Source organism: Roseateles amylovorans (assembly GCF_025398155.2).
Taxonomy (GTDB): Bacteria; Pseudomonadota; Gammaproteobacteria; order Burkholderiales; family Burkholderiaceae_C; genus Roseateles; species Roseateles amylovorans.
In genome coordinates this window covers 3,215,509-3,330,851 of sequence record NZ_CP104562.2, presented here as the reverse complement: position 1 = coordinate 3,330,851, position 115,343 = coordinate 3,215,509, and the positions used below count along the sequence as shown (strand labels likewise).

The 115,343-nt window shown below is 68.3% G+C and carries 92 protein-coding genes and 2 pseudogenes (1 of these 94 running past the window's edge); 61 read left to right on the top strand and 33 right to left on the bottom strand.

Annotated features, from left to right (window positions below):
- Positions 1–328 precede the first annotated feature (328 nt).
- The 6 genes from N4261_RS13880 to N4261_RS13855 all read left to right on the top strand — a co-directional run bounded on the left by N4261_RS13880 (position 329) and on the right by N4261_RS13855 (position 8,636).
- Positions 329–3,226 carry an ATP-binding protein gene (locus tag N4261_RS13880; protein WP_261755899.1) on the top strand — a complete coding sequence of 966 codons (2,898 nt, stop codon included), beginning with the start codon at positions 329–331 and terminating at the stop codon, positions 3,224–3,226.
- 163 nt (positions 3,227–3,389) lie between these two features.
- Entirely contained in the window at positions 3,390–4,097 is a 708-nt protein-coding gene (locus N4261_RS13875) for a response regulator transcription factor (RefSeq protein ID WP_261755898.1), read from the top strand.
- 182 nt (positions 4,098–4,279) lie between these two features.
- On the top strand, positions 4,280–4,879 hold the full coding sequence (locus N4261_RS13870; protein ID WP_261755897.1) for a sigma-70 family RNA polymerase sigma factor: 600 nt from the start codon (positions 4,280–4,282) through the stop codon (positions 4,877–4,879).
- Positions 4,876–5,640 carry an anti-sigma factor gene (locus N4261_RS13865; RefSeq protein ID WP_261755896.1) on the top strand — a complete coding sequence of 255 codons (765 nt, stop codon included), beginning with the start codon at positions 4,876–4,878 and terminating at the stop codon, positions 5,638–5,640. Before N4261_RS13870 ends, N4261_RS13865 begins: the two co-directional genes overlap by 4 nt.
- A gap of 621 nt (positions 5,641–6,261) precedes the next feature.
- Positions 6,262–7,851 (top strand): GMC family oxidoreductase, encoded by a 1,590-nt coding sequence (locus N4261_RS13860; protein WP_261755895.1) that lies wholly within the window; start codon positions 6,262–6,264, stop codon positions 7,849–7,851.
- Positions 7,852–7,910: 59 nt separating this feature from the next.
- Positions 7,911–8,636 (top strand): sigma-70 family RNA polymerase sigma factor, encoded by a 726-nt coding sequence (locus tag N4261_RS13855; protein WP_261755894.1) that lies wholly within the window; start codon positions 7,911–7,913, stop codon positions 8,634–8,636.
- Positions 8,637–8,672: 36 nt separating this feature from the next.
- Here N4261_RS13855 and N4261_RS13850 read toward each other — a convergent pair whose 3' ends face one another.
- Complete coding sequence (locus tag N4261_RS13850; protein ID WP_261755893.1) at positions 8,673–9,002, bottom strand: nuclear transport factor 2 family protein; 330 nt, start codon at positions 9,000–9,002, stop codon at positions 8,673–8,675.
- 351 nt (positions 9,003–9,353) lie between these two features.
- On the opposite strand from N4261_RS13850, the gene N4261_RS13845 reads away from it, so the two are divergent.
- The 33 genes from N4261_RS13845 (at position 9,354) to N4261_RS13685 (ending at position 46,025) form a co-directional block, all read left to right on the top strand.
- Positions 9,354–9,851 (top strand): tetratricopeptide repeat protein, encoded by a 498-nt coding sequence (locus N4261_RS13845; protein ID WP_261755892.1) that lies wholly within the window; start codon positions 9,354–9,356, stop codon positions 9,849–9,851.
- A gap of 172 nt (positions 9,852–10,023) precedes the next feature.
- Positions 10,024–11,166, top strand: a complete 1,143-nt coding sequence (locus N4261_RS13840) for a type VI secretion system protein TssA (RefSeq protein WP_261755891.1) — start codon at positions 10,024–10,026, stop codon at positions 11,164–11,166.
- Between the two features lie 74 nt (positions 11,167–11,240).
- Entirely contained in the window at positions 11,241–11,825 is a 585-nt protein-coding gene (gene tssB / locus N4261_RS13835; protein WP_261755890.1) for a type VI secretion system contractile sheath small subunit, read from the top strand.
- A 25-nt stretch (positions 11,826–11,850) separates the two neighbouring features.
- Positions 11,851–13,353 (top strand): type VI secretion system contractile sheath large subunit, encoded by a 1,503-nt coding sequence (gene tssC, locus N4261_RS13830; RefSeq protein ID WP_261755889.1) that lies wholly within the window; start codon positions 11,851–11,853, stop codon positions 13,351–13,353.
- A gap of 136 nt (positions 13,354–13,489) precedes the next feature.
- Complete coding sequence (locus N4261_RS13825; protein WP_261755888.1) at positions 13,490–14,026, top strand: Hcp family type VI secretion system effector; 537 nt, start codon at positions 13,490–13,492, stop codon at positions 14,024–14,026.
- A 9-nt stretch (positions 14,027–14,035) separates the two neighbouring features.
- Positions 14,036–14,566 carry an Hcp family type VI secretion system effector gene (locus N4261_RS13820; protein ID WP_261755887.1) on the top strand — a complete coding sequence of 177 codons (531 nt, stop codon included), beginning with the start codon at positions 14,036–14,038 and terminating at the stop codon, positions 14,564–14,566.
- A gap of 13 nt (positions 14,567–14,579) precedes the next feature.
- Positions 14,580–15,092 (top strand): type VI secretion system tube protein Hcp, encoded by a 513-nt coding sequence (locus N4261_RS13815; RefSeq protein WP_261755886.1) that lies wholly within the window; start codon positions 14,580–14,582, stop codon positions 15,090–15,092.
- A gap of 10 nt (positions 15,093–15,102) precedes the next feature.
- The gene (locus N4261_RS13810) at positions 15,103–15,774 is read left to right on the top strand and encodes a type VI secretion system tube protein Hcp (RefSeq protein WP_261755885.1); all 672 of its coding nucleotides are present in this window, start codon (positions 15,103–15,105) and stop codon (positions 15,772–15,774) included.
- Positions 15,771–16,376, top strand: a complete 606-nt coding sequence (gene tssE, locus N4261_RS13805; RefSeq protein ID WP_261755884.1) for a type VI secretion system baseplate subunit TssE — start codon at positions 15,771–15,773, stop codon at positions 16,374–16,376. Before N4261_RS13810 ends, tssE begins: the two co-directional genes overlap by 4 nt.
- A gap of 29 nt (positions 16,377–16,405) precedes the next feature.
- Positions 16,406–18,517 (top strand): type VI secretion system baseplate subunit TssF, encoded by a 2,112-nt coding sequence (gene tssF, locus N4261_RS13800; RefSeq protein WP_261755883.1) that lies wholly within the window; start codon positions 16,406–16,408, stop codon positions 18,515–18,517.
- Positions 18,517–19,587, top strand: a complete 1,071-nt coding sequence (tssG, locus tag N4261_RS13795) for a type VI secretion system baseplate subunit TssG (protein WP_261755882.1) — start codon at positions 18,517–18,519, stop codon at positions 19,585–19,587. The genes tssF and tssG overlap by 1 nt, the downstream gene beginning before the upstream one ends.
- Positions 19,584–22,358, top strand: coding sequence for a type VI secretion system ATPase TssH (gene tssH / locus N4261_RS13790; protein ID WP_261755881.1), 2,775 nt, complete (start codon positions 19,584–19,586; stop codon positions 22,356–22,358). The genes tssG and tssH overlap by 4 nt, the downstream gene beginning before the upstream one ends.
- Positions 22,359–22,368: 10 nt before the next feature.
- Positions 22,369–24,564 (top strand): type VI secretion system Vgr family protein, encoded by a 2,196-nt coding sequence (locus N4261_RS13785; RefSeq protein ID WP_261755880.1) that lies wholly within the window; start codon positions 22,369–22,371, stop codon positions 24,562–24,564.
- Positions 24,561–26,609 (top strand): hypothetical protein, encoded by a 2,049-nt coding sequence (locus N4261_RS13780; RefSeq protein ID WP_261755879.1) that lies wholly within the window; start codon positions 24,561–24,563, stop codon positions 26,607–26,609. The genes N4261_RS13785 and N4261_RS13780 overlap by 4 nt, the downstream gene beginning before the upstream one ends.
- Positions 26,606–27,457 carry a hypothetical protein gene (locus N4261_RS13775; RefSeq protein ID WP_261755878.1) on the top strand — a complete coding sequence of 284 codons (852 nt, stop codon included), beginning with the start codon at positions 26,606–26,608 and terminating at the stop codon, positions 27,455–27,457. The genes N4261_RS13780 and N4261_RS13775 overlap by 4 nt, the downstream gene beginning before the upstream one ends.
- Positions 27,458–27,752: 295 nt before the next feature.
- Entirely contained in the window at positions 27,753–29,429 is a 1,677-nt protein-coding gene (gene tagH, locus N4261_RS13770; RefSeq protein ID WP_261755877.1) for a type VI secretion system-associated FHA domain protein TagH, read from the top strand.
- Positions 29,430–29,494: 65 nt separating this feature from the next.
- Positions 29,495–30,832: a type VI secretion system baseplate subunit TssK gene (gene tssK / locus N4261_RS13765; RefSeq protein WP_261755876.1), complete on the top strand. Its 1,338-nt coding sequence runs from the start codon at positions 29,495–29,497 to the stop codon at positions 30,830–30,832.
- Positions 30,829–32,175 carry a type VI secretion system protein TssL, long form gene (tssL, locus tag N4261_RS13760; protein WP_261755875.1) on the top strand — a complete coding sequence of 449 codons (1,347 nt, stop codon included), beginning with the start codon at positions 30,829–30,831 and terminating at the stop codon, positions 32,173–32,175. The genes tssK and tssL overlap by 4 nt, the downstream gene beginning before the upstream one ends.
- A gap of 189 nt (positions 32,176–32,364) precedes the next feature.
- Entirely contained in the window at positions 32,365–36,018 is a 3,654-nt protein-coding gene (tssM, locus tag N4261_RS13755; RefSeq protein WP_261755874.1) for a type VI secretion system membrane subunit TssM, read from the top strand.
- Positions 36,018–36,653 carry a type VI secretion system-associated protein TagF gene (tagF, locus tag N4261_RS13750; protein ID WP_261755873.1) on the top strand — a complete coding sequence of 212 codons (636 nt, stop codon included), beginning with the start codon at positions 36,018–36,020 and terminating at the stop codon, positions 36,651–36,653. Before tssM ends, tagF begins: the two co-directional genes overlap by 1 nt.
- A complete protein-coding gene (locus N4261_RS13745) occupies positions 36,634–38,154 on the top strand; it encodes a type VI secretion system contractile sheath large subunit (RefSeq protein WP_261755872.1) in 1,521 nt (506 codons plus the stop codon). Before tagF ends, N4261_RS13745 begins: the two co-directional genes overlap by 20 nt.
- A 280-nt stretch (positions 38,155–38,434) precedes the next feature.
- A complete protein-coding gene (locus N4261_RS13740; protein ID WP_261755871.1) occupies positions 38,435–39,547 on the top strand; it encodes a helix-turn-helix domain-containing protein in 1,113 nt (370 codons plus the stop codon).
- A gap of 224 nt (positions 39,548–39,771) precedes the next feature.
- Positions 39,772–40,161, top strand: a complete 390-nt coding sequence (locus N4261_RS13735; protein WP_261755870.1) for a hypothetical protein — start codon at positions 39,772–39,774, stop codon at positions 40,159–40,161.
- Positions 40,162–40,633: 472 nt separating this feature from the next.
- Entirely contained in the window at positions 40,634–41,320 is a 687-nt protein-coding gene (locus N4261_RS13730; RefSeq protein ID WP_261755869.1) for a glycoside hydrolase domain-containing protein, read from the top strand.
- 259 nt (positions 41,321–41,579) lie between these two features.
- The gene (locus N4261_RS13725; RefSeq protein WP_261755868.1) at positions 41,580–41,861 is read left to right on the top strand and encodes a RebB family R body protein; all 282 of its coding nucleotides are present in this window, start codon (positions 41,580–41,582) and stop codon (positions 41,859–41,861) included.
- A gap of 65 nt (positions 41,862–41,926) precedes the next feature.
- Positions 41,927–42,196: a RebB family R body protein gene (locus N4261_RS13720; RefSeq protein WP_261755867.1), complete on the top strand. Its 270-nt coding sequence runs from the start codon at positions 41,927–41,929 to the stop codon at positions 42,194–42,196.
- A gap of 91 nt (positions 42,197–42,287) precedes the next feature.
- Positions 42,288–42,554, top strand: coding sequence for a RebB family R body protein (locus N4261_RS13715; RefSeq protein ID WP_261755866.1), 267 nt, complete (start codon positions 42,288–42,290; stop codon positions 42,552–42,554).
- A 236-nt stretch (positions 42,555–42,790) separates the two neighbouring features.
- The gene (locus tag N4261_RS13710) at positions 42,791–43,057 is read left to right on the top strand and encodes a RebB family R body protein (RefSeq protein ID WP_261755865.1); all 267 of its coding nucleotides are present in this window, start codon (positions 42,791–42,793) and stop codon (positions 43,055–43,057) included.
- A gap of 82 nt (positions 43,058–43,139) precedes the next feature.
- Complete coding sequence (locus N4261_RS13705; protein ID WP_261755864.1) at positions 43,140–43,352, top strand: RebB family R body protein; 213 nt, start codon at positions 43,140–43,142, stop codon at positions 43,350–43,352.
- Complete coding sequence (locus N4261_RS13700) at positions 43,349–43,882, top strand: RebB family R body protein (RefSeq protein WP_261755863.1); 534 nt, start codon at positions 43,349–43,351, stop codon at positions 43,880–43,882. Before N4261_RS13705 ends, N4261_RS13700 begins: the two co-directional genes overlap by 4 nt.
- Before the next feature lie 172 nt (positions 43,883–44,054).
- Positions 44,055–44,402, top strand: a complete 348-nt coding sequence (locus N4261_RS13695; RefSeq protein ID WP_261755862.1) for a hypothetical protein — start codon at positions 44,055–44,057, stop codon at positions 44,400–44,402.
- Between the two features lie 40 nt (positions 44,403–44,442).
- Complete coding sequence (locus tag N4261_RS13690; protein WP_261755861.1) at positions 44,443–45,543, top strand: hypothetical protein; 1,101 nt, start codon at positions 44,443–44,445, stop codon at positions 45,541–45,543.
- Entirely contained in the window at positions 45,540–46,025 is a 486-nt protein-coding gene (locus N4261_RS13685; RefSeq protein ID WP_261755860.1) for a hypothetical protein, read from the top strand. The genes N4261_RS13690 and N4261_RS13685 overlap by 4 nt, the downstream gene beginning before the upstream one ends.
- Positions 46,026–46,196: 171 nt before the next feature.
- Here the strand turns inward: N4261_RS13685 and N4261_RS13680 are convergent, their stop codons facing one another.
- Positions 46,197–47,939, bottom strand: a complete 1,743-nt coding sequence (locus tag N4261_RS13680) for an AraC family transcriptional regulator (RefSeq protein WP_261755859.1) — start codon at positions 47,937–47,939, stop codon at positions 46,197–46,199.
- Between the two features lie 454 nt (positions 47,940–48,393).
- On the opposite strand from N4261_RS13680, the gene N4261_RS13675 reads away from it, so the two are divergent.
- Positions 48,394–49,434 (top strand): serine/threonine-protein kinase, encoded by a 1,041-nt coding sequence (locus N4261_RS13675; RefSeq protein WP_261755858.1) that lies wholly within the window; start codon positions 48,394–48,396, stop codon positions 49,432–49,434.
- A 44-nt stretch (positions 49,435–49,478) separates the two neighbouring features.
- On the opposite strand, the gene N4261_RS13670 is transcribed toward N4261_RS13675, so the two are convergent.
- Positions 49,479–50,408, bottom strand: coding sequence for an AraC family transcriptional regulator (locus N4261_RS13670; protein WP_261755857.1), 930 nt, complete (start codon positions 50,406–50,408; stop codon positions 49,479–49,481).
- A 91-nt stretch (positions 50,409–50,499) separates the two neighbouring features.
- Between N4261_RS13670 and N4261_RS13665 the strand changes: the two genes are divergently transcribed.
- Together N4261_RS13665 and N4261_RS13660 are read left to right on the top strand one after the other, a co-directional pair.
- A complete protein-coding gene (locus N4261_RS13665; RefSeq protein WP_261755856.1) occupies positions 50,500–51,270 on the top strand; it encodes an SDR family oxidoreductase in 771 nt (256 codons plus the stop codon).
- A 276-nt stretch (positions 51,271–51,546) separates the two neighbouring features.
- The gene (locus N4261_RS13660) at positions 51,547–53,517 is read left to right on the top strand and encodes a PAS domain-containing hybrid sensor histidine kinase/response regulator (protein WP_261755855.1); all 1,971 of its coding nucleotides are present in this window, start codon (positions 51,547–51,549) and stop codon (positions 53,515–53,517) included.
- Between the two features lie 21 nt (positions 53,518–53,538).
- On the opposite strand, the gene N4261_RS13655 is transcribed toward N4261_RS13660, so the two are convergent.
- Both N4261_RS13655 and N4261_RS13650 read right to left on the bottom strand, forming a co-directional pair.
- On the bottom strand, positions 53,539–55,152 hold the full coding sequence (locus N4261_RS13655; protein WP_261755854.1) for a sigma 54-interacting transcriptional regulator: 1,614 nt from the start codon (positions 55,150–55,152) through the stop codon (positions 53,539–53,541).
- Between the two features lie 739 nt (positions 55,153–55,891).
- Positions 55,892–56,605 carry a Rhs element Vgr protein gene (locus N4261_RS13650; protein WP_261755853.1) on the bottom strand — a complete coding sequence of 238 codons (714 nt, stop codon included), beginning with the start codon at positions 56,603–56,605 and terminating at the stop codon, positions 55,892–55,894.
- A gap of 360 nt (positions 56,606–56,965) precedes the next feature.
- Here N4261_RS13650 and N4261_RS13645 point away from each other — a divergent pair, with 360 nt between their 5' ends.
- From N4261_RS13645 to N4261_RS13635, 3 genes are all read left to right on the top strand, one after another.
- Positions 56,966–58,087 (top strand): zinc-binding metallopeptidase family protein, encoded by a 1,122-nt coding sequence (locus N4261_RS13645; protein WP_261755852.1) that lies wholly within the window; start codon positions 56,966–56,968, stop codon positions 58,085–58,087.
- Complete coding sequence (locus N4261_RS13640) at positions 58,062–59,018, top strand: transglutaminase-like domain-containing protein (RefSeq protein WP_261755851.1); 957 nt, start codon at positions 58,062–58,064, stop codon at positions 59,016–59,018. Before N4261_RS13645 ends, N4261_RS13640 begins: the two co-directional genes overlap by 26 nt.
- A 126-nt stretch (positions 59,019–59,144) precedes the next feature.
- On the top strand, positions 59,145–59,375 hold the full coding sequence (locus N4261_RS13635) for a DUF2789 domain-containing protein (RefSeq protein ID WP_261755850.1): 231 nt from the start codon (positions 59,145–59,147) through the stop codon (positions 59,373–59,375).
- Positions 59,376–59,477: 102 nt separating this feature from the next.
- On the opposite strand, the gene N4261_RS13630 is transcribed toward N4261_RS13635, so the two are convergent.
- The 3 genes and pseudogenes from N4261_RS13630 to cysC form a co-directional block, all read right to left on the bottom strand.
- Positions 59,478–64,700, bottom strand: a complete 5,223-nt coding sequence (locus N4261_RS13630) for a coiled-coil domain-containing protein (protein WP_261755849.1) — start codon at positions 64,698–64,700, stop codon at positions 59,478–59,480.
- Complete coding sequence (locus tag N4261_RS13625; protein ID WP_261755848.1) at positions 64,700–66,106, bottom strand: coiled-coil domain-containing protein; 1,407 nt, start codon at positions 66,104–66,106, stop codon at positions 64,700–64,702. The genes N4261_RS13630 and N4261_RS13625 overlap by 1 nt, the downstream gene beginning before the upstream one ends.
- A 200-nt stretch (positions 66,107–66,306) precedes the next feature.
- A pseudogene (gene cysC / locus N4261_RS13620) lies at positions 66,307–66,933 on the bottom strand (adenylyl-sulfate kinase); the annotation flags it as partial.
- Between the two features lie 871 nt (positions 66,934–67,804).
- Between cysC and N4261_RS13615 the strand changes: the two are divergent.
- The 8 genes from N4261_RS13615 (at position 67,805) to N4261_RS13580 (ending at position 77,928) form a co-directional block, all read left to right on the top strand.
- The gene (locus N4261_RS13615; RefSeq protein WP_261755847.1) at positions 67,805–68,998 is read left to right on the top strand and encodes a Gfo/Idh/MocA family protein; all 1,194 of its coding nucleotides are present in this window, start codon (positions 67,805–67,807) and stop codon (positions 68,996–68,998) included.
- Positions 68,995–70,287 (top strand): efflux RND transporter periplasmic adaptor subunit, encoded by a 1,293-nt coding sequence (locus N4261_RS13610; RefSeq protein ID WP_261755846.1) that lies wholly within the window; start codon positions 68,995–68,997, stop codon positions 70,285–70,287. The genes N4261_RS13615 and N4261_RS13610 overlap by 4 nt, the downstream gene beginning before the upstream one ends.
- Positions 70,288–70,303: 16 nt before the next feature.
- Positions 70,304–70,984 carry an ABC transporter ATP-binding protein gene (locus N4261_RS13605; protein WP_261755845.1) on the top strand — a complete coding sequence of 227 codons (681 nt, stop codon included), beginning with the start codon at positions 70,304–70,306 and terminating at the stop codon, positions 70,982–70,984.
- A gap of 10 nt (positions 70,985–70,994) precedes the next feature.
- Positions 70,995–73,409 (top strand): ABC transporter permease, encoded by a 2,415-nt coding sequence (locus tag N4261_RS13600; protein WP_261755844.1) that lies wholly within the window; start codon positions 70,995–70,997, stop codon positions 73,407–73,409.
- Between the two features lie 222 nt (positions 73,410–73,631).
- Entirely contained in the window at positions 73,632–74,534 is a 903-nt protein-coding gene (locus tag N4261_RS13595) for an alpha/beta fold hydrolase (protein ID WP_261755843.1), read from the top strand.
- A 197-nt stretch (positions 74,535–74,731) separates the two neighbouring features.
- Positions 74,732–76,099 carry an MFS transporter gene (locus N4261_RS13590; RefSeq protein WP_261755842.1) on the top strand — a complete coding sequence of 456 codons (1,368 nt, stop codon included), beginning with the start codon at positions 74,732–74,734 and terminating at the stop codon, positions 76,097–76,099.
- The gene (locus tag N4261_RS13585) at positions 76,096–76,950 is read left to right on the top strand and encodes a formyltransferase family protein (RefSeq protein ID WP_261755841.1); all 855 of its coding nucleotides are present in this window, start codon (positions 76,096–76,098) and stop codon (positions 76,948–76,950) included. The genes N4261_RS13590 and N4261_RS13585 overlap by 4 nt, the downstream gene beginning before the upstream one ends.
- Positions 76,951–76,962: 12 nt before the next feature.
- Entirely contained in the window at positions 76,963–77,928 is a 966-nt protein-coding gene (locus N4261_RS13580; RefSeq protein WP_261755840.1) for a PIG-L deacetylase family protein, read from the top strand.
- Positions 77,929–78,083: 155 nt separating this feature from the next.
- Here N4261_RS13580 and N4261_RS13575 read toward each other — a convergent pair.
- The 12 genes and pseudogenes from N4261_RS13575 to N4261_RS13520 all read right to left on the bottom strand — a co-directional run.
- A pseudogene (locus tag N4261_RS13575) lies at positions 78,084–78,866 on the bottom strand (glycosyltransferase family 2 protein); the annotation flags it as partial.
- The gene (locus tag N4261_RS13570; protein WP_261755839.1) at positions 78,749–79,933 is read right to left on the bottom strand and encodes a DegT/DnrJ/EryC1/StrS family aminotransferase; all 1,185 of its coding nucleotides are present in this window, start codon (positions 79,931–79,933) and stop codon (positions 78,749–78,751) included. The gene N4261_RS13570 and the pseudogene N4261_RS13575, both read right to left, overlap by 118 nt.
- Positions 79,930–81,270 carry an alkaline phosphatase family protein gene (locus tag N4261_RS13565; protein WP_261755838.1) on the bottom strand — a complete coding sequence of 447 codons (1,341 nt, stop codon included), beginning with the start codon at positions 81,268–81,270 and terminating at the stop codon, positions 79,930–79,932. Before N4261_RS13565 ends, N4261_RS13570 begins: the two co-directional genes overlap by 4 nt.
- Positions 81,267–82,751: an AMP-binding protein gene (locus N4261_RS13560; RefSeq protein ID WP_261755837.1), complete on the bottom strand. Its 1,485-nt coding sequence runs from the start codon at positions 82,749–82,751 to the stop codon at positions 81,267–81,269. Before N4261_RS13560 ends, N4261_RS13565 begins: the two co-directional genes overlap by 4 nt.
- Positions 82,723–83,208 (bottom strand): type II 3-dehydroquinate dehydratase, encoded by a 486-nt coding sequence (locus N4261_RS13555; RefSeq protein WP_261755836.1) that lies wholly within the window; start codon positions 83,206–83,208, stop codon positions 82,723–82,725. Before N4261_RS13555 ends, N4261_RS13560 begins: the two co-directional genes overlap by 29 nt.
- Complete coding sequence (locus N4261_RS13550) at positions 83,189–83,824, bottom strand: HAD-IA family hydrolase (RefSeq protein WP_261755835.1); 636 nt, start codon at positions 83,822–83,824, stop codon at positions 83,189–83,191. The genes N4261_RS13555 and N4261_RS13550 overlap by 20 nt, the downstream gene beginning before the upstream one ends.
- Positions 83,817–84,506: a sulfotransferase gene (locus N4261_RS13545; RefSeq protein ID WP_261755834.1), complete on the bottom strand. Its 690-nt coding sequence runs from the start codon at positions 84,504–84,506 to the stop codon at positions 83,817–83,819. The genes N4261_RS13550 and N4261_RS13545 overlap by 8 nt, the downstream gene beginning before the upstream one ends.
- Positions 84,503–84,814: an acyl carrier protein gene (locus N4261_RS13540; RefSeq protein ID WP_261755833.1), complete on the bottom strand. Its 312-nt coding sequence runs from the start codon at positions 84,812–84,814 to the stop codon at positions 84,503–84,505. Before N4261_RS13540 ends, N4261_RS13545 begins: the two co-directional genes overlap by 4 nt.
- A complete protein-coding gene (locus tag N4261_RS13535; protein WP_261755832.1) occupies positions 84,811–87,528 on the bottom strand; it encodes an AMP-binding protein in 2,718 nt (905 codons plus the stop codon). Before N4261_RS13535 ends, N4261_RS13540 begins: the two co-directional genes overlap by 4 nt.
- Positions 87,525–88,796 carry a radical SAM protein gene (locus N4261_RS13530; protein WP_261755831.1) on the bottom strand — a complete coding sequence of 424 codons (1,272 nt, stop codon included), beginning with the start codon at positions 88,794–88,796 and terminating at the stop codon, positions 87,525–87,527. Before N4261_RS13530 ends, N4261_RS13535 begins: the two co-directional genes overlap by 4 nt.
- A gap of 16 nt (positions 88,797–88,812) precedes the next feature.
- The gene (locus N4261_RS13525) at positions 88,813–90,642 is read right to left on the bottom strand and encodes a B12-binding domain-containing radical SAM protein (protein WP_261755830.1); all 1,830 of its coding nucleotides are present in this window, start codon (positions 90,640–90,642) and stop codon (positions 88,813–88,815) included.
- A gap of 1 nt (position 90,643) precedes the next feature.
- Positions 90,644–92,149 (bottom strand): alkaline phosphatase family protein, encoded by a 1,506-nt coding sequence (locus N4261_RS13520; RefSeq protein WP_261755829.1) that lies wholly within the window; start codon positions 92,147–92,149, stop codon positions 90,644–90,646.
- Between the two features lie 579 nt (positions 92,150–92,728).
- On the opposite strand from N4261_RS13520, the gene N4261_RS13515 reads away from it, so the two are divergent.
- Positions 92,729–93,211 carry a TfoX/Sxy family protein gene (locus tag N4261_RS13515; RefSeq protein ID WP_354005361.1) on the top strand — a complete coding sequence of 161 codons (483 nt, stop codon included), beginning with the start codon at positions 92,729–92,731 and terminating at the stop codon, positions 93,209–93,211.
- Positions 93,212–93,332: 121 nt separating this feature from the next.
- Here N4261_RS13515 and N4261_RS13510 read toward each other — a convergent pair whose 3' ends face one another.
- From N4261_RS13510 to N4261_RS13465, 10 genes are all read right to left on the bottom strand, one after another.
- Positions 93,333–94,112: an alpha/beta fold hydrolase gene (locus N4261_RS13510; protein WP_261755828.1), complete on the bottom strand. Its 780-nt coding sequence runs from the start codon at positions 94,110–94,112 to the stop codon at positions 93,333–93,335.
- Between the two features lie 213 nt (positions 94,113–94,325).
- Entirely contained in the window at positions 94,326–95,003 is a 678-nt protein-coding gene (locus N4261_RS13505) for a YczE/YyaS/YitT family protein (protein ID WP_261755827.1), read from the bottom strand.
- Positions 95,004–95,343: 340 nt separating this feature from the next.
- Entirely contained in the window at positions 95,344–96,210 is an 867-nt protein-coding gene (locus tag N4261_RS13500) for an ROK family protein (protein WP_261755826.1), read from the bottom strand.
- A 2-nt stretch (positions 96,211–96,212) separates the two neighbouring features.
- Positions 96,213–97,004 carry an SDR family NAD(P)-dependent oxidoreductase gene (locus N4261_RS13495; RefSeq protein ID WP_261755825.1) on the bottom strand — a complete coding sequence of 264 codons (792 nt, stop codon included), beginning with the start codon at positions 97,002–97,004 and terminating at the stop codon, positions 96,213–96,215.
- Between the two features lie 17 nt (positions 97,005–97,021).
- Positions 97,022–97,408, bottom strand: a complete 387-nt coding sequence (locus tag N4261_RS13490) for a VOC family protein (RefSeq protein WP_261755824.1) — start codon at positions 97,406–97,408, stop codon at positions 97,022–97,024.
- A 109-nt stretch (positions 97,409–97,517) separates the two neighbouring features.
- Positions 97,518–98,360, bottom strand: a complete 843-nt coding sequence (locus tag N4261_RS13485) for a hypothetical protein (protein WP_261755823.1) — start codon at positions 98,358–98,360, stop codon at positions 97,518–97,520.
- A gap of 9 nt (positions 98,361–98,369) precedes the next feature.
- Entirely contained in the window at positions 98,370–99,395 is a 1,026-nt protein-coding gene (locus N4261_RS13480; protein ID WP_261755822.1) for a class I SAM-dependent methyltransferase, read from the bottom strand.
- Positions 99,392–101,821: a beta-ketoacyl synthase N-terminal-like domain-containing protein gene (locus N4261_RS13475; RefSeq protein ID WP_261755821.1), complete on the bottom strand. Its 2,430-nt coding sequence runs from the start codon at positions 101,819–101,821 to the stop codon at positions 99,392–99,394. Before N4261_RS13475 ends, N4261_RS13480 begins: the two co-directional genes overlap by 4 nt.
- Complete coding sequence (locus N4261_RS13470) at positions 101,821–102,555, bottom strand: class I SAM-dependent methyltransferase (protein ID WP_261755820.1); 735 nt, start codon at positions 102,553–102,555, stop codon at positions 101,821–101,823. Before N4261_RS13470 ends, N4261_RS13475 begins: the two co-directional genes overlap by 1 nt.
- Positions 102,556–102,557: 2 nt before the next feature.
- Complete coding sequence (locus N4261_RS13465) at positions 102,558–102,830, bottom strand: acyl carrier protein (protein ID WP_261755819.1); 273 nt, start codon at positions 102,828–102,830, stop codon at positions 102,558–102,560.
- A 689-nt stretch (positions 102,831–103,519) separates the two neighbouring features.
- On the opposite strand from N4261_RS13465, the gene N4261_RS13460 reads away from it, so the two are divergent.
- Complete coding sequence (locus N4261_RS13460) at positions 103,520–104,134, top strand: transglutaminase-like domain-containing protein (protein WP_261755818.1); 615 nt, start codon at positions 103,520–103,522, stop codon at positions 104,132–104,134.
- Here N4261_RS13460 and N4261_RS13455 read toward each other — a convergent pair.
- Positions 104,088–104,468, bottom strand: coding sequence for a hypothetical protein (locus tag N4261_RS13455; RefSeq protein WP_261755817.1), 381 nt, complete (start codon positions 104,466–104,468; stop codon positions 104,088–104,090). The two genes, N4261_RS13460 and N4261_RS13455, sit on opposite strands and share 47 nt — an antisense overlap.
- A 325-nt stretch (positions 104,469–104,793) precedes the next feature.
- Here N4261_RS13455 and N4261_RS13450 point away from each other — a divergent pair, with 325 nt between their 5' ends.
- Entirely contained in the window at positions 104,794–105,447 is a 654-nt protein-coding gene (locus tag N4261_RS13450) for a BON domain-containing protein (protein WP_261755816.1), read from the top strand.
- A 181-nt stretch (positions 105,448–105,628) separates the two neighbouring features.
- On the opposite strand, the gene pgm is transcribed toward N4261_RS13450, so the two are convergent.
- Positions 105,629–107,278, bottom strand: a complete 1,650-nt coding sequence (gene pgm, locus N4261_RS13445; protein ID WP_261755815.1) for a phosphoglucomutase (alpha-D-glucose-1,6-bisphosphate-dependent) — start codon at positions 107,276–107,278, stop codon at positions 105,629–105,631.
- A gap of 167 nt (positions 107,279–107,445) precedes the next feature.
- Here pgm and N4261_RS13440 point away from each other — a divergent pair, with 167 nt between their 5' ends.
- From N4261_RS13440 to N4261_RS13420, 5 genes are all read left to right on the top strand, one after another.
- Positions 107,446–109,860 (top strand): phosphoketolase family protein, encoded by a 2,415-nt coding sequence (locus N4261_RS13440; RefSeq protein ID WP_261755814.1) that lies wholly within the window; start codon positions 107,446–107,448, stop codon positions 109,858–109,860.
- A complete protein-coding gene (locus tag N4261_RS13435) occupies positions 109,857–110,945 on the top strand; it encodes a class I fructose-bisphosphate aldolase (protein ID WP_261755813.1) in 1,089 nt (362 codons plus the stop codon). The genes N4261_RS13440 and N4261_RS13435 overlap by 4 nt, the downstream gene beginning before the upstream one ends.
- A gap of 170 nt (positions 110,946–111,115) precedes the next feature.
- Positions 111,116–111,730 (top strand): histidine phosphatase family protein, encoded by a 615-nt coding sequence (locus N4261_RS13430; RefSeq protein WP_261755812.1) that lies wholly within the window; start codon positions 111,116–111,118, stop codon positions 111,728–111,730.
- A gap of 95 nt (positions 111,731–111,825) precedes the next feature.
- Positions 111,826–112,425 (top strand): TetR/AcrR family transcriptional regulator, encoded by a 600-nt coding sequence (locus N4261_RS13425; protein WP_261755810.1) that lies wholly within the window; start codon positions 111,826–111,828, stop codon positions 112,423–112,425.
- A gap of 176 nt (positions 112,426–112,601) precedes the next feature.
- The gene (locus N4261_RS13420; RefSeq protein WP_261755809.1) at positions 112,602–114,461 is read left to right on the top strand and encodes an AI-2E family transporter; all 1,860 of its coding nucleotides are present in this window, start codon (positions 112,602–112,604) and stop codon (positions 114,459–114,461) included.
- Positions 114,462–114,793: 332 nt separating this feature from the next.
- On the opposite strand, the gene N4261_RS13415 is transcribed toward N4261_RS13420, so the two are convergent.
- Positions 114,794–115,343: the 3' portion of a phosphorylase family protein gene (locus N4261_RS13415; protein WP_261755808.1), read on the bottom strand. Its footprint extends 635 nt past the window's final position; only the last 550 of its 1,185 coding nucleotides appear in the window; the start codon falls outside the window, past its right edge; the stop codon is at positions 114,794–114,796.

Below are 115,343 nucleotides of genomic sequence, written 5' to 3'. Positions count from 1 at the left end.
CCGGGTTCAGTGGGTTGGGAAATGTCAGGCCACGGATGCAGCCTGTGATCCGAACTTTCCGCTTCCCGGCCCTTTTCGGCATCGCTCCCGTGGACGGTCATCGAGTCAACATTGGCCAGACCCGATGGACATCCAAGGAGGTGGCCAGATCCTGCCCAAAAGGGGTAGGCGGAGCGCCAGCGCTTAAATTGCCACCGTCACTGCTTCGGCCGATCGCCCGCACCTGCAACTGCCCTTGCCCCTGCCCTTCCCCCTCCGCCTGCCCTCTCCGCCTGCGGCCAGGCCAGCTCCGGGCACCGACCCGAGCCCTTGTCACCGACCCCATTCCATGAGCACGCTCCCTGCCAACGCCTTGCCCTCGCCGCCTGCGCCAGACGCCGGACTGGGCAGCCTCGACCCCGGCTTGCTGCGCTTTGGCGAGTTTGAAATCTGCCCCGCCCGTCGCACCCTGACCCGCGACGGGGAGCCGATGCGGTTGGGCAGCCGATCGTTCGATTTGCTGGTGGCGCTCTGTCAGCGTCCCGGAGAGATCCTCTCCAACCAGGACCTCATGGCCGCGGCCTGGCCGAATCGGGTGGTGGACGAAGGTGGCGTGCGGGTCCAGATCGCCGCGCTGCGCAAGGCACTCGGCGATGGCCAGGATGGCCGCCGCTTCATCACGAACGTGCCACTGCGGGGTTACTGCTTCGTCGCCGCCGTGACCGCGCCCGACGCCGACACGGCGCCCGGCGGCCTTCGTTCCGTGCCCGCGCACCCGCCGGTGCCGCGCCCGGTGGCCTCGCGCATTGGCGCCCTGCCATCCGCGCTGACGCCGCTGGTCGGCCGGGAGCGCGACGTCGACCTGGTGACCCTTCGTCTGCTGGAGCGGCCCTGCGTGACCTTGGTGGGGCCCGGCGGCATTGGCAAGACGAGCGTGGCCCGCGCGGTGGCGCAGCGGCTCAGCCAGCGGGAGGGCTTCGACGTGCTGTTCGTCGAGCTCGCCAGTCTCGCCACCGCCGCCCGGACGCCGATGGCCATTGCATCGACGCTCGGCATCATGGCCTCCGACACCGATCCGCTGCCTGCCATCGCCGCCGCCTTGCGCAGCCAGCCGCTGATGCTGCTGGTGCTGGACAACTGCGAACACGTCATCGACGGCGCGGCCTCCACCATCGACTATCTGCTGGCCCATGCGCCGAATGTGCGTGTGCTGTGCACGAGCCGGGAATCCCTGCGCATCGAGGGCGAGTGGGTGCAGGGGCTCGAACCGCTGGCCCTGCCCCCGGCCAACCTGGCCCATGTCGACGAGGCGCTGCGCTATCCGGCGGTCAGCCTGTTTGTGGAGCGCGCCAACGCGACGGCCAGGGGCTTCCAGTTGGGCGACGGCGAGGTTTCGCTGGTCTCGAGCATCTGCCGCAGCCTGGACGGCATTCCGCTCGCGATCGAACTGGCCGCTGCCGCCGTCGACATCGTCGGCCTGGATGGCCTGGTCGATCGGCTGGGCATCCGGCTCGCGCTGCTCGGACGGGGCCGGCGCACGGCAGCACCGCGCCAGCAGACCATGCGGGCCACACTCGACTGGAGCTACCACCTGCTGTCCGCCGACGAACAGTCGATGCTGGCCGCCTTCTCCATCTTCAAGGGCCAGTTTTCCTACGCCGCCGCCTGTGCGGTGACGGGCCGGTCGAAGGAAGCGGTCGACGTCGGTCTGAGCGGGCTGGTCAGCAAATCGTTGCTGAGCACGGATCGAAGCAGCAACCCGCTGCGCTACCAGTTGCTCGAAATCACCAGGGAGTACGCCGCCGAACGGCTGGCGGCGGGCGACGATGCGCCACTCGTCGCCTTGCGGCATGCGCACTTCCTCCGCGACCTGCTGAGAACGCGGGTCGACGCGCCGCCGCAGGGCCAGCCCCAGCCGACCCCGCGGGTGTGCGAACCCGCCCGCTGGATCGACGATGTGCGCCAGGCCATCCAGTGGGCGCTGTCAGACCCGCAAACGCAGACGCAGGCGCTGGGCATCTCGATCGCGGCCCGCGCCGCGCCGCTGTATTTTTCGCTGTCGATGCTGGCGGAGTTCCGTGAGCTGGCGGAGCGCGCGCTCGAGATGATCGACGCGGTCGACTCCCGCATCGACAGTGACGCCGAAGACGAGATGCATCTGTGCGAGGGGCTGGGCCATGCGCTCTGGCACACCCGGGCGGACACCGGCGCGATGGCGACCGCCTTTCGCCGCGCACTGGTGATTGCGGAGCAACGGCAGGCAACGACCTCCCGCATGCGCTGCCTCTGGGGCTTGTGGCTGGTCTGCAATGCCACCGGCGACTACGCCGGGTCGCGCGCCTTGGCCGAGCGGTTCGGAGAGATCGAGGCCACCGCCACCGACGCCTCCGCCCGGCTGAGCCACGCGCGCATGATGGCGCTCGGCCTGCATCTGGATGGTGACCAGGACCGGGCTGCGACCTTTGCGCGCCTGATTCTCGACCAGCCTCCGGCCATCAACCTGGCCGCCGGCATGGGCCTGTTCCAGTTCGACCAGCGCGTGGCGGCCCTGGCGGTCACCGCCCGTATCCAGTGGATGCAAGGTCGACCCGATGCGGCGCTCGCCTCTGCGGCCGAGGCCGTCAGGGAGGCTGTGTCGCTCGACCATGCCCTGTCGCTGTGCTATGCGATTGCGATCGGCGCGGCGCCGGTGGCGATGTGGTGCGGCGATCTGGCGCTCGCCCGCGTCTGGACCGATCTGCTGCGCCAGCGTTCACAAGCCAATTCGCTGCACTTCTGGCGCGCGTTCGGCGACACCTATCAGCAGCTTCTGGACCTGGAGGACGGGAGATCGGTCCCCGGCGACGTCTTCCCCAAGCCCGACACCGACACCATGCTGCGGGAGACGCTGTGCACCGTGCGACCTTCGCTGGCGGATGATTTCGTGTTGGGCCGCGCGCGACGGGGCGAGTCCGGATGGTGTCATCCCGAACTGTTGCGCGTGGCTGGCGAGCGGCATCTGGCGGCCGGCGACGTGCAGGCCGGTGCGGCCGCCATCAAAAAGGGCATTGACGTTTCCCGGCGCCAGGGCGCCATTTCCTGGGAACTTCGCTGTGCCATGAGCCTGGTGCGTTGGAGCCCGTTGCTGGGCGACGAAGCGGCGCATCGATCTGAACTTCGTGCCGTGTTCACCCGGTTTCACGAGGGATTCGCCACCCGCGACCTGTGCCAGGCGGCGCAGTTGCTGCAACCGTCCGACCCGCGGTGAATCCGCGCGGGCCAAACCCCGGCGGATGGACCGCCGCCGCACAGGGGCGCAGCGTGTTCTCTCAACGCTTAACAACGCTGAACTGGAGCCGCGAGGTCCGGGCGGCCATGATGAGATCCAAGACGAGCCCGGTCGGCCGTCTCATCCCCATCAAGGAGTGGCCATGAACAGCAACTTTGAATCCGCCCGTCGCATCCGCGTCCTGGTCCTGTACAACGAATCCATCGTCGCCGCAGGGCTTTGCGCCGCTCTGGCGCAGCAGCCTGACCTGGAGCTCCACGATGGCGCTCAGGCCGATGCCAGCGGCGGTGCGTTCGATGTCGTCGTGTGCGACTACGAGACCGGCATGGCCCTGGCCCAGGAAGACGGCCAACGCCCGGGCAAGCCCGGGGCAGAGCCGCCTGCGCTGATCCTCACCTCCTTGTCCAGCGAAGCCGCGGTGGTGCAGGCGATGGCGCGTGGGGTGCAGGGCTATGTGCTGCTCGGCGGCGCGTTGGAAGAACTCCTGAGCGGCATCCGGGAACTGGCCCGCGGCAAGCGCTACATGAGTCAGGCCGTTGCACACCGCATTGTGGAAAGCATGGGGCGGGAGTCCTTGACCCTGCGAGAGACCGAAGTGCTCCAGTTGCTCGGGCGCGGGCAATGCAACAAGTCCATCGCACGCGACATGGACATCTCGCTGGGGACGGTGAAGACCCATGTGAAGGCGGTGATGGCGAAGCTGGGCGCCGATAGCCGGATGCACGCCGTGACCGTCGCGGCGCACCGGGGTCTGATTGCGCTGGTCGACGATGCCGCCGTGCCTCCGACCGCGCCACGCTCGGGCCGGCGCGTCCTGGCCACGCCAGTCCAAGCGTCTCAGTACGAATGACGGCCGACGTGCGTCTTGATCGACGGTGCCGATGGCGCCCTACCTGGAACGGATGTTCTCGGGTCCATGCGGACCTGACCTGATCGCCCGCAGGGCTGCCTCCCGCGAACCACCTTTTCAATTCCAACCCGTCACCCCGTCATCTCGTCACCCCGTCATCTCGGCAACCTGATCCAGCCCTCATGCACACCAGTGATCTCGCCGCGCCGACCGAGTCGGCCGATCCCCTTCGTCTCCTGATGGCCCGCGTCGCCCTGCGGGACCGTGCCGCCTTCGAGCGCCTGTATCGCGCCACCTCATCGCACCTGTACTCGATTGCCCTGCGCGTGCTGCGGGACGAGGGCCGCGCCGACGAGGTGTTGCAGGAGGCGTATGTCAGTGTCTGGCAGAAAGCCGGCAGTTACCAGTCTGACGCGGCCACGCCGATGACCTGGATGATCAACATCGTGCGCAACCGCGCGATCGATGCGCTGCGCGCGGGTCGCCATCAACGCGACACCACGGTCGAGCTGAACGACGAAGCCATGGATGTGGCTGCCGAGGCAGCTGGCGAGCCGCAAGCCCTGTTCGACGCGAGTCTGGTGAAGGCGCACCTGGACGACTGCATGCTGGGCCTGCCGCCGGCGCAGCGACAAGCCCTTGCACTCGCCTACTATCGCGGCATGGTGCATACCGAGATCGCCGAGATGCTTCACACCCCGTTGGGCACGATCAAGAGCTGGGTCCGTCGCGGACTCGAGCAGTTGAAGTCCTGCCTGGACCGTGCGGGGGTGCGCCAATGAACTACCTCCGTCCTGATCGACTGGATCCGCTCGCCCGCGACTATGCGGCGGGCACGCTGACGGGCGGCGCACGCCGTCGCTTTGAATCGCTGATGCGCGAATCGGCCGCAGTCCGGCTCGCCGTGGAGGTCTGGCAGCAGCGGTTGTCCACCTTGGAGGCCGCCACGCCGCCGGTGGCACCGCCGGTCGGCAACTGGGCCGGCGTCCAGCGCCGGCTGTTCCCCGATTCGCCGCAATTGGCCCCGCCTGCGGCGACTCGCAGCGGTTGGTGGCGCTGGCTGGTGCCGGGCGGCGCGCGCGGCGTGGCCGCAGTGTCGGGCTGGGCAGTTGTCGGCGCCCTGGCCGGCGCGCTGTCCTGTGTGGCCGTGCTGCGCAGTACGCCGGGCTGGATGGACACCTTGCAGGCCAACCAGGCCACCCCCGCCAGCTATGTGGGCCTGCTGCATGACGCCAAGGGACAGCCGACCCTGGTGGCGAACTCCCGTCGCCACGGCACACTGATGACGGTGCGCCTGCTGCAGCCGCTGCCGGTACCCGCCGGTCAGGTGGCACGGCTGTGGGCCCTTCCCGATCACGGCGCGCCGATCCTGCTGGCTGCCCTGCCTGTGACAGGCACGACGCAAGCCTCGCTCGGTGACACCTCGGAGCGGCTGTTCAAGTCGGTGCGACGCCTCGCCGTCAGCATTGAACCCGCCACCACCGCGCCCACCCGTCCACTCACGCCGTTCGTCTGGGAAGGCGATTGCGTGAAGGTCTGGTGATCGGCTGACCTCCCGGCCTGGCCTCGAAGCATCGAGGTCAAGGGTCGGGAGTCGGGAGTCGGGAGTCCATGGGCGGCGCGTGACTCGGAACGGGCACGCTCGTTGATGTCCGCGTCGGGCTCACGCAAGCGCTCGATGCCGACCTCGGCAGCGTGACTGTCCAGAGCGCCTGACGCCGTCTCGTTCGCAGCGGCCGATTCGCGCCTGCGCACCTGCGACGCGTAGCGACGGCCTCACGGCCGCCCCATGGCGCGGCCCGTTGTCGCCGACCGAGGCGCATGCATGGCATGGCCTGGGTCGAATGGATCCGGCTGGATCAGTCTGGATCGGGCTGATGGTCGATGTCATCGGCATTCGGAGGCATTGGGCCGTCGTCGGCCCCCGTCGCGCAGTCGCGTGCCGGCCGGAGCTGTCTTGCTCCGAATGCGGCGCTTGGATGCCACGCGCTCCAGGGCCGAAAGGCCGTCCTGGATGCTGGAAATGCCCCAGCCCGTGACGCTGGAACAGTTTTGCTGATTCGTGCAATTTAGATGGATTTGGTATATTTGAAACCTGCGCGAAAAACCCCGGCTCTGTGAATCACGCGCTCCCTGCCCCTCCACCCACCTTTGAATGCACCCCATGGCTCAGACACCCAACGCCTCCATCCGTCGCCCCCTCGCGGACGACGCCAGTGACACCCACTTCGATTTCATCGTCTGCGGCGCCGGCACGTCCGGCTCCGTGGTCGCCGGCCGTCTGGCGGCGAATCCGGACGTCCGCGTGCTGCTCATCGAAGCAGGCGGCGACGACGATCATCCCGAGGTGATGGAACCGGGCCAGTGGCCGCTCAACCTCGGCTCCGAGCGGGACTGGAACTTCAGCGGCACGCCCAACCCGCACCTCAACAACCGCAGCATTCCGCTCAACATGGGTCGCACGCTCGGCGGCGGCTCCAGCATCAATGTGATGGTCTGGGCCCGCGGCCACCAGAACGACTGGGAAGACTTCGCCCTGGCCAGCGGCAACGAAGCCTGGAGCTATCAATCGGTGCTGAAGATCTATCAGCGCGTCGAGGACTACTGGGGCGCACCGGATCCGCTGCGGCGCGGTGAGTCGGGCCCGGTCCACGTGGCCTCGGCAGAACGCCCGCAGCCCGTGGCGGTGGCCCTGCTCGAGGCCGCCCGGCAGATCGGCATCCCGACCTTCGACAGCCCCAACGGCGCCATGATGGAAGGACGCGGCGGCGCCGCCATCAACGACCTCATCGTCAAGCAGGGACGTCGGCAGTCGATCTACCGCGCCTATGTGCATCCGCGCCGCGGCCAGGCGAATCTGACGGTGCTCACCGACACCCAGGTCAGCCGCCTGGTGTGGTCGGGCAAACGGGTGGTCGGCGTCGACGTCGTCCGCCAAGGACGCCTGGAACGTTTCACCGCCGACCGCGAGGTCATCCTGTCACTGGGCGCCGTCAACACGCCGAAGGTGCTGATGCAATCGGGCATCGGCCCGGAGGCGGAACTCGCCCGGCACGGCATCCCGGTCATCCAGCATCTGCCCGGCGTCGGTGCCAACCATCAGGATCATGTGTCGTTCGCGGCCATCTTCGAATACGAACGTCCACAGGAAGTCGGTCACGGCGGTTCCGAGGCCACGCTGTACTGGTCGAGTGACAGCACCATGCGTCTGCCCGACATGTTCCATTGCCAGGTCGAGTTCCCGGTCCCGAGCGCCGAGAACGCCAGCCTCGGCGTGCCCGAACACGGATGGACCATGTTCGCGGGGTTGGCCCATCCGAAGAGTCGCGGTCAGGTCAGCCTGTCGGGCCCCGAGGTCACCGACGCGCCGATCATCCAGGCCGGCACCCTGTCCCATCCGGACGACCTGCGATGCGCGCTCGACAACATCCGTCTGGTGCAGGCGCTCGGCGCTCAGGACGCCTTCAAGGGTCTGGTCAAGCGCGAAAGCCTGCCCGGCCAGCTCTCCGGTGCCGCGCTGGAGAACTACGTGAGGAATGCTGCCGTCACCTACTGGCATCAGTCCTGCACCGCCAAGATGGGGCTTGATGACATGTCCGTGGTGGACGGGTCGCTGAAGGTCTATGGCGTCGAGGGCCTGCGCATTGCCGATGCCTCGGTCATGCCGCACATCACCAGCGGCAACACCATGGCCCCGTGCGTCGTCATCGGAGAACGTGCTGTCGACGAGATCCGTGCCGCCTACGGGCTCTGAACGATCTCATTTCCCGAGGCGCCGACCCGCTTGCGGGTCGGCATTGCATGCGAGCGCTCATGACCGATTTCGCCGACGGCACGCCGGACCTGCGGCCTGACCTGGCCGAACCCAGTGGCTCGGACCTTCTGCGCCACCTGTTGGCCCGCGTCGTCCAGCGTGACCGCGACGCCTTCGAAAGGATCTATCACGCCACCTCGGCGCACCTTTTCTCGATCGCCTTGCGGGTGCTGCGGGACGAGCAACGCGCCGACGAGGTGCTGCAGGACGCCTACGTCAGCATCTGGCAGCGGGCCGACAGCTACCGCTCGGACGTTGCCTCGCCGATGACATGGATGATCAATGTCGTCCGCAACCGCGCCATCGACGCCCTGCGATCGAGCCGACGCGAACGCGACTGCCTCGTCGAGTTGGACGAGGAGATGCTCAAGGCGACTGCCGCCGATCCCAGCGGCGATCCCTATGCGCTGCTGGACGCCAGTCTGATGAAGGCCCGCCTGGATCGCTGCATGCTCCAGCTGGCGTCCACCCAGCGTCAGGCCTTGGCACTGGCCTATTACCGCGGCCTGGTGCACACCGAAATCGCCGACCTGCTCGACACCCCGCTGGGCACGGTGAAGAGCCGCCTGCGTGGTGGGTTGGAGCAACTCCGGTCGTGTCTGGACGCTGCGGGGACGCACGCGCTGAATGCGTCGAACACGCTGAATGCGCCCAAGGCGCCGCGCGTCCCCGCCTCACGCAGCGCCTTCAGCTCGGCCGCACCGACGCCCTGGTGCCACCGATAACCCGCCCGCGGCGGCCGTTCAGTTGAAGATCGAAGCTCATGCCGTGATTTCCAGCGAGGCGATCAGGTCCCCTTCCAGTTGGAAGCGATAGCGCAGATCGACGGGACTGCCCGGAAAATTCCCCTCCACGCGGCCGGTCACCACGATCATCCCGTCGTCATGGGCCAAGCCGGTCGGCGTCGTCGTGTAGGTGAACCTGGCCTGGGCAGCGGCTTTCCAGGACTGGATGGCCCCGCGGCCGACGAATGTTCTCTTCTCATCCTTCACGGTGGCGTGTTCGGTGAAGCATCGGGCCACGGCTTCGGGGCCTTGCCGGTCGGCCGCGAAGTACGCGGCAATCATGCGCGGAAGAGTGGGTGCGGTCATGGTCAAACTCCTGAAGTGACTGGCAGTGAGGCCACAGCATGGGCCCGGCGCAGACCTGCGTGAATCCTCTAGAGTCGGCATAGGCTATTTAGCAGGCCGTACACAATGCGCGGCGCAGACTTCACCGAGTGGACGGCGTTCGCTGCCTGGGTGAGACGGTCAAGCTCAGCACGGCCCGACCGACGCGTCACGTCATGCACGTCACGACGATTCCGCGCCGTTACAAATAGTTCCACCTCCAATTGCATCCGTGGGCGGGGTGACCCCGTAGATCCTCATGTCGGCGATCACAGCCCTCTGCCGCAACCAGCGGCTGACGGCCTCGCCACCTGAGATCGAAAGGACCTACCCATGAACCGCAAACTCTCCTTCGCCCTGGCCATCGCCTTGAGCGCCTTCTGCCTGCAAGTCACCCTGGCCGCCGACAGTGGGCCCGCCACCCCGCCGGCGGCCGCTCAGGCGGACAGCTCGCTCGACAAGGCCCGCCAGTACATCGCCGCCCGCCAATGGGATGCCGCGCTGAGCGAACTCAAGCGCGTCGATGCCCGCCGCAATGCCGATTGGAACAACCTGATGGGCTACACGCTGCGCAAGAGCAGCACGCCCGATCTGACGGCCTCGGAGCGCTACTACGACGCCGCCCTGCGCATCGACCCCCATCACCGCAACGCGCTCGAGTACTCCGGCGAGCTGTATCTGATGAAGGGCGATCTGGCCCGCGCCCAGTCGCGCCTGTCGACCCTCGCGACCGAGTGCGCCGCCCGATGCGAGCAGTACGTCGACCTGCGTGCGGCGATTGATCGCTACCTGGCCAACGGCAACAAGTACACGCCGAAGGGCGAATGGTGATCTTGGCGCGGACCGCGCCGAGCGGGCGTCCCTCGCGATAGGAACTTGAGAGAGACGCCTCGATCGGCGTCCACCTCAGACGCCCGCGGCCCTCGTCGGGCGCCCTCGCCCTCGCCATCTCCGCAGCCCTCGCCGCCTCAGCCGCCGCGACCCCTCACGCCCATCCGAGACCATGTTCGACCAACCGTCCAATCCGACCGCCGCGACCTTCGCCCCCCCGCTCGGTGCGCCATCCCCTGAGGACTGGGTCGAATGGATCCGTCCGCTTGACGCTGACGCCCCAGGCGGACCGAACCTGGAGTACGAGCCCGCGTTCGCCGCGCTGATGGACGCGCTGCGAGGCCGTCCGGAAACCCAGTTCGCACCTGCCCAGCCGCCGGACTGGCCGTTGACCCGGCAGCTCGCTACGGACCTGCTGCCACGCACCCGTGACCTGAGGATTGCCGTGGCGTGGGCGCGTGCGAGCGTGGCCTGCGACGGTCTGTCCGTCCTGCCGGCCGCGCTGGCGCTGCTGGCCGAGCTGCTCGATCAGGCCTGGGACGGCCTGCATCCCCTGCCCGACGCGGAGGATGAAGAGGCCTTCGCCCGGCAGGGACAGCTCGTGGACCTGGACACGGTACGCGGCCTGCTGGGGGACTTGCGCCATGCCCCGCTGCATCGCGATCGCCGCTTGCCGGCGCTCCGGTTGCGCGATGTCCAGGTGGCGCTTGATCGACTCCCGCTCCGCGAGGGCGACGAGCGCTTCGACACCGAGCAGCTGCAGCGCTTCTTCGGCGACGAGCCTGCCCTGTGCGTCGCCTTGCGCTCACAGGTTGAGGCCGCCTCCGGCGCACTCGGCCAGCTGAGGCAGGCATGGACACGGCGTTTCGGCGCCGATGCGGGCGTCCGCCTCAAGGAGATCGGCCTGGCCATCGGCGACCTCCAGGGATTGCTGCCGGACGTCGATCGTTCCGTCACGGACGGCGCGCCGTCGGCCGATGACGGCCAGGTCGTGACCTCTCCCGACGGATCGATGGAGGACAGCGATCTGACCGGCCACGCCGGCAGCCCCGGCGACCTCGGCGCCGGGGCCTCGCACCACGCGGGTCCGCGCTCGATCCGGACACGGTCCGATGCGCTCGCGGGTCTGCGCCAGATCCGCGAGTTCCTGGAACGCACCGAACCCACCAACCCCGCGCAGCTGATGCTGCGCCGCGCGGAGCAGCTCATCGACAAGGATTTCTTTGCGCTGGTGCGAGAGATCGCCCCGGGCGGCATCGCCGACGCTGCCCGCATCCTCGGCTTGCAGGAGGACGCGCTCGATGCCTCGGCATGAGCACGTCCCGCTCCCTTAGCCCTGTTCCCTGTTCCCAATCCCCGTTCCCCCTCACCGCCCCTACTGGAGACCCCATGGGAAGCAGTCAGAAATTCATCGGCCGCAATCGCGCGCCGCGTGTACAGATCGAATACGACGTCGAACTCTACGGCGCCGAGAAGAAGGTCCAATTGCCCTTCGTGATGGGCGTGCTGTCCGACCTGGCCGGCCGTCCCGAGGCGCCGCTTCCCCCTGTGGCGGAGCGTCGCTTCCTTGAGTTCGACATCGACAACTTCGACCAGCGCATGAAGGCGATGAAGCCGCGCGCCGCGTTCACTGTGCCCAACACCCTGACCGGGGACGGCCTGCTGCCGGTGGACCTCACCTTCGAAAGCATGGACGACTTCTCGCCTGCGGCCGTGGCCGAGCGGGTGGACGGCCTGCGTCCGTTGCTCGAGGCGCGCCGCCAACTGAGCAACCTGCTGACCTACATGGATGGCAAGGACGGTGCCGAAGCGTTGATCGCCCGCGTGCTGCGGGATCCCGCGCTGCTGCAGGTGCTGGCCGCTGCACCCCGACCCGGCGCCGTCGGCGCTTCGTCGGGTGCCGACACCCCAGACACCGACCCCGGCGACGCACATCCGCTCGGCGCGCCGTCAGACGACGGGACCGCTCGCTGAGCGCCGCCCAACAGAGGATATTCCCATGATGGACGCCATCCGCTCCGCTTCTCCCGCCACCAGCCCGCTGGCCGGCATCACCCATGACGGCAGCGACTTCGCTGCACTGCTGGACAAGGCCTTCAAGCCCAAGTCCGACGAGGCCCGCCTCCAGATGGAGGGCGCCGTGCGCACGCTCGCGCAGCACGCCCTGTCGCAGGTCGCCCTGATCGGCACCGACACGGTCAGCCGCATTGAATCGATGATCGGCGAGCTCGACCGCAAGCTCTCCGAGCAGGTCAACCTGGTCCTGCATCACGAGGATTTCCAGCGGCTGGAGTCGGCTTGGCGCGGCCTGCAGTACCTGGTCAATAACACCGAGACCGATGAGCAGCTCAAGATCCGCGTGATGCCGATGGGCAAGCAGGAACTCGGTCGCATGCTCAAGCGCTACAAGGGCGCGGCCTGGGACCAGTCGCCGCTGTTCAAGAAGATCTATGAAGAGGAATACGGTCAGTTCGGCGGCGAGCCCTTCGGCGCGCTGGTCGGCGACTACCACTTCGACCACTCGCCGATGGATGTCGAGCTGCTGGGCGAGATGGCCAAGGTCGCCGCTGCCGCGCATGCGCCGTTCATTGCCGCCGCCTCGCCGGCGGTGATGCAGATGGAATCCTGGCGCGAGCTGGCCAACCCCCGCGACCTGACCAAGATCTTCACCACGCCCGAATACGCCGCCTGGCGCTCGCTGCGCGAGAGCGAGGACGCGCGCTACCTGGCGCTGTGCATGCCGCGTTTCCTCGGTCGGCTGCCCTACGGTGCCCGCACCCACCCGATCGACGAATTCGACTTCGAGGAGGACACCGGCGGCGAGCACCAGGACACCTACACTTGGTGCAATGCCGCTTACGCGATGGCGGTCAACATCAACCGCGCCTTCAAGCTGCACGGGTGGTGTTCGCAGATTCGGGGCATCGAGTCCGGCGGTGCGGTCCAGAACCTGCCCACCCACACCTTCCCGACCGACGATGGCGGCGTCGACATGAAATGTCCGACCGAGATCGCGATCTCCGACCGACGTGAAGCCGAGCTCTCTCGCAACGGCTTCATGGCGATGGTCCATCGCAAGAACTCCGATGTGGCGGCCTTCATCGGCGGACAGTCGCTGCAAAAGCCGGCCGAATACGACGATGCTGATGCCACGGCCAATGCCGCCCTGGCGGCGCGGCTGCCCTACCTGTTCGCTTGCAATCGCTTTGCCCACTACCTGAAGTGCATGGTGCGCGACAAGGTGGGCTCCTTCAAGACCCGCGAGGCCATGGAGCGCTGGCTCAACGACTGGATCCTGCGCTACGTCGACGGCGATCCGGACAACAGCACCGAGCAGACCAAGGCCGAGCGACCGCTCGCTGCGGCACAGGTCGTGCTTGAGGATGTCGAGGGCGCGCCGGGCTATTACCAGGCGAAGTTCTTCCTGAAGCCGCACTACCAGCTCGAGGGCCTGTCCATCTCGCTGAGGCTGGTCTCGCGTCTGCCGTCGGAGCGCCAGTGATCCGCGGCGGCTGACCCACCCGCGGCGCGCACAGCGCCGAACGGCCGGAAGCCGCCTCCCCCCCTCTTCATCGGTCCCCGCCTCCGCGGGGCCTTCCCGGCGTTCGTCCGTACGACGCCGATTTCCGGAGTGATCCATGCCAGGAAACGCATTCATCAAGTTCGAGAAGACCGACGGCGGCAACGCCCCCGGCGAGTCGCAGCAGCTCAGCCACCTCGGCACCGCCGGGTGGATCGAGATTGGCGACTGGAGCTGGGACGTCGACGCCGAGGCCAGCCACCTCAAGGGCACCGGCGCCGCGGTCGGCAAACCCAACCCCGGAGTGCTCACCTTCTCGCACTACTACGACAAGTCCTCGCCGGTGCTGCTGCAGTACATCGTCAAGGGCACCCACTTCAAGATGGCCACCATCGACCTGCTCAAGCAGACCGGGCAGGAAGAGCCCGAGCTGTACTTCCAGCTCGTCGCCAAGGATGTCTTCATCACCAAGGTGGGCAGCAAGGGCGGCGAGGACGGCTCGGTGACCCAGGACGTCGAGTTCGTCTTCAAGCAGATCGCCGTGGGCTACAAGCGCCAGAAGAACGACGGCAAGCTCGACAGCGCCCTTTTCTTCCGCTGGAACATCGCCGAGATGACCCAGCAGACCCCCGACATCAAGCTGAGCATCAAGTAAGGATCCCCCATGTCAGGCAATAGCTTCATCAACTTCGGCAAGGCCGACGTGCCCCAGGGCGAATCGATGCAGAAGGGCCACCACGGCGACGACGGCTGGATCGAGATCTCGGACTGGAGCTGGGAGGTCGAGTCCGACCACAGTGTCACCAAAGGCACCGGGGCGGCCGTCGGCAAGCCCAAGCCCGGCTCGCTGTCCATCACCCACTATTTCGACACCTCGTCGCCGGCGATCCTGGCCAAGATCGTCGCGGGCAAGCACTTCCCGACCATCACCATCGAAATGCTGAAGTCCACGGGCGCCGTCGATGGCCCGCAGGCCTACTTCCAGGTCAAGGTCAGCGACGCCTACGTCACCAAGGTGGCCACCAAGGGTGCAGAGGACGGCTCGCTGAACCAGGACGTGGAGTTCGTCTTCAAGGAGATCTTCATCGGCTACAAGCCGCAGAAGAACGACGGCAAGCTCGACACCACCACCAGCTTCGAATGGAGCGTGAAGGACATGAAGACCTCCACCGCCATTTCCGGCAAGCTGGCCTGAGGGCGCGGCCGTCATGTCCCTGCCCGTCGCCTTTCTCGACTTCGCCTGCCTGGGCCGTCCCGCGCTGGGGGAAAGCCGCGTGCAGGGCTTCGAGGACCAGATCGCGCTGCAGGCCCTGGCCTGGTCTGCGAGCGCGGTCCATCTCGCGTCCAACGCCGGCCGCGAGCGGACCGAACTCCGCCCGGGCCACGTCACGGTGTCCAAGTACCTGGACCGCAGCAGCATGCTGCTGTATCGCTGCGCCACCGAGTCGAAGCGTTACGACCGGGCGCGCATCACCGTCATCGACCCGGCGCTGTCCAGCCGCGACAAGCCGCCGGTGCCGATGCTGACGCTGGAGCTGCTGGGCGGCACGCTGGTCCGGGTGGCCACCCGCACCGAGGACACCGCCCATGCCAAGCCCATCCTGGAAGAACTGACCCTGTCGTTCAAGGACCTGCGCCTGCGCTACTACCCGCTGGACGCCTCCACCCTGCGACGGCCCACGCCGACCACCGCCGCGCTGCACAGCAGCCGCTACGACTGAGGAGACCGACATGACGCAACACGCGCGCCTGTACATGTACGCCGTCGGCGATGGCGGTCCGATCGCCGGGGAATCCCGCGTGCCCGCCATGCGGGATTGGATCGAACTGGAGGACTGGCAATGGAGCCTGGACGCCGACGGCGACGCCGGGCGCGCGCCGGAACCGTCGGTGTTGTCGATCAGCAAACGCATGGACCGGTCCAGCATGCCGCTCCTCTCGGCGATGGACCGCGGCATGCCGATGGTCGTCACCCTGTGCATGGAAGACGCGGCGCAGGAACTGATGTCGCTGTCGATCAAGCTGCGTCAGGCCCGTGTGACGCGCTATTCACTGGAACTCCGGAATGAGGACGCGAGCGTCTGCGTGATGGAGCACTGGGAGCTGGACTACCGCGAGGCAGCGTTCGAATACCGCGAGGACCGCCGCTCCGGTGTGACCTCCAGCTCGGTCAAGCGCCTGGTGGGCGCCTCGACCGCGTCACCGGCCTCGGGCGGCGGCGGCGGTGCGGGTGCGGTGTCCCACGGCGCTGGCGTCGCGGGCACGCCAGGCGCCGCGCCGGCGGTCGCCAGTTCGGGCACGGCGGCGGCCCCGCGCGAGTTCGCGCTGCGCGATATGGAGACGATGTGGCGCGACTTGCAATCGCCTCATTCACCCGCTGGCTCGCCGGGGCTGAAGCGATGAATGCTCGCCAACGCAACGACCGGCTGAAGCCGTCGCTGCTCGACCGGCTGATCGGCGCCGGCGCCGGCGTCGGCGTACCCGAAGGTGGCCGCGCGGGCGACGGCGAGACGCCGTCGTTGGACACGTCCGCCGCCGGGGCGGTCAGTCGCCGCCAGTTGCGCGAATCGGTGGCGCGGGACCTGATCTGGCTGCTGAACGCGACGCGACTGGAGACGCCCGCTGACGACGGGCCGGGGTCTGAGATGACCGCCAGCGCTGACGCGCGGCGGGCGGCGTGGTCGGCCGCGCCGCTGGCGCGTGCGTCGGTCCTCAATTTCGGCCTGCCCGCGATGACCGGTCGCTCGCAGTCGTCGCTGGATCGGCGGCGCCTGCAGCGCGATCTCGTCGAGGCGATCCAGCGCTTCGAGCCGCGCATCCTGCCGGCGTCGCTGGAGGTGTCGCTCGAGGCCGACGGCAGTATGGGGCCGCGCGGCGCGCACCGCCCGCTGCGCCTGGTCATCCAGGGGCAGTTGCGGCACGACCCGGTGCCGCTGACCCTGTGGATGGCGGCCGAGTTGGACCTCGACACCGGCCATGCGCGTTTGCGTGACCTGCGCGGCTGATCGGCCGAGCGGTTGAGAGGAATTCCCCGATGCATCCCCGTCTGCTGCACTACTACAACCAGGAACTGCGCTACCTGCGCGACTTGGGCCACGAGTTCGCCGCAGCCCACCCGAAGGTGGCCGGTCAGCTCGGCCTGGGCGCCTCGGCGCAGGATCCCTACATTGAGCGCCTGCTCGAAGGCAGCGCCTTCCTCGCCGCGCGCGTCCAGCTGAAGATGGATGCGGAGTTCCCGCGGCTCTCCCACCGGCTGCTGGACATGGTCTATCCCGGCTTCAATGCGCCCCTGCCGGCCATGCTGGTGGCCCGGGTGCAGCCGGCGCCTGATCCGCAACTGCTGGCGGGCCATCGGCTGCCGCGCGGTTCTGCCCTGCACAGTGCGGCCACCGCGCTGACACCAACGCGTTGCGAATTCCGTACCGCCCAGGACATCGTGCTCACACCGGTCACGGTCGCTGCCGCCCACCTGGCGCGTGAGCATGCCGCGCTGGAGTTGCTGGGCGCGCCGTTGGCCGTCGGCGGCGGCGGCTTTGCCGGCCCGCGCAGACGCGCCGCCCTGGTACTGACGCTGCGCCTGCCGCCAGGCCAGCGCTTCGACCAACTGGGCGTCGACCGCCTGCGCTTCTTTCTCACCGGCGCGCCCGATCTCGCGGCCTCGCTGGTGGAGCTGACCCTGTCGCGCTGCGTGGCGGTGCTCGCGGGTGAACCCGGCCGGGTGCAACGGCTGCCGGGCGCCACCGTGTCGCCGGTGGGCTATGCCGACGACGAGGCGCTGCTGCCGACGCCCTCGCGGGGCTTCGGCGGCCTGCGCATCCTGCAGGAGACGCTGGCCTTTCCGGAGCGTTTCCAGTTCATGGAGGTGGACGGACTGTCCGAGGCGTTCGCCCGCACCGCGGGCTCGACCCTGGAGCTGGTCCTGGCGCTCGCCGTGGCCGACGAAGCGACCCTGGGCGCGGTCAGCGCCGACAACGTGCTGACCAACTGCGTGCCTGCGATCAACCTGTTCCCGTGCCGCGCGGATCGGCTGCTACCGGGCACCGACCAGCACGAGTTCCATGTGGTCGTCGATCGCAGCCGGCCGTTGGATCACGAGGTCTACGACGTCACGGCGATGACGGCTCATCATGCCGACGGCGGCGCGCGGCAATTCGAGCCGCTGCACGGCAGCGCCCGCACCGGCGCCGGTCCGGTCCGGCGCGTGTACTCATTGCGTCGTGAACCTCGGATGGCGAGCGAGCGCACGCGGCGGGAGGGTGCACGCTCGTCCTATGCCGGCAGCGAGATCTTCCTGTCGTGGTCCGATGGCTGGGAGGTGGCTCGCCCCGATACCCCCTCCGACAACCCCTCCGACAACCCCTCCGACAACCCCTCCGGCGTCGCATCCGACGTCGCATCCGACGTCATATCCGCCGCTGCCTTCTACGGCAACGGCAACGGCAACGGTCACCGCAACGGCAACGGTCACCGCAACGGCGGCGCCCACCTCGCGGCCGGCGCATTCTCTGACGCCTCATCCGGCAACGCTGCGACCGCCCTGCCCGCCTTGCCGGACCAGGTCGCGCTGGAAGTGCTGGTGACCAACCGCGACCTGCCCTTGTTCATGCGCGGCGGCCATGCCGCGCTGACGCTGGATGCCGGGGTCACGCTGACCGAGGTGCGCGCCGTGGCCGGCCCGTCGCGGCCCCTGCCGGCGCCGCCGGAAGGCGCTGCCGCCTGGCGGCTGCTGAACCTGCTCTCGCTGAATTACCTGTCGCTGCTGGATGCGGGCACCGCGGGGGATTCCCCGGGTGCTGCCGCCGGCGCGCTGCGCGAACTGTTGTCCCAGTTGCCCCAGGCGGGCGATCCTGACGTGGTCCGTCAGATCGACGCCCTGACCGGCCTGAGCGCCACGGTGGTCCATCGGCGCCATCCCGCGCCGGGCCCGATCGCCTATGCGCGCGGCGTGGAAATCTCGCTGACGCTGGACGAACAGCGTCTGGGTGCCGGCAGCGGCCACAGCGCCTACCTGTTCGGCGCGGGGCTGCATCAGTTCCTGACGCGGCATGTGTCGCTGAACAGTTTCGTCGAGACCGTGCTGTTGTCGACCACCCGCGGCGAGATCGCCCGCTTTGCGCCGCGCGCAGGTGCGAGGCCGCTGCTGTGATGACCGAGCCCTTGGCCTCGAGCCACGCGTCGCTGCCGGACTGGTTGGCCGAAGCCATCGCCCAGCCGCGCCGGCAGGACCTGTTCGCGCTGCTGCGGCGCTGGGAATCGGCGCATCCAATGCTGCCGCGTCTGGGTGAGGCCGCGCTCCCCGCGCAGGAACCGATGCGCATCGGTCAACCGGCGGAACTGGACTTCGCGCCGGCGCCGGTCCAGGCCATCGACACCCGGGGCCCGGTGCCGCGGGTGCGCCAGCGGGTGTTCGGCCTGACCGGCCCGAACGGGCCGCTGCCGCTGCACCTCACCGAGCTCGCCCGCGAACGGGAGCGCCATCACGGCGATGCCGCGATGCAGGACTTCCTGGATCTGCTGACCCACCGATTCGCGCTGCTGTTCCACCGGGCCTGGGCCCAGGCACAGCCGGTGCAGGCCATGGACCGCGCCGACGACGGCGGCCATGGAGCCCGCCTCGGCGCGCTGGCCGGCCTGGGTCTGCCGACGCTGCGCGAGCGCGATGCGCTCGGCGACGCGCCCAAGCTCGCCTTCCTGGGTCGGCTCTCCCGCCAGGTGCGCGATGCCGACGGCCTGGCCGCCTGGTGTCGAGAGGCCTTCGACGTCCCCGCTCGCGTCGAACCCTGGTGCGGCCACTGGTTGCCGCTGCCGCCGCCCTTGCGTGCGAAAGCAGGAGGGCTGGCGACGCCCATCGGCGAGCGCGCCGGCCTGGGCGGTGGCCTCGCGCTCGGCCGCTCGACCTGGGACGTGCAGCACAAGTTCCGCATCGTGCTGGGCCCGATGCCCTGGAGCCGCTATCGCACCCTCCTTCCCGGCAGCGCCGACCTGGAGCGCCTGCGCGCGCTGGTGCGGCAGTGGGTCGGGCTGGAGCTTGATTGGGACCTGAGGCTGGTCCTCGACCGGCACGAGATCCCCCCGCCACGACTGCACGCGACCTCGCCCGCGGCGCTCGGCCACAGCCTGTGGCTCGGCACCGCGCCGCGTTCGCGGGACGGCGATGCGCTGCTGCTGCCGGGCTGCGCCCCTGAATCCATGATCACGATCCCCCCGACCCCATGACCACCATCCGTCGTGCCGACCTGTTCGGCAAACTCCATCCGCTCGCCTACGGCGCCATCGAAAACGCCACCGCGCTCTGCAAGCTGCGGGGCAATCCCTACGTCGAGCTGTCGCACTGGCTGGCGCAACTGCTGCCCGACCTGCGCAGCGACCTCGCCCTCATCCTGGATCACTACCGCATCGATGCGGGCCAGCTTGCTCGCGACGTCACGCTGGCCATGGACCGGCTGCCGCGCGGCTCGACCGCCGTGTCCGACTTTTCCGAGCACATCGAGGCCGCCATCGAACGCGGATGGGTCCAGGCATCGCTGCGCTACGGCCAGGACCGCGTGCGCACCGGTCACCTGCTGTTGGGAATGCTGGAGTCGACGGCGCTTCGACATGCGTTGCTGGCGATCTCGCGCCAATTCGAGGCCATTCAGGCCGACGACCTGGCCGAACGCCTGCCGACGCTGTGCCGCCGCACGGGTGAGGCGCCGCTGCAGACGCCGGCCACCGGTGCGGCCGCGGAAGCCGCCCCAGGCCAGCCGGGCGGTGACGCCGCGTCGGCACTGATGGGCCGGCGCAAGGCCCTGGCCGAGTACTGCGTCGACCTGACCGCCAAGGCGCGCGCCGGTGAGCTCGATCCCGTCACCGGCCGCGACGACGAGATCCGCCAGCTCATCGACATCCTGATGCGCCGCCGACAGAACAACCCGCTGCTCGCGGGCGAGGCCGGCGTGGGCAAGACCGCCGTGGTGGAAGGCCTGGCGCTGCGCATTGCGCAGGGCGACGTCCCGCCCGCACTGCGTGGGATCGCCCTGCTCGGCCTGGACCTGAGCCTGTTGCAGGCCGGCGCCGCCATGAAGGGTGAGTTCGAGCAGCGGCTGCGTCAGGTGATCGATGAGGTGCAGGCCTCCGAGCAGCCGGTGGTGCTGTTCATCGACGAGGTGCACACCCTGATCGGCGCGGGCGGCGCGGCCGGTACCGGTGACGCGGCCAACCTGTTGAAGCCGGCGCTGGCGCGCGGTCAGTTGCGCACGATCGGTGCGACCACCTGGGCGGAATACAAGCGCTTCATCGAACCGGACCCCGCGTTGACGCGCCGTTTCCAGGTCGTCACCGTGGCCGAGCCCGACACCGAGGTCGCGCTGGCCATGTTGCGCGGCCTGGTGGCCGGGCTGGAGTCGCATCACCATGTCGAGCTCACCGATGAGGCCCTGCACGCGGCGGTGCGGCTGTCGCAGCGCTACATTCCGGCGCGCCAGTTGCCGGACAAGGCGGTGGCCCTCTTGGACACCGCATGCGCCCGCGTCGCCGTCAGCCAGCATGCGACGCCCGCCGCCGTGGAGGACGCCCGTCGTCGCCTGGAGGTCCTGGCCCTGGAGACCGACATCCTGGTGCGCGAAGCCGCGACCGGTGGCGATGTGGCGGCTCGTCTGGAGGCATTGGCACGCCGGCGCGAGCAGGCCACCACCGAACTGATGGCGCTGAGCATGCGTTGGGACGAAGAGCGGGCGGCGGTGGCGCGGCTGCTGGCAATGCGCCAGACGCTGAGGTCGGCCTCTGCCTCCGCCTCCGGCGTTGCCGTCAGCCGCCACCGCGACCAGGACCGCGACGCGATCGACGCGTTGCGCGCAGCGCAAACCGCGCTGTCGACCATGCAGGGCGAATCGCCGCTGGTGTTGCCGGTGGTGGATGCGCAGGCGGTGGCCTCGGTGGTGGCAGCGTGGACCGGGGTGCCGGTCGGTCGCATGGTCACCGACGAACGCGACAGCGTGCTGTGCCTGGGCGACACCTTGGGGCGTCGGGTGCTGGGCCAGCAGCCCGCGCTGGACACCCTCGCGCGCCGCATCCAGACCGCGCGCGCCGGGTTGCAGGATCCGGACAAGCCGCTGGGCGTGTTCCTGCTGTGCGGCAGCTCCGGTGTGGGCAAGACGGAGACGGCACTGGCATTGGCCGAGGCGATGTACGGCGGCGAACAGAACGTCATCACCATCAACATGAGCGAGTTCCAGGAGGCGCATACCGTGTCCACGCTCAAGGGGGCGCCGCCGGGCTACGTGGGTTATGGCCAGGGCGGTGTCCTCACCGAGGCGGTGCGCCGCCGCCCGTATTCGATCGTTCTGCTCGATGAGATCGAAAAGGCCCATCCCGATGTGCATGAGCTGTTCTTCCAGGTCTTCGACAAGGGCCGCATGGAAGACGGGGAAGGCCGCTCGATCGACTTCCGCAACACCGTCATCCTGCTGACCTCCAACGTCGGCAGCGAGTTGCTGATGACCTTGTGCGCCGACCCGCAGACGCTTCCCGAGCCGGAGGTGCTCGCACAGGCCCTGCAAGGGCCGCTGCTGCGGTACTTCCCGGCGGCGCTGCTGGGGCGCATGGTGACCGTGCCGTACCTTCCGCTCTCTCGCGACCTGCTCGGACGCATCGCGCTGCAGCGGCTTGAACGGATCCGAGCGCGCGTGGCGGAGCGTCATGGCGTCTCCGTCGAGTTTGAGCCACCCTTCGTCGAGGCCTTGCTCGCGCGCTGCGATGTGCCGGAGGCGGGCGGCCGCGCCATCGACCGGGTGCTGTCCGACACCGTGCTGCCGCGGATCTCGCTGGAGCTGCTGTCCCGCATGACATCGTCCCCGCGCGATCCGTCTCACACAGGCCCGTCACCCGAGGCCGTTGCCGGGTCGGATCCGGATCGCCCGCAGACCTCGATCGGTGCGGCACGCCCTCGCGCCTTCAGCGCCATCCGTGTCGGCGCAACGCCGGACGGCTTCACTTACGCTTTCGAATGAGGACGCCGCCGTGACCTTTGCCTCGCCGAACGAGTCGGCCGTCCCCCTGCCTTCCGCCACGGTCGCGTCCTCCGCGGCGAGCGCGGCACCGACCGCCGCGACGCCGCTGTCCACCGCGCCCAATGAGGCCCGCTTCCTCAGCCCCCTGGCCGGCGAGGAACTGCTGTTCCGGCGGCTGCTCTGGCGTGAGGAACTCGGTCGCCTGCCCGAGCTGCGCCTGGAACTGCTGCGTTCGAGTCAGAAGGCGCCCCTGGCCGCCGAACGGCTGCTTGGCCAGCCGGCGGCGGTGGCCCTGCGCCAGGACGATGACACCGAGCGCTTCCTGCACGGACTGGTCACGCATGTCGAGCGTGGCGGCCATGTCGGGCGTTTTGATGTCTACCGAGTGCACCTGCGGCCCTGGCTGTGGCAACTCACGCTGGGTGCGGACTGCCGCATCTTCCAGGACCGCACCGTGCTGGAGATCCTGGAAGAGGTGTTCGCCGCCTACCCGGGCGCCGGTCCGGTGGAAAAGCGCCTGCATCGGGCCCGCTTCGCGCGGCGGCCCTGCACGGTCCAGTACAACGAGAGCGACTTCAACTTCATCGCCCGGTTGCTGGAGGACGAGGGGCTGTACTTTTTCTTCCGCCACGAGCGCGAGCGCCATGTGCTGGTCCTGTGCGACTCACCCGCCAGCCACCGCCCGGCGCCTTCGCCGCTGCGCTGGAACGAGGCACAGGGCGAGGTCGTGCGCGAGGACGTGATCCTGCAATGGACGCGGGCGCAGACGCTTCAGCCGCAAAGCGCCACGTCGACGGATTTCGCCGCCGAGCAACCCGGCGCGGACCTGCGGCGGGAGGCCACGCGCAGCGCTGCGGGACGGACCGCCGGCCCGCTCGAGCGTCACCTGTATCCCGGCGGGCATGATGACCTGTCGATGTCGGGCGACCTTGGCGGCAAGCGGACGCAGGGCGCGATGCGCATGCGGCATCAGGTCGATCGCTTTGACAGCCAGGCGGTGGTGGCGCAGGGCACCACGCCCTACCGCGCCTTGTCGGTCGGGCAGACCCTGGACTTCTCCGGGCATGACGACGCCGGACGCTGGCTGGTGACCGGTGCGATCACCGACATGGAGTTCAGCGGCTACGAGGCCAATGCCGATGCGCGCAGCACCAGCTACCTCTGCCGATTCGCGGCGGTGCCGGCCACGGTCGCCTACCAGCCACCGGCCGCTGCCTGGCAGCCGCGCATCCAGGGACCGCAGACAGCCATCGTGACCGGCCCGGCGGGCGAGGAGATCCACGTGGACCGCCACGGCCGGGTGAAGGTGCAGTTCCACTGGGACCGGCGTGGCCAGCGCAATGAGCGCAGCTCATGCTGGGTGCGTGTCAGCCATCCGTGGGCCGGCAAGGGTTTCGGCATGGTGGCGCTGCCGCGCGTCGGCGATGAGGTCATCGTCGAGTTCCTCGACGGTTGGCCGGACCGACCCATGATCACCGGCCGGGTCTACAACGGCGAGCAACCCGCGCCGTATGCCTTGCCGGCGCATGCCACGGTGTCGGGCGTGCGCACGCGTTCGAGCAAGGGCGGCGGCCCGGGCCAGGGCAACGAGCTGCGCTTCGAGGATGCCCGCGGCACCGAGCATGTCTGGATGAAAGCGGAGCGCGACCTGCACCACTGGGTGGGTCAGGATCAGATCGACTCGGTCCAGCGGGATGCGCGTTCCTCGGTCGGTCGCGATGCGCAACTGGATGTCGGCGGCGATCTGTCGATCGGCGTCGGGCGCGAGACCCGTCTGAAGATGGACCGCGATGTGCATGCCTCGCTGGGGGCGGACTTGCTGGTCGGCGTCGACGGCGCGGTGGACGTGGCCATCGGTGCCGGTCTGACGCTGAAAGCCGACGGACCGGTGTCCATCGATGCGGGCGGGCCGATGGACGTGTCGCTCGGCCAGGGCGCGCGCGTGACGGCCACCGGTCCGGTCAGCGTGCAGGCGATGGCCCTGACCTTGGAGGCGACGGCCACGCTGAGCCTGCGTGTCGGTGCCTCGTTCATCACGCTGGGGCCGGAAGGCATCTCGATCATGGGGCCGCAGATCCGGCTCTACTCGGGGCGCCCGCCCTTGCCTGCGGTACCGGCCGTGACCGGCCGGCCGGCCGCGCCGAAGGCACCGGGCGCGATGCCCGATCACCAGGATCCGCTCGGGCGCCAGGGAGGTGCGCGATGAGTTCGATGAGCGCGCTCAGCGAGAAGAGCCCGGTCGGGCCGCGCCCCATGACGGTCGAACACTGCGCGGCTGCTCAAGGGGCTGCGGACGGCGCGGCCAAGGCCACCACCACCGCCTCCAACACGGCGTCGCTGAAGGCAGCGCTTTGGCGCGACAGCTCGCGCCGCGCCTGGGCGCTGCTGCTGGGCACGCAGATCCCCGCGCTGCTGCAGCGATTGAAGGAGGCCCGAGACGCCGGCGACGTGGACGACGTGATCACCACGGCGCGCGGTGCCCTGTCCGACAGCGCGGCAGCAGAGGCCGCGTACCTCGTCGATCTGCGTCCGGACGGCGCCTTGACGGCTTGGCTGCTCGAGGCCGCACCGTCGCAGCCGCACTGGGGTCTGCTGCTGACCACCGACCTGAATCCCATGGCGCTGCGGCGATGGGCGCGCGACGTCTTGTCCGGCGCCGATCCCTTTGACGACCGCGTGACCGTCGCGTGGGGCGTCCTCGATGGTGCGCCGGCCCCGAAGCCGGACGCGGACCGCATTCCCACGGCGGCATCGACCACCGCAGCAGACCGTGTCGACGCGCCGGTCCTTCACGTCACGCTGCGCCGCCCGGCGACGGCGCGCCCGCGCCAGCGTTACCTCCGCGATGACCAGGGCTGGCGTCTCGTGCCGGTGTCGGTCCATCCGCAAGCACTGAGCTGGTCGTCCTCTACGGATCGCGTGCTTCCGGAACGGCTTCACGCGCTCGCGTCGATCGACATGGACTGGCGCGTCCAACTGCGCTGGCCCGAGCCGGACCACCCGTCCGGTGCAATCGTTGCGAAGCCTGTCGCAGGCGATGGCTTGGAACGGCTCGGCTCACTGGATTTCGTGGGGATGAGCGGCCCGACCCGTCGGGCCTGCGGGCCCGACATCGACTTCCAGGTCCCGGTCATCGCGGCATCGGCGCTGCCGGCGGGCATTGCCGCCGAAGCGTCCCCGCGTGTCGATCGCTTGGACGCCCGTTGGGGCGCCGCCATGCCCTCCCCGGCCACCGATGGGCGCGCGCCTGCGACCGTCGCACCGGCGACGCCCTCGTTCGATGGCGCGGCTGCCTGGGTCTTCACGCTGCCCGAAGAGCAGCGCCTGCTGGTGTGGTCGCGCCAGGCGCGCGCCGAGGCGGGCCAGGCCGCGGCGCTGGACACCCGTGTGCGGCTCGAGTCCGACGGTCAGGTGCTCGACCCGGCCCGCTGGCGCGAAGGCTTCGAGCGCCTGGACCAACTGATGGCCCAGGCGATCGGCCGTCTTGCCGATGCCTGGAAGGTGGCAGAGTGCCTGGTGTCGGCCGACCTGAACGCCCACCCCGCCCTGCTGGCCGCCGAAGCCGGCATCGCCTGGGGCTACCGCGAGGCGGCGACGCCAGACATTGCGCCGTCCATGCAGGTGGCCGGTCATCTGCGGGGCTGCCTGTGCCGCTGGGACTTGTCGCTGGCGGGCACCGTCGATGTCGACGGCGCGCGAGCGAGCGTGCGGCTCGCGCTGATCGACGACCCGACGCTGATGGACGTCGACGCCCGCTGGGAGATGGCGCTCACCGATGCTGCCGAGGCGGTTCACACCGATCCGTCGATCGGTGGCCTGGCGGGCGCTGGCGCTGGTGACGGGACGATCGCCGCGGCGGCAGGCTCGGACGCTTCGCTGCCATGGCGGACGTTCCGTCTCCCGTTTCGGGTGAGTGTCGAGCCGCAGGCCTCGCCGGCCGCCGCATTGGTGGCGGACATCGACTGGGCCGCCTCGAGCTCGTTACCCATGCCGGGCGCCGCGCCGTCCCGGAGGTCGGCAGGAGGGTCGGGATCGGGGTCGGCTGCAGCGCTGATAGCCGCCCCGGCTCTGGTCGGCGGCATCGGCCTGCGGCGATCGCGTCGCGGCAACGGTCTGGAATGGGCCTTTGAGGCGACGCTGGAGCCGGTGACGGTGCGCATCGGGCTGAACGATCCCTGGACCGGTCGCCGCGAGCGGTGCTTGTCCTGGCTGCCCGCCCTGCCCCTGATGGACTGGTGCTGGGCCGCATGAATCGCCTCCTGACACTTCGCGTGCGCACGGCGGGTTGTGCCGCAGACGCCTCCCTGAACGACCTTCCGCTGGTGCGGGTGGGCGGAACGGGCGGCGCCACCGCGCTGCCGGTGCATGAGTTCCTGTTGCGCGGTCTCAACCGCCTGATGCTGCGGGTCGATCCCGCATCGATCGACGCCGGCGCGGACGTGCCGCCCAGCGCCGAGCTCGTCCTGCACCTGGCACGCGCACCTGTCGACCTGGACCGCTCGAGCATCTTGGACACCTCGGGCCAGCGCGACCTGCTCCTGGCCCGGACGGGCTGGGGCGCGGGCTTCGCCGACGCGGGCGGCGCCCCCACCGAGCCGACCACATCGTCCGGCGAAGGCGAAGGCGCGGGCGCGTGGCATCGAGGCGTCGACGTCGACCTGCCGGTCGATCTCCCTCGCTGGCGCTGGCTCGACGCGCCAGCCGTGCCGGTCGGATCGATGGAGGCGATGCGGGCTCGGGCGCTGCAGTGCGTCCAGCAGCGGGTGCTTGAGTTCCGCCGCGGCGATGGCGCGGGCTGGCTGGGCCTCACGCGGCTGGCGCGCGAAGAACGCGCGGTGGCCTATGGCGGCAATGTCCGCGCCCGCGAGCAGGCCTTCCTGGACACCTTGCGCGCCGCACCGGACGGTCGGCCGTGGTCGTGGTCCTGGCCAGAGAGCGACGACTTCGTCCTCCGGCCGGAAGCCGATGGCCGCCTGATGAGCTGCCTGCGCCGTGACGGTGGCCCGGTGCTCGAGGCCCAGTCGCGCGATGGGCGGCATGCCTGGTCGCTGCCATTGCGGCTGGCCTGGCTCGATGAACGCCTGCACGGCCTGCGTTGAGCGCACCCGATGCGCAAGCCGACATGGCCCAGAGACGCCCCCAATCCAGCACCCGGATGCCCTTTGCCTCGATATGGCCCGATACGGACCAATACGCCCCGATGCCCGCCGCCATGCGAGCGCGGCCTGCGCCGGGTCCGCACCACGGCCGTGGGCCATCAACAAGCGGACGGCCCAACCCATTCCGGAAGGTCTGGACTCTCCGGAAAGGGCCGATGGTCTGGCGGCCCTGCCAGACCGCCTCCGTGCCCTTCTGATGATCTCCCCAATGTTCCGCCTCCTCTAGGACTACGCCATGCTCACCCTCACCGTCGTCAACGGTCCTGCCGCATCGCCCCTGTCTGCCCGTTTCGACGAACTGGGCGGCACCATCGGTCGCGCCGACTCCAACCTCCTCGTGCTGCCCGATCCGGGCCGCACGATCTCGCGGGTGCATGCGCAGGTCGTCTACCGGCGCAACGGCTACGTGCTCCAGGACCGCGGCAGCAATCCCGTGCTGCTCAATGGCGAAGCGCTGCCTGACGGACTGTCCCGCGTCCTTGCGCAGGACGATCGCATCCAGCTCGGCGCCTACACGCTGCGGGTGGATCTGCACCTGCCGCAGGCCGCCAGCCTCGATGCCGAAGCGCCGACCGTGCTGGAACTGAAAGACCGTGCCGCCCGCCAACCGCTGGACACGCGCGCCCCCCTGGGGCCGAACGCCGATCACACGACGCAAGCGCCGGCCGCATCGGCCGCCGTTCCTGTTGCGGGCACGGTGCGCGGGTCGGAGGAAGCCGCGATGGACCCCTTTGCCGCCCTCGGCGTCTGGGACGATCCGGTCAACGATCCCTTGGGTCTGGGTGCCGAAGCCGGCTTGAAACGTGACCCGGCTCACGACGGCGTTCGGCAACCCATGGCGGGCCTGGCGCCGGATCCATCGGTGCCATGGACTTCGGCGGGACCGACGTCACCGCCGACGCGCCTGAGTCTCGACGTCCGGCCCGAGCGGCGCGCGCTGGAAGATCTCTTCGGCATCGACGACGATGCGCCGCTGGCTGATCCGCTGGCCGGCGCCCTGGGCGCTCTTGGTGCCATTGACGTCATTGGCGATCTCGGTGCTCCTGGCGATCTCGGCGCTCTCGGCGATCTCGGCGCTATTGGTGCCCACGGTGCTTCTCTCGCCGTCGACGGCCCTTCCAGCCCGCTGCTGGATGAGTCGCCGGATCCCACGGCGGCTCATCGGAGGGGAACGGCGTCGATGACGATGAAGGACGCTCATGGCGACGACTGGCATCAGGCCTTTCATTTGCGGGAGGCGCCGGCCCGCGCCGCGGACGCGCCCGCTCCGACGAGCCCGTTTGACGCCGTGCCCCCGGCGCGTACAGGGTCCGCCGCGTCGGACGAACTCTCGGCAGCCTTGGCCACCGGCCTGGGTCTGCCGGTCGACCAGTTGCCGCCGCTGACGCCAGCGCTGGTCCGGCTGGTCGGGGAACTGCTGCGCGATGCCACGGCCGGCACCGTGGACCTGCTGCTGGCCCGCGCGACGCTCAAGCGTGAGGTCCAGGCTTCCGCCACCATGATCGCGACCCGCGACAACAACCCGCTGAAGTTTTCTCCCAACGTCGACGTCGCCCTGCGCCACCTGCTGCAACCCGCCGTCGCGGGTTTCCTGCATCCGCGCGATGCGATGCGCGACGCCTTCGACGACCTGCGTGCCCACCAGGTCGGTCTGGTCGCCGGCCTGCAGGGTGCCCCGGGGCGGGTGCTGCGCCGACTGGCCCCGGAACGGGTGGCGGAACGTCTGCGAGCGCCCTCGCTGATGGACAAGGCCTTGCCGATCGCCCGCAAGGCGGCCCTGTGGGACCGCTTCGTCGACGAGTACGAGTCGCTCGGTCGTGACGCCGAGGAGGCCTTTCAGGCGTCATTTGCGCAGGCTTTTCGCGCTGCATACGAAGAACATGTTGAAACGCTTCGGCGATCCGATCGCTGACTTCACGCATCCGTCCGGGCGGGGGCACCGTATGTCCTGGTATTCCATTCGACGCAGCACCGCTCATGACCTGGCACCACAAAGTCATCTGGTCGGAGGGCATGTTCCTCCAGCCGCAACATTTTCAGCAGCATGACCGCCATCAGGCCGCCCAGCAGTTGGCCCGCCTGACCGCGGTGACACCGCATGCCCGGGGCTGGCTGTCGCTGGCGCTCGACCGTGGTGCGCTGGCGCTCGGCCGGATCGCGCTGCAGTCCGCCCGTGGCCTGTTGCCTGACGGCCTGTCCATCGACCTGCCGGGTGACGATGCTTCGCCGGCGGCGCTGGAGGTGCCGGCGGACGCCCGGGACGAGCTGGTGGTGCTCGCCGTCTCGCTGCCGCGACCTGGCCTGGCGGAGACCGACGCCGAGGGCACGCCCGGCGCGATGGCGCCCCGCTACCGGGTCCACGAGGCCGACGTCCCCGACGACAACGCCCATGCACCGCGCGCCGCGCGGCTGCAGCTGGGCCGGCCCCATCTGCGGCTGATGCTCGCGCGCGACTGTGTCGAGGGCCAGGCGGTGCTGGGCGTCTGTCGCATTGCCGAGCGTCGCGCCGACCATCAGGTGATGCTGGATGCCGGCTATGTGCCGCCCACGCTGGATGCGCTGCGCAATGATCTTTTATTGCGCTGGATGCGCGAGGTCCACGGCCTGCTCAAGCAACGCGGCGACACACTCGCCGCGCGGCTGACCGAGCCCGGCCGCGCCGGCGTCGGCGAGATCGCCGACTACCTGATGCTGGGCGCGATCAACCGGCATGAGCCGTCATGGGGACATCGCCTGACCGGCGGGCTGCTGCATCCGCGCGAGGTCCATGCGGCCATGGTCGCGCTGGCCGGCGATCTGGCCATCTTCGGCGACGCCCGTCGCCCCGCGCCGCTGCCCGCCTACGACCACGACGCGCTCGGCCTGTGCTTCCCGCCGCTGATGGACATGCTGCGCCAGGGCCTGTCGATCGTGCTGGAACAGGGCGCAATCCCGATCACCTTGCAGGAGCGCAAGCATGGCGTGCGTGTCGCGCTGGTGCCGGATGTCGAGCTGCAGCGCCAGGCGCAGTTCGTGCTGGCCGCATCGGCGAGGATGCCGGCCGACGCACTGCGCACGCGCCTGCCCGCACAGGCCAAGATCGGCACCGTCGAGCACATCCGCGACCTGGTCAACCTGCAGCTGCCCGGCGTGGCGCTGCGTCCGCTGCCGGTGGCGCCCCGCCAGATCCCCTTCCACGCGGGCTTCCACTACTTCGAGCTGGACACCCGCGACAGCGACCAATGGCGCCAACTGGCCCAGTCGGGCGGCCTGGCGTTGCACATCGGCGGCGAATTCCCCGGCCTTGAGCTCGAACTGTGGGCGGTGCGCGCATGACCCGATTCGTTGACCTGGCGCGTGACGATCCGTTCGCAGCGCTCGATGCGCCCCATGCCCCGTTAACCGACCGTGACCGCGACCGCGACCGCGACCGCGATCGTTTCGCCTGGGAGGTGGGGGCCGCCGACCGCGCACCCGGCGGGCTGTTCGATGCCGAGCCGCTGAGCCTCGATCTCCCGGACGGCAGTCCGCCGGACCCGCTGATCGCTGCGGCGCAGCCGCTGCTGGCCGCCGCGCCGCGGCTGCGCCAGTCCGCGCGGCAGGACGATCCGGCCGCGCTCAAGCTGGCGCTGGCGGACGGCGTGAGGCGTTTCGAGCACACCGCCGCACGCCTGGGCGTGCCGCGTGACCGTGTCCTTGCGGCGCGCTACGTGTTGTGCACCGTGCTGGACGAGGCCGCTTCGGCCACGCCCTGGGGGGGGCATGGCGTCTGGGCCGCCAACAACCTGCTGGTCCAGTTCCACGACGAGACCTGGGGGGGCGAGAAAGTCTTTCGCCTCATGCAGAAGCTGGCGACCGATGTGCCTGGCCATCGCGATCTGCTGCAGCTGATGTACCTGGCGCTGGCCTTGGGTTTTGAAGGCCGGTATCGGGTGATCGACCAAGGCGCGGCGCAACTGCGTCACCTGCGCCAGCGGATGCATGAGCTGCTGGCGAGCCATGCCGAGGCGGTGCCGGTGGCGCTCTCGCCCACCGGTGTCCAGCGGGCCGACCCCGCCAACACGGCCTCGAGGCTGCGGGATGGCGTGTCCGTCTGGCTGGTGACCGCCGTGACCGTGGCCGTGCTGGCGCTGAGCTTCGGCGGACTGCGGCTGGCGCTGGCCGACCGCACCCAGCCGGTGTTCGCGACCTTGGCTGCGCTGGATGCGCCGTCGCCGGTCCGTGCGGCCCCGGTCGCGGCCGAGACGCCCCGCCTGGCCGGGTTCCTCAAGCCGGAGATCGACGCGGGCCTGGTGACCGTGACCGACCTGGCCGACCGGTCGGTGATCGTGATGACGGGCGACCGCTTCTTCGACCCCGGCAGCGCCGGCCTGGACCCCTCGCTGCGGCCGCTGCTCACCCGCATCGCCGAGGCGCTGCGCCCGTTGCCGGGTGAGGTCCTGATCACCGGGCACACGGACAGCGCGCCGATCCGGACCGCGCGATTCCCGTCGAATTGGCATCTGTCACAAGCCCGTGCGGATGCGGTTCGCGACGTGCTGGCCGAGCGGGTGCCACCGGCGCGCCTGCGGGCCGAGGGACGCGCCGCGGTCGAGCCGGTGGCCGACAACGCCACGCCCGCCGGCCGTGCGCGCAACCGGCGCGTCGTGATCACCCTCTGGTTGAAGCAGTCGCCCTGACACCCGCACACCGTCCGCTTGCAAGGCCGGGGTGACCCGCCGACCTCACACCGCTCGACGACGGTGTGAGGTCACGCACAGCAAGCACCGGTCGCCAGCGATTGCCTTCTGTTCTGTCGCGTCCTGTCGCGTCCTTGATCGCGTCTTTCACCGCGTCCCTGGCCGCGTCAAACCCACACCGTTGCCGCCATGAATCGAGATGAGAAATTCCTGGCCGTGCTGCTGCACGGCTACACCCAGGCCCTGGTCGGACTGGCCGCGCTGAGCGCGCTGATCTGGTGGGCCGGTCCGCTGGTCGGCCTGGGCGACACGCGGCCGCTGGACACGCCGGCCGCCCGCATGGCGGCGATTGCGGCCGTGCTGGTGACGGCCGCGCTGGTCCTGGTCTGGCAAGGTTGGCGCCGCCGACGGGCTGAGCGTTCGCTGCTGCACGGTCTGCGCGAAGGCGACGCCGATGCCGCCGAACGAGAGTCTCAGGCGCTGACCCAGCGCTTCGCACAGGCGTTGCGGCTGATGGATCAGCGGGCGGGACAGGGCCGGCGCTGGCCCGGCTCGCGCCGGCGCAACCTGTACGCGCTGCCCTGGTATCTGTTCATCGGGGCACCGGGCTCCGGCAAGACGACGGCGCTGGCCAATGCGGGTTTGAACTTCCCGCTGGCCGGCCACCTCGGCCAGGGAACGGTGCGCGGCGTGGGCGGCACGCGGCATTGCGACTGGTGGTTCACCGACCAGGCCATCCTCATCGACACCGCCGGCCGCTACGCGCTGCAGCAGTCGGATGCGGCCGCGGATGCCCAGGGCTGGCGCAAGTTCCTCGGGCTGCTGCGCGCCACGCGGCCTCGCCGTCCCATCAACGGCGTGCTGCTGACCGTCAATGTGCAGGATCTGCTGCTGCAGGATGCCGAAGAGCGGACCGACCATGCGCGACGACTGCGCGCACGGCTGGAGGAACTGCACGACCAGCTCGGCGTGCAGGCGCCGGTGTATGTGCTGGTCACGAAGTGCGATCTGCTGGCGGGCTTCGACGACAGCTTCGCGGCCTTGGGGCGCGAGGAACGCGAGCAGATCTGGGGTTTCCCGTTCCCGACCCCGCCCGCAGGGCCCGACACCCCGGCCCGCGCTGGGGTCTCCGACGCCCGCGCCGAGTCCACCGATCGAGGACCCTACGAGGGACTTCCGGCCGCATTCCTGGCGGGCTTCAATGCCCTGTCCGAGCGCCTGTGTGCGCAGTTGCCGGCCCGCCTGGAGCAGCAACCCGACCTGTCGCGTCGCGCGGCGATGTTCGCGTTCCCGACGCAGTTCGCCGGCTTGCGCGATCTGCTCGGCCACTTCCTCGGCGAGGTGTTCGCAACGCCAACGGGCGAGCCAGCGCCGACGCTGCCGCGCGGGGTCTACTTCACCAGTGCGACACAGGAAGGCACGCCCATCGACCGGGTGCTGGGCACCCTGTCGCGCCGTTTCGGCATCGCTTTGGCCACGCCCCGTTCACCAGTCGGGAGACCGGGCGATCCGGCGCCAGCCAAGGGGCGCAGCTATTTCCTGGCGGGCGTGCTGCGCGATGTGGTCTTTGCCGAACAGGACCTGGTCGGCGGCAGTCCCCGTGCTGTCGCGGCGCGGCGGCGCATGCGTCAGTTGGCGTTCGCGACGCTGGCCTTGGGCGCCCTGACGGTGCTGTCCGGCTGGGCGCTGTCGACCCTGCGCAACCGCGCCTACGTCGACGACGTGGCCTCACGCCTGCCGGCGCTGAGCGCCGACGTGAAGTCGCTCGCCGTGGACGACGCGGCGGGCACGCGCCGGCTGCTGCCGGTGCTCGACAGCGTGGTGGCCGCGCCGCGGTCGGCGGACTTCGACCTCGCCGATCCGCCGACGCTCAACACCTTGGGGCTCTACCAGGGCGACCTGCTGGAGGCCGGCATGCGCATCGGCTACGGTCATCTGCTGGAGCATGCCTTGCTGCCGCGCGTCGCACGCCGGCTGGAGGAACGCCTGCGGGCCGCCGATCCCGCGCGCCCTGCCCAGCAGTACGACGCCCTCAAGGGCTATCTGATGCTGCACGCGCCGCAGCGTTTCGACGGCCCCTGGCTCATCGACTGGGTGCTGCAGGATGAGGATGAGGCGCTGGCCGGTCCGGCCGGATCCACCCAGCGAGGCTCCTTTGAACGACATCTGCGGGCCGCGCTGGCGCGGGGCGTGCCGGCACCGGTGGCGCCGCGCGACGAGGCCCTGGTGGCGCGGGTGCGCGAGCAGCTCGTCGCCTTCCCGCTGGAGCAGCGCGTGCTGTCGCGCATGCAGCGCCAGCCGGCGGTGGCCGACGTGTCCGAGTTCACCGTCGCCGCTGCGGTCGGCCCCGCCGTCGCGCAGGTCTTTCAGCGGGCCAGCGGTCAGCCGTTCACCCGAGGCGTGCCGGCGCTGTACACGCGATCGGGGTACGAGCGGCTCTTCCTCGCCGACGCGGCGCGGCAGACGCGCCTGCTGCTCGATGAGGAGCGCTGGGTGCTGACGCCAACGCCAACGCCAACGCCGGCCTCGCTCTTCGCCTCGGCCTCGGCCTCGGCACCTCGATCGACGGCCACCTCCAGCCCTGCGCCCACCCCGGCCGCCGCGGAGGTCCCTGATGCCGCTTTCAACGAGGCGCTGCGCCGTGTAGGCGCCCTGTACGGCCAAAGCTACATCCGACATTGGGATAGCCTGATCGGCGATCTGAAACCGGTCCGTGTGGATTCGCTCGACCGGGGCCTGACCGTGGCGCGTGTGCTGGCGTCGGCGGACTCGCCGCTGCCGGCGCTGATGCGCGCAGCCGCCCGAGAGACTCGCCTGGGACCCGACGCGGCGGGTGGCGCGGCGGGTGGCGCCGAGCGCCCCGCAGCGGAACGCTCGCTCGCCGGCAGCGCCGAGGCCGCCGTCAATGCCCATTTCACGGCATTGCATCGCCTGGTCGCCGGGACACCGGCGCCGATCGACGATGCCGGCCGCCTGTTCAACGAGCTGTTGTTGCAACTGGCCGCGATCGACGCCGCGCAGAAAAGCCGCAGCGCGCCACCGCCCGTGGGGGCGGCGGTCGGTGCCGCGCGCGCAGCCGCCGGCCTGCAGCCGGAGCCGGTGCGTGGGTTGCTGGAAGCGCTGTCGGACGTCGGTGCCAGCCAGGGTCGCGTGGCGGAGCGGTTGGGGCTCTCCAGTGACCTGCGCCCGGTGACGGACTTCTGCGCCCGCACCGTGTCCGGCCGCTTCCCGTTCAACGCGACCGCGCGCGCGGACGTGCTGCCCGACGACCTCAGCCAGTTGATGGGTCCCGGCGGATTGATGGACGAGTTCTTCCAACGACGCCTGGCCGCGCTGGTGGACACCGGCAGCTCGCCGTGGAGCTTCCGCCCGCTGCCGGACGGTCGCAAGCCCGGGGGAGGCGCGGGCCTGGTCGAATTCCAGCGGGCGTCCCGCGTGCGCGACGCATTCTTCAAGAGTGGTGCGCGCGCGGCCGCGGCCAGCGTGACCGTGCGGGTCGCGGAGCTGACCGGGGCCCGCGAACTGCGGCTGGAGGTCGACGGTCAGTCCCTGCGGTTCAAGGGACCCGAATCGGCGCCGCAGACGCTCACCGTGCCGGGCCGCACCGGCTCGCAGATCAAGCTGGCCTTCAACAACTCGGGCACCCAGACCTTCGAGGGCCCGTGGGCGCTGCTGCGCCTGATCCAACAGCATGAGGTGGCCGCCGACGGCAGCCCGGAGCGCCTGAGCGTCACGGTGAACCTCGACGGACGCAAGGCCCGGCTGGAGCTGATCGCCAGCAGTGCGGTGCATCCCTTGCGCCTGCGCGAGTTCGGCGCGTTCCGCTGCCCGGAGGGCCTGTGATGAAGATTGCATGGTTCGGCAAGCTGCCCGCGCTCGGCGACTTCGTGCACCGTCGCCTGGACATCGACACCCTTGAGCGGCTGGACGCCTGGCTGTCCGATGGGCTCACCCAGCGCATCCGGGCCGCCCCCGAGCACTGGCTCGATGCCTACGACCGCGCGCCGCGATGGCGTTTTGCCTGGGCGTCGGGCGTGTTGATGACCAAGGGCCTGTGGAGCGGTCCGGTGTGCGGGGTGTTGTTGCCATCGCGCGACCGGGTCGGCCGGCGGTTCCCGCTGATCGCACTGCGGCCCATGACCGCGCCGATGTCGCCGGCTGCGCATGAATGGTTGTCCGGCCTGGAGTCGGTGCTGTGCCTGGCCGTGAGCGAGGCCTGGTCGGTGGCGCAGTTGGAGGCCTCGCTGGCGCTGCTCGACAGCATCGCGCCGCTGCATGCGGACCGCGCCGCCGTCTCGCATGGCCGACCGCCACCCGGTCGCACCTTCTGGGCCGCCTCGCCGGTGTCCGCCGGCGAGGAGCCCACCTGGAGCGGACACCGCGGATTGCCGGCCGGTCCGGCTTTCGCTCGCTTGATCACCGCGCCCCTTGATTTGACGAATGATTCTGGAGAAGGCAATGACCCCCCCCGTGATTGACGCCGGACGCCTGGAGGCCGCTGTCCCGGCCTGGAGCGCGCGTCGACCGCTGCGCCTGGCGCTGCTGGGCGACTTCGGTATGGAGGCGCCCAGCAGCGCGGCCGATGCCGCGGCCCGATCAGCCCGCCGCCCCCGGCGCATCGACTTCGACAACTTCGACGAGGTGATCGCGCAGGCCGAGCGTTCGCTGGAGGTGGCACTGCCGGACGGCCGGATCGCCGCACTGCGCCTGGGCACGCTGGAGGACCTGCATCCCGACGAACTGAGCCGCCAGCTGCCGCGTGGCAGTGCCACGCCGGAGGCGCTGCGCGCGGTGTTGATGCATCCCGCGCTGCGGCAACGGGAATCGGCCTGGCGGGGGGTGGACCTGCTCGTGCGCGAGCTCGGCCCCGGCGCGTCGCTGGAGATCCACCTGTTCGACCTGAGCGCCGATGAGCTGGTCGCCGACCTGGCCGCCCTGGACTCAGCCGATGACCTGACGCAGACCCCCCTCTACCATTGGCTCGTCCGGCGGCCGTCCGAAGACGCTGACGGCGGTTACGCCGCGATCGCCTGCCTGCACGACCATGCCGCGACCCCGGACGATCTCAGCCGGCTGGCGCGCCTGGCCCGGATCGCCGCGCATGCGGGGGCGCCGCTGTTCACAGCCATGGCGACCGACGCGTTGGCCGACCGTCGGCATCCCCCGGAGAAGGCTGTGCGCGCCGCCTTTGCGGCCCTGCAGGCCCGGCCGGAGGCGGGCTTTCTGTGCCTGGCCGGTCCCCGCTTCCAGCTGCGTCACGCCTACGGACGCGCCACCGACCGGATCGCGGCGTTCGACTTCGAGGAATTCGATCCGCGCCTGGGCCTGCGGTCGATCTGCTGGGGCCATCCGGCGCTGGTGGCCTTGCTGGCCTGGCACCGCGGCGGCGACCTGATGCTGCGCGACCGACCGATGCAGGTGATCCGCGACGCCGACGGCGAAGCCGTCGCCCTGCCCTGCACCGATCGGCTGATCCGGGCCGACATGGCGGTCACCTTGCGTGATTACGGCGTGCAGGCGCTGCTGGCTGCCCGCAACGAATCCGCGCTGCGGCTGATCGGTCTGGCCGCTGTCGATGGGACCGCCTTGTCCCGGAACGGGCCGAAGCCCGTCTGGAAGGCGGTGGATGAATCGGCATCGTCACCGATACAGATACCGACACCGACACCGGCGCCTGCGCCGGTGCCTCCGTCATGGCCTGAGCCGATGGAGGCACCCAGGCATGACGCGGCACAAGACCTGGCCCCCACAATGGCACACGACGCCGTTTCCACAAGGTCGGACGATGCGTCGTCGCGCGCGGTCGACGGCGGCGCGCTTGAGGGCAACCTCATGCCTCGGCCGGCGCCTTTGGCTCAGGCGCAAGCCGCGTCCGTTTCGGCAGGCACGTCGGCCGTCGGCGAGGACGCGGACACGCGCGCCCCCGCCGAGGACGAGGTGGATGCGGAGCTGGCTGCGCTGCTGAAGTCGCTGGAATAGGACACGGCCGGCCCCCGGTGACGACGCGCTCCTTGGCGGCTTCAGCGGCTTCAGCGACTTCGGCGAATTCCGCGGCTTGGCCTGCTTCGTCGCGCCGTCCCCGAGACAGGGTCCGGACGGAAAGACATTGAATTGATCAAATAAACCAAATCCGGGCGAATTAAGTCGCAACGCTGCGAGGGTGATCCCACCCCGGCCCCGCGGCCAAAAAACAGCGCGAGTTAAACTGACCCTACCCGCGCAGCCGCCTTTTCCTCCTGGCTGCGCTCACCCAATGCAGATGGCAGCCGACGTTCTCACCACCACCGATGCAGCCAAGATGCTGGGCATTTCGGTCCGTACCGCCCAGCTCATGATCGAAAGCGGCAAGCTTCCGTCATGGAAGACCCCCGGAGGTCATCGCCGGGTCCTGCGGTCGGATGTCGAGGCCATTCTCCCGGACGGCCCTGTGCAACAGGGCTTGCGGTCGGCCAGGGTGCTCGTGGTGACCTCTGCCGAACGTCGCGAGGTGCTGGCGGCCAGGCTCGACGCCATGGCGCACATCGCCTTTGAATTCCGGACCGACACCTGGTCGGCGGCGACGGCCATGGGCGGCCGCGTGCCAGCCGCGGTGGTGGTGGACATCGTCGCGCTCAAGGACGATGCCGTCGGCCTGCTGCAGGCATTGGCGGAAGACGGCCGGCTGGCGGAGGCCGAACTCATCGCGTTGACCGCTTCGGGCAAGGCGAGCAAGGCGGGCGAGGCGAAGCTGCCGAGCCGCGTCCGCAAGTCGTCCCTGGAGCAGCTGAGTGGGTGGCTCAAGCCGCTGTCCGAGGATGCCCGTCCGCCTGAGGCGCTGTCTCATGCCGGATTCCCGATTGCGCCCAACGAGGCCAGTCGGCTTCAGGCGGTGAAGCGATCCCGCCTGGTGGACACGCCGCCGGAGTCGGCGTTCGATCGAATCACCTGGCTGGCGGCGAACGATCTGAAGATGCCGGTCGCCCTGATGACGCTGCTCACGGGCGAGCGCCAATGGTTCAAGTCCAGGCAAGGTCTGGCGATGCCCGACACGCCGCGGAGCTGGGCCTTCTGCAACCACACGCTCCTGCAGCGCGACGTGTTCGAGGTCAAGGACCTGTCCAAGCATCCCAGCTTCGCAGACAACCCGGCCGTGGCCTCGGCGCCTCACTTCCGCTTCTATGCGGGCAGTCCGATCCATGACGCGGACGGTTTCCCGCTGGGCTCGATCTGCGTCATCGATTACCGCCCGCGCCAGTTGGACGCCCGTCAGCGTCAGACCTTGAAGGAGCTGGCCGCCATCGCCTCTGACGCGGTGCTGCTGCGGCAGCTGCAAGCCGCCCCGACAGATCGCATGGCCACCCGCACCCACGAGCTGCGCAGCGCGCGCAACTGAAGCCGGCTCGGCCTGCCCGTGCGTCGACGGCGGTGGGCTCGTCTGACCTGACGCCCTGGGGGATGTGACGCCGATTCGCAGCAGGTCATCCATTCGCCTTCCGCGTTCGTATGTAGGTGATTCAATGAAGTCACTTCAGGAGCGCTCATGACCTTTCCATCGTCCTGCCTGTTGTTTTGCCATGATTCGTTCGTGGCAGGTCATCACCCGTCGGTGTCGTCCCGATGATCTCCAGGAAAACCCTCGCGCTGGGCCTCGCCGTGGCGTTCACAGGGGCGCTCGTGGCTGGTGAAGCCTATTGGCGAATGCAGCACTTTCCAGTCAACGGCCCGGTCGTCGGCCGTTGGCATGTGGCGCAAGTGCGTGCCCTGACCGAATCATCCCAGCTGCCCTACGGACAAGGGGTCTTCGTTCGACACCGCTTTGTCCCGCTGTGGCTCAACGCCTCCCTGGTGTTCGCAGGCTATTGCGAGACGCGCCCTTCCGTCGAGTGGAAGGAGGCGGGGCAACTGATCGTGAACTGCAAAGTCCGCGAAGGGCAGCCCGCACGGATGTTCCAGACGGGTGGCGTGGCCGTGACGCATCACAATGCCGCCAGCCAGGAGCGGCATTGACCGGCGAGTCGCCCAAGCCTTGAGTGCTGAATGGCGCGGTCTGCAATGGACGCGCCTGCCACGGCCTGCCACGGCCAGCGACGGCAAATGCGTGGCACCGACGGCGTCGGGTGCGGATGGATCGCATCAGATCGGCCGCATGCCATGCACCCGTCCGCCTTCGTCGTTGATTTCGCCGATCCGGTGGTCCGTCTCCTGCCTACGATGACGTCGAGTTCATCCCGACGCAGGGTTCCCCCTTGGCTGCCACCGTGTCGCTGCACCGCCTGGCCGATGCCGCAGCACGTCTCGTCAGTCCAGCCTTGGCGCCGCACGCGCCGCTGAAGCGCCCGACGCGCTAAAGCGTGGGGGCGGCCCATCGGCCCGCCGAAGCCGTGCGTCGGACGCCCTGGCTGTCTGGACCGCCCGTCCTTGCAGGCCCGGGCACGGCGCCGCAACCGTCTGCGGCACAGGCAACGATCGAAAGGCTCCCATGACCTACTTCGCAGGCATCGACACCGACCAATTCCCGGGCCTGGCCGCCCTGTCCTGGCTGAAGACCCAGACCCCGCTGGCCTGGTGTGCCTACTACCTGGCCCCCGCCCCCAGCCACGGCGATCGCAGCTGGTGCGGGCAGCGCGCCGCGCTGCTCGCGCAGGGCTGGGGCGTGCTGCCGGTGTTCCTGGGTCAGCAGACGGTCGGGCCGGGCTCGCACCAGGTCAACGGGCCGCAAGGCGCGGTCGACGGCAAGCTGGCCGTGCAGCTCGCCCAGAAGGAAGGCTTTTCCGCCGGCGCCACCGTCATCCTGGACTGGGAAGATGGCAGCGCCCCATCGCCCTCGGCGCTCGACTACATGCGCACCTGGATGCTGACCGTCTCGGCCGGCGGTTATCAACCGGGGCTCTACTGCTCCCATGTCCTCGCCCCCAGCCTGGTGGCCGCCGTGGCGCCGAACCCGCCGCTGCCCCCGCCGCCGGTCTGGGCCTGGCGCGTCAGCGAGACGGCCCCGCACCCCTTCGCCGGCGACCTCCGACAGCTCGATCCGATCGATCCCGGGCACTGCGGCTATCCCGACGCGGCCATCTGGCAGTTCGAGCAGAACGCCACCCTGTCCTTGCCCGGCACGCCCTGCGATGGGCTGTGTGTCGACCTCAGCTGGTCGCTCGAGTCGCAGCCTTGAGACGACGCCTAGAGACGAGGCCCTGACCCGCCGCCTTGACCCGCCAAAGCTGTGCGCGATCTCACCGCATCGTCGCCAAGCCTTCATCAGATTGGCCGCCTTCTCCATCAGCCACACCGCTCACACCGTCAGTCGCCTTCCTATCATTCATTCACGCCAACACCAGAGACCCACTCCGCCGATGTCTCCTGATGTTTGCTGACGTGTGCTGTTCGATCCACCGAAGGGACCCACGGTTCCATTACCTCAGGGAGTCAACATGGCCTTTCCCACTTCAGTCAACGACCAGATCACCGATTCGGTCACCCAGGCCAACACCAAGGTGTTGGGCGACGCCCCCGCCATCGCGATGGGCAACCTGTTCCAGGCCACCGCCCAGGCGCTGGCCAATGCGGCCCACAACGCCACCAATGCGCAGCAGCAGAGCTACGTCACCGCGCAGGCCGCCACCACCATGGGCGTGACCACGCTCTATTCGATCGACACCGCCTCCACCGGCGTCGCCACCAAGGACATCCTGACGACCAAGCCCTACGGTTGAGAGACCGGTCCGGCCCCAGGCTTCAGATCGTTCCGACCTAACCCCGTCACAGGAGCACCCGCACCATGGCATTTCCAACCGCCGTCAACAGTCAGATCACTGACTCGGTGACACAAGCCAACACCAAGGTCCTTGGCGACGCCCCCGCGATCGCAATGGGCAATCTGTTCCAGGCCACCGCTCAGGCGCTGGCCAATGCGGCCCACAACGCCACCAATGCGCAGCAGCAGAGCTACGTCACCGCGCAAGCGGCCACCACCATGGGCGTGGCCACGCTGTACTCGATCGATACCGCCTCGACCGGCATCGCCACCAAGACCATCCTGGGCAGCTGACCGGCCGGCCTGATCGACGGCCTGATCGACGGCCGCCAACCGCCGATCCCCCATCGCCCCATCCCACCGCTCACAGCAAGGAGTCCGGCACATGGCATTCCCCACCTCCGTCAACAGCCAGATCACCGACTCTGCGACGCAGGCCAACGTGCAGGTGCTTGGAACCTCGCCGGCCATCGCCATGGGCAACCTCTACCAGGCCACTGCCCAGGCCCTGGCCAACGCGGCTCACAACGCCACGATGGCCCAGCAACAGATGTATGTCACGGCGCAAGCCGCGACCACCATGGGCGTGACGCTGCTGTATTCGATCGATACCAGCGCCACCGGCGCAGCCACCAAGAAGATCCTCGGCTGAGCCCAGCCGCGCCAGGCGCGTCCTGGGAAGCGCTGAATCACGCATCGCCCCGGCTGCGACCCGGTGCGCTGGCCTGCCTTTGCCCGGAGCTGCGCCCGGGTGGGACCGGTCTTCGCGCGGCACTCGCCGATCCATGCCGCGACCGTCGGTGAGCGTGAGACAGCGCCTCTGGACGAACGTCCCGTCGCACCGCCGTCTGCATTTGATTTCTTCATCAACCGCAAGGAGCATTCACCATGGCATTTCCGACCGCAGTCAACAGCCAGATCACCGATTCGATCTCGCAGGTCAACACCAAGGTGCTGGGCGATTCGCCCGCCATCGCGATGGGAAACCTGTTCGTCGCCACCAGCCAGGCGCTCTCGAACGCCGCGCACAACGCGACGAACAACCAGCAGCAGTCCTACGTCACCATGCAGGCGTCGACCACGCAGGGCGTGAGCACCTTGCTGGCGATCGACACCGCCTCGACCGGCAAGGCCACGGCGGCCATCTACGCCTGATCCAGGCGCAGCGGCCCTGCCCATGCCTCGGTCATGACCTGCACATCGGTCATGGTTCCCTAGCGTGGGCAGGAGCCGCTGATTGAACCTTCTGCCTGCCATCGCCGCCGGGGATGCGCTGGCCATCGGTCAGGCCCCGGCCATCGCCATGGGCATGACCTATGTCGTGATGGCGGACAGCATCGGCCTGGCGATGGAAAACGCCGTGGCCAACCAGCAGCGCGGCCAGGTCCTGGCGAACGCCGCACTGGCCCAGGTACTCGCCATGATTCTCGCCAAGGGAGCTTCCTCATGATCGATGACAGCACCGTCAACAGCCAGATCGTCGACGCGGTCAGCACCGCCGTGACGCTCTCGACGGCTCAGGCGCCGTCCCAGTCCCAGGGCATGATCGACGCCGTGCTGCTCGAAACCCTGGGCATGGCGATGTACAACGCCGTGAACCGGCAGCAAAGCGCCAGCATGATCAGCTCGGCCGCGGTCACCTCGGCCTGCGCCCGCATCCTGGCCATGCAGACACCGCCCCCGCCGCCGCCGGCCCCGCCACCGCCTCCGTCGGTGAACCCGTTGCCCGGCCCCGCAGCGCCGGCCGCGGCGATCGCTGCGGCCTTGGCCGACGGACAGGCCGCGGTGCAGGCGCTGCAGGCCCAGTCGACCGGTTCCACCCAACTGGCCAGCCAGGCAAAGGCGGACCTGCAGGCACTGGCCGCCGCTGCGACGGCGGCTGCGGCGCCGCCTCCCGCGCCTCCCGCACCCACAGCGCCGACTGCACCACCCGCGCCACCGGCATCGTCGTCGTCCTCTTCGTCAGTGGCGCCGGCTTAGTCGGTGACCTGTTCGTCTTCGTTGTACTCGCGGGCCCGTCGTCCCTCACCTCTGTGACCTCGCCGCATTCCACGGCCCTTCGTTCCAGGTCATCATTGATCCGCCGGAGATCCGTGATCGGCGAATGACGACGAGGATGAGTCACCCGCCTGCCGCTTACCCAGGAGTTCCCATGGATCCCACCCAGGTCAACGCCCAGATCATCGATGTCATCAACCAGTCGCAACTGGCCACGATGAGTCCGCAGGTTGTGATGACCAGCGGTGCCGGCAAAGCCTACCAATCTGTGGCGCAGTCGTCGGCGATCGCGGTGCAGGATGCGGCAGACGCCTTGCGCAACATCTCCACCATCGCTACGACCGCAGCGGGTGTGGCGATGGCGCAGTACCTCGCCACCGGAGAAGACCGCTACAAGGATGCGCTGACCGCGGCCCAGCAGCTGATGCAAAGCGCCACCACCGACTTCTCCAACATCGGTACCGCCGCTGCCAACGTCTTGAAGGGCTTCCCGGCGGGTTGATCCCGCCGCCGAGCACCCCTCTCACCTCAGGAGCCCTCTCATGCCAGTCTCAGTTGCCGGGCGGCCCATCCAGCAGCCGGGCGCGCTCTCCGAGCTGGGCCGACTGTCGTTGGCCTTTGTCGATGGCGGCCCCGAATGGCTGCAGTGGGCCGCCGCCACCCCCTCGGTGCGCTATGACTTCCCCGATGAATCCACCCTGCTGGCCCAGGTTCAACTGGGCCTGCACGGGTCGCCGCTGGCGCTCTTGCCGAACCTGGCGCTGATGGTGAGTCCCATCAAACTGATGAGCCTGGGCCACACCGATCTGCTGGTGCTGGCCAAGGCCGAGGGCGGCAATGACAGCCCGCTGCTGTCCACCCAGGTCACCCGCATCCTCGACGATCAACAGCTGCTCACCCAGGTCGATCTCATGGCGCCGCAGACCTGGCTGAAAGACCTGGGGGTGGACGGCGCGCCGGTGCTCCAGGCGAATGACCTGGGCGACCGGATCGCATTGGTCCGGCTGATGCGAGACCCCTTGCTGGCGGCCAGCGTCGGCAGCGAGGCCGGGGACCTGACCCAGGAGGCCGCGACCTTCGCGGTCCAGCAGGCCCGCACGCCGCAGGAGTTTGCCGACTACCTGCGTTTCTATCTGGCCCTGGTGACCAAGGCCGGCGCGCCCAGCCAGGGCCCGTCCCAGCGATTGGACCGGGTCACCCAGGCGATGCGCACCCTGCTGCCGCTGTTCTTCGGCGCGCTTGACTGTCCGCAGGTCAGCGGCCTGCCGTCGCCGGAGGAGGTGGGTCGTGCCGTGGCCGCCTGGCTCTCCAGCGGCAAGCAGGTCGGCTTCTCACGCCTGTCCGAGGCGGTGCTGCAGGTCGCCTTGAACACCCGTTTCCTGAACGAGACCGGCACCGATGCGCGGCAACTGGTGGAGGTCTACCTGAATGCCGCCCAGGGCCTGTTGGGGGCGGTGAAGATCCGCAATGGCCTGCTGGGCCAGGACGGCAGCACCTGTGTCTTTGATGTGCAGTCCAGTGACCAGCAGGCGGAGCTGCAACTCAGCGCCAACGGCATCATTTCCCTGCGCGAATTCGGTCTGCTCAATGCGGCCAAGCCCGCGCCCGTGTCGGATCCCTCAACCACGGAGTCCACCTCATGAACGACGAACTGCTCTCCTCGACGGCGGCGGATGCCGATGCAGCGTCCACGGCCCCCCCGGCGTCCGCAGCGTCCACGGCGCTCGTGACGCCGGCCCCGGCCGTTGCTGCGGTGCCCGCTGTCGCTGCGGCTGCAGCCGGAGCGGTCACCCCAGATTCGGTCGCAGCGGCCCTGGCTGCTGCCCAGAGCGCGACCGAGGCCGCCGTGCATGCAGCCCGGGACCAGTCGGAGGCGGCGAGCGCTGCGGTCGAACAGGCGCTGCGTGCGGCATCGGAAGCCATTGCCGGCGCGGATGGCGTCGTCGACGTGAACCAAGCGGTGAGAGCCGCCGTGGCGCAGGCGGACGCCGCCTTGGCCGCCACCGAAGCCGCCATCGCACAGAGCATCCATCAAGCCATGCAGGCGCAGGTGGAAGCCGTCGCTGCCGCGCAGCAGCAGGCGATGCAGGCGATGGATGCGGCCGTCAAGGGCACCGGCGGCTGAAGGCCTCGGGCGAGGCCCGGGCGGTCGCTGCAGGCGGACCGGCCCGTCCAATCGGCCCGTCCGGTCGCTGGACGCTTGGCGGGCGTGCAAGGCGCCGAGGCATTGATCGCCCGAAGCCAAATGCCGCGGAGGTGTTGCCGGGAGGTGCCCTTGAGGCACCCGCAAGGCTCCTCAAGGCGGGGTCGACATCGCCCGTCGATAGTCCCGGGCGCTCTGTCCCACGGCGCGACGGAAGCAGCGTTCGAAATGGCTGAGGTCGGCAAAGCCGGCGCGCATGGCCACTTCGGTGATGCGCAGCGGCGAGTCCCGCAGCAATTGCTGGGCCGTGTGGATGCGCAGGCACAGCAGGAAGGATTTGAAGCTCAGGCCCAGGCTGTTCCGGAACAGGAAGGTCAGGTGCGAGGCGCTGACATGCGCATGCTCCGACAGCTCGGTCAGCGAGACCGGCTCCGCATAGTGGTCCGAGAGGAACAGCAGCGCCCGCCGCAGGCCGGCATGCAGCGTGTCCAGGATGCGGTGCTGACGTTCCAGCACGATGCTCACCCAGTGCGCGGCGGACCGCGGCGCTGCAGTCGGCCCGGACCCGCCGGATGGACTGAGCGGCCTCAGCGGACCACCGACAGGTCCCTCGGCAGGTTCGCCCGTCGGCGCCGCCTGATCGGAGGGCTCCGGGTGCGCGGAAGCGATCTGCACCGTCTGCCAACCCGCAGCCTTGGCGCCCGGCGCGGTGCCCTTGATCGTGCCCTCGCTCGTGCCTGCGGCCGGGCCCAGCAGCCACGGCGCGTGGCGCGCCACATCGTCCGGACCGATCACCGGTCCATCCGCCAAGGTGGCCAACTGCGCCACCGTGCGCGCCAGTTCCGACAGGTTCTCCGGCCAGTCATACGTCTGGCAGGCCTGCAGCAGCGCCGGATCCACGCTTGCGCCGCAGGCGGGATCGAGCCGATCCAGCGTGGCCTCGATCAGGAATCGAAGATCCGATCGCCGCTCACGCACCGCCGGAATCTCGGCCGAGAGCACATCCAGTTCCGCGCGCAGGGCCCGCAGCACCCGCGGTGCGCCGGGCTCGCGCAGATCGGCCGTGGTGCAGGCCATCAGGCGGACGCTGGCGGCGCCCTCCTGCGGCGTCTCATCGGTGGTGTGCGGGCGGGACAGGCTCAGCCATCGTCCAAGCAAGTCCAGCTGCAGGGGCATCGGCAGCTCGTCGATGCCATTGAGGAACAGGGTGCCGCCCTGGGCGCGGCGCAGCCAGGCCTCCGGACCCTCCAGCGGATGGGCGCAATGCACCTCCACCCACGGCCCCGACCGACGTCGGCTGCCCACATGGATCGCCGCCGCCGCCCATGATTTCTCGGTTCCGAACTCGCCGCTCAGCAGCACAGGCAGATCGCTGCCCGCCGCCCGCTCGACAAACTGCTCGAATCGGAACAACGCCGCGCTGACGCCGATGAGCAGGTTCGTGGCGCGAGCTCTCGGTCGGCACCAGTCCTGAACCCGATGGCGGTGAATGAGGCGGGCCAGCCGGGCGCACAGATGGGCGCGTCCCGCCGCCGGCATCGGTGAGGCGTCCAGACCGGATTGCCAGTGCAGCGAGAGCTGGCCGATGCAAACGCCGGCATAGGTCAGCGGCGCGACGTCCTGCACGCCGGCGTGGGGTGAAGCCGCTGTCCCGCCGTCGATGCCCGGGTCGGGCGTGGCGCCAAGGCTGTCAAGTTCGAGGCCGCCTGCCGACCGCCTCAAGCGGAAGCCCCCGACCTCCAGTGTGGCGACGCCCAGCGCCTGCAGCGGCAGGTGATGCATCAGGCTGGCGGCGAGTTCGCTCAGCATCGTCGACAGACTGCGCGTCGGCCGATAGGCCCGTTGGAGCCAGGCATCGATCTGGGTGGGGGTCAGGACATCGTCGTCATGCGTCATGGCTGCTCAATGAATCCGTCTCGGATATTTCGACTCCATAGACAAGATGCATGCCAGCCTGATTTCAGAGGTTTGGCGCTTCAGTTTCGTCAAATTCGGTCCGAAACTGTCAAACCCGATGGGTTCTGGAGCGCGGTTTGACAGCCTGAACTGTCAAACGCGTGGAGGACGGCGGGCCGGCTTCGCGGTGTTCGGCGAGTCGGCGATCTGGGCGTCTGTTGCTGGACTTGCTGGAGGTGACCATTCCATGCCGCGATTGACAGCCGAAGCCGAGCGGTCGCCCCCTTCCTCGGGCGACCTGTGGGGAGGCGTCGCTGCCCTCGACGTGGCGCCCGCCCCGACCCGGACAGGCGACGTCGGGGCATCTGAAACGCCGTCTGCATCCGCATCCGCATCCGCATCTGCATCTGCGCCGTGGCCCAGGTCGGTGGCGCACTACCTCATCGAGGGTCCCTTGGGCCGTGGGGGTCAGGGCGAGGTCTTCGCAGCGTGGGACACCGTCCTGCTGCGCCCCGTCGCGCTGAAGCGGCTGCGGGCGAGCGCGGAGGCGCAGCAGAACGCCCATCTCGTGGAGGCGCGGCGGTCGGCCGGGCTGCGGCACGCCGCGTTTGTGCGTGTTCATGGGGTGGTGAGCGAGGCCGCCAGCCATTGGATCGTCATGGAGCGGGTGTTCGGACGGGAAATGGCCGAGGTGCTGCGGGAGGGTCCGTTGTCGGTCGAGCAGGCGTCAAGCGTCATGGCGCAGGCCGCCGGTGCCTTGGCAGAGGTCCATGACGCGGGCGTGGTGCATGGGGACATCAAGCCGGCCAACCTGATGCTGCAGGAGAACGGTCAGCTTCGCATCGTCGACTTCGGCATCGCCCAGCGCTTCGACCCGCTGACCACCTGCGACGAGGCGCTGCCGCATCAACAGACACCGGGCACCCTGGCCTATCTGGCGCCGGAGCGGCTGCTGGGCTGCCCGCCCTGCCCGGCCTCCGAGATCTTCACCTTGGGCGCCGTGTTCCTGGAGGCGATCGGCGGTCGCCGCCCCGGCGCGGACGGGGCGGGTCCGGGTCATGTCGCCGCGTTGCTGTCCGGCAGCGATGGCTGGTGGTTCCCGCCGGAAGTACCCGCACCGGTGGCCCAGTTGATTCGCGCCATGGGGGCACGCGATCCGGCGCAGCGGCCGCCGGATCTGATGACCTTGTCGAACTGGCTGAGCGGCCTGGAGGCGGCGCCGCTGCGGCGTCCGACGTCGACCGCCTGGCAAGACCTGGCGCCGCGGCCATCGGTGATCGATCGGCTGAAATCGGCTCGGATGGAAACGGTGTTGCTGGTCGGGTTGATGATCGGTGCCGTGCTGGGCGTGATCCCGGGTGTGATGCTGGGATGGATCGCGGGCGAATCGCCGAGGGCCCATGTGCGCCTTGATGACCGGGAGGGTCTGCCGGGCACAGTGGGCACGGAGCGGGCAAGTCTGGCGAAATGCGTGTTGCGACCTGGGCCGATCTGACGGGCGCGCTGGCGCATGCAGCACCGCGCAGCATCGCGCCGGCGTCATGCGGGCCGGAGCTCACCCTCTTCCCTGGCGTAGCGCCCCGGCGGCATGCCGACATGCCGGGTGAAGGCCACACCAAAGGTGCTGACCGAGCTGTAGCCGACGCGCTCGGCAATGTCGGCCATCGTGGCGTTGGGCTGGCGAAGCAGTTGCTTGGCCAAGGCCATGCGCCAGGCCAGCAGGTAGGTCATGGGGGCCATGCCCACGGCGTCGCTGAACCGTTGGAAGAAGGCGGAGCGCGACATCGCCGCCTCGCTCGCCAGTTGCGCCATCGTCCAGGGCATGGACGGTTGCTGGTGCATGCGGCGCAACGCCAGTGCCAGTCGGGGATCGGACAGACCGCGAACGAGGCTGGCGGAGGTCGATGCGCTGGCCGTCGACCGCAGCGCTTCGATGAGCAGGACTTCCAACAGCCGCGCCATGACGATGTCACGCGCCGGCCGGTCGCTGCGGGACTCGTCTCCCACCAGTTGCACCAGCGTGGACAGGCGCGGTTCGCCTTGCACATGGATCCAGCCCGGCAGCAGCGACACCAGCAGCGCGGCATCGGACGAGGCAAACACGCAGTGGCCCACCAGCATGCGGGTGGTGACCGGACGCGCCGGATCGCCCACCCGCGCGCCGTCGGGCACAGGCGCAATGACCGTGTCAACCGGCTCATCGTCCCCCGGCGGCTGCCGATCGAGGCTGGAGGTGGAAAACGCGCGCGCAGATGGGATCAGCGCGAAGTCGCCCTCGTTCAGCGTGAGGGTCTCGCTGCCCGAGGGACTGTCGATCCGAAGGCGGCAACCGCCCTCCAGCACCGCGAAGTAGAAGGGACGACCCGTTTCCGATCGCCGCACTGCCCACGGCGCCGACGCGACCACCCGCTTGGAGAACGGCGCACTCGGCTGCAGCAGCGAAACGACCTCGGCCAACGGATCGATCATTTGGACTCATTCGACAAAGAAATAGACGTTCAAGTGTAGTGAGTCCGAGCCGCGCCGCCTATCGTGGCGGCCTCACTTCAAGGAAGTCTTCATGTCGTCCACGCCTACTGTCCTCATCACCGGCTGTTCCTCCGGCTTCGGCCTTGACACGGCGCGCTTGTTCCTCGACCGCGGCTGGCGGGTCATCGCGACTTTGCGGAATCCGCAGGTCAGCGTGCTGCCCGCCACCGACCTGTTGCGGGTGCTGCCGCTGGACGTGACGGACGCCCACAGCATCCAGCGCTGCGTGGCCGAGGCCGGCCCCATCGACGCGCTGGTCAACAACGCGGGCATCGGATTGCTGGCCCCGCTGGAAGGTGTCTCGATGGCCACTGCGCGCGAGGTCTTCGACACCAACGTCATGGGCACGATCGCGATGACGCAGGCCGTCCTGCCGCAACTGCGCGAACGCGGCGCCGGCGTGGTGGTGAACGTGACCTCCAGCGTCACGCTCAAGCCCTTGCCGCTCTTGTCGGTCTACACCGGCAGCAAGGCTGCGGTCAATGCATTCACCGAATCGCTCGCCCTGGAATTGGCCCCGTTCGGCGTGCGTGCCCGACTGGTGTTGCCCGGCCGCGCGCCAAGCACGAGTTTCGGCGCCAATGCCCGGCGCCTGGTCGAGCGCAGCGGTCATCCAGCGTATGCTGATTACACACAGCACGTGTTCGGGGTCATGCGCGACGGTCACGGGCCGGTGACTCAGGCCTTGGATGTGGCCGAGGCGGTCTGGCGAGCGGTGACGGATCCGACCGCGCCGATGCGGATTCCGGCCGGGGAGGATGCAGTCGCGCTGTCGCAGGAGGGCCCGAACGCCTCCGCGTGAGGCCGCATGGCAGGCGAGTCGATCCCGCGGGCCGTGTTCAAGTCAACGGCCCGCTTCCGAGGCCACGAGGCCACGAGGCCACCCAGAACCGTGACGTAGACGGCCTCAAAACGAGCTGTCGCGGCGGCGTGTGCTCGCATAAACTGGCTGATACCGATTGCGGGCGCGTCGAAGGGAGGTTTGGCGTGCCGGGGATTGACGGCCTGGGAGGGCCATCGATCCGTGCAGTCCAGGCGGTCGTCCAACCGCGCATCGAAATGGTCGAGAAAGTGAACCATGCATTTGCCCAAGGACGCCTGGTATCGCATGCTCTTCGTGCACTCGCTCGACGGCATTCTCCTGTCGCGCCCCTCGGGACAGATCCTGACCGCCAATCCCGCCGCGTGCACCATCCTCGGCTATGCCGAAGACGAAATCGGACTGTTGCATCGCAATGATGTGGTGGCACCCGATCACGTCCGAATGGCGGAAGCGCTGACCCAGCGGGGCCTCAACGGCCAATGGCGCGGCGCGCTCGACTTCCTGCGCAAGGACGGCTCGACCGTTCCGGTCGACGTCTCCAGCGAAGCCTTCGCCGGGGTCGACGACCAACTCCTGCACTGCCTGATCTTTCGGGACCTGTCGGCCCAGCAGCAAGCCAACGCCGCCTTGCGAGAAAGCGAGAACCGCTACCGCACCGCTTTCATGACGAGCCCGGATGCCATCACCATCACCGACTTGAAAGACGGCAAATACCTCGACATCAACGAGGGCTTCACACGCATCTTCGGCTGGCGTCGAGTGGAGGCCGTGGGTCGCACTGCACTCGAACTGAAGATCTGGGCGGACCTCGCCGACAGAGCGCAGTTCATCCATCAATTCACCTTGGAACGGGAGTGCATCAACTTCGAAGCGCGCTTTCTCAATCGGCACGGGGAACCGGTCACGGGGCTCGTGTCGTCTCGGGCGATTGCATTCGGTGGTCAGTCCTGCCTCCTGACCGTCACGCGCGATGTGAGCGAGCGCAAGCGCGCGGAGGTCGAGCTCGATCACTACCGCCATCATCTGGAAGAGCTGGTCGAAGCCCGCACGCGCGAGGTGGAAACCGCACGCGATGTGGCGCAGAGGGCCAACCAGGCCAAGAGTGTCTTCCTGGCCAACATGAGCCATGAGATCCGGACACCGCTGAATGCGATCCTGGGCTACGCCCGATTGCTGCAACGCTCGGTGGCGTCTGACCTTCAGCGCGAGCAGATTGAGCGGGTCCGATCGGCCGGCGATCACCTGCTGATGATCGTCAATGACGTGCTGGACTTTTCGAAGATCGAGGCCGGAGAGCTCCAGTTGGAGTGCATCGGATTCGAGCCGGCCGCCTTGATGGAAGGCGTTCGGGCGCTGATTCTGAACCAGGCCACGACCAAGGGGCTGACGGTGTCGGTGGAGCTCCATGACGTCCCGGCCACGCTGTTCGGCGATCCCACGCGCCTGCGGCAGGCGATCCTGAATCTGGCGTCGAATGCCGTGAAGTTCACCGAGCGGGGATCGGTCACATTGCGTGCACACGGGGTGGAGGCAGAGGACCGATGCCTATTGATCCGCTTCGAGGTGAGCGACACCGGCATCGGCATTGACCCCGCCAAAGTCGGCCAGCTGTTCGAACCCTTTCACCAGCTCGATGCGTCGACCACGCGGCTGCACGGCGGCACCGGCCTGGGCCTGGCCATCACCCGACGTCTCGCGCGGATGATGGGCGGTGATGCCGGGGTCGAGAGCGCCTGGGGACGAGGCAGTGCCTTTTGGTTCACAGCCCGGTGTGAGTTGGGGACGCACAGCGCCGCATCGGCGGGTGAGGTGCCGCCGGCCGCCTTGGATCTGGAGCAGGTCAGAGGCCAACTGAGCGGCAAGCGCATCCTGGTCGCCGAGGACAACCCGGTCAATCAGGAGCTGATCCGCACCTTGCTGGAGGATGTCGGTCTGGTGGTGGACATGGCCGAGGATGGGCAGCAGGCGGTCGACAGGGCCGACGCCCCGGTGGCGCTGATCTTCATGGACATGCAGATGCCCTTGATGGACGGGCTTGCTGCGACACGGTTGATCCGGCAGATCGCCGCCCGAAAGGACACCCCGATCGTGGCGATGACGGCCAATGCATTCGATACCGACCGCCAGCGCTGCATGGACGCCGGGATGAATGATTTCCTCACCAAGCCGGTGGATCCGGATCAGTTGTATGGACTGCTGCTGCAGTGGCTGAGCGTGGGGCATTGATCGCCTCGGATCTGCCCCGCCTCACACCCCCTGCAACAGCCCCAGCGACCGCAACCGCCGCCGCAGCCCTTGCTTGGGCACCTTCAACGCCGTGGCGCACGCCTCCAACGGCTTCGCCTGACCCACGCCCTGCGAGTACGCCGCACGCAACTCCGGCTCCGGCACCTCGGTGGCATCGCGAATGGCGCTGCTGCGCTGGATCAGGGCGTACAGGCTCGGACGGGAGATGCACAACGCACGCGCCGCGCGTTGGACACACCAGCCATGCCGATCCAACGCGGCCACCACCTGGTCCTCGGACAGTGCCGCCGGCGGGATGCGCGCGCGATCGGCGGCCGCTTCGCTCGACCCTGTGGTCGTCGGGGCGCGATCAGCCGCGTCCGTTTCCATGGCGGTCAAGGCGTCCCGCACGCCGGCCGGCACGCCCTGCCGCGACGTCGTCGCCGCCCCGGGCGACCCGGGCGCCATCGCAAAGCTCAGATCCACCGCCTCCCCTGCCGCCACCTGCATGGCGGCGCGTCGCAAGACCTGCCCCATCTGACGGACATTGCCTGGCCAGTCGCAGATGAAGGCGGTGGTGAGGAAGGACCATCCCAACCGGCTCGCGATCGCCGCCTGCGGCTCCGGCAGGAGATGCATCAGCAGCACGCCCAGATCTTCCCGACGTTCCCGCAGCGGCGGAATCCGCAAGGTGTAGGCCTCCAGACGCCGCAGCAGCGGCTGGTTGAATTCGCCGCTGCCCAAGGCGCGGTCGGTCGCCGCGATGATCCGTGCGCGCGAGCGCTCGATGTGGATCGCGCCCAGCGGCCGGTACTCGCCGGCATCCAGCACCCGCAGCAGCATCGGCTGCACCGACGGCGGCGTGTCGCCCACTTCATCCAGGAACAGGCTGCCCTCGCCCGCCGCCGCGAACAGGCCACGTCGCGCCGTCTGCGCCCCGGTATAGGCGCCGCGACTGGCGCCGAACAGCTCGGTCGCCGCCGTGTGCTCGCCCAGCGTGGCCATGTTGATGGCGACAAACGGCCCGCCGCCGGCCGGACTCAGGCCATGGATCGCATTCGCCGCCAGTTCCTTGCCGCTGCCGCTCTCCGCCAGCAGCAGCACGGGCAGGCGCGTCGGCGCCACCTGACGGATCTGCTCCCGCACGCGGATCATGCCGCTGCTCACGCCCACCAGGCCGGAGGGCGCCTCCCGGCGCGGCAGCCGGTCCGAGCGATGCAGGCACAGCAGCACCGTGCCGCCCAGGCCCAGGACCGTGCCACGGGCCAGCCGATCCGCCGTCAGACGAAGCCGCGCGCCGGCTGTGTCGTCGGGCAGCAGCGAGGAACCCGGCTCGGAAGGGACGCCGATGCCGTCTCGGCCCTCGATGCCGCCCATCGGCACGCCATCCACCTCGATGCGCATGCGCTGCTGGGCGCTGAACAGGGTGACGGCGCCATCGTCATGGCGCCGCAGCCGCAGCCCCTGGCGACTGATCACCTGCAGGCCCAGCGGCGAACCGCTGACCGAGCCCGGCGCGCAGAACGCCGGCTCGAAGCGCTGCAGGCGCCAGTCGACTGCGTCCGCCGGCCAGAAGGCCTGATGGCCGATCTGGCGGACATCCGGGTGCCACAGCACCGTCAGGACCAGGCTCATGAAACCGGACGCCGTCAGGTCGGGCCCGGGTGAAGTCAATGTCGCGTCCGCAGCCTGCATCTCGGTTCTCCCTCAACGATCCGCTTCTTCGAGCGGTGAACGAGTGGCGTCCGCGTGCATCTTGCGCCCGACGGACGCCTGATGTCTTGTCAGGTCTTACAGATTGACGCTGCGAGCCGCGTCGCCCTCCCTGGCCCATGCCAGGACAGCAACCTTGCGATTCGCCTCAATCGCGGCCCCCCCCCGATAGGGTGACCGCCGAAGTCAGTCTGATGACTTGCAGCCAACTTCCGCTGACTTATTGGCCGCAGCCAAAGGTACAACGCGCCGCTGATTTCCCTCACCCTGCAAGCAGAAACTCGCGGCGTAGCCAAATGTCGGATCGCTGGGGTCTGAGGGGCTGACAGTCATGGAAACGAGATAGAGCTGGCCTGACCTCAAAGCACTGGCGGGTTCTGCCGTTGCGCCCTCAAGCGGTCGGCCGTATACGACGCATGTGTCCGTTGCGACAGGCAGCCCAGTCGGTGAATTGGCCTGGATCAACCATACCTGTTGAAGTGGGGATGACGCTGGAACGACCTCGATAGATCGAATTCGCTGCTTGGGGTCCCGCTTCCACTCCTTTGCCGAAATGGCGAAGCAGGGCGTTCCATCCTGGACTCGAACTTCTGCTTCTGCGCGCCGGGAGGTCGACCAGACCGGCAGCGCGGCAATCGACACACTCGCCAGGATCACAACATCACGGAAGGTTGGCATGATCAGAGGGATCCTTCAGAAAGTCGCTCAAGACCTCTTCGAAAAGGGCGAGGTCGTTCTGGTGGTTGCCGTTGGCCATCGCATTGGGCTTTCCCAGATGCTTGAGTACGAAGTAGTCCGCGATGAGATTGCCCTGGGCTTCCATATTGAAATCCCCCAGAGTTTTTCCCTTCTTGAGCTCATACTTATAGCTGAGCCCAATTCTGATTGCGCCACGCATCATGACCCAGTAGCCCAGTTGGTGTTGCCATACATGAGTCATTTCGTGCACGAACCACCATTGATCTCCTGCCGTGCTCTTTGAAAAGTCTTCCTTGAAATTTTTGTAGTTGAAATAGATCTCCCCGTTGGGCGTCATCGCAGTGTCGTCGTCCTGAAGATCAAAGGGCAGGAACTCATGGCAATGAATCCACACCTTGTCGTAATCAACGGCCGCCTGAAAGACTTTCCTGCATATCTCGATTTCACCCACTGACAGCGGCCGCTTTTCACCGACGGGAGTCAGGCGGGTCAAGGCCGGAAGAGTGGCTGGCAGGTTCGCAATGTTGAGCGGACCGACGGTTGCATGCAGATGCGTTGCCCAATCTTTAACTTGCAGGCCAGCTGGTCTGGCAGACGCTGTCGCACCATCATGCGTCGCCCGCGAGCTTCTGTACGAATCCAAGCCGATCGGTCCGGGAATCACAAAATGGGGCATTCTTGATCCTGGCAGGTGAGGGATCGGAGGGAAACAGGCGTGCGCGCGCTTGATGGCACCCGACGCTACTCTGGGCGATAAGCGACTCTACATCGCGCACTGCGGGCCATCTGGCGACTTTGGTCATGCATTCACTCGCGTCGCACCTCGATGCCCCCGAAACGTCGAACAGACATGCGGCTCCTGTGCCAGCTCGGAAGTAACTCAGCCCAGCGCATCATGGCTCGGCCGGTTTCGGCCCAGCAGGCGTCACCGTCGCAGCCGAGCAGGTCCTCGGATCGGTGCTGATGCCAAGTTCCCGCTGCGGTCGGCTCTGCCGATCCGCAGGGCAGGCCCGGCCCTTGCCCTGGGAGACGGACCATGGCTTCCCCCCGCGTCTACCGGTGCACCTGCGGCCACCGCCTCTACTTCCGAAACAGCGAATGTCTGGCCTGTGCCGCACCGCTGGGCTTCCTGCCGTCCGATCTGATGCTGCATGCCTTGCAGGCGGGGCCGGCGCCGGGCACCTGGCGGGTGGCGGGCCGCCCCGGCTTGCCGGAAGTGCCGGGCGTGTTCACCCGTTGCGCCAACTTCAACACCGCTGCCGGCTGCAACTGGCTGGTGCCGCTGGACGACCGACCCGGCACCCGGTATTGCATCGCCTGCGCGCTGAACCGCACGGTGCCCGACCTGTCCGACCCCGGCAATGCCGAACTGTGGGGCCGACTGGAACGGGCCAAGCGGCGCCTGGTGTCCCAACTGCTGGGCCTGGGCTTGCCGGTCACGCCACGCTCGGTGGATCCGGTCCATGGCCTGGCCTACGACTTCCTGCGCACCCTGCCCGGCCAGCCCCGGGTCATGACGGGGCACACCGCCGGCATCATCACCATCAACATCGAGGAGGCGGATGACGCCAAGCGCGAGGCCGCCCGCCAGTTGATGCGGGAGCCCTATCGCACCCTGCTGGGGCATTTCCGGCATGAGATCGGTCACTACTACTGGGATCGGCTGGTTGCCCATACCCACTGGCTGGCGCCGTACCGGGTGCTCTTCGGCGATGAACGCCGGCCCTATGGCGAGGCCCTGCGCCGGCACCACCACACCGGCTCACCGCCCGACTGGCCTCGTCAATTCATTTCGTCGTACGCCAGTGCCCATCCCTGGGAAGATTGGGCCGAGACTTGGGCCCACTACCTCCATCTGCGCGACACCATCGACACCGCGGCCAGCTTCGGCCTGCCCGGACCGGCCGAAGCCTCCCGCCCGGAGCCCTTCCGGACCTCCGACCTGTGGGCGCCCGGCCATGCCAACGGCCATGCCTTCCTGCGGCTGCTCCATGACTGGATCGCCGTGACCAGCGCGATGAACGAGATGTCCCGCGCCATGGGCCAGCCCGATTTCTATCCCTTCGTCCTGCAGCGGGGCGTCGTTGCCAAGTTGCACTTCATCCATTGCGTTGTCGAACAGAGCAGTTCCCATGATTCGCCTCGATCTCCACTTTGAACTGGACTACCACGTCGATTCGCCCTACGGCGATTTCGTGTTCAACATCCAGCCGGCCTGCACGGCCGCCCAACGCGTCCTGCAGGAGCAGGTCGACGTGCTGCCCGCGCTGCCCTGGCGGTCCGACACCATCGCCGGCAGCGGCAACCGGCTGCTGCGTCTGCGCGCGCCGCAGGGGCCGATGCACCTGACCTACACCGCCAGCGTGTGCATCGACCACCACATCGACGACCCCGCCGGCATCGAAGAGACCACCATCGACCACGTGCCCAGCGACGCCCTGCACTACCTGGCCCCGAGTCGCTACTGCGAGTCGGACCGTCTGGTGCCGTGGGCCAATGCGGAGTTCGGCCACCTGCCCTGCGGCTATCGCCGGGCGGAGGCGGTGGCGCACTGGGTGCGAGGCCACATCGCCTATGCCTCGCTCGGATCGACGCCGCGCACCTCGGCCATGGACACCTTGACCGACCGCACCGGCGTGTGCCGGGACTATGCCCACTTGATGATCGCGCTGTGCCGCGCGCTCTCGATGCCGGCGCGGTATGTCACCGGCACCGATTACGGCGCCAACCCAGCCAAGCCGCCGGACTTCCATGCCTATGTCGAGGTCTACCTCGGGCAGCGCTGGTATCTGTTCGACCCGTCCGGCACCGGCATTCCGATGGGCTTCGTGCGGATCGGGACTGGCCGCGATGCGGCCGATGTGCCCTTCGCCACGCTCTTCGGCCAGGTCCAGGCGCCCTATGCACCACTGGTGCGAGCGGTGGCTTGCGAGGGGCCAGGCCTGCAGTTGCCGGCCCATGTGGACAGCGCCCTGTCCACCGACGGCGGGCCGGCTGATCTGCCTGGCGTGCCGGTGCTATCGACCGATCGTTGGCAGCCGCCCAGGGAGACTTGTCCGGCGAATGATTCGGGTCGACTGGCCTCGTGACGCGCGGGCGAGACCGTCCTGATCGGCACGATCGGCCTGATCGGGCAATCAAATGCGGGCCGGTCCTACACCGTCGCAGCGGGCCGCCCGCTAAGCTGAGCGCATTCCCCCATAGAAGGAGCCCCCATGGAGTCCACCCATCACCAGTTCTACGAGCTGTTCGAGCAACTGGGTTTGCCCTCCTCCGAGCAGGAGATCTGCGACTTCATCGACCGTCATCCCCTGCCCGGTGATGTGAAGATCACCCAGGCGCCGTTCTGGACCGAGCAGCAAGCCGCGCTGCTGAAGGAGCTGCTCAAGCAGGATGCCGACTGGGCCGTGGTGGTGGACCACCTCAACGTGGCCCTGCATCACTGAGCACTGTCGAGGACACGGTGGGCCGCAGCGTCGCGCCCACCGTGGTTCCTGTCCGCAGGACTGCGGATCCTGGCGGCGAACGACACGGCCCTCCTTCCCGCATCAAGGCGTGGCGGCTGTGTTGGGCACCGACGGTGGCGGTGCCTTTGGATTGCGCAGCGGCAGCGCATCGATCGTGATCAGGTCACGTCCGCCATGGGCCACATTGATGTGCGACCCGAAGGTGAACTTGCCGCCCGCCAGCAGGCGCTCCGGCATGCCGGTCGGGCCGGCCTTCTTGTCGTCCACCGAGTTCGGCGAGGCGCGCACCTCGCCTGTGGTCCATCCACTTTCTCGCGTCCGCTGGTTGGTCTCGTTCACGAACAGCCGGAACGGTTGCCAGCTCGATTCCTGGCTGACGTGCGACGCAATCTGCCCCTCCAGCTCGGCGATCTGGGTCGCGGTGTCAGGACCCTGCGGGGCTCCGGAGGCCTCAGGCCGCTTCAGCACCGCCAGCCGCTCCAGATAGGCATTGATCAGGTCCGCGGACTCCTGCGTCAGGCATTTGCGCTCGATGAACATGCGGTTGTTGCCTGCCGGCAGATCCACCATCTGCTGCAGGAAGGCATCCAGCATCGCCTTGCCCTCATGCAACACGCCGTCCGGTCGGTAGGTGCCAAGTCTGGATTCCCACTCGGGCCGCTGGCTGTTCACCAGCTTGACGAAGTCATCCTGAACCGCGAACTCCCGGTGCTTGTAGGAGATGTTGGGTTTGACCTTGCCGTCCTGGGTGGTGATGCGCACAAAGCCGTTCTTGGCCTGGATCACCAGGTCCGTCTCCACGCCGACCTTGTGGCGGGCAAAGATGCCCACATCCGGATGGTCGTTGTTCTTGAGCGTGGGATGAGAGACGCCCAGCGAGGCCGACATGCCCACCGAGGTGCGTGAGCCGCTGCTGGCCTGCACCGTCTGCATCGCGCCGCCGGTGTCCTTGGCCTTGCTGCGGTTCATGAATGTGGTCTTGAGGGCAATGCCGGCCGTGCCGGAAGCGCCGAATCCCTTGCCCAGCTTCACGCCGCCGATGCCGTCCGCACTCAGCGAGCCCGTCACCTGGTGCGATTGACCGGTGTTCCATCCGAATGAGATGTCCCGGTAGTCGCCCACCCGGTCCACCATCTGCTTCCACATCTGGCCGCCGTTGGCCGGTCGATCGGCTTTGCCCTGGTCCGCAATCGCGAAGACCGAATTGACGACCATTTCACTCATCCGCTTCCAGTTCTCGGACTGATAGGGCGGACCGGCGGGCAGGCTCTCATGCTCGGTGCCCTGTTTGTTAGTGCGGATCATCAGGCCCTGCGACATCAGATGGGCGCCGCCCAGCCGCGCCATCGCCTGCCCGGTGACACCCACCGGCCCGAGTTGCGCGCCCGCGCGCAGGCCCACGCCCAGCATCTCCGTCACCTTGTTCTCGGTGCCGAGGAAGATGACGCCGGTGTTCGACGCCACACCGCCCTTGAAGACCGCCGTGCGGGCATAGTCCACATTGACGTCCACCACCGGCGTGAGGCCGGTCGTCAATCCACCGATGCCATCGACGCTGGCGGCCATGTAGCCGAAGGTGCCGCCGAGGCCGAACTTGCGGCCATCGCTGTAGTCGGTCATGTCACCGCTGGCGACGACCGAGATCATCACCTCGCGCAGGATCTCTCGGCGAGCGTCGGGCGTGGCCTCATCGAAGCGCTTCTGCAGCGCGTCGAGCTTCGTGTCCATCTTTGTCTTGCCGCGCAGGACCTTGATCTCCTGCTGCAGGGCCTGCATGTCCTCGGTCTTCAGGCGCGGTGCCTTCGAATCGGCCAACCTGCCCCGGCCGAACCAGCCGTTCAGGGTCTTGGGCATCAACGGCTTCTTGGACAGCTTCTTGAGCTCTGCATCCATCACCTGCGGATCCATGGGCACCGCCGACGGTGCCGCTGCTGCTGTTGGGGTCGCTGCTGCTGTTGGGGTCGTTGCTGCTGTTGGGGTCGTTGCTGCTGTTGGGGTCGTTGCTGCTGTTGGGGTCGTTGCGGTCGCTGCGGTCGCTGGCTGCGCGGCCGCGATCTTTGTATTCAAACGCTCGGCGCGCTGTTGCACCTGATCCGGTGGCAGCCGGATGCCCTGGTTCAGATCGATCTGGGGATCGTAGGCCGCCGGCACCTTCTCGGCCCAGAGCTCGAGGGTCGCCAGACGCATCAACGCGCGGGTGCGATCCTGGTTGCTCAGCGTCGGGTACTTGGACACCAGGTCGTCGCGAAGCCGTTCGGCGCTGCCATTGAGCGCATGGTTCAGCCGCTTGGCATGCTCGCCGGGCACGGTGCCGAGGTCGGCGCCCAGCGGGCCGGCCTGCAGCAGCGTCTTCAGCGGCGTCTTGTCCAATCCGACCTTGCGGCGCATGGCGTGCGACATCGCGTCCAACGGATGCGCCATCGTCTCCCGGAAGCCCCGTCCGAAGGTCGGGGTCTTGCACGCCAGGTCGATGTAGGTGACGAACATCTCCAGCCGCTTGGCCATCAGGTGGAAGTCGCTTCCTTGCCCGCTCTCGGTGAAGCCGTTGCGCAAGGCGACATAGGCCGGCTTCATGTCCGGTGCCGCCACGGCGGCACCGTCCGCTCGATTCATGTTGAGCCGCGCGAAGTGCAGCGCCTGATAAGCCAGGGTGGCCGGATGTTCCTCGACGAACCGATCGTTGTCCCGGCGCGTGTTGCCGGTACCCAGCCATGCGGGGTTGTTGATCGGACGATCAGCCGGCGCCGCCGCCAGCGCGCCCGCCTCGATCGATGCCGGGGACATGTCCGCCAAGGCAGTCGGTCCGCTGTCCAGTTTGAACAGGCGTACCAAGGCATCGGCGGCGCGGAGGCTGATCGTGTAGTGCTCCACCGCCTGCTCCGCCAAGCGCTTCTGCTCCGGCGGCGCGGCGGGCACTTGCAGCCCTTGCAACTGCAGCAACGCCTGCATGCCGCTGGCGGTCGAGGCCAGCCCGCGCCGTGCGGCATGGGCCATGCGTTGGATGGCGGGGTCGGCACTCACCGCAACCGATCCACCCTCCGCCATCGGCGAGGCCTGGCGGCCAGTGGGCGCCGGGATGCCGGCCAGCGGGTCCGCCGGCTCGTTCCAGATCTGGTTGTAGACCTGGATCGCCTGGGCCGGATCGGCGGTGACCGAGCGCAGCACCGTGGCGATCAGCAAGGCTTCCTCATGCCGCAGCGGGTGGCCATCCGGACGGCTGGCGGCATTCGAGTGGGGATGCTGCAGCAGGCCGTGCGCCAGTTGCGTCGCAGCCGGTGTGGCTGTGGCTGCGTTCGTCGCGCCCGCAGATGGCGTGAACAGCCGGGTCACTTCGTCGGCGAAGGCCACCGCATGCCCGAACGCCGGCAGCGCTTGCGCCGTGGCCGCCTCGGCACTACGTCCGCTCATCAGCAGGCGAGCCGCATTCGCAGCGGCGGTTTCCACCTTCTTGTCGACCGCCTTGAGCTGCTTCTCACCAGTGGCCTGGGTCACGGTGTTGGACGGCGCGGGCTTGTCGCGGAAGCGGGTCGGCCCGCCGTCCATCGCCGAACCGGCCAGCGAGAGGATCGCGCCGTCCAGCTTCACGGGGGAACCCCGGTCGGTGAGCCCCTCGCCGCCTCGCCGCACGGCGTGAGCGGCGCGCTCCCAAAGCGAACGCCCCGGGTCCGCCGGACCGGTGGCGGCCGGGGTGCTGCTCGCAGAGGGGTTCGCCACATTGCAGTAGGCCAGGATCGATCTGTCGATCTCGAGGTGCGCCGCCTTGGCTTCCTCCTGCCGGGACGCTCGCGCCTTGAGGGCCTTGGTGGCTGCCTCGTCCGCGGAGGTCACCACGGCCTGTTGCTGGTCGCGCCGTTGCGTGGCAACGGCCAGCGGTGCCTCGGCGGCGTCCTTCTTCGCGGTGGCGTCGCCCAGTGCCTGCTCCAGCGCGGGCAACGCCTGGCGCGCGATGGCGAGTTTCGCCCGCGCTTCCTTGACCGCCTGCTCCGCCTCGCGCCAGGCTCGGAACGCCGCTGGGAGGTGGGCCTGGGCGGTCGTTCCCCCTGCCGCTGCGGACGGCGCCGAGGACGGCGGTGCCGTGCCCGCATGCCGGGCCTCCAGGTCGGAGAGCTCGCGTTGCCGATCGCTCAGTTGCCGGCCCAGCGTGCCGTCGGGCGTCAGGGCGTGCTCGCGTTGTTGGACGTCCTGCCGGGCGGCGTCGAGCTTCGCCTGGCAGTTCTCCCACTCGACCTGATGGGGATGTGCCGCTTCAGCGAGCCGCGCAACCTCCGCGCTGAGCGGGGCCAGCGCCCGGTGGGCGTCGAGCGCGAGCGCCGCCTGGACCGATGCGTCGCGCGCCGCGTCGACATAGGGGGTGATGTGATCGCGTGTCTGGCGGATGTCGCGCTTGAGCTGGTCCAGTTGGGGCGTCAGGTGGGCGACGGTTGTGCGTGCCTCCGCAGCGGCCTCCTGCGCGCGCCCATGGGCGTCCGTGGCGATGGTGAGTTGGTATTGCGCCTTCGCCAGCGTCAGCCCCGTCTCGTCGAAGGTCTTCTGGTGTTGGGCGAGTTGCTCCTCGGCCCGTACCACGGCGGCGCTCAACCTTTCCACCTCGGAAGAGGTCGGCGGTGCTGCGGCGGCGGTGGCCGCCGTGCCTGTCGCTGTCGGAGTCGGTGTGGCTGCGTTTGCCGGCGGCGTCGCCGCAGCGCTGAGGGCGTCGTTGAGCGCCGCCTGGGCGATTCTCAGATGCTCGGCGGCGTCGTCCTTTGCTGTGCGCGCTTGCGCCCAGGGCGTTTCAAGCTTCAGCACCTCCGACGCGAGCCGCTCGCGTTCGGTCCGTGCTTTCTCCACCGCCTGGTCAGCGGTGATCACCTTTTGCCCCAGCTCGTGCTGCAGGTGATCCTGACGCAGCTGGATGTCCTGGAGCCGCTTCTCTTCCGAGTGAACCACGGCATTGGCGCCGGACAGCGCCTCGGCCTGCACCGGGACCGCCGCGTGCGCGTCCTGCGCGCCCTTCTGCGCCCGGGCCAGGGCCAGATCCGCCGGAGACGGTGTCGCGGCGGCTGTGGCCGTCGCTGTGGCCGTCGGTGCGCCCGATGACGTCGGTGTGCCGACGGTCGAGGGCGTGCCCCCGCGCGCTCGATTCAGCGCATTCGATCGCGGCCGAGCCAACTCGCTGCCCGACAGGCGTCCCGGACGAGGATCCAACGGACCCTGCGGCTGTTGGACAGGGGCAGACGACGTGGTGCCCGTCGTGGCGGTCGGCGGGTTGGCGACGGGCTGTGCGGGGTTGGACGCGCCAGGGTTCCAACCGCCCAGGAACCGCATCACTCGGCGCTCCTGGCAGCACGTTGACGCGCCGCCAATTGCTCCAGCGACCGTTCGATGGCGGCAATCGCCTGATCCGCGGCCCGCTGCACTCCATTGCGCGCCGACGCATCGCGCAGCGCCTGCAGGTCCGCCGGGCCGGCGGCCTGCTGGGCCAGCGATTCCCGGCCGTCGATGGCGGCAATCCGGGCCAGCACCGCCGCTGCCTGCTGAGCCCGCGCGTCGTCCAGATCCTGCCTGGCCGCGCGCCGCTGGGCCTGTGCCTCAGCCAGCCCCTGTTCCTGCTCGCGGAGCCGCCGTGCCGCCTGCTGCAGGGCGGCACGGGCCGTCGTCCATTGCTGGCTCAGCTCCCGCACCGCGGCGCCGGAGGCCCGTTCCATGCCCGTGCCCGTCGATGACGCCGCCTGCGCGGCCTGCAGCCGACGTTCGATGTCGGCGAACACGCCCTGGCAACGGGCCAACTCGCGGCGTGGCGGGCCGCCCGCATGCAGCTGGCGTTCCATCTCCTGGACCGTGGCCTCGGTCGCGGCCAACGCCTCGGACCGGTCCTTCACCCGCACATCGGCCAGATGCGCGGCCTCCTGCACCGTGGCCACGCGGGTCGCCCGCAGCGCCAGCTCGCGGTGGGCCTTCGTCGCAGCGGTGGCGGCCTCGGTGGCCCGCAGTGCGGCGTCCGCATGACGGGTCAAGGTGGGCTCATGGTCTCTCCAGGCTTCGGTCGCCTCCTGCAGGGCCCGAGCCAGCCACTGCGCCGCGCGGCTGGCGGCCAGCGCGGCCTGGTGGGCGGCGGCATAGTCGGCATCGGCTTGCGCCAGGGCGCCCTGCACGATCTCCAGCGACGGGTTCGACGCCCCGTCGTCGGCGAACTGACGCTGGGCGTCCTGATGTCGGCGGACGGCCGCCTGCTGCTCCTCGCAGGCCAGGATGGCGCGGCCCGCGGTCTGCCAGGCAGCGGTCGCCTGCAGACGGCGCGTCTCCAGCTCACGCTGCGCGGCCAGGTGCAGGGCGGCGTGGCGCTCACGCAGGCGTTGGATCGACGCACGCTGCGCCATCTCCACCGCGCTCGCCTGCGCTTCGCGGTCGATGCGAACGACGAGCTCGGCATGCGCCGCCCGGGCGGCCCGGCGCGAATCGGACACCGCCTCCGGCCACGGGGCGGCCGTCGGGCGGGTCGGCCACGGGGCCATCAGGTCGGTCCCCAGTGAGGCCGCTGCGCTGTTCACGGTCAGACGGTCGGCGTGCCACCCGAGCGGCTGCTGCGCGCGGCTCGGTGGCGTGACCGGTGGCGTGATCGGCCTCGGCGCTTCCAGCAAGGACGGCAGGGCCGACCGCGTCGTCGTGCCGAGTGTGAGGGCCGGCGCATTGCCGGTGTTTGTGCCTGCGTTGCGTGAACCAAAGACTGTCATCACCCGGCCTCCTGAATCTGCATTGACGCGTCGACTGTGGAGCAGCCGGTCGAGTCAACCCTGCCGGAGGCGAAGCGTCCATCAGGCATCCGAAGCCGCCGCAGCAAAACCATCTCCGGAGGTTACGGCGGACACACGGTGACGCGAGGGTCGGGCCTTGCCGGATCGGGCGGCGCCGACCTTGGCACCGCGAAAGACAGTTACCGACCGACCGCGTCCAGGCGCTCCAGGCCGCCGACCGGCCCGGGCCTGCTGTGGGCGGCGATGGCGCCGATCGCCTGCAAATACGCGATCACCTGCGCGGCCGCGTCGTCTTCGGTGATGTTGGCCGTCTCGATCCGGAGCTCCGGTGACACGGGCGCCTCATAGGGCGAATCGATGCCGGTGAAGTCCTTCAGCTCACCGCGCCGGGCCTTGGCGTAGAGCCCCTTCACGTCACGCTGCTCCACCACCGCCAGCGGCGCATCGACATGAATCTCCACGAATTCGCCGGGCGTCAGGCGACTGCGCGCAAAGTCGCGCTCGGCACGAAACGGACTGATGAAGGCCGCCAGCACGATCAGCCCGGCGTCCGCCATCAGCCGCGACACCTCCGCCACCCGCCGGATGTTCTCCACCCGGTCGGCCGCCGAGAAGCCGAGGTCGCGGTTCAGTCCTTGGCGCAGGTGGTCGCCGTCCAGCAGATAGGTGTGATGGCCGCGCGCCAGCAGCAGCTGCTCCACCCGATTGGCGATTGTGCTCTTGCCTGCGCCGGAGAGCCCGGTGAACCACAGCACCACCGGCCGTTGGCCCTTCAAGTCACTGCGAGCGCGCTGGTCCACGGTCAGCCGCGGCATCAGCAGGCGTGGGTCCTCATTGTTCGTCGCCGTGGTGGGGACAGGGCGCAGGCTGTTGAGGTCATCGTCCATGGCGTGGGTCGCGGGCTTGGGGTCAAGGGTGGCCACCGTCGCCTGCATGGCCACGGACGCGGCCTGTTCGGATCGGCTGAACACGGCGTCAGAGCTGGGCATTCTGAATCTCTTTCGGGGCTGATTCCAAATGGCGCAAATGGCGCAAATGGCGAGAACGGCACAAGCGGAACTAGCGGAACTAGCGGAACTAGCGGAGTCGACGGGGAAAGCGAAGTGAACGGGGTGAACGGAGTCAACCGCGTAATGGGTGCCGATGCTGCGAACGTCGCAACGTCCCACAGTCGTCCGACTGGCTCGTGCACGTCGGGATTGGCAATGGAAGATTCCGGGGACACGCGCGTCGGTGAATCGGCAGGTTCATTCGCAGTCTTTCCTCGTCATGTCAGTGCCATTGCTCTCTGGGTGGCGACTGAGTCTGCCGTCTCCATCCCCGCTCTGTCCATCCTCATCCCAGTGTTGGGGGGCTCGACAACCCGCATATTCAATCGGAATGTCGATTGATACCCTGAACCGTCAGAAGTCGAATGGCCATCAACAGAATCGCTTGTCGGCGCTGTGGAGGGATGGGCCTGACGTCGATCCAGATATGCCCATGACCTGGGCGTACGAGAGCGGCGCTCCATTCGGCACACACCCGGTTGATGAATGGAACGCACAAAGACGCCATGACCAGGTTCAATTCACTTCTTTCAGGGACAGCCGTTGCGCATCCGTCGCGAACGAGCGAATGCCCGCCGCATTCACATCGCTGCGCCCTGCTTCGGCCTGATATCGGATTGCTCGATTCATGACGCCGCGCCATCCAAGGCGAATTGCGCTGATTGGGGCCGGATGGATTGCACGCACCGTGTGGGGGCCCTTGCTGGTCGAATCCGGTGCGCAATTGGTCGCGGCGATGGATCCGGATCCGGCCGCCTTGGCGCATCTGGCCGCCGCTTTCCCCGGTCTGAAATGCCACAGTGAAGTCAGCGCCGAGGCGCTGGACGGCTGCGACATCGCCTTCATCTGCTCGCCCAATGCCCTGCATGGGGAGCATGCGCTGGCGGCCCTGCGCGCGGGATTGCATGTGGTCATCGAGAAGCCCGCGTGTTTCTCGGTCACCGAGGCGGACCGGCTGATCGAGGCCTCCCGCGTGGCCCGCCGGGCTGTCCTGGTGACCCGTGCCTCGTCCTGCCGGACCGATACCCAGCAGTTGCTCTCCCTGGCCCGGGACGGCGCCTTGGGGACGCTGCATGCGATTGATGTCAGCTGGCGCCGTGCGGCCGGCATTCCGCGTCCGGGATCGTGGTTCACACAGGCCGCCGTGGCGCGGGGCGGCAGCGGCGCCGATCTGGGCTGGCATGTGCTGGAGATCGGGCTGGGCCTGTTGTCCTTTCCCTTGGTGACCTGCGCGATGAGCCATCGGGTGACCTCGCCCGTCGCAGCGCCGACCGCCTCAGCCGTGGCGGCAGGGACGCCAGGCAGTGCAGCCACAGCCGGGTCGACGGAGCTCCCCTCGGTCCAGGATGCGGCCACCTGGCGCGGCGACGCACCCGCAGACCGATCTGGCGACTCGTTGCCTGAGATGGACGTGGACACCCAGATGTTCGCCGCCTTCCAGACCGCGTCCGGCGCCATCCTGCGCCTCAGCACCGCCTGGGCCTCCCATGAAACCGTGGATGAAACCCGGGTGACCGTCTATGGCAGCGACTGCGAGGCGCGGCTTCGCACCACCTTCGGCTTCAGCACGGTGCGTGTCCCTGATCAGCAGCTGACGCTGCACCACCGCCGCGAGGTGCGCGAACTGCCCTGCGAGCTCGATCCCTGGGCGCCCTATCGCCGCTTCCTGGCCCAGGCGCTGGACTATCTGGGCCAGAGCGATCCGCTGGCCGATGAACGCACCCTGCTCCATCGACGGCAACTGCGCTCGCTCGCGTCGGCGATGCAGGCGCTCTATCCGTTTGCGGTGCCGGTGCGGCTCCAGGTCGCGGCGCACGGATGACCACCGACGCCACCCCTCTGCGGCGCCCGGACTCCGGCAGCGGCATGGACACGCGCCTGCCCACGCGTCCGTGGGCGCGGCGCTGGCTGCTGCTCATCGTGCTGGTCGCCGCCGGCGGCATCACCCTGGCGGCCGCCGCCTGGCAGGCCCTGCCCACCGGCGTGAGAACGCCGGCCACCAGCCTGCGGATCGCCACCGTCCAGCGGGGCGTCTACGAAAACCGGCTGGGCTTGCGCGGCAGTGCCCAGGCCCTGAATTCGGTGGTGCTGGATGCGGACGACAGCGGTCGGGTCGAGGCCGTCATGGTGCGCGATGGCGAGATGGTGCGTGTCGGCCAGCCCTTGTTCCGACTCTCGAATTCGCAGCGGCAAATCGAATTGCTCGCCCGGCAATCCGATCAGGCCACCCAGATTGCGAATCTCGCCAACCTCCAGGTGAATCTGGAAGCCAGCGTCATTGCCCGCGACCGCCGACTGATCGAGCTCCGCTTCCAACTCGCGCAGGTCAAGAAGCGCCATGCCCGCAACCAGGAACTCGCCGGCATGGGGTATCTCTCCGCCGCTGCGCTGGAGGCGTCGGCCGATGAACTGGAGACGGCGGAACACCTGCTCCGGCAGGAGGCCGCCATCGAGGCTGAGCTCGACATCCGGCGCCGCGCCGTGGCGCAGATGCAGAGCGCCAACGATCGACTCTCCAGCGGGCTGCGCCTGCTCAGCGCCACGGTGGAGGCCCTGCTGGTGCGGGCGCCGGTGGCGGGCCGGCTGGCGGACTTTCGGCTCAATGTGGGCGAGTCGGTCCAGCGCGGGCAGAACATCGGCCACATCGACGACCCCGCCAGCTTCAAGCTGACCGCCAAGGTCAACGAGTTCTACCTGAACGCGGTCGCGACCGGTCAGCAGGGCACGGCCCATGTGAACGGCGTGGCACATGCGGTGGAGGTCAGCCGCATCTATCCGCAGATCAAGGACGGCCAGTTCGATGTCGAACTGCTGCTGCGCCAGCAGCCCCGGCACCTCAGCCCGGGACAGAGCATTGACGTCGATCTCAACCTGGGCGCGAGCACCCCTGCGCTGCTGCTGCCCAACGGCACCTATGTGAATGAGAGCCAGGGCGCCGGCATGCTGGTGCTGGACCGGGACGGCCGCACGGCGGTCCGCCGACAGGTGCGTGTGGGCCGCCGCAGCGCGACACAGATCGAGATCCTGGACGGCGTCCAGGAGGGCGATCGGGTGATCGTCTCCAGCTATGCCGATTTCCGCGACGCCCATCGACTGAGCCTCACCGAGTGAATGACAGGAGCGCAACATGCTGAAACTACTCAACGTCAGCAAGACCTATCGGGTCAAGGACATCCAGACGGCCGCCCTGTCGGGCGTCAATCTCACCATCGACCAAGGCGACTACCTCGCCGTGGTCGGCCCCTCGGGCTGCGGCAAGTCCACCCTGCTGAGCATCCTGGGCTTGCTGGACCGGCCCGACAGCGGCCAGTTTCTTTTCGACGGTCAGGACGTGAGCCGCGCCAGCGAGGCCGAACGCACCCTGCTGCGGCGCGGGCGCGTCGGTTTCGTCTTCCAGAGCTTCAACCTGATCGAGCAGCTCACTGTGCGCCAGAACGTCGAGATGGCGCTCAAGTACACCGATGTCTCCAGCGCCGAGCGGCGAGAGCGGGCCGACGCGATGCTGGATCAGTTGGGCGTGGCCCACCGTGCGGGTCATTCGCCGTCACAGCTGTCCGGCGGGCAGCAGCAACGGGTGGCCATTGCCCGGGCGCTGGTGGCTCGGCCCCAGGTGCTGCTGGCGGACGAGCCCACCGGCAACCTCGACAGCAGCCATGGCGAGGAAGTGATGCGCCTGCTGCGCGACATCAACCGCAACGGCACCACCCTGGTCATGGTGACCCACTCGCCGGCGCATGCACGCCAGGCGTCGCGGGTCATCGAGATGAAGGACGGACGCAACGTCCAGCGCGAACTGCAGGCCGCGTGAGGACCGCCCCATGATGTCCATCGGCACGCTCCGCATCGGTCTTCGCATGATCCTCCAGGAGGCGCGTCACAACGCCCTGGTGCTGATCGGCCTGGTCCTCGGTTTCACCGCCTGCTTCCTGTTGCTGGCCTTCGTCCGCCAATCCTTCCTCTACGACGCCCATCTTCCCGACCGCGACCGGACCTATGTGGTCAAGGCGCATTTCAACTTTGCCGGCACCACCAATCCCTGGTCGGACACCACCCCGCTGGTGCTGCGGGATGCCCTGCTGCAGCCGCCGATCGCCGAGGCGGTGTCCCGCGTGATGCCGCTGGAGGTCTCGGCCCGGGTGGACGACCGGGTGCTGCCGCTGAAGGTCTCGCTGGTGGACCCGGATTTCGCGGGCTTGATGGCGCTGAAGGTGCTGGATGGCGATCTGTCCCGCGCGCTCGGCACGCCGGACGCGGTCGCCCTCACGGCCGACACCGCGCAGCGTCTGTTCGGGTCCGAGCAGGTCGTCGGCCGTCGCGTCACCATGGTGGACCAGGTCTTCACCGTGGCCGCCGTGGTCGCCACCCCACCGCGCGCCACGACCGTGCCCTTTGCGGCGCTGGCTGGCATCGACAGCAGTCTCTGGAGCGCCGAGACCCGTCAGGCGATGCTCACCGCCTGGACCAAGGTCGAGGGCAAGATCTATCTGCGCCTGGCGCCCGGCGTCGACCCGGCCTCGGTGGCGCGCCGCCTGGAGGCCGCGGCCAATGCTTCCCCGCTGCAGGCGGCCTATCCGCCGGAGATCGTCCAGCAGATCGGCCAGCTCAATCTGCTGGACGTCCGGCTGGGTTCGCTCACGCACGCCTACTTCGATCCGGACCTGGCGTCGCTGGCCGATCCGGCGGTGCATGCCGACCGTGCGCTGGTGGTCGGCCTGGGCGTGGTGGCGGTGGTGGTGCTGTTGCTGGCCGCCAGCAACTACGCCAGCCTGGCCACCGTGCGCGCCGCACGCCGGCGGCGCGAGATCGGCGTGCTGAAGACGCTGGGCGCCACCAGCCGGGAGATCCTTTGGCAATTCACCCTGGAATCGCTGTGCTTCACGCTGTCGGCCGCCTTGTTGGGTGCGCTGCTGGCCGCAGCCTTGCTGGAGCCCTTCGCCAGCCTCACCCATCGGCCCACCGATCAGGTGTTCACGCCCGTGTCCTGTGCGGTGGCGCTGCTGATCGCGGTGGTGGTGGGCCTGCTGGCGGGGGCCTATCCGGCCTGGCTTGCCGCCCGTGTGCCGGCGAATCAGTTGGCGAATGCGGGCAATGGCGAAGGTCTGGCGGGCGCCTGGCTCAGGCGCGTGCTGACGCTGATGCAGTTTGCTGCCGCGATCGCGCTGCTGGGCCTGAGCCTGGGCATTGCCTGGCAGACCCGGTATGTGCTGGCGATTCACCCGGGCTTCGATGCCCGCGGACTGATCGTGCTGCGCCTGCCCGGCAATTCGATGACCGCCGAAGGCAAGTCCTTTGCCGAGGCCGCCCGCCAGTTGCCCGGCGTGACCGGCGTCACCGCGACTTCGGGCGTCATCGGCCGCAATGAGGCGGTGTTGCTGGCCGATGTGCAGCGCGGGGACCGCCCGGAGAACCTGGTCCGGCTGACGGCCATCCGCCCCGACTTCTTCGAGGTCTACGGCATCCGCCCGGTGGCCGGCCGGGTCTTCGATGGGCGCAAGGATCCGGAGGAAAAAGGCAGCGAGGTCATCATCAACCAGACCACCGCCACGCTGCTGGGCTTCGACACGGCGCAGGCGGCGGTCGGTCAGACCGTGCTGTTCGGCAAGAGCAGAAAGCCCTTCCAGATCGCCGGTGTCGTGCCGGACATCCGTCAGCAATCGGTCCGCAAGGCGATTCAGCCGATGGTCTATGTGCTGGTCCTGCGCACGCCCTACCTCACGGTGCGCGCCAGCGGGAACCCGGCGCCGGTGGAGACCGCCCTCGCGGCGTTGTGGGCCCGCAGCTTTCCGAACCAGGCGCTGGACATGAAACGGCTGCAGGACCGCATCGACAGCAACTATGCGGACGACCAGCGGCTGGCCTGGCTGTTGATGGCCACCAGCCTGCTGGTGGGCGGCATTTCCGCCATCGGCGTCTATGTGCTGTCGGCCTACGGCATCCAGCGGCGCTTCAAAGAGATCGCAGTGCGCAAGCTCTACGGCGCCGGTGCGCCGGCGATTGCGCGCCTGGTGTGGCGCGAGCCGCTGTTCATCGTCATTGGCAGCGCGCTGATCGGCTTGCCGATCGCTGCGGTGAGCACCCATCGCTATCTCGCTGATTTCGTCGAGAGCGGCGCCGTGCTGGTGCCCGCGCTGGTCGGTGCCTTTGCGCTGGCGGCGCTGGTGGCCGTGATCTCGACCGCCGGCAGCACGGTGTCGGCGCTGCGGGTGGCCCCCGGACGGGCCTTGCAGGAATGAATTGACAGGACCTTCCGCGCGTGGGGTCGAGGTCATCGATCACGCGGGCGGGAGGTCAGCGCCAGAAACGGGGAGGCACTCCACCGGCTTGCCGGTGGGACGTACAGCGCTGGTCTCCCGTCGGGTTTGCCCCCGAAGCGCGGTCGCCGAGTGGTCCATCGGCGTCGGCCTTTGCTTAGCCGCAGAGGCATCAGCCCTACCAACGTAACTTGAGAGGAAGATATGAAAGTGATTCCGAAAGACCTGGCGAGCAAGATCATTTCTTCGCCCCGGGCGGATGTCGAAGTTCATTCCCACGAGTCTCAAACGGGCATCTGGGACATTCTGGCGATCCTGTGTGACAAGGGGGTTCTGGCCTCGCTGACGCGTCTCGAGTCTCCCTTCCGGTCCATCAACTGCATGCAGCTGCCCGGCTACGGCAAGAGCACCTTCAAGGGCTCCGTCGAGTCGGCCACGCTGGACGACCACCTCGCAGCGATGGACTCGGTCCTGAGCTCCAAGCAGACCCTGCTCTACGGCTATTCGCACGGCGGCTTCTTCACCGCGCAATATGCGATCAAGCATGCAGACAAGGTCCAGGCCTTGGTGCTGGTGGAGCCGGCCCTGTTCACCGCCTCGGAAGACCTGCTCGAGCGGGCCGCCCTGCTCGACGCCGGCAAGGATGTCGAATCGATGGCCCGCATGGTCCAGCGCTATGACACCCCCGCGGCTCAGAGCGAGGCGCAGGTCACGCAGGTGGCCGAGCAGCTGGTGAAGAACGTCAACAGCGGCAGCACCGTGGCCCAGGAATTCCGGATCCGCGCGGCCAATGCCGTCACGGAAGCGGACCTGGCCGCGCTGGACATGCCGGTCCTGCTGATCGGTGGCACCCGCAGCCATGCCAGCCACATGGTCAAGCGGGCCTTCCAGGCCATTCCGCATGCCACGGTGAGCTGGATTGAAGGGGCCTCCCACCTGGACCTGGAAAAGCCGGAGTTCGCGCCGCAGATCGCGCGCGCCATCGATGCCTTCCTGTCGAGCATCGGCGCCACTGGCACCCCGACTTACCAGAGCCTGATGACGGAGCTGTTCCATGCCGCCAAGCCGGCGGCGCAGGTCGGCCAGGAGCAGGCGGTCCGGGCTTGATGCCGGTCTTGCCCTGAGGGGATGGGGAGGCCTGAGTCGGCCCGACCGGGGCCTGCCCTGCGGCAGGTGATGGACGGTGCCGGCGCTCGCGACAGGCCTCCCGCGGCGTGGCCTTGATCGGCCACGCCGTGTGGACCGAATGGCCCGATGGGCTGCTGTGCAGCGGCCGGGCATGACGATATGAAACGGAGCATCCCGTGAGCTCTCCCGATGACGCCCCGCAGGCGACGAATGCGACGAATGACTCAAACAGTGCGACCGCACCGGATGCGACGACCGCGCTGAATGTGCCCGAGCGTGCCCAAGCCGCCCCCGCCTGCGAGGCGAGCCCGGCTGCGACGGCCCCGCCCCCGCCCCGACTGCACTTCGTGCTGGTCTGCGTGTTCCTGGACATGCTGGGCATCGGCCTGGTGATGCCCGCCTTGCCCCTGTTCATCGGCGAAGTGGCCGGTTCGCGCGAGGCCCAGATCGCCTGGTACGGTGCACTGGTGATGGTCTACGGCGTCACCCAGTTCCTGGCCGCGCCGCTCATCGGCGCGCTGAGCGACCGCTTCGGTCGCCGACCGGTGCTGTTGCTCTCCATGGTGGGCATGGCGCTGAACTTCCTGATCACGGCCGTTGCAGGCAACCTCATCGGTCTGGTGATCGGCCGCATCCTGGGCGGGCTCTCGGCAGCCAACATGTCGGTGGCCTATGCCTATGCGTCCGATGTCTGCCCGCCTGCGGAGCGCACCAAGACCTTCGGTCGCATCGGTGCGGCCTTCAGCGTGGGCTTCATCGCGGGGCCGGTGCTCGGCGGGCTGCTGGCCGAGTTCGGACTGGTGGTGCCGCTGTATGCGAGTGCCGCGGTCTGCGTGCTGAATCTGGTCTATGGCCTGCTGTTCCTGGGCGAGTCGCTGCCTGCGGACGGACGCAAGCCGTTCTCGCTGAAGCAGGCGAATCCGTTCTCGTCGCTGGGCCGGCTGGTGGTCAGTCCCAGCACCCGTGCGTTGGTGCTGTCCTTCGGCGTGCTGGTGTTTGCGCAGCTGATGTCGCAGACCAGTTTCGTGCTCTACACCCACTTCCGCTTCGGCTGGTCGCCCGGCCAGGTCGGCGTGGCGCTGTTTCTGGTCGGTCTGGGTTCGACGGTGATGCAGGCCTTCTGCCTGGGGCCGCTGAACAAACGCTTCGGCGACGAGCGGCTGGTGCTGATGGGCCTGGCTTCTGGCGGCATCACCTTCTTCGTCTACGGCGTGGCCACCGAGGGCTGGATGATCTACGCCATCATCGCGCTCAACATGCTGTCGTTCGCGGCGTCGCCGGCCCTGCAGAGCATCGTGTCCAAAGCGTCGGGCGATGTCGGTCAAGGCGCGCTGATGGGCGGCCTGCAATCGCTGCGCAGTGCGGCGGTGGTGCTGGCGCCGCTGGCCAGCAGCGCCCTGCTGGCGCTCACCAGCGGGCTCCCTCAGGGCGATTGGCGGGTCGGAACGGTCTTCATGGTGTGCGCGGCGCTGCAGTTCATCGGCTTGCTGGTGATGGCGCATTACTTCCGTCGTGCGCCGCAAGTGATCGAGGTGGCGACATGAACGTGTTGGTGACGGGTCAGAAATGGTTTGGGGCCGAGGTGTTCCAGGCGCTTCGGGCGCTGGCGGGCATTCGGGTGATGCATGTGTTCGCCCCGGCGGACGATCGCCTGCGCGCGGCGGCCGATCGGGCCGGCGTGCCGGTCTCGCTGGCAGGCACCCTGTGCGAGGCGAGCATGCCGGCGCAGGTGGACCTGATCGTGGCGGCACACTCGCACGATTTCATCGGGGAACGCACCCGGTTGCGGGCGACCTATGGCGGCATCGGCTACCACCCGTCGCTGTTGCCGCTGCACCGCGGGCGTGACGCGGTGAAATGGGCGGTGCGGATGCGGGAGCGGGTGACCGGCGGCACGGTGTATCGGCTGTCGCAGCAGGTGGACGGCGGCCCCATCCTGGCCCAGCACCATGTGCTGATCCGGCCCGACGACTCGGCGGAAGAACTCTGGCGCCGCGACCTGGCGCCCTTGGGCGTGCGCCTGCTGGCCGAGACGGTGGCACTGATCGCGCGCGAAGGCCACATTCCGGGCACTGCCCAGGACGAGGAACTGGCCACCTGGGAGCCGTCGCTGGACACGCGCCCGTTGCATCGCCCGGACTTGCTGATGATTGGGCACAATCGCCCCACGCCGGCACGGCGGTCGGCGCGGCCCATCGCCGAGCCGCCTGCGGCGTCACAGCCGATGTCGCCGGAGCCGATCGTGCTGGAACCGGTTTTTCGGGAGCCGATCGCACGGGAGCGGGTGAGTCTGAGCGTGGGCGCCGGGGCGGAGGCCCTGCCCGCTGCCGTCCCCGATCGCGTGCCCGCGTACGACGCGATGCGCCAGCCGGCGTTGAGCGATGGCGCCCGCTGACACGCTGCTGCGATGGGGCCAGGTCGTGCCGATGCCGTCGACAGCACCCTCGACGCTGCTGATCGACCAGTTCAACGCCGTGTGATCCTGTCGCCGCATCCGGATGATGCGGTGTGGTCACTGGGCGGTGCCATCGCGGCCTGGGCGCGCCACGGCGAGGTGCTGGTGGTGACCGTCTTCGATGGGGAGCCGCCCGATGACGGCGCGCCCGCCCCGAGTTCGGTCGATCCCCGCGCGCGAGTCGGCGGGTCGGCCTCGCGGCACGACGACGCGGATCCTGCCCATCGTTGGCGCGGCCTGGGCGCCGCGCCTCGGCGACAGCAGGAGGATGCCGTCGCCATCGCCGATCTGGGGGCCAAGCTGCTTCCTCTGGGCCTGCGCGAGGCCGCGTTTCGGCAGGAGGTGGATGGGCGCTTCAGTCATTCGGCGCCCGCCTCGCTGTTCGCCTCGGTCGATCCTGGCCAATGGCCCGATCCGTCGCCCGCACTGCTCGAACGCTTGCGCGCCGTACTCCGTCCCGACGATCTTGTGATCGCGCCGCTGGCCGTGGGCCGGCATGTCGACCATTGCCTGGTCCATCGGGCGGCGCGGCAACTGGTCCCGTCTCCCAGCTTCTACATGGAGTTTCCCTACGCCGAGACCGCAGAGGGCCCCGCCGTGCAACAGCACCTGGACACCCTGGGGCTGCGGCTGGGCCGTGTGCGACTGCCGGTGGCGTGGTCGCCGTGGGTTCGCGCGGCCTCACGGTATCGGAGCCAGGTGTTGCGCCTGTTCGGCAGCGGGCGTGTCTTCGCTCAGCAGTTGGCCAGATTCGCGGGGGTGGCGGCCGATGTCGCTGGCGCTGGCGCGACCGGTTCGATGTGGGTCGTATTGCCGTCGACCGCGTCAGGGATCGCCACCGAGGCGCAGAACGTCGCCTCGGCCGAGCCCGCGACCATGGACGCCGCCTGCTGGATCTGGTCCACCCGCGACCGGTAAGCCGCCAGCGAGCCATACGGCGCCAGCAATTGATCCAAGGCCTGCGCGGCGGGGCAAGCCGCCAACTGCTGGAAGCGCCGCAGGTTGATTCCGTGAGCGTCCCAGCGATCCGGCGCCGCATGGGATTGGTGAAAGCCCGCCGCCTGCTCGGCGAAGCGCACCGCCACGCCGGAGCGCCACAGCCGAAACGCGAAGTCGATGTCCTCCATGCCCCAGCGCTGGCCGTAGCCTTCGTCGAATCCGCCCACCGAGGCCCAGAGCGCCTTGGGCAGCGACAGATTGGCGCCTGCCGCCAACCAGGGCCAGACCGCAGCGGCTTCGGGGGCCTCGATCGCCTGAGACAGCGTGCTGGCCCATTGCCGAAGCCCGGCCGGCGGTGACCAATTGCCCGCCCGGAGCGCCGCGGCGTCGATGGCGGGCAACCCGTCGCCCGGATGGGCCGGATCGTCGACGCGGATCAAGGAGATCAATTCCCGAAGCCGCCCGTGCACCAGGCCCGGCTGCAGCGCCTGCGCCTCTCGATGACGTTCCACGAAGTCCTGCGCCACCAGGATGTCGTCGTCCAGGAAGACCAGCAGCGGGGCCGAGGCTGCTTTCGCGCCCGCATTGCGGGCGCCAGCGCGTCCGAGTCCGGCGGTGGTGAGCAGTCGGGCGCCGGGCACGCGCTGCGCAAGGTCCCGGACCGCCTCGGTCGGCGCATCCGCCACCAGGATCAACTCCAGCCGAGTGGGCCCGCGCAGACCCGCCACCGCCGCCAGGGTCAAGGCCAGCCGCTGTGGCTTCGCATGCACCGGAATGACCAGCGAAACCTCCGGACCGGTCACCCCAGCACCTTGGTGATGGCGCGTGCAATGTCCAGCGTGTCCTCCACACTGCCCAGCAAGGCGCGATGGTGGATCCAGATGCCTTGCGCCGCGATGTGCTCGGTGACTGGGCATTCGGCGATCAATTGCGCCTGCGAGGTGGACGGAGCTGGCGCCAGCCAGAAGGACGGGATCCGATAAAGCGCCTGGTAGGCCCGGTAAGCCGGAATGCCTTCGGCGATCAGGCAGTCGACGATCCGGTTGCGGTCCGGCACCCGGCCATCGTCCGGGTTGAGCGTCAGCATGTACATGTAGTGCGGATGCTGGGTGGCGTGGGCCGTGTGGCCCTGCACCGTCACCCGGGATTCCGCGGCCAGCACCTCGGAGAGCAGGCGCGCATTGGCCTCGCGGCGCTCGCTTTGCTGGGCCAGACGCGCCAACTGCGCTCGCAGCACCGCAGCGGAAAACTCGTTGAGCCGACCGTTGGTGCCCACCACCGTGTGGTTGTAGCTGCGATCGCCCGCCGGACGGCCGCAGTTGCTGTAGAGGTAGACCCGGTCGCGCAGTTCCTCGGTCGGGCACAGCACCAGGCCGCCCTCGCCGGCGGTCATCAGCTTGAAGTTCTGGAAGCTGAAACAGGCCAGCGTGTGCCAGTCGCCGATGCGTTTGCCGCCCTCGCCGCGAGCGCCGTTGGCATGGGCGGCATCCTGGATGACCACCAGCCCATGGGCCTCGGCAATGGCCATCACCGCGGTCATGTCGCAGAAATGCCCGGACAGATGCACCGGGATGATGGCCCGGGTGCGGTCGGTGATCTTGCGGCGCACCGCCTCCGGATCGATGCCGTAACTGTCCGGCCGCACATCGGCGGGCACCGCAATGGCGCCCACCCGCTGGCAGGCCATCGAGGTCGACACAAAGGTGAAGGCGGGCACGATCACTTCATCTCCGGGCTGGATGCCCGCCGCCTGCAGCGCCAGCTCCAGCGCCACCGTGCCATTGGTGACGGTGACGGCAAACGGCGCGCCGTGATAGTGCGCATACTCGCTTTCGAAGGCGGTGTTCTCCTTGCCGGAGACCCGCCACCATTGACCCTGGCGAAGGCTGCGCAACAGGGCTTCCTCCTCGGTGTGGTCGAACTGAGGCCAGGCCGGGAAGTCCTGGCTGCGCACGCGCGGCCCGCCGTTGATCGCAAGCGTCATGAGAAGGTCCTTTCAAGGGTCTCTGGAGAATCCTCGCGGCGGGTCTGCCGCGTCATCAGGGAGGGCCGTTCGCAGCCGGCTGGCGCCTCGCGGCCCAGCATTTCGGCGATCGTGGGGGCGATCTGCTGCAGCTGGACCGGCTGGCCCTGCGGCAGCTCGGCCCCGGGAGCGTCCAGCACCATGAAGCCGCGATCCCGGTGCCAGCCCGATTGCGCGGTGCGCCGCACATGGGTCGCCCAACGCCGCTCGCCCAGTGGCGGCCGGCGCTCATCCGCCGGCTTGATCACCAGGCTGGGTGCGAGGTGCCGGAAGGGGCCGGTATACAGCTCGTCGCGGTGATGCACCGATCCGATCACCGGTTGCCCGTTCGGAAACCGCAGGGCCGCCAGCGCCTGCCGCACCGTGTCGATCTCCGCTGCGGTGGCCCGACCGGTGTTGCACAGGTCGCGGCACAGCATCACGCCATGGGAGCCCTGCACCGTTTCCATCGCCAGGCTGCGGGCCAGGTCCACCTGGCCGTCGGCATCTCGGTGCTGCAGGCCGGCCTGCAGCAGCAGGTCGTCGATCGACACAAAGCCGTCCAGCTCGCCGAAGCCCATTTCGGAAAAGACCATGGTGGTCTCGGCGCCCAGCGCCTGCAGCGCGCGGCAGGCCTGGTCCACGAAGTCATAGGCCCGCAGCACGGTGGGCCGCTGTGGGGGCGCCGGGTCCCGCATTTCGTACCAGAGGAAGTGGGAGACGCGGTCGATCAGGGTCAGGTTGACGATCATCACGTCGGTGTCGCGCGCCAGCGCCTGGGCGGCCTGCAACTGCGCAGCCGCCACACGCCAGGCCTGGGCGGCGAATTCGTCGAAGGATTCGCCGCGGTAGAACAGCGTCACATCGTGGGCATAACGCACGCCTTCGCGCAGCAGATCGCTGAGCAGCGACCGCGGGTGGCTGGCATTCATCGTGTACTGCATCGGGTAGCTGATCAGCCGGCCGTTCAGGGGCTTGGGCGGATGGGTCAGCTGCACATTCACGACGCTGAAGCGCAGGTCGGACAGGCTCTCCCACTCCCACACGCGCGGCACCTGGACATCGTCGGTCACCAGCACCCGCGGCATCTCGCCCGCGCTGTGGGCGGACCAATAGGAGAAGCAGCCGTGCCGACCCGGATTCATGCCGGAGAACGCGGTGGCCAGGTTCACCGGTTCGTACGGCACGGGGCCGCAGTCCATCGGGGCATAGCGTCGCTGGCGCATCTGCTCGCCGAACCAGGGCAGCCGACCGGCGGCCACTTCCCGGGTCAGCACGGTGGGATCCATGCCCTCCGCAATCACGATCAGGGCTTTCATCCCCACTCCTTGGCTGTCGTGCGGGCGGACATTGGCGGCATCACGGGCTGCGGGGCCTGCACCGCCACGCAAGGTGAAGCGGAAGGCGCAGGCACGGGCACAACCGCGTCCGCCACCTGGGCCGGCGCGAGCGAGATCGGCTGCTGCGGGCATGCGCCCGTGTCGGCGGCGGACGTCGCTGCGGCGCTCCACGGTGGCAGCGCGATGTGGCCATCCGCTGTGAGGAATGCGCAAACCCCAAGACGGAAACGACGTACCGGCCGGCCCAGGTCGGTGTCCATGCGGGGGGCGGCACCGGGCTTGGCCTCGGTGTCGGCATCGCCGGCCGCCTCGATGTCGAACGCCTGCGCGGTGGCGGCGTCCTCATTCACATACTCGATGGCGAGGAGCGGGCCGTCCAGCCAGAGCTCACCTTGATCGAGCACGAGCCGATCGCCATCCATCGGCGACCAGTCCGGCGCGTCGCCCTCGCGCACGAGCAGCGCGTAGCCCGCCTCGGGCAGCAGCGCCAGTCGAAGGTCGGGTGGCGAATCGGGCGGCCCGCTGCGGCACACATCTGTGCCATGGGTGTGCGCAGCGGGCGTGTCCGAGGCCGCCACCATTTGGTCCCACGCCTGCGTCAACACCTGTCGCCGCAGCGAAGTCGGGCACGCGCCTGCGTCCCACGCCCCTCGCCAGACGGTGAGCGCCACGCTCGTAGGCATCGTCTCGGCCGCGCCAAGCCAGATGGAACATCCGCTCAGGCAAGGCGCGAACACGTCCAGCGCGGCGGCATGGCCGATCAGCGGCCCCGCACCGCCCAGGCAGTCCTCCGCCGTGAGCGCAAGCCGCGCGGCGACGCCCAGCAGCTGGCTGGTCAAGGTCGCATGACTGACCGAGACGCCTCGGCAGTCTCCGCCATCGCGATCCGGAAAGATGACCACGGCCGGCTGATCCCCAGGCACGGGATAGGCCAAGGGATCGGGTGAGGCCTGCGCCGGCAGTTCATCCAGGAAGTGCCGGAAGTTCAGGGTCCACATCACCGGGGAGGAACTGGCCGCTGCAATGGCGCGCTCCTGGTCGCCGAGGACGGTGGTCGTGCCCGCCCGTTCGTGGATGGCCCGCAGGCGGTCACCGGGGGTCGGCGCATCGACGTCGATGGCGGCCCCATCGAGCGCCAGATAGCTCGCGCCGGCCATCAGCACGGCCCAGATCGCCAGCACGGTCTGCGGCGTGCGCTCGCCCAGCACCAGCACTCGGTCACCCGGCCCGACCCCGTTCTCATTCAGGTGATTGGCCAAGGCCTGGGCCTGGCGGCGGACCTCGCCGAAGCACCAGTCGCCGGAGGGCGTGCGAAAACAGACGCCCAGCGCCGGTTGTCGCCACAAGCCCTGGAACAGCGGCTCCGACACGACCTCCAGATGCGTACCGGGTTCCGGCACGGCCATGCGCAGGATGGGGGGCGGTGCGATTTCAGCGTGTTCTGGCGGCATGGTGCTCATGGTGTTCGATCAGTTCACGCGCCGCGACTTCATAGCAGCGCACTCCGAGACCGGCGATCACCCCACTGGCCAGCGCCGAGATCACCGAGCTGTGGCGAAACGCCTCCCGGGCCCAGACGTTGGAGATGTGGACTTCGAACCAGGGAAAGTCGAGGTCCTCCAGCGCGTCCCGCAAGGACCAGCCGTTCATCATCAGCGCCCCGGGATTGATCACCAGGGCCTGGGCCGAGGCCCGGTGCTGCTCCAGGAAATCCACCAGGTCGCCTTCGTGATTGCTCTGCACGCTGATCACCCGCCAGCCGTGCGCCTGCGCCACGCCGGTCACCTGATCCTGGATGTCCGCCAGCGTCACCGTGCCATAGACCTCGGGTCGGCGGCGCCCCAGCCGGCCCAGGTTGGGGCCGTTCATCAACAGCAGGGTGCCGCGGCTCGACGGATCAGAGGAGATGGAGGACATCGTTGGGATGGTGAAGATGAATCGCATGGTCGACCCCGCGGGCCTCGGGGCCGGGGTCGTCCCAGGTGGCCAGGCCGGTGCGCATGCCGGCACTGCGGCCGCAGGCCAGGTCGGCCATCGAGTCGCCGACGAACAAGGTGCTGGCGCAATCGAGCCGCAGGGTGCGGGCGATCGTCAGGGCCATCTCCGGCGCCGGCTTGGGTGCGGACACGTCATCGCTGCCGACCACCATGGCGAAGTGATCGGACAAGGCCAGATGGTCGAGGATCTGCCGGGTGCGGGCCCGGTCCTTGCCGGTGGCGATCGCCATTGGAATGCGCCGCCGCGACAGCGCCTGCAGCATCGGTCGCACGCCGTCGAACACCGCAATGCGGTGCATCTGGCGGATGCTCTCGCGCACAAAGACCGGCTGCATCGCCAGCGGCAGCCCCATCAGACGCATGATCTCGGGAAAGCTCCGACCCAGGTACTTGCAGTAATCGCTGAACGGGGGCGCCTCGCCCTCGCCCACCACTTCCTCATAGGCCTGCAAGTAGGCATGCCGCATCACGTCCTTGCTGTCGATCAGCGTGCCGTCCAGATCGAACACCACCGCGCGCACCTGTGGCTCAGCCATGCGGCGGCTCCTGCGGGCGGCCGGCCCGATTCAGCGCCGGATCGACGCAGGCCGCCATGGCGGCCACATCTAGCGCCTGATCGGCGGGGCGGTTCAAGGCCTGGCACAGGCGCTGCAGCTCGGCGGTGGGGTCGGCGATCAGGTCCTCATAGCGCAGCTCATGGAGCCGCACCTGGGGACGGCGGTTCAGCCATTGCAGGCTGTCCTGCACATGCAGCCGGTAGATGCCGGCCAGATCGGCGACCGCGGCGTCCTGCCAGGCGGCATCGGAATGGTGCAGCGCCATGTCGCGCTGCGAGCGCAGCACCGCGCCCAGATCACGGTGCAGGAACAGCACGTCGTACTGGTGGGTCGGGGGCAGCCGCATGAGATGGCGCGACACCACCTTCACCGCACGGCCGCGCGCCTCGCCGATCCACTGACGATAGTCCTCGTCCGCCTTCACCGGCTCCCATTCGAAATAACCGTGGGGATTGCGGTCATCGGCTTGGCGCACCTCGTCCACCAGCAGCGGCATCCCGCCCGCCCGCAGCGCCCGCATCAGCAGCGAGGTACCCGAGCGGGGCAGCCCGGAGACCACGGTCACCGTGCTGGCCGGCGCAGGCATGGGGCCCACCCGCATGCAAGGCAGCCGCTTGATCGGCGGCACCCAGCTGGAATGCGCGGCCTGCGCGGTGTTCATTTGGCGGCGGTGAGCGCAGACGCCGCACCGGCCTCGACGGCGCCCGGTGTCGAGGCCGCGTCCGGACCGCCGGCGGCGTGTTCGATGTAGGCGACCAGCTTGGCGAACGAGCTCACCAGATCCAGCGAGAGGTCCTCGTCATGGATCTGCACGCCGAATTCGCCCTCGATGTGAATCAGGACCTCCAACGCATCGATGGAGCTCAGCGGCAGGGTTTCGACCAGGTTCACGTCCTGCACCTGTTCAAGCGTGAGGTCGCGGCGGGCCGCAGCGGAAAGCACCTTGAGAAGTCGGGTCGACGTGGTCATCGCGAGGTCCTTGTGTAGAGAGAGAGGCCGTAAACGGCGGGATGCGTCAGCGCGAACACCGCCTCGCCCTGCAGGCCGAGACCCGCCAGCGATCGGTCCAGCGCTTCACGGGTGAGATGGCACAGGCCGCCATGGGTCAGCCAGTCCAGTCCGAGATCGGCGCGCGCCGGTGCGAGGAACAGGTCATCCACCACCAGCACACCAGTGGGGGCCAGCCGGTCCATCAGCATCGGCAGGTGCAGAGATACGGTCGCGTCGTGGCAGGCGTTGTCCAGCACGATCAGGTCGAACACGGCCTGTCCCTGGGCCAGGCGCTCCACGGTCGACGGTGTCAGCCGCAGGCCGAGGTCGGCGCGCTCCGCCCGCTCCTTCCGCCCGGCCGGCGGCGACCGATCGGCGGCTGGGCCGGACGCGTCAACGCCCTCATCGCCATTCAAACCGCCGATCGGCACATAGCAACTGCCGGCCGCGTCATAGCGACCCAGTCGCGCCAGGTGACGGGAGTATTGGCCGGTGGTGGCGGACAGGTCGGCCACCCGCAGCGCGCCGCTGCGATCGCGCAGCAGGCGGCGCACCGCCCGAAGCCGGCCCATCCGCTTGTGTTCGCCGTTCATGGCCGCCTGGTAGCGGGCAACGGCGTCCTCCGGCACGGGCTGCGTGGCGAACGGGCGGGTCGGCAGGCCATGGCGCAGCGTCGTGCACACGGCCTCGAGGCTGTTCCAACCGGTGAGCGCGGCCTGCTCCAGATTCAACAGGTCGCGGAGGCTGTCGGCGGTGGTTGCCGGCAGCGTCGACGGGGACGGCGCGAGGCCGACCTGGGGCGTAGGGGGCGCGGTCGCAGCGTTTTCAGCATCTTCAGATTTCGCAGCATCTGCAGCGACGGTCGCGTTCGATGGCGCATTCAGCCCGTCCGGCGCGGCCGCGGCCTCGACCACCAGCCCCATCAGGCAGGCGACCTGAAGCGCCTGCGTCACGGTGTCGGGATGGAGTTGGCTCGCGGTGGCGATCTGGTCGACGTCCTGCTGACCGTCCAGCCGGTCCAGCACGCCGCAGGCATGCAGCGCCAGCAGGAGGTGCGCCCGCTTGTAGGCCTGTGCTGCCTCCATCCACACGGCGGGGGCCGCGCGTCGATACACCGGGCTCGGCAGCGGCTTGCCGTTCGCTGCGCGCGAGATCTGGGTCACCTGCTCCAGGTAGTCCGGCAGCTTGCTGCGCGACAGCTGTTCGGCGCAGAACGCTCGCAAGGCCGGCGCATCCCAGCGCGCGCCCGGCTGCATCTGGACCGAGGCCAGGATGTGGTCGTTGCCCACCTGTGCCGACTTCAAGGCTCGGACCCGCGACGACGCCACGCCCGGAAACTGATGGATCACCGACTCGATCTCGGTGCTGGAGATCCACCGATCGCCGCGGCGAATCGCGGTGGTTGCACGGCCAATCAATCGATAGCTGGGGCGAGAGCCGCGCTCCTGGCCATCATGACCGCCGTCTGGGGGATCGCACTGGGCGATGTCGCCGGTGTGGTGCAGTCGCCCATCTTCCAGCAGCACGTCCAATGCGAACGGCGTGCCGGCCGGCGGCTCGCCGACGATCCGGATGCCCGGCATGGGTTGACCGATGGACATCGGGGCGACCGGCGCCAGCCCGGCGAACAGCGCGCCACTCTCGGTGCTGCCGTAGTTGCGCGAAAGCCCGAGTCCGAACGCGGCCAGGAAGAGCGCGTCCAGGATGGCATCCACCGGTCCGGCGCCGGCCATCACCACCTGAAGCTGCGACGGGCGGGCGCCCTGCCCGGTTTCCTGTCCCGACGTCGGCGCTAAAGCCTGCGCCTGCGCCTGGCGCCGTGCCAGCAGGGACGCCACAAAGGGCGTCACCGCGCAGTGGGTGGCCCGTGTGCGGAGTGCCTCCACCAATGCGCCCAGATGAAGCGGCGAATGCAGCTCCAAACTGCAGCCGGCCAGCGCGGCAGCCCAGATCCAGCCCAATGAATACGCATGCTGCATGGGCGCGGCCAGCAGCACATGATGGCGATCGGACAGCCCCAGCAGACGGCGATAGCGCTGCGCCTCTGCCCGCCAGGTCTCGAGCGGACGCGCCACCAGGCTGGGCTGGCCTGTGGAGCCAGACGTCAGCAGATGGATGCAGACCCCCGAAGTGCGCTGGCATGTCGCGCCAATGTGCTCAACGCCCACTCCGCCCGATGGCTCGTCCGCATGGCCGGCGGGTGAGACGGCACCGGCCAAGCGCTCGAGGCGCAAGGCGCCTTGCGTGTCGATCTCCAGCAACCACGGCGATCCGAGACGCGCGGCGTTGGACACGCGCTCGGCACGCGGGCTGTCCGACGCCAACAGCAAGGGGCTGATGCCGCGCGACACCAGCAGGAACAGCAGCCCGATGTCGCCGAGGGAAGCGCCGACGATCAGGGTCACGTGATCGCCTGTCTTCAGACCGGCCTGCTCGAGGCTGCTCGACCATTGAGCCACCGCAGCCTCTCCGCCGTAGCGTCGCGCCACGTGTCGAAGGGCCTCGTCGTCAGCCGCCGCCTCGCCCGCGACGGCGTCTTCCGGCGCATCGTCCAGCGCCGATGTGGGTGGGCGTTCCGGCACTGCCCATGTCGGTGCCGTGCCGGCTTCCGCCACCGCGCGGACCTGCCAGGCGCTCGGGCGCCCCGATCTCGGCTCGGCGTCACTGATCCCGGTGCCGATCCTGGCGCTCATGGCACGACGCTCGCCCCAAGGGCTGCGGCGGACGGGGATGGCAGCGGCGCGCCCGTCCCGCCGAAGCCCGCAGAAAAGGCGCCGGGCCGCCGCACGACTTGCCGTTCGCTGAGATAGGCGGCCTTGCGGCTTTCGATCAGGGCGCGAATGCCCGGCGGCGCATACGACGGCGCGCGGCACAGCTCATCCAGCGAGATGAAGTCCTCGAAATACAGGCTCAGCGTGTCCCACGGCGTGAAGCAGCCCTTGCAGGCATCCAGGCGGGGGCGTTCGCCGAGCAGCAGCTCATAGAACGCCGTTTGATTGACCTGATCGAGCACGTCTTCCCACCGGTCCGAGGTCAGGTCTCCCATCGAATGGAACCAGATATTTGGACACGGCGTGGTCACGCCATCGTCGAAGGTGGAAATCACCAGACGAGGCAGATGGCAGCGCCAGCTGCGCTGTCCGTCGTGATAGAACGCGCTGAGCCGGTCCAGATAGGGTTGAGGCGGCAGCACCTCCGGATACTGGATCCGGAGATCGGACAGCGCATCAATGAAGCCCCATTGGTCGGGCCGCACCTTGAATTCCCCGCAATCGGGGCCGCGCACCGGGAAGGGAAACAGCTGCGGCACATTGCCCTGGAACTCGCCGCACCAGCGCACGAAATCGGCCAGATACGGCGCACTGCGGTCATTGAGCACGCCGTACAGTTCCAGCGGCAGGCCGGCCTCCAGCACCGCACGGATGCGCGCCATCACCATCTCATGCAGATGCGGCGCGCCCACCCGGTAGCTGTTGCCTTCATAGACGCTGCTGTCCAGCGAGATCTGCACCACGATGTTGCCCAGCGCCTTCAGGCGGGCAATGCGGTCGGCCGTCAGCGGCAGTCCGTTGGACTGGACGATCACCGCCTCATGCATCGGGGCCACCGTCTCGATGAAATCCATGATGCCGCGGATGATGAAGATCTCGCCGCCGGTGATCTTCAGCAGCGGAGGCTGCAGCTTGCGGTCCACCCGGTCGATGATCAGGGCCAGGCGTTGCTGCAACGGGCTGGCGGGTTCGTAGCGATCGACGACCGGCGGCTTGAAGATCAACTGGCTCTCGTGCGAGGCCTTCATGTTGCTCTGCCCGGTCAGGCAGTAGCTGCAACCCAGGTTGCAGGCGTTTTCGCTGAGCACCAGGTCGTTGCCGAGCATCCGTGTCGAGGCGGTGACTTCTGCGGTGGCGTGGGCGGCGACAGCACGATGGGCAGGCGCGGACAGGTCGGGCGAACGTGGCATGGGCGTGGACCTGCGGCTATTGGCTGAACTGGATGTTGCGTACCGGCAGGCCGGCGCGGTGAAGCTGCATGCTGGTGCCGAGCTGCAACTGCCGCAGACGCTTCAGCCGCTCCCGATAGAACGCCTCCACGGCCGGCTGCTGGCTGCGGGCGAAGGCGTCGGTGAGTGCACCGGCCTCCGCCAGATCGGTCATCTCGCTGATCAGATCGAAATTGAAGCGGCTCATCTCCTGGCGCACCGCAGCGGCCTTGGCTTCGGTCGCATCCAGGATCTCGGCGCCCCGCGCATCCGCACCGAAGAAGCGGCGCAGTCGCGACATGTAGGTGTGCAGCACGATGTCGTAGGTCTCGAACTCGAACACCGCCGGCACCTCGCCGATCACGGCTTCCTCTGCATAGCGCTCCCCATACAGCATCGCGGTGCAACGGGAGAGCGTCTGAATGCGCTCGTCGTGGAAGTCGTAGCTCAGCGGATTGAGCGTCACATCGAAGTCCGCATGCAGCTTGCCTTCCTGGCGCAGCAGCTCCACCGCTTCCGCACCGGGGTACAGCTCCAGACGCACGGTGTAGCGCCGCAGGTTGTAGCCCATGTACTCCAGCAGGAACTGGTTGTTCTCGCGGATCTCGTCAAAGGCGGACCAGGGGTGATAGGCAATGAAGCCGAAGGCCACATACACGCCGACCGAGCGCAGCAGGTCGATGGCCCGCTTGTTGTCGGTCACGGTGGACTTCTTCTTCCATCGGTCCAGCCCGCGCTGCGAGCCGGATTCGATGCCGATCAGCACCTTCTCCAGCCCCGATCGATACAGCAGCTCCAGCAGGGGACGATCGTCCTCGCGCCAGTTCTTGGCCTGCATGCAGCAGTTGTAGAAGATCTTGAGGTCGCGATCGATGATGCCCTGGGCAATCTCGGCAATGCGCTGTTTCGCAAACGGGGCGCCGCCGGGGTCCTCAAAGGTCGAGTCGACGAAATCGAAGGTATTGAACTGATAGGTGCGGTACAGACGCTCGATCTCATCGACCACGCACTCGGGCGAGCGCGCCCGCCACAGCTTGCCCGGATTGATCTTGTTGCCCGCATGCGGCGCATTGCAAAAGGTGCATCGCGCACTGCAGCCGCGAGAGGTGGCCAGCCGCAGGTACGGCAGCTTGCGGCCATTCATCTCGAACTGGTCGCGGGCGGGCTCCGGCAGCATGTCCAGCTCCGGGACGCCAGAGCCGATCAGGTTGTCGATCACCTGGCCGTGCTCATTGCGCCAGCTCAGACTGGGCACCCGCCGGTAGTCGCGGTCTGTCCAGAAGGCCTCCACATAGCGCACCAGCGGCACATCCCCCTCACCACGCACCAGTGCATCCAGAAAGCCCCAGTGGGGATTGCTCAGCAGCTTGGTGCCCAGGAAGGTGGCCAGCGGTCCTCCAGCCAGAAAAGCCACTGCCGGCCCCAGCCGCTCGCGCAGTGCGGCGCAAAACGCCGTGGCATGGGAGACGGTGACCGTGGTCAGCGACAGGCCGATGAGGTCAGGCGCGAAGGCCGCCACCGCCTCGATCGCGTCCACATCGCCGGTGGGCGTGGAGGCCACTTCGATGATGCGCACCTCGCTGCCGAGATCGCGCAGGATGGACACCAGATAGCTCACGCCCAGGTGCTCCGAGCTCATCACCAGATCGCCGTCCAGCAGCACCGGGAAACACACCCGCATCGGGCGCGGACGGGTGAAGTCCACCGGTGAGCGCAGCGGATTGACGATCGGTTCGTCGTCGGTTGGCGGCAGCGAGGACACGGGCGGCGCCCGCAGCAGCGACTGAACCGGAATGACCGCGCGGACCGAAGCAGGTGCGACTTCCATGTCAGAGGTATCCGATCGCGCGGAGTTGGAGGTCCATGAACGCGGACTCGTCGACGCTCAGTCGACGTCCGCTGTCAGGCTGTTGAACGGCTTCCCGTTCGACCGGCTGGCGTGGTGGCAACAGCCAGTGGCCGTCCAGGTCATCCGGCACCGGCAGCCCCAGATGGACCAGGATGGTCGGATAGATGTCCTCGATGCGGGCAAACAGCGGCGCGCCCGGCGACACCGACGGACCCGCCAGGAACAGGATGCCGTCGGGCCGATGCACCCCGCTCTGCACCGGCGCGGACCAGAGCTGGCCGGTCAGGTTGGGCGTGACCATCACACTGAAGTCGCGCGGGACCACCAGGTAATCCGGGCCGGTCTCCAGACAGCGCCCGCGATAGACCTCAGCGCGTCGCTCCAGCGTGAACCACGGCCGGCCCTGGTCGTCGACCACCGTGGCCAGTGCGTCGCGCAAGGCCGCTTCGGCGTCGGCCAACTCACCGGGTTCCAAGACGCCGTGCTGCTGCCGACCCTTCAGATTGGCATTGAGCCCGAAACAACCGGGCGACGGCATGTAGAACCGAGTCCGCGACCAATCGACCGTGCGCTTGTACCGGCGCTGAGACTCGAACCAGGCATGCAGGCTTGCATCGTCCTGGCCATCGCCCGAAGCCGGGGTGTCGACCGGCTCATACCGCGTCGCCATCAGCCCGTGTTGCTCCAGCAGTTCGTGAATCTGGAAATCGGCCTGGCAGCGACCAAAACCGTGGTCCGATGCCACGATCACCAGCGTCTGCTCATCGGTCATTTCCAGCAGGCTGCCCAGGGCGCGGTCCATGTCCTCATAGCAGCGCTCGACGGCGGGACCGGGATGGTCCTGCTCGCCCCAATAGTGATGGCTGACGCGGTCCACCTCGGTGAACACCACGAACATGGCGTCGACCGGATGAACCTCCTGCAGATAGCGGCAGGTGGCGGCGCGGTCTGCGGTGAACTTGTGGGCTTGCTCGTCGTAATCGCGTTGTCCGCGATACATCGTCACGATGTCGGAGTGGTAATGCAGGCCGGCATCCAGCAGCTCCCGCATCAATGAGGGCGGCGCCGTGTAGCGCAAGGTGGTGGAGAGCGGCCAGCTGATCATGTAGCCGTCACGCAGGGCGCGCGGGGGATGGGTCATCGGCACGTTGTGCACGCCCACCCGCAGCCCATGCCGTTCCAATGCCACCCAGATCGGCTCTCTGCCGTAATCGCCGACATTCATGCCGCGCGGCGCATAGTCGCTTTCCTGAAGCGACCAGAACTGGTAGATGCCATGCTCGCCCGGCTCCACACCCGTCAGCATCGAGGCCCATCCGGGCGCGGTATGCGGGGGGAACGTCGACTGCAGCACGCTGGAGGCTGCGCGCTCGCGAAGGCGGGCGAAGTTGGGAAGCTGACCGCGGTCGATCAGGCGATGGACGACGTCGAATGACGCACCGTCGATACCGATCAACAGGAATTTGAGATTGGTCGTTGCATTCAAGATATGCCTTCCCCCCTCGAAATCCGAACACGGTGACCGTCTGCCGCAGCCTCTCGCATTGAATGAATTCAGTCTATGGCAATCGATTTGATTGCAGTGTTCTCGTTTCCCCGTCCCTGTTGCGTCCCTGTCGCGTCCCCTGCGGCCTCAACCACTTCGCCAACCACTTCGCCAACCATTTGGCCAACGACTCCCTCAACTGCGCGGTCAAGCGGTGCATCCGATCGCGATCCGACGGAGATTCGATGGAATCGATGAATCAATCCGGCCGATGATTCGTCGCGGCAGTCGTGCGGAAGGCGTGGTCGGCTCGCCATTCAATGACGAAATGATCCAAGGGTCGCCACGCAGGCGAATGAGCGTGGATAGCAGGATTCGGATGGGTGAATTCCCTCATCCAGACGAAGACGGCTTCGGGCGGTCGGTCCGAGCCGCTACATTGATCGTTGCCATCACCCACTTTCATCGAGGATGTCCGTGCCCCACCGAATGATTCGACACCATCTGCCGCTTGCCGGCTCGCTCGCGCCTGCAGTCACCGTCCATGGCGGCGATCCGCGCCGTCTTTGAGGAGAGACCATGGGATCACGACAAAGCACGATGGACTATGTCCTGGAGCAGATCAGTCAGGCCGGCGACGTCTCCGCGAAGAAGATGTTCGGCGAGTTCGGCATCTATTGCGATGGCCGCGTGGTCGGCTTTCTGTGTGACGACCAGCTCTTCGTAAAGATCACCGAGGCCGGTCGACAGCACATTGCGCAGCCGAAAGAAGGCCTCGCCTATCCGGGCGCCAAGCCCAGCTTCCTGATCGACGGTGACCTGTGGGAAGACCGCGAGTGGCTGTCGACCCTGATTCGGCGGACCGCCGCAGAGATACCGTTGCCCAAGCCCAAGTCGGCGCCCTCCTCCACGGCCAAGGCCAAGGCCACGGCAGTGCCTGCGGCGAAGAAAGCCGCAGCGAAGAAGACGACGTCGGCGACGTCCGCTACCTCGGCCAAAAGTGCGGGCGCAAAGCCAACGGCCAAAGCGCCCGGCAAGGCCCCCAGCAAGCCCGCCAAGTAGGCGTCCGGGTTCGACGCCCCCTGGCGATCCGCACGAGACGCGGCCCGCGGTCGCACCGCGTGCCGCCAGGACACCGGCCGGCTGGGCGTTGTGCCCGCCCATCCCGGCCGATCGGACCGCCCTACTTCAGCCCATTCAAGAAGGCATCAATCACCGCTGCGATCGGGGCGGCGGCCGCGTCCTCCTGCAGGCTCAGGTGGGTGGCGCCCTGGATCCAGGCCACCGACGCATACGGAATGGCCTGCGCCGCCCGCTTGGTCATGAAGGCCATCTGGCTGTGGGTGCCGCCGATCAGCAAGGTGGGCACATCGATGCGGGCCAGGGCCTCCTCGGTGATCGGGTGCTCGGCCCGCACCCGGAACTCATCGGCCAGGCTGCGGGTGTCATTGATGTTGGCGGCGACCGCCTTCACCCAATGGCTCACCGAATCCTTGCGCAAGCCCACTGTGGGTTCGATGAACTGAACGGTGCGTTCCAGCGCCTGGTCCTGGTTGCCGGCGGCCGCCTTCTCGGCCCGCTCCAGCAGATCGGCCCGGTCGGTGAACAAGGCCGGCTCGATCAGGATCAGTGCCTTGATATTGCCGGGACGCGACACCGCATGGGCCGCAGTGAAATAGCCGCCATGCGAATAGCCGAACAGCACGACGGGCGTCTTGCTCTGTGCGGCGATGGTGTCGATGTCACTCACATAGTCCGTCAGCCGGAAATTGCCCTTGGTCGCCACCACGCTGCGGCCATAGCCCCGCAATTGCATCTGGTCCACTGGGTAGGACAGCTTGGCCAGGGCGGAAAACTTGTCGCAGGCCACGGCCACGATGCTGGCGGTCGAGCCGGCTGCGCGATTGCCGAGCTGTTCGACCGCAATGTCTCCATCCGAGACCTTCACGAGATTCGACGTCATTTCAACTCTCCTCTGTTTGACAACAAGGAAGCACTGCCTCGCGTCCCGACATGAAACGGATTCAGGAGGGCGCGCGATGCGGGGCTTTCCACGAGAACGAATGAACATGCCCGAAGCAGCACGGACCCGGCGCGTCGTTCGCGCGCCGCTGTGCATGGCAAGCCTTTGCCCCTGAAGGGCGTCCAGATGTGACGCACGTTCGTCCGAACGGCGCTATCCCTGGCTGGTCGCTCGCTCGAATCCGAAGTTTTTCCACCGCATCACGCTGCTGTTGAGCGCAATGAACGGCTGAATCAGAGGGCCCACCAGGAACAGGAACATGACGGTGGCCACACCCACCGGTCCGCCCAGCAGCCATCCGGTGGCGAACAGGCTGATCTCCAGCGTCATCTTGGCGCGGAAGAAGGAATAGCCCAGCTTCTCCATCATGGTGATGGCCACCAGGTCCATGATGCGAATGCCCACGCCGCTCATGATGATCAATGACGAGGCGTAGGCGCACAGGATCAGTCCAAGCACCACCTGCACCAGCGGCGCATCCGGAATGGCGGTGTAGCGCTCGATCCGCAGCCAATTCCACAGGTCGATGAGATAGCCGACGGCGGCCGTGGTGACGAAGGGCATCAGCGGTGGAAAGCGTCGATTCCACAGCACCCACCAGGTCAGCAGGACCACCGCCACGATCGCGGAACAGCCGCCCATGCCGAGCTGGAGGTAATGGTTCATGCCGATGACCAGCACGTCCAGCGGATCGGTGCCCAGCCGGGCGTCGATGAAGAACTTGGCGCCGATGGAGAACAGCACACAGCCGGCGGCATACATCAGGAGCTGGCGAGGCGCCGGCAGGCGGTGGCGGAGCCATTGTGTCCACACCGTCGATCGCTGGGTCATGGGGTGTCCTGTTGAACGTGGAAACCATCCCGGGGGCGTGTGTCGCCATCGCGTCCTGAGAACCGCTGACCGAAACTCGGTCCGGCCCAACCGAGCGACCTCGTGATCAGACAACACAACACGCCATCGAGTGCCACCCAATCTGCCCGACCGATACTAGGAACCCCACCCCACCCTGTCAATGAATGAGAGGCCCCCCGGAAAGGGGGGAACGCGTCCCTCGTTTCATTGCAATCGTCGATTGCATTCATTCATTCGGGCATTGTTCGAGCATTGATCGGGCTTGGCCGGGCTTGAACGGTGCATCCTGCTGGTGTGATCACGCGTGTGAATGTCAGAGTCATTGCTTCGAGCGCGCGGGCAAGACCTGGCAAATGGAGGCACGCTGGTCCGGCGTCATGCCCGCCAATGCCAAGGCGCCCTGCAACGAGGCATTGGCACCGCTGGGCGAGCGGATCACCTGCGGCAAACGCTCGGGTGTGCCCCGATCCAGCGTCTTCAACTGCCGCATCACATCGTCCGGAAAACTCGGAAACTGTTCACCGATCCCGCCACTGAGCGTCACCACGGTGGGGCGGAACAGCTCGTGCAGATTGATCAGGCAGTGCGCCGTCATGCGGGTGGCCCGGTCGAGCCAGTCCTGCACCGTGCCACCGTCCGCGGTGTGCCGGGCCAGCGATCGCGAAGACGCATAGGCCTGCAGACAGCCTTGTCGGCCGCAACTGCAGCGCTCGCCCGCCGGCTGGACGATGAGATGGCCCAGTTCCCGGTCCCGCAGCAGCCGACCCTCTGTCCAGACGCCGCCTCCGACGCCGGTGCCCAGCGACAGATGAATCAGCGACGCCACGCCCAGGCGGCTGGCATCCGCCACCGTGGCCGCGCTGCCGTCGTCGCACCAGGCGAGCTCCTGGCGCACGAAGTCGGCCAGCAAGGGACCGAGCGGCAAGCCGACCCAATGCGGATGATTGGGCCATCGTTCGATGATTCCGCCGGCGTCCAGCGTCGGCGCGCTGCCGATCACCAAGGCCGAAAACGTACCGACTCGGGCGACCCAGGCCGAGAGGCGGTCCAGCAAGGGCTGCACCGCCTCGCGCGCGGGCAAACCGGCATCCAGGGGGACCTGGTCGGTGTCGACGACCCGCCCGCCGGCCAGCACGCCCCAGGCCATCTTGCTGCCGCCGATGTCGAGGCCCAGGGCGTGTGTCATGGTCAGAAACGCGCCGCGCCATCGACCGGAATGACGGCGCCACTGACGTAGGACGCCAGCGGCGAGACGAGAAAGGCGACCACGGCGGCAATCTCCTCGGGTTGAGCCACCCGGCCCAGTCCGATCGCCGCCTGGATGCGGGTTTGTTCGTCCTCGCTGTAGGGGCTGCCGGGGGGCGCCACGAGCGCACCCGGGGCCACCACATTGACGGTGATCTGATGACGACCCACCTCCCCCGCCAAAGATTTGGCATAGCCCTCCAGCGCGGCCTTGGTGGCGGCGTAATCCGCCTGTCCAGGCAGGCCGTGGGCGCCCGCGCGCGAGCCCACCAGCACGATGCGGCCGCTGTTCTGACGCCACATCGGGCGAAGCACTTCGCGGCAGAGCTGCGTGGCGGACACGAGATTCAGATCGAACAGGGCCGCCTGATCGGCCCGGCTGGTCATCAGGGCGGACTTTCGCAAGGTCGTGCCGGCGCAATGAATCAACGCATCGACGCGCCCATGGCGCTCCAGCGCCTGGGCGACCACGGTGCGAGCCGCTGCAGGGTCCGTCAGGTCGACCTGCAGCGTGTCGAGTCGACCGACGGGGCGGGTGTCTGCCGGCGCCGAGGCGCCCGCCATCTCGCCAGCCATTGCGGCCGCGGTGGCGCCGAGGTCGTCCAATGCCGCCCCGTGGCGATGAAACAGCGCCAGCACGACCGCCTGCTGGCGCAGCAACAGTCGGCAGACCGCGAGACCGATCAGTCCCGAGGCACCGGTGACGATGCAGACCTGTCCTCGGAGATCGATCATGGCCGGGCGCTCCCGTCTCAGCCCATCGGCGTGGCCAGCTCGATCAGCACGCCGTTGTTGTCCAGCACATAGGCCACCTGCTGGCCCCAGGGCTTGGTCTGCGGCGGATTGACCGGTTTGGCACCAGCCGCAACCGCGCGCTGATAGGCCGCATCGAGATCATCACTGACCAGGGCGACTTCGATGCCGGCGGGCTCCTGGGCGGGCGTGTTCTTGCGATAGCTGGCCACATTGCTTTGCGCCAGTTCGTCGCCGACAAAGGCCAGCGCGGTGCTGCCGGTTTCCATTTCCGCGTATTGGCCACTCTCATGGACAAAACGACGGCTCAATGCAAAGGCCTTTTCATAGAACGTCACCGACGCTTCGACATTGTTCGTGTAGATGATCACATAGCCCAGTTTCATATCGCTTCTTTCCTGAAGAGTCATTGAGGCACCGCAGTGTCGGGCAACGCGGCGGATCGATGGGGAGATTTGCGGTGACCGGAGGTTTCTCCGGCCACGGCCGACAGCGTCATTCAGGCGCTGCTTCGGTGGTCGTGGCGGTCGCTGCGGTCGCGGTGTTCGCGGTGTTCGCGATGTCGACCGCGGCGGCCACAGGATAGGCCGCCTCAAACAGCGGCCGGTAATCCGGGAAGGTGTGCACGCCCCCGACCAGTGGCTGGCAGCCGCGGAACACGCCGGGGAAGCGGTGATTGGGTTTGGTCAATGCCGCGGCAATGAACAACCGCGTGCCGGCCAGGATGGCCAGCAGTCGCTCGCCGATGGCTTCCTGATCCGGCTGGTCGCGCATGATCCGAAGCACGGCATGGGAGAAGGCCACATCCGGCACGATCCAGTCGTAAGCCGTGCCGGTGGCATCCACAAAGGCCAGCCGGACGAAGACGCGGTTGCGTGTGGAGCGCTGCAGATACAGCCGTTGCGGTGTCGCCGTCACCATCCCCACGCTGCGCTCTCCCGCGAAGGCGTCGATCACACTCGGGTCGGTGTGGCGCGCCATCCAGTGGGCCAGCGCCTCGTCCTGTCCGAACGGTGCCGCATCGGGTGGACTGAGGTCTTGCACCAGATGATGATCCTCCGGTCGCCGATCGTCCTGCATGCCGGGCGCGACGGCACACCGAAAGGCCTGCCGGTATTGATAGCTCGCGGGGGCCTGCGGCGTGCCGATCACCTGGCGGGTGAAGATCGGTTCGGGCCGCACCCATCGACCTTCCGGCGTGATGGCGGAGACACAACCGAACTGCTCGTCGATCTGGGTGATGACCATCGGCAGCAGCACCAGGGTTTCAGCCGGCACGCCCTCGGGCACCGACAACGCGGCGGCGGCATGGGGATGGCAGTGGGCATCGGTCAGCATGGGGGGCTCCTAGGAGGCGTTGGGCGTGGCCGCACAGACCAGGGCGCCGGGCAACAAGGGAAATCGCCGGGCGCTGACCTCATGCCAGCCGGTGTGGATCAGATGAGCCGAGAGCGCCGCATCCGAGCCATCGAACAAGGTGCCCAGATTCACCCAGTCGACGGTCATGAGACCGGCCACATCCAGGTGGTCCGGCAACACAAACTGGTCGTAGACGATGAGGCGGGCACCGGGTGGCAGGACCTGGTGCAAGGCAGCCAGCAGGCCCTGGGCGGCGGGCTGGGGAATCATGTGCAGCAGGTTGGACAGGATCACCGCCTGCGACTCCGCGGCCTCCGTCAACAGCCGATCGGCGCGGGTCACATCTTCGGCCACGAAGCGGCAGCGCGCCGCCTCTGCCGGGCCGAGTGATTCAGCGCGTGCCGCCATCCGGGCCATGAAATGCGGCTCGACCGGCGGACGGTCGACGACACAGAAGCGGGCATTCGGCATGAGCCGGGCGAGCTGTTCCGCCAGGGCCCCATCGGCGCCGCCCAGGTCAAGCACCCGCATGCCATCGGTCAATCCGGCGTGCCGGAACAGATGCAGGGCCAGGGCGCGTGTCGAGGCGGCCATCGCCTGCTGATAGCCTGAATGAAACGCCGGCTCCTCGATCCGGCCCAGCGGATCCGCGCCCTGCCCCGTCTCCACCATGCGGCGCAGGGAGCCATTGGCGGCATGCCACCGCCGGACTTGGGCCTCCATCGCCATCACCGGCAGCACCGCCGCGGTGGCGGGCGGCACGGCATAGCGGTCGCCTTGTCGCAGCAGCACGCCAGCGCTGGTCAGGAGGTCCAGCAATCGGGTCAGCGGGTCGGTCTGCCAGCCCAGCGCCTCGGCCAGCGTCGCGGCGCTGGCGGGCGATTCCGCGAGGCGGGCCAGGGCTTGGCCCTCCAGCAGCAAAGTGACGGCATCGCTGAGCTTGTAGGCCATCGACCAGAACAAGGCCGGGTTCAGCCTGGGATCCAGCGACATGGCCGTGTGCGGAGGGCTCATGCCGGCGCCACCGCAGCCACGAGGATCACGCCATCGCTGCCAGGCGCCACGACGGCGGCCCGCCGGCCCTGTGCCACAGCGGTCTTCACCGCGTCCGACAGCGCGAGCAGGCCCAGTGCGGCGCGGGTGTCGGGCCATTCGGCGCTGAGGCTCAGGCAGGTGGGCGGCTCAGGCATCCGCGCCAGCGTCAGGTCCATCAGCTCACGCCAGCGTGACGGCGCCTGCACGGCCAAGTAGAGCGCGTCGCAGGCCTGTTGGGTGAGCCAGTCCGCCAGTGCCCCAGCGGTGGCCTCCGGCGAATCCGCCGCAGGCAGCGTCCGGATGTCCAGCAGCCGGGCATTCGCGCGGGCGCCGCGCCGCCGTGCATCGTCGGCGCGTTCCAGCACCACCGCGGCGGCGCCGTCGGCGTGGTCGGCCGGCAGGCCCAGACCTTGGCACACGCTGGCCTCGAAGGCATCGGCGCTGTCGTAGCCCAGGGCCAGGGCCGCATCGGCGCGGTCGACCTGAACCGTCATCGCCGCGATCTCCAGCGCCTGCAGACCGGAACGCCGGGACCCGGTGAGGGTGTAGGTGGTGCCGGTCAGTCCGAAATGTCGACAGATCAGCGCCGCACCCAGGTGAATGCCATGGTCCAGTGACATGTTGGGCGTGATGGCATTGGGACGGGTCGTCAGACCCTCGCACAGCACCCGGCTCGCCTGCGGCGCACCGCCGAGACAGGTGCCGCCGATCACCGCAAAGCGATCATCCGCACACGGCAGCGCCGACGGGCCGATGCCGGCTTGTGTCAGCGCGTCCGATGCCGCCACGGCGGCCAACTGCGCCGCACGGTTCATGAAAGCGAAGTTCGCATCCGGCGGAAAGTGCGCGTCGATGTCGAAGGTGGCGAGCGAGGTGCCGGACCCGGCCGATGCGCCGGCCACGCCCGACCCTCCGGATCCGGCCTCCTGTCCCCACGGCGCCCACTGCAGCGCCGGGCCCGACAAGGTCCCCACCCCCGTGATCACCAAATCAGGCAGCGCAGGCGGCCGATCGGAGCGCGTCGGCGCGCCCTCTCCCGCCGATGGGATCGCCTGTGCCTGTGCCTGTGCCTGTGCCTGTGCCTGTGCCTGTGCCTGTGCCTGTGCTTGTGCTTGTGCTTGTGCCTGTGTCAGCGGCGCGTCGGTGCCCAGCGCAATGCAGGTGTTGAGTCCGCCGCCGCCACAGGCATTCGACAGGCCGAAGGCGACGCTGAGGTCCAATCCCTGAGGGCCGACCGGCTCAAGACCGAGTGCCGGGTCAGACGCATCCAGCTGCGCGTTGCCATGAATGAAGTGACCCCGCATCTGAAGCACGGCCGCGATCACTTCGGTGATGGCCGCGGCGCCGGACAGATGGGTTGTGATCGACTTGGTCGCATTCACCGCCACCTGCGACTGCGGACCGCAGACCCGCGTGATCGCCTGACATTCGATCAGGTCGATCATTCGGGTGCCGGGGGCATGGGCGCTGACATAGGCCACATCGGAGGCCGCACGGCCGGCGTCGCGCAAGGCCAGTTGCATGGCGCGCTCCAGGCCGGAGCCATCCGGCGCCAGCGTGATGGGCGCGGCACCCCGATCGCAGACGCTGCCGAAGCCTTCGACCCACGCCTGGGGAGCTGCGCCGACGTCCGGCCGCGCCAGCACCAGCGCCGCGGCGCCCTCGCCCAGAATGGCGCCGTCCCGATCGCGGTGGAACGGCCGGAGCTGGGTGCCCACGAAGCCGGCGCGCTCGGCACCCCACAGGATGCTGGGCTTCATCACCTCCAGCCCGACGATCAGCACCGACTCGCAGCGCCCCAGACGCAGCAGGTCCAGTGCCAGGCCGATGGCGATGTTGCCCGAGGCGCAGGCATTGCTCACGACGAAGCGGGGCCCGCCAATGCCGACCGCGCTCGCCAGGCGCTGCAGCAGCGAGCCATTCGAATAGCGGCTCACGGCGTCTGCGAGCAGGCGGCGCTGATCCAGCGAGTCCGCACGGTCGAGGGTGGCGTCCGACGTCGACGCTTGATCGGCGGAGTCGCTCGGGCTGCCCCGGTCGGTCGGATCGCCGGCCAAGGCAGCGAGCGCGGGGTAATGCGATTCCGCCATGGCGCTGTCGCCGGCCATGGTGGCCAGGATCAAGCCCATGCCGGCCGTCGGAATGCGGCAGCCCGCGAGCGCTTCGCGCGCGGCGGCGGTGGCCATTCGCAGGCCTTTTGCAGGGCCGGCGAAGGCCGGGTCATTGACCAGACCCGCGAGCGATTTCCCTCGCGGAATCGGCATGCCGGTGAGCTCGCTGAGGGATGGCTGCCCCCGCCGCAAGGCTTGTTCGAACGCAGAGATCCCGGTCGCCACCGGATTGACCACACCGGATCCCACGATGGCGACCGCACCGGCTCCCGCCCGCTGCGAAGCGGACCCCATCAGCTCGCTCGCGGCTTGGTCGCGACAATGACCCGATTGAGCAGCGGCGCCGGATCCATCTCCACCACCAGCGGCGGCGGAAAGCCCGCATCCTCCAGCGCCGACACCCAGTACTCGACCGGCACCGGCATTTCGCCATCTGCGCGCAGGAACTTCGGAATCAACTCGACCTGCAACAGCATGCGGTCCAAGCCCGCCGTGCGCAGATAGTGCAAGGCCTTGCTCGACAGCAAGTCGTACATGTCGGCCACCCAGGCCGGGTCCTCCGGACCCCCCATTCGCCGGCAATGCTGATCACCGTAGATGAACTTGCCGCCGGGCTTCAACACCCGCAGCACCTCTTGCGCACACACCCGCTTGTCCGCATGGGTGAGGTGGTGCAGCGCGTAATTGGAAATGATGGTGTCCACCGAATGATCGGGCAGATCGATTGCATGGGCCGACCCGATCAGCGTGGTCAGCGCCACGTCCTCGGGGACCTTCTCGCGCAGCCGCTCCAGCATCGCCGGGGCCGGGTCGAGTGCCAGCAAGGCGGCTTGCGGCCGGGCCCGCGCGGCCTGGATCAGCAGGTTGCCGGTGCCCGCACCGAGGTCGAGGATGGTGGCCGTGTCCGGCTGGATGTGGCTGACGATCTCCTGGAACAGCGCATGCATCTGCGGCACATTGCCCATGACTCGGTCATAGCTGGCGGCCAGGTCATTCCAGTGGGTGGCGTCGGGGGCTTGCAAGGACATGGTCAGGGCTCCGGATGAGGCTCGGCCGTCGACTGGGCGGCCACGATGCAGCGGGCGGCGGAATCGAATGAATCGATGGTCCGGGCGTTGAGGGATTCGGCGGGAAATTCAATCGAGAAGGCGGTCTCGATGTGCACCAGGATCTCCATCGCGGCAATGGAGTCGATGGCCAGGGCGGCAATCAGGTCGGCACGGGGAAGGTCTTCGGGGCGGCTTCGCAATCGAAGCGCCTTGACATAGATGTCCCTCAACTCCCTCTCGACGGACTCGATCATCGCGTTCATCTTGTCGTGGGACCGCGCGCGTCATCGACGTGGGTGATCCGGAGATTGGATTGGCCACTGCACCGACCGGATGGCAATTGATTCAGGCAAACCGCGTCAATCACCGATCGGCGTTAGGGTCTGATTCATTTTTGCCGTATCTTTCTTGGAACGTCAAGGCGGTATACGCGCGGTGCAATTGCAGGCATTGCTGTCATCGTGCCAATGACTGTCGAGCAGGAACACCAAACTGGGCCGCCATGCTGAACACCCCCGATGACCGTCTACCCCGTGAATCCATGCGCACGGCCTGCGCCAATGAATCGCCGGCGCCCGGCGTCACTGCCCTTCCGGATTGCAGTGTCACGACCTTGATCTCCCTGATTCGATGCATTCCGGAGGCGGGCCGGTCATTCGACATCGATGCCGTGACCGCCGCGCGGCAATACGGCATTGGTGAATCGCCGCTGCAATCATGGGTCGACCAAGGTTTACCCTGTCGCGGCGATCAAGGACAGCGCCGATTCGATCGCAATGACCTGGCCAATCTCAGTCTCGATCTGGGCCTTCCCTCGATTCGGCGAATGGCGATGCGCACCTGGGCCACCTCATTGACCGAATCGGACAAAGGGCCGCGATGGGCCACGCTCCAGGTCAGCGCCGGGCTGTCGCCCTCGCAGGGTGCAGGCCCGAGGTCCGGAATGACCGTACCGGCAGGCGCGGAGGCGGACGCGGTCGATGGCGCCCCATTCATCCTTCGGCGGCGAGTGGATGTGTTTGATCGGCGAGCCGATGGCGTGCTGCGTACGCTGCTGGAGCGGTTTCGCAACTTTCGCTTCTTCATGCTGCCGGAGGTGTGCCGCTGGAACCTGGACTTCATTCAGCGCCACCGCATGTGCGAATGCGGCGGCGCGGCACGGCTCCTGGTGCATGAAGCCGGGGCGGCCGGCCTGCAGGCACGGCTGTGTTTCGGGCTGCTGATGGCGGAGCCCTACTCCACCGGTCACTATTGGGCCGAGCTTCGCCTGGACGATGACTGGGTGCCGTTCGACCCGCTGTTGCTGGGCCTGCTGCACCGGGTGACACGGCTGTCTGCCCAGCAATGGCCGATCCACCGCGCCAATCGCCCCATGCTGCACCGCCTGGGTGTGGTGGAGCGATTCGAGTCCCATGGGGCGCCGGTCGTGGACGGCGTGATCGATCCGGCCTTCCCGGTCTCGCTGCGGATCATGTCCGGCCAGACCTTTGTCGCCACGCTGCCAACGACTTTCAGTCGCGCGGAGGATGAGGCGGCCGAAGTCGCGGGATATCGGTGAGGCAGCGGCCCGGCACTTCCGCGTCCGCGAGGCGGAGTCCTTCCATGCCGTCTGGATGCTGGATCACCACGAAGGTCCGCTCGGGTGGGTGGCGCGCGTGCGCATCGCCCGAGACAAAGGCGGCCGCCACGGTGGCCCCGTCATGGATCGCATCCACGACTTCTGCCGCGCTGGCCTGCACGCGGGCGCCGACGTCATGGCCCGACGCGGCATCCACCTCGCCCCACAGCACGGCACTCACCTGCCCGTCCGCATCCAGGCGGACCTTGGACACCACGAAATAGCGCCCGTCTTCGGTGCTCAGGGGACGGGCTCGTTCACCTTGGTAGGTCATGGCGCTTGCTCGCTGTCAGAAGGAATCGGCGTCGGTTCGCGACCGACGTGGGGCGTCTCGCCTGCATTGCCTGCATTCATTCGGCGAGATCGCCGCTCAGTCTGGACGCATCCTTGCAGCGATTCCGTGCGGTGCCGCACATGGGCAGGCCTGGTCCCGCGGGTGCTGGGTACCGCTGCGTTCTGTCCGAACCCCGCCCGGCTCCGGTCGACCCCGGCCAGCTCGGATCGACTGTGGTCCTGTGCGACGGCATGTGTCGCATCGCACAGACCGCTGGCGCGCCAACGCCCAGGCTGAACGCTTCCTCAACGAACCGGACAAGACCATGAAAACAGATGCACAACTGCAGCAGGACGTGACGGCTGAACTGAAGTACGAGCCCTCGATCCATGCCGCGCAAATCGGGGTTGAAGTGAAGAACGGCATCGTGACGCTGGCCGGTCAGGTCGGCAGCTATGTCGAGAAGTGGAATGCGGAACGCGCCGCCCAGCGGGTCAACGGCGTGAAGGCGCTGACGATCGAGCTCAAGGTCAAGCTGCCCAATGACGGCAAGCGGACCGATGCCGACATCGCCGAGTCCGCCACCCACATCCTGGCCTGGACCAGTTCACTGCCTGAGAAGGCGGTCAAGGTCATGGTGGAAGGCGGCTGGCTGACGCTTTCCGGCGATGTGGAATGGCAATTCCAACGCCAGGACGCCGCCGACAGCGTGCGCCATCTGGCCGGTGTCGTGGGGGTCAGCAACCAGATCGGCATCAAGCCGTCGGTGTCTGCGACGGTGGTGAAGTCGGACATCGAAGGGGCGCTCAAGCGGCGCGCCACCGCCGACGCGAAGACCATCTCGGTCGAGGTCAAGGGCCACGATGTGACCTTGAGCGGCACGGTGCACAGCTGGGCGGAACGCGATCTGGCCACCCGCTCGGCCTGGGGCAGCGCCGGCGTGCGCAATGTGGTGGACAACATGAACCTGGTGTACTGAAGCCGGCGCCGACGATGGCATCCTCCGTACCGGAGCAGGCCAGGATTGGCGCCCCATCTGATCGTCAAACGGTCGGGATCACGCCGCAGGCGCCCGCGACGTCAACGGCGCTTGCAGCAGGCGATGCAGCGCCCTTCCTCAAGCGGGCGCGACGATCACCCGGTCCGCGCCCTCTCACGCCTCACTCGTCCGCCAAGGCGGCATCCACCGTGGCTTGCGCCTGTGCCAGCAGGCGCTGCAGATGGTCCTCGCCGTGGAAGCTCTCCGCATAGATCTTGTAGATGTTCTCGGTCCCTGACGGCCGCGCCGCAAACCAGCCCGAGGCGGTAGAGACCTTGATGCCGCCAATGCGCGCGCCATTGCCTGGCGCTTCGTTCATCACCTGGGTGATCGGCTCCCCGGCCAGTTCGGTGGTCTTGATGGCAGCGGGCGACAGCGCGCCCAAGCGCGCCTTCTGCGCCGGCGTGGCCGCGGCATCCACCCGGTTGGTGAACGGCCGCCCGAGCGCGTCCGTCAGCTCGCGGTACAGCGCGCCGGGATCGCGACCGGTGCGGGCGGTCATCTCCGCCGCCAGCAGTCCGGCGATCAGGCCGTCCTTGTCGGTGCACCAGGCGGTGCCGTCGCGGCGCAGGAAGGCGGCGCCGGCGCTCTCTTCTCCCGCAAACCCCAGGTTGCCGTCCAGCAGCCCAGGCGCAAACCATTTGAAGCCCACCGGCACCTCGTAGAGCTGTCGGCCCAGCCGTTGGGCCACGCGGTCGATCAACTGGGTGCTGACCACCGTCTTGCCCACGGCCGCCTCGGGCGTCCATTCCGGGCGGTGCCGGAAGAGGTAGTCGATGGCCACGGCCAGGAAATGGTTCGAGGGCAGCAGGCCGTCGCCGGGCGTGACGATGCCGTGGCGGTCGTGATCGGTGTCGCAGGCGCAGGCGATGTCGAAGCGATCCTTGATCTCGGTGAGCCGCTGCATCGCGTAGCTGGAGGACGGATCCATGCGGATCTGCCCGTCCCAGTCCAGCGTCATGAAGCCGAAGCGCGGGTCCACCACGTCGCTGACCAACGTCAGGTTCAGCTTCCAGCGCTCCGCGATCGCCGGCCAGTAATGCACGCCGGCACCACCGAGGGCATCCACGCCCATGCGGATGCCGGCGTCGCGGATCAGGGCCATGTCGATCACCTGGTCCAGGTCTTCGATGTAGTTGCCCATGAAATCATGGTGATGGGTGGTGGACGCGGTCAGTGCCTGGGCCAGGGGCAGTCGTCGAACGCCTTCCAGCTTGTGTTCCAGATAGCGGTTGGCGGCGGATTGGATCGCGTCGGTCACCGTCTGGCCTGCCGGGCCGCCGTGGGTCGGGTTGTATTTGATGCCGCCATCGCGCGGCGGGTTGTGGGAGGGGCTGAGCACGATGCCGTCCGCCAGGGTGCCGCCGCCGCGGTTGTGCTTGACGATGGCATGCGAGATGGCCGGCGTCGGGGTGTATTCACCGCCCTTGGCCAGCACCACATCCACGCCGTTGGCCGCCAGCACCTCCAGCGCGCTGTCGCAGGCGGGCTGGGACAGCGCATGGGTGTCCACGCCCATGAACAGCGGCCCGGTGATGCCCTGCGTCCGTCGGTAGTCGCACACCGCCTGGGCAATCGCCAGCACATGCCATTCATTGAACGATACGTCCAGCGACGAGCCACGATGCCCCGAGGTGCCGAACGCCACCCGCTGCGCCGTCACCGACGGATCCGGTCGTTGCGCGGTGTACGCGGCAAGGAGCGCGTCGAGGTCGATGAGGACCGAGGCCGGTGCGGGCTGACCCGCCAGTGGGCTGATGCGCGTGCTCATGCGTGAATCTCCTGGTGCGTGCTGAATCCGCCCGATCGGCAAGAACCGCTCCCGACAGTGCGCATGGCGCCGATCGGGCCGGGCACGGGCACTTCTCTCGCCGACCTGCCCCGCGCATGTGCGCCAGCGCACCGATGCGAAGCCGGTGCGCGCCCTACTGTGCGTCCATGTATGTTGCGCCCACCCCTGCCGAATTGAAACGCCTGGACGCCTATTGGCGTGCGGCGAACTTCCTGTCCGTCGGACAGATCTTCCTCTGGGACAACCCGTTGCTCAAGCGGCGGTTGACCCTGGAGGATGTGAAGCCGATGCTGCTCGGGCACTGGGGCACCACGCCGGGACAGAACTTCATCTATGCCCATCTGAACCGGGTGATCAAGTCCTTCGACCTGGACATGATCTATGTCTGCGGCCCCGGCCATGGCGGCCCGGCGGTGGTGGCCAACACCTACCTGGAGGGCACCTACAGCGAGGTCTATCCGCACATCGGGCGCGACGAGGCCGGCCTGCGGCGGCTGTTCCGGCAGTTCTCCTTCCCCGGCGGCATTCCCAGCCATGCCTCGCCCGAATGCCCGGGCTCGATCCATGAAGGCGGCGAGCTGGGTTATTCGCTCAGCCATGCCTTCGGTGCTGCCTTCGACAATCCCGCGCTGTTCGTGGCCTGTGTGATCGGTGATGGCGAGGCCGAGACCGGGCCGCTGGCCACCGCCTGGCACTCCAACAAGTTTCTGGATCCGGTGACCGATGGCGCGGTGCTACCCATCCTGCATCTGAACGGCTACAAGATCGCAAGCCCTGCGGTGCTGGCCCGCATCCCGGCGGAGGAACTGACGCAGTTCCTGACCGGTTGCGGCTGGATGCCGATCTTCGTGTCCGGCCACGAGCCCGGCCCGATGCATGCGCAGATGGCCGCGGCCATGGACCAGGCGGTGCTGGAGATCCACCGCATCCAACGCCAGGCCCGCAAGTACGGTCAAGCGGCGCGGCCGCGCTGGCCGATGATCGTGCTGAACTCGCCCAAGGGCTGGACTGGGCCGCGCACGGTGGATGGCCAGCCGATGGAGGGCAACTTCCGGTCGCATCAGGTGCCGCTGCATCCGGCCGATCATCCCGGCCATCTGGCCCTGCTGGAAGACTGGCTGCACAGCTATCGCCCCGGTGAACTCTTCGATGCGGAGGGTCGGCTGGAGCCGGAGCTGGCCACGCTGGCACCGGTCGGACGACGTCGCATGGGCGCCAATCCGCATGCCAATGGCGGCCTGCTGCTGCGGGATCTGCATCTGCCCGACATCGCGTCCTACGCCGCCGAGGTGCCGGCGCCGGGATCGCCGGGCATCAGCGACACGCGGGTGCTGGGCCCGTTCCTGCGGGATGTGATGCGGCTCAATGCGGAGGCCCGCAACTTCCGGGTCTTCGGTCCGGACGAGACTGAATCCAACGGCCTGACCGCCGTGTTCGATGCCACCAATCGGCAATGGGATGCCGAGACCGCGCCCGGCGACCACTGGCTGGCGCCGCAGGGCCGGGTGATGGAAATGCTGAGCGAGCACCAGTGCCAGGGCTGGCTGGAAGGCTATCTGCTCACCGGCCGGCATGGCCTGTTCAACAGCTATGAGGCCTTCATCCACATCGTCGATTCGATGTTCAACCAGCATGCCAAATGGCTCAAGGTCAGTGCCCAAGTGCCCTGGCGGCGCAAAGTGGCGTCGCTGAACTATCTGCTGGCCTCTCATGTCTGGCGGCAGGACCACAACGGCTTCACCCATCAGGACCCGGGCTTCATCGACCATGTGGTCAACAAGAAGGCGGAGATCGTGCGGGTCTATCTGCCGCCGGATGCCAACTGCCTGCTCTCGGTGATGGACCACTGCCTGCGCAGCCGCCACGATGTCAATGTGGTGGTGGCCGGCAAGCATCCGGCGCCGCAATGGCTGACGATGCCGGCGGCAATGGCCCATTGCGCTGCGGGGATCGGTGTCTGGCATTGGGCGGGGAATGAGGTGGGGAATGAAGTGGGGACTGAGTCGACGACCGCAGCCGGCCCGGACGTCATCCTCGCCTGCTGCGGCGATGTGCCCACGCTGGAGACCCTGGCGGCGGTGTCCATCCTGCGCGAGGCGCTGCCCGAATGGACGGTCCGGGTGGTGAATGTGGTCGACCTGATGAAACTGCAGCCGCACGACGCGCATCCCCATGGCCTGAGCGATGCGGAGTACGACGCGCTGTTCACCCGCGACACGCCCGTCATCTTTGCCTTCCACGGCTATCCGTCGCTGATCCACCGCCTCACCTACCGCCGGGCCAACCATGTCCACCTGCATGTGCGCGGCTACAAGGAGGAAGGCACCATCACCACGCCCTTCGACATGACGGTGCTCAATGAGCTGGACCGCTTCCATTTGGTCATGGAGACGGTGAAGCGGGTGATGGCGGCCGGCGGTCCAGCCCGTGCCCAGGGCGAGGCCGGCGCGGCGCTGACCCGTCGACTCGAGGCCAAGCTCATCGAACATCACCGATACATCCGCGAATACGGGCGAGACCTGCCCGAGATTCGCGACTGGCGCTGGCGGCTCAGCGCATGAACGCCCTGGCCACGACCGCGCAGGCCCTGATGGCGCCTGGCAAGGGGCTGTTGGCGATGGACGAGAGCGTCTCCACCTGCGACCGGCGCCTGGCCGCCTGCGGCATTGCCCCGGGCGACGAGGCGCGGCGTCGATACCGGGAGCTGCTGGTGTCCGCGCCCGGACTGGGCGAGCGCATCAGCGGCGCCATTCTGTTCGAGGAAACCCTGCACCAGCGCAACGCCGAGGGCGTGCCGCTCATCGAGGTGCTGCGCGCGGCCGGCATCCTGCTGGGCATCAAGGTGGACATCGGCACCACGCCGCTTCCCGGCCACGCGGGCGAACGGGTGACCGAAGGGCTGGATGCCTTGGGCGCGCGGCTCGGGCGTCATGCGGCGCTGGGGGCTCGATTCGCCAAGTGGCGGGCGGTGCTGGTGATCGGCACCGACCTGCCGAGCCGCGCCTGCCTCCAGGCAAATGCGCATGCCCTGGCCCGTTACGCGGTGCTGTGCCAGGCGGCGGGGTTGGTGCCCATCGTCGAGCCGGAGGTGATGATGCAAGGCGACCACGGCCTGGCCCGTTGTGCCGAGGTCACCGAGGAGGTGCTGTGCCAGGTGTTCACACAGCTTCGAGAGCAAGGCGCGGCCCTGGATGGTCTGATCCTCAAACCGAACATGGTGCTGCCGGGTGCGTCGTTTCCAGGTCCGACCTCAGTGGGCGAAGTGGCCGATGCCACGCTGGACTGCCTGCTGCGCGTGGTGCCGGCGGCGGTGGCCGGCGTGGCCTTTCTTTCCGGCGGGCAATCGCCACTGCTGGCGACCGAGCGCCTGAATGCCCTGCACCGCCACCTCAAGCCGCCATGGCCCAGCACGATGGGGGCGCCGATCAGCCACATCGCGCCGTGGCCGCTGACGTTTTCCTTCGGACGCGCGCTGCAGGAGCCGGCGATGCAACGGTGGGCCGGTGACGACGCCCATCGTGTCGATGCCCAGGCCGCCTTGCTGCATCGGGCGCGGTGCAACGGCGCGGCGGCACTCGGGCGGTACCAGCCTGCCATGGAGGCGGACGGGCTTCCGGCCGCCGGCCCCGCCTCCTGGCGCACCTGACGGCTTGCCGGCCAACGAGGTCACCCCGCAGGCCAGCCACTCGATCGCTTCAGGCCGCGATGCGGTTCATCGGCGCCGCCGGCCTGGCGCGCGCGAGCGCCAACGCAGCAGACCCGCCCAGCCGCGTTCGCCGCCCCAGCGCCCGCCCCGGCGAGAATCGGCCACCCCGAATGAGGACCTCCGACATGGACATCTGCCTGGTGCGACACGGCGAAACCGATTGGTCCTTGACCGGCCAGCACACCGGAATCACCGATCTGGGCCTCACCCACCACGGCCAGGCGCAGGCCCGGCGGTTGGCGCCGCGGCTTCGCCAACTGGGCATCGACCATGTGCGGGTGAGTCCGCGCCTGCGTGCGCAGCAGACCTGCGCGCTGGCCGGCTTCGCGGATCGCAGCGAGATCGATCCCGATCTGGCCGAATGGGACTATGGCGCTTACGAAGGCCGACGCACCGTCGACATCCTCCGCGAGGTGCCGGACTGGGACATCTGGCGAGACGGCTGCCCGGGCGGCGAAACGCCGGAGGCGGTGCAGCATCGAATCGATCGCCTGTTGCTCCGACTGGCGCGGTTGAGCGGCCGGGTAGCCCTGTTTGCGCATGGGCAGCTCGGTGCGGCCCTGGCGGCGCGATGGATCGGGCTGCCGGTGAGCGCCGGTCAGCATTTCAGTCTGCAGACCGCGTCGGTGAGCCTGCTGGGCGTGGATCCGCGCCGACCAGACCGCAGACGGATTGACCTCTGGAATGAAGCTCCGCCCGCCGAAGGCAAGGACGGCGCGGCGTGATCGTGCAGGCTGATCGCGCAGCAAGAGCGCGCACAGAAGCCGTGCGGGAAGATGCTATCTAGACGACTGGTCTAATTAACGCCTATACTCCGCCCATGGTTGCAACAAACGATTCCTTCGACGTCCGGGACAACATCCTCGCGGTGGGTCAGCGGATCATGGCTGGCAAGGGCTTTTCGGGTGTGGGGATCAATGAGATCCTGAGCGAAGCCGGCGTGCCCAAAGGTTCCTTCTATCACTACTTCAAATCGAAGGACGCCTTCGGCGAAGCGCTGCTGGCGCGCTATTTCGAGACCTATCTGGCGGAAATCGATCAGATCATGAGCCAGCCCGGGCTCACCATGGCCCAGCGGCTGATGAACTATTTCGATTCCTGGCAGCAGAACCAGTCGTTCTCGGAATGTCAGGGCAAGTGCCTGGCGGTCAAGCTCGGGGCCGAAGTGGCGGACCTGTCCGAATCGATGCGGCTGGCCATGAAGCACGGCACCGACCAGATCATCACGCGGCTGGCCTATGCGGTGGAAGCCGGTGTGGCGGAAGGCTCGCTGAAGGTGGATGCGCCGGCGGCCGTGGTGGCGGAGAACCTCTACCAGCTCTGGCTGGGTGCGAGCGTGATGGTCAAGATCGTGCGTCAGACCGGCCCGTTCGACGCGGCCATGGCCGCCAGCCGCCAGGTGCTGCATCTGGTGTCCTGAGCCGACGCCCGGGAGGGCGACGCCGCGCTCGACAGCGCCCAACACCTGAGCCTCTGACGGTCGGGGCCGACCGGCGTCCTGACTTCGCCGCCACACTCCGGGCGCTCCTCAACCCGCCGCTCGCCCGGCTCGGACATACTCGCGCTCCATCCGCCGTGGCGTTTTGAGCGATGACCGTGTCCGCCTCCTCCCTCTCTCCCCTTGCCTCCAAGTTCCTCATCGGCGTGGCCGTGCTGGGCCTGCTGTATCTGGCCCGTGACGTACTGGAACCGGTGACCCTGGCCGCCACGCTGGCCTTTGTGCTGGCGCCGGTGGTGCGCCGCTTCCGTGGCCTCGGATTGGGGCAGGCGCCGGCGGCGATGGCCGCCTTGACCGTGGCGGGGCTGCTGATGACCGGATTGGCCATGGTGCTGGTGGCGCAGTTGGGGGCGATGTCCCGCGAGCTGCCGGCCTACGAGTCCAATGTGCGCGAGAAGATCGTGGTGCTGCGCAAGTTCACCGTCGACCAGTTGCGCGAAGCCCAGGGCCGCGCGGGACGGATGGTCGGCGACCTGGCTCCGGGTGGCAGCGTGTCGCCCTCGGCGGAGATGACGGCCGACCGCGCCGTGGGCCCGCAGCAGGAGAGCAATCCGAACGCCACCGGGCGACCCGGCCCCACCGACGACAGCGTCGAGGTGCTGCGCCAACTGGTCGCGACGCTCTGGGGACCGGTGGGCACGGTCGGCATCGTCGTGTTGGTCCTGATTTTTGCCTTGCTGGAACAGGATGCGCTGCGCGACCGCCTGATCCGCCTGCTCGGCGGCACCGATGTGCGGGCGGCCACCAGCGCGGTCAACGATGCGGGGCAGCGGCTGTCGCGCTATTTTGTTTCCCAGTTCTCGGTGAACCTGGGCGTGGCCGTGGTGATCGGCGCCCTGCTGGCCTTGCTGGGCGTGCCGCATGCAGCGGTCTGGGCGGTGCTGGCCGGCCTGCTGCGCTTCATTCCCTATGTGGGCTTCCCGGCAGCGGCGGTCTGCGCTTGTCTGATGGCGGCCGCGATGTCGCCCGGCTGGGACCTGGTGTGGTCGACGGGTCTCGTGTTTCTGGGCGTGGAGCTGCTGGTGGCGCATGTGATCGAGCCGCAGCTGTACGGCCATGCCACCGGCCTGTCGCCGTTTTCGGTGGTGGTCTCGGCGATTTTCTGGAGCGCGCTGTGGGGGCCGGTGGGGCTGCTGTTGTCCACGCCGCTGACGCTGTGTTTGGTGGTGGCGGGACGGCATGTCCCCGCCCTCGCCTTCCTCGACATCCTGCTGGGCGACGCGCCGGCGCTCAATCTGGCGCAGCGCTTCTACCAGCGCGGCCTGAGCGGTGATTCGGTGGAGATCCTGGCCGATGCGCGCAGCTTCTTGCGCCGCAAGTCGCTGGCGGTCTACTGCGATCGGGTGGTGCTGCCGGCGTTCCACATGGCGCGGCAGGACTTTGAGCAGAACCTGATCACGCCCGAGCAGCGCCAGGCGGCGCAGTCGGTCATCTTGCAGGTGTTCGGGGAGTTGGGCCACCTGCCTCGCCCGCGTCCGGGGCGTGCCTCACGCGGTGCGGTACTGGACGGCGACCTGGGCCTGCGGATGCGCCAGGATCGGGTGGCCACCGAAGGCCGCTGGCAGGGCCGCCTGGATGTGCCCGCCGGCTCGCTGCTGATGTGCATCAGCATGGACGACGCGGAGGCCCATCTCATCGCCGAGCTGTTGGTGCGGGTGCTGCGCAGCGAGCAATTCGATGCGCGCCACATCACTGTCCAGGAACTGGCGGAGCCGCCGGACGGCGCCCGCGCCGAGTCAGTGGGCTCGGTGTTTGTGGTCGGCGCGCGGGATGATCGGGTGAACAGCGCGGATGCGCAGTTGCTCAATCACGTGCTGTCTGAATTGCCCGGTGTGCATCGGGTGTCGGTGCTACCGGGACAGCGCACCCTGGTCGACCAGATCAGCGCCGAGCTGCCGCACCGCACCGCCTACAGCTTCGAAGAGATCATCGGGCTGCTGCATCAGAAGCAGGGCTGATGCTGTTCGGTCCGATGCGTTCCGTCGCGGGGGGATGGAGGTGAGCGTCCGACGTTATTGGGAAGTCTGGATCGGGGCAATGGATGCTCTTGTCCGCGTCGACGTGAACGGACCCCAGAGGTTTGGACAGGCAGTGTTTGTGGCTGGGTGATGATCGACAGCTGGGTTGGGCAAAACATCGGGAGCGGCTTTGCAGCGGTTGCAGAACTTCGGTTTGCTGAGTCGGCAGTCAGCAATGTGGACAAAGCCGAACCTCAGCGAACTACAGCAGTAGGTGATTGCCGCACTTCAAGATTGGTCAGCGATCACAGGTTCGCAGCTGGCGCCAGCTCTCATTTCCAGACGTCGGCGACGCCGGCTCGGATGGCCGCAACCACGTACTTTGCCGAGAGCAAGCAGGCGATACGGTGGAACGCGTCGCCCTTGTTATTGCCGCCATCGTCCACCACCGCCTTGGCCGCAAAGAATGCGGTTCGACGGCGGGCCTGCCTGGCCGCTTCATAGACGGAGTAAACCTCCATGTCGAAGCCAGCGAGCTTTCGCTGGCCAACAGTCAACGTGGCAGTCTTGCCCTCCTCAGCAATGACCGCGCTGCCACTGCTGGTCGGCGCGCCGGTCTTGATGGCGCAGCCGATGCGCTCCTTGCCCTCGGGGATTTCGGCCTTCGCAGGGTTCAGCCCATCCAGCAGTGAGGCGATCACGGCCTCGTCAGACGCGACCTCAATGAGCTTGTTATTGACGTCTACGTCCAACTGCACGTGGAAATGGTCTGCCTTGAAGCCCGTCGTACTCCATTTGCCGGCGTCATGCTGATGGCAGATCTGCGTGACCAGCAAGTCGTACATGTCCGCCTCGCCAGCCACTCCGCCGCAGATTCCGCTC

Excerpts from the sequence above, each read along its gene's own strand:
- N4261_RS13880 (WP_261755899.1), top strand. The coding sequence starts at position 329 with ATGAGCACGCTCCCTGCCAACGCCTTGCCCTCGCCGCCTGCGCCAGAC.
- N4261_RS13875 (WP_261755898.1), top strand. The coding sequence starts at position 3,390 with ATGAACAGCAACTTTGAATCCGCCCGTCGCATCCGCGTCCTGGTCCTG.
- N4261_RS13870 (WP_261755897.1), top strand. The coding sequence starts at position 4,280 with ATGCACACCAGTGATCTCGCCGCGCCGACCGAGTCGGCCGATCCCCTT.
- N4261_RS13865 (WP_261755896.1), top strand. The coding sequence starts at position 4,876 with ATGAACTACCTCCGTCCTGATCGACTGGATCCGCTCGCCCGCGACTAT.
- N4261_RS13860 (WP_261755895.1), top strand. The coding sequence starts at position 6,262 with ATGGCTCAGACACCCAACGCCTCCATCCGTCGCCCCCTCGCGGACGAC.
- N4261_RS13855 (WP_261755894.1), top strand. The coding sequence starts at position 7,911 with ATGACCGATTTCGCCGACGGCACGCCGGACCTGCGGCCTGACCTGGCC.
- N4261_RS13850 (WP_261755893.1), bottom strand. The coding sequence starts at position 9,002 with ATGACCGCACCCACTCTTCCGCGCATGATTGCCGCGTACTTCGCGGCC.
- N4261_RS13845 (WP_261755892.1), top strand. The coding sequence starts at position 9,354 with ATGAACCGCAAACTCTCCTTCGCCCTGGCCATCGCCTTGAGCGCCTTC.
- N4261_RS13840 (WP_261755891.1), top strand. The coding sequence starts at position 10,024 with ATGTTCGACCAACCGTCCAATCCGACCGCCGCGACCTTCGCCCCCCCG.
- tssB (WP_261755890.1), top strand. The coding sequence starts at position 11,241 with ATGGGAAGCAGTCAGAAATTCATCGGCCGCAATCGCGCGCCGCGTGTA.
- tssC (WP_261755889.1), top strand. The coding sequence starts at position 11,851 with ATGATGGACGCCATCCGCTCCGCTTCTCCCGCCACCAGCCCGCTGGCC.
- N4261_RS13825 (WP_261755888.1), top strand. The coding sequence starts at position 13,490 with ATGCCAGGAAACGCATTCATCAAGTTCGAGAAGACCGACGGCGGCAAC.
- N4261_RS13820 (WP_261755887.1), top strand. The coding sequence starts at position 14,036 with ATGTCAGGCAATAGCTTCATCAACTTCGGCAAGGCCGACGTGCCCCAG.
- N4261_RS13815 (WP_261755886.1), top strand. The coding sequence starts at position 14,580 with ATGTCCCTGCCCGTCGCCTTTCTCGACTTCGCCTGCCTGGGCCGTCCC.
- N4261_RS13810 (WP_261755885.1), top strand. The coding sequence starts at position 15,103 with ATGACGCAACACGCGCGCCTGTACATGTACGCCGTCGGCGATGGCGGT.
- tssE (WP_261755884.1), top strand. The coding sequence starts at position 15,771 with ATGAATGCTCGCCAACGCAACGACCGGCTGAAGCCGTCGCTGCTCGAC.
- tssF (WP_261755883.1), top strand. The coding sequence starts at position 16,406 with ATGCATCCCCGTCTGCTGCACTACTACAACCAGGAACTGCGCTACCTG.
- tssG (WP_261755882.1), top strand. The coding sequence starts at position 18,517 with ATGACCGAGCCCTTGGCCTCGAGCCACGCGTCGCTGCCGGACTGGTTG.
- tssH (WP_261755881.1), top strand. The coding sequence starts at position 19,584 with ATGACCACCATCCGTCGTGCCGACCTGTTCGGCAAACTCCATCCGCTC.
- N4261_RS13780 (WP_261755879.1), top strand. The coding sequence starts at position 24,561 with ATGAGTTCGATGAGCGCGCTCAGCGAGAAGAGCCCGGTCGGGCCGCGC.
- N4261_RS13775 (WP_261755878.1), top strand. The coding sequence starts at position 26,606 with ATGAATCGCCTCCTGACACTTCGCGTGCGCACGGCGGGTTGTGCCGCA.
- tagH (WP_261755877.1), top strand. The coding sequence starts at position 27,753 with ATGCTCACCCTCACCGTCGTCAACGGTCCTGCCGCATCGCCCCTGTCT.
- tssK (WP_261755876.1), top strand. The coding sequence starts at position 29,495 with ATGACCTGGCACCACAAAGTCATCTGGTCGGAGGGCATGTTCCTCCAG.
- tssL (WP_261755875.1), top strand. The coding sequence starts at position 30,829 with ATGACCCGATTCGTTGACCTGGCGCGTGACGATCCGTTCGCAGCGCTC.
- tssM (WP_261755874.1), top strand. The coding sequence starts at position 32,365 with ATGAATCGAGATGAGAAATTCCTGGCCGTGCTGCTGCACGGCTACACC.
- tagF (WP_261755873.1), top strand. The coding sequence starts at position 36,018 with ATGAAGATTGCATGGTTCGGCAAGCTGCCCGCGCTCGGCGACTTCGTG.
- N4261_RS13745 (WP_261755872.1), top strand. The coding sequence starts at position 36,634 with ATGACCCCCCCCGTGATTGACGCCGGACGCCTGGAGGCCGCTGTCCCG.
- N4261_RS13740 (WP_261755871.1), top strand. The coding sequence starts at position 38,435 with ATGGCAGCCGACGTTCTCACCACCACCGATGCAGCCAAGATGCTGGGC.
- N4261_RS13735 (WP_261755870.1), top strand. The coding sequence starts at position 39,772 with ATGATCTCCAGGAAAACCCTCGCGCTGGGCCTCGCCGTGGCGTTCACA.
- N4261_RS13730 (WP_261755869.1), top strand. The coding sequence starts at position 40,634 with ATGACCTACTTCGCAGGCATCGACACCGACCAATTCCCGGGCCTGGCC.
- N4261_RS13725 (WP_261755868.1), top strand. The coding sequence starts at position 41,580 with ATGGCCTTTCCCACTTCAGTCAACGACCAGATCACCGATTCGGTCACC.
- N4261_RS13720 (WP_261755867.1), top strand. The coding sequence starts at position 41,927 with ATGGCATTTCCAACCGCCGTCAACAGTCAGATCACTGACTCGGTGACA.
- N4261_RS13715 (WP_261755866.1), top strand. The coding sequence starts at position 42,288 with ATGGCATTCCCCACCTCCGTCAACAGCCAGATCACCGACTCTGCGACG.
- N4261_RS13710 (WP_261755865.1), top strand. The coding sequence starts at position 42,791 with ATGGCATTTCCGACCGCAGTCAACAGCCAGATCACCGATTCGATCTCG.
- N4261_RS13700 (WP_261755863.1), top strand. The coding sequence starts at position 43,349 with ATGATCGATGACAGCACCGTCAACAGCCAGATCGTCGACGCGGTCAGC.
- N4261_RS13695 (WP_261755862.1), top strand. The coding sequence starts at position 44,055 with ATGGATCCCACCCAGGTCAACGCCCAGATCATCGATGTCATCAACCAG.
- N4261_RS13690 (WP_261755861.1), top strand. The coding sequence starts at position 44,443 with ATGCCAGTCTCAGTTGCCGGGCGGCCCATCCAGCAGCCGGGCGCGCTC.
- N4261_RS13685 (WP_261755860.1), top strand. The coding sequence starts at position 45,540 with ATGAACGACGAACTGCTCTCCTCGACGGCGGCGGATGCCGATGCAGCG.
- N4261_RS13680 (WP_261755859.1), bottom strand. The coding sequence starts at position 47,939 with ATGACGCATGACGACGATGTCCTGACCCCCACCCAGATCGATGCCTGG.
- N4261_RS13670 (WP_261755857.1), bottom strand. The coding sequence starts at position 50,408 with ATGATCGATCCGTTGGCCGAGGTCGTTTCGCTGCTGCAGCCGAGTGCG.
- N4261_RS13665 (WP_261755856.1), top strand. The coding sequence starts at position 50,500 with ATGTCGTCCACGCCTACTGTCCTCATCACCGGCTGTTCCTCCGGCTTC.
- N4261_RS13660 (WP_261755855.1), top strand. The coding sequence starts at position 51,547 with ATGCATTTGCCCAAGGACGCCTGGTATCGCATGCTCTTCGTGCACTCG.
- N4261_RS13655 (WP_261755854.1), bottom strand. The coding sequence starts at position 55,152 with ATGAGCCTGGTCCTGACGGTGCTGTGGCACCCGGATGTCCGCCAGATC.
- N4261_RS13650 (WP_261755853.1), bottom strand. The coding sequence starts at position 56,605 with ATGCCCCATTTTGTGATTCCCGGACCGATCGGCTTGGATTCGTACAGA.
- N4261_RS13645 (WP_261755852.1), top strand. The coding sequence starts at position 56,966 with ATGGCTTCCCCCCGCGTCTACCGGTGCACCTGCGGCCACCGCCTCTAC.
- N4261_RS13640 (WP_261755851.1), top strand. The coding sequence starts at position 58,062 with ATGATTCGCCTCGATCTCCACTTTGAACTGGACTACCACGTCGATTCG.
- N4261_RS13635 (WP_261755850.1), top strand. The coding sequence starts at position 59,145 with ATGGAGTCCACCCATCACCAGTTCTACGAGCTGTTCGAGCAACTGGGT.
- N4261_RS13630 (WP_261755849.1), bottom strand. The coding sequence starts at position 64,700 with ATGCGGTTCCTGGGCGGTTGGAACCCTGGCGCGTCCAACCCCGCACAG.
- N4261_RS13625 (WP_261755848.1), bottom strand. The coding sequence starts at position 66,106 with ATGACAGTCTTTGGTTCACGCAACGCAGGCACAAACACCGGCAATGCG.
- N4261_RS13615 (WP_261755847.1), top strand. The coding sequence starts at position 67,805 with ATGACGCCGCGCCATCCAAGGCGAATTGCGCTGATTGGGGCCGGATGG.
- N4261_RS13610 (WP_261755846.1), top strand. The coding sequence starts at position 68,995 with ATGACCACCGACGCCACCCCTCTGCGGCGCCCGGACTCCGGCAGCGGC.
- N4261_RS13605 (WP_261755845.1), top strand. The coding sequence starts at position 70,304 with ATGCTGAAACTACTCAACGTCAGCAAGACCTATCGGGTCAAGGACATC.
- N4261_RS13600 (WP_261755844.1), top strand. The coding sequence starts at position 70,995 with ATGATGTCCATCGGCACGCTCCGCATCGGTCTTCGCATGATCCTCCAG.
- N4261_RS13595 (WP_261755843.1), top strand. The coding sequence starts at position 73,632 with ATGAAAGTGATTCCGAAAGACCTGGCGAGCAAGATCATTTCTTCGCCC.
- N4261_RS13585 (WP_261755841.1), top strand. The coding sequence starts at position 76,096 with ATGAACGTGTTGGTGACGGGTCAGAAATGGTTTGGGGCCGAGGTGTTC.
- N4261_RS13580 (WP_261755840.1), top strand. The coding sequence starts at position 76,963 with ATGGGGCCAGGTCGTGCCGATGCCGTCGACAGCACCCTCGACGCTGCT.
- N4261_RS13570 (WP_261755839.1), bottom strand. The coding sequence starts at position 79,933 with ATGACGCTTGCGATCAACGGCGGGCCGCGCGTGCGCAGCCAGGACTTC.
- N4261_RS13565 (WP_261755838.1), bottom strand. The coding sequence starts at position 81,270 with ATGAAAGCCCTGATCGTGATTGCGGAGGGCATGGATCCCACCGTGCTG.
- N4261_RS13560 (WP_261755837.1), bottom strand. The coding sequence starts at position 82,751 with ATGAGCACCATGCCGCCAGAACACGCTGAAATCGCACCGCCCCCCATC.
- N4261_RS13555 (WP_261755836.1), bottom strand. The coding sequence starts at position 83,208 with ATGTCCTCCATCTCCTCTGATCCGTCGAGCCGCGGCACCCTGCTGTTG.
- N4261_RS13550 (WP_261755835.1), bottom strand. The coding sequence starts at position 83,824 with ATGGCTGAGCCACAGGTGCGCGCGGTGGTGTTCGATCTGGACGGCACG.
- N4261_RS13545 (WP_261755834.1), bottom strand. The coding sequence starts at position 84,506 with ATGAACACCGCGCAGGCCGCGCATTCCAGCTGGGTGCCGCCGATCAAG.
- N4261_RS13540 (WP_261755833.1), bottom strand. The coding sequence starts at position 84,814 with ATGACCACGTCGACCCGACTTCTCAAGGTGCTTTCCGCTGCGGCCCGC.
- N4261_RS13535 (WP_261755832.1), bottom strand. The coding sequence starts at position 87,528 with ATGAGCGCCAGGATCGGCACCGGGATCAGTGACGCCGAGCCGAGATCG.
- N4261_RS13530 (WP_261755831.1), bottom strand. The coding sequence starts at position 88,796 with ATGCCACGTTCGCCCGACCTGTCCGCGCCTGCCCATCGTGCTGTCGCC.
- N4261_RS13525 (WP_261755830.1), bottom strand. The coding sequence starts at position 90,642 with ATGGAAGTCGCACCTGCTTCGGTCCGCGCGGTCATTCCGGTTCAGTCG.
- N4261_RS13515 (WP_354005361.1), top strand. The coding sequence starts at position 92,729 with ATGGGATCACGACAAAGCACGATGGACTATGTCCTGGAGCAGATCAGT.
- N4261_RS13510 (WP_261755828.1), bottom strand. The coding sequence starts at position 94,112 with ATGACGTCGAATCTCGTGAAGGTCTCGGATGGAGACATTGCGGTCGAA.
- N4261_RS13505 (WP_261755827.1), bottom strand. The coding sequence starts at position 95,003 with ATGACCCAGCGATCGACGGTGTGGACACAATGGCTCCGCCACCGCCTG.
- N4261_RS13500 (WP_261755826.1), bottom strand. The coding sequence starts at position 96,210 with ATGACACACGCCCTGGGCCTCGACATCGGCGGCAGCAAGATGGCCTGG.
- N4261_RS13495 (WP_261755825.1), bottom strand. The coding sequence starts at position 97,004 with ATGATCGATCTCCGAGGACAGGTCTGCATCGTCACCGGTGCCTCGGGA.
- N4261_RS13490 (WP_261755824.1), bottom strand. The coding sequence starts at position 97,408 with ATGAAACTGGGCTATGTGATCATCTACACGAACAATGTCGAAGCGTCG.
- N4261_RS13485 (WP_261755823.1), bottom strand. The coding sequence starts at position 98,360 with ATGCTGACCGATGCCCACTGCCATCCCCATGCCGCCGCCGCGTTGTCG.
- N4261_RS13480 (WP_261755822.1), bottom strand. The coding sequence starts at position 99,395 with ATGAGCCCTCCGCACACGGCCATGTCGCTGGATCCCAGGCTGAACCCG.
- N4261_RS13475 (WP_261755821.1), bottom strand. The coding sequence starts at position 101,821 with ATGGGGTCCGCTTCGCAGCGGGCGGGAGCCGGTGCGGTCGCCATCGTG.
- N4261_RS13470 (WP_261755820.1), bottom strand. The coding sequence starts at position 102,555 with ATGTCCTTGCAAGCCCCCGACGCCACCCACTGGAATGACCTGGCCGCC.
- N4261_RS13465 (WP_261755819.1), bottom strand. The coding sequence starts at position 102,830 with ATGATCGAGTCCGTCGAGAGGGAGTTGAGGGACATCTATGTCAAGGCG.
- N4261_RS13460 (WP_261755818.1), top strand. The coding sequence starts at position 103,520 with ATGACCGTACCGGCAGGCGCGGAGGCGGACGCGGTCGATGGCGCCCCA.
- N4261_RS13455 (WP_261755817.1), bottom strand. The coding sequence starts at position 104,468 with ATGACCTACCAAGGTGAACGAGCCCGTCCCCTGAGCACCGAAGACGGG.
- N4261_RS13450 (WP_261755816.1), top strand. The coding sequence starts at position 104,794 with ATGAAAACAGATGCACAACTGCAGCAGGACGTGACGGCTGAACTGAAG.
- pgm (WP_261755815.1), bottom strand. The coding sequence starts at position 107,278 with ATGAGCACGCGCATCAGCCCACTGGCGGGTCAGCCCGCACCGGCCTCG.
- N4261_RS13440 (WP_261755814.1), top strand. The coding sequence starts at position 107,446 with ATGTATGTTGCGCCCACCCCTGCCGAATTGAAACGCCTGGACGCCTAT.
- N4261_RS13435 (WP_261755813.1), top strand. The coding sequence starts at position 109,857 with ATGAACGCCCTGGCCACGACCGCGCAGGCCCTGATGGCGCCTGGCAAG.
- N4261_RS13430 (WP_261755812.1), top strand. The coding sequence starts at position 111,116 with ATGAGGACCTCCGACATGGACATCTGCCTGGTGCGACACGGCGAAACC.
- N4261_RS13425 (WP_261755810.1), top strand. The coding sequence starts at position 111,826 with ATGGTTGCAACAAACGATTCCTTCGACGTCCGGGACAACATCCTCGCG.